The sequence below is a fragment of the Flavobacterium sufflavum genome (genome assembly GCF_004016525.1).
GTDB lineage: Bacteria > Bacteroidota > Bacteroidia > Flavobacteriales > Flavobacteriaceae > Flavobacterium > Flavobacterium sufflavum.
Genome location: NZ_SACJ01000002.1, coordinates 1 through 115,343, shown reverse-complemented (window position 1 = coordinate 115,343; position 115,343 = coordinate 1). Strand labels below are relative to the sequence as shown.

108 protein-coding genes and 1 pseudogene (1 of these 109 running past the window's edge) are annotated in these 115,343 nt (G+C 33.3%); 50 read left to right on the top strand and 59 right to left on the bottom strand.

Annotated elements, in window-relative coordinates; translation table 11 throughout:
• Window positions 1-206: the start of a succinate dehydrogenase cytochrome b subunit gene (locus EOD40_RS03440; protein WP_128193512.1), read on the bottom strand. 460 nt of this gene lie to the left of the window's left edge; the window shows 206 of its 666 coding nt (coding positions 1-206); its start codon is at window positions 204-206; its stop codon lies beyond the left edge, outside the window.
• 370 nt (window positions 207-576) lie between these two features.
• On the opposite strand from EOD40_RS03440, the gene EOD40_RS03435 reads away from it, so the two are divergent.
• Both EOD40_RS03435 and EOD40_RS03430 read left to right on the top strand, forming a co-directional pair.
• A complete protein-coding gene (locus EOD40_RS03435; RefSeq protein ID WP_128193511.1) occupies window positions 577-1,938 on the top strand; it encodes a hydroxymethylglutaryl-CoA synthase family protein in 1,362 nt (453 codons plus the stop codon).
• Between the two features lie 217 nt (window positions 1,939-2,155).
• The gene (locus EOD40_RS03430; protein ID WP_128193510.1) at window positions 2,156-3,448 is read left to right on the top strand and encodes an aminopeptidase P family protein; all 1,293 of its coding nucleotides are present in this window, start codon (window positions 2,156-2,158) and stop codon (window positions 3,446-3,448) included.
• Between the two features lie 63 nt (window positions 3,449-3,511).
• On the opposite strand, the gene EOD40_RS03425 is transcribed toward EOD40_RS03430, so the two are convergent.
• The 3 genes from EOD40_RS03425 to EOD40_RS18280 form a co-directional block, all read right to left on the bottom strand.
• Window positions 3,512-4,675 carry an AbiH family protein gene (locus EOD40_RS03425; RefSeq protein ID WP_128193509.1) on the bottom strand — a complete coding sequence of 388 codons (1,164 nt, stop codon included), beginning with the start codon at window positions 4,673-4,675 and terminating at the stop codon, window positions 3,512-3,514.
• Window positions 4,676-4,994: 319 nt separating this feature from the next.
• On the bottom strand, window positions 4,995-5,438 hold the full coding sequence (cynS, locus tag EOD40_RS03420) for a cyanase (RefSeq protein WP_128193508.1): 444 nt from the start codon (window positions 5,436-5,438) through the stop codon (window positions 4,995-4,997).
• 198 nt (window positions 5,439-5,636) lie between these two features.
• On the bottom strand, window positions 5,637-5,771 hold the full coding sequence (locus EOD40_RS18280; protein ID WP_262707523.1) for a ferritin family protein: 135 nt from the start codon (window positions 5,769-5,771) through the stop codon (window positions 5,637-5,639).
• Window positions 5,772-5,912: 141 nt separating this feature from the next.
• On the opposite strand from EOD40_RS18280, the gene EOD40_RS03410 reads away from it, so the two are divergent.
• Window positions 5,913-6,695 (top strand): alpha/beta fold hydrolase, encoded by a 783-nt coding sequence (locus tag EOD40_RS03410; protein WP_128193507.1) that lies wholly within the window; start codon window positions 5,913-5,915, stop codon window positions 6,693-6,695.
• On the opposite strand, the gene EOD40_RS03405 is transcribed toward EOD40_RS03410, so the two are convergent.
• From EOD40_RS03405 to EOD40_RS03390, 4 genes are all read right to left on the bottom strand, one after another.
• Window positions 6,692-7,363 carry an ATP-binding cassette domain-containing protein gene (locus tag EOD40_RS03405; RefSeq protein WP_128193506.1) on the bottom strand — a complete coding sequence of 224 codons (672 nt, stop codon included), beginning with the start codon at window positions 7,361-7,363 and terminating at the stop codon, window positions 6,692-6,694. The two genes, EOD40_RS03410 and EOD40_RS03405, sit on opposite strands and share 4 nt — an antisense overlap.
• A 300-nt stretch (window positions 7,364-7,663) precedes the next feature.
• Window positions 7,664-10,426 (bottom strand): PD-(D/E)XK nuclease family protein, encoded by a 2,763-nt coding sequence (locus tag EOD40_RS03400; protein WP_128193505.1) that lies wholly within the window; start codon window positions 10,424-10,426, stop codon window positions 7,664-7,666.
• Between the two features lie 63 nt (window positions 10,427-10,489).
• Window positions 10,490-11,911, bottom strand: a complete 1,422-nt coding sequence (locus tag EOD40_RS03395; RefSeq protein WP_128193504.1) for an OmpA family protein — start codon at window positions 11,909-11,911, stop codon at window positions 10,490-10,492.
• 302 nt (window positions 11,912-12,213) lie between these two features.
• The gene (locus EOD40_RS03390; protein ID WP_128193503.1) at window positions 12,214-15,372 is read right to left on the bottom strand and encodes a UvrD-helicase domain-containing protein; all 3,159 of its coding nucleotides are present in this window, start codon (window positions 15,370-15,372) and stop codon (window positions 12,214-12,216) included.
• A gap of 209 nt (window positions 15,373-15,581) precedes the next feature.
• Here EOD40_RS03390 and rbfA point away from each other — a divergent pair, with 209 nt between their 5' ends.
• Window positions 15,582-15,974: a 30S ribosome-binding factor RbfA gene (rbfA, locus tag EOD40_RS03385; protein ID WP_128193502.1), complete on the top strand. Its 393-nt coding sequence runs from the start codon at window positions 15,582-15,584 to the stop codon at window positions 15,972-15,974.
• Window positions 15,975-15,977: 3 nt separating this feature from the next.
• Window positions 15,978-17,177: an ABC transporter permease gene (locus EOD40_RS03380; RefSeq protein ID WP_164905445.1), complete on the top strand. Its 1,200-nt coding sequence runs from the start codon at window positions 15,978-15,980 to the stop codon at window positions 17,175-17,177.
• 41 nt (window positions 17,178-17,218) lie between these two features.
• Here the strand turns inward: EOD40_RS03380 and dusB are convergent, their stop codons facing one another.
• A complete protein-coding gene (gene dusB, locus EOD40_RS03375) occupies window positions 17,219-18,211 on the bottom strand; it encodes a tRNA dihydrouridine synthase DusB (RefSeq protein WP_128193501.1) in 993 nt (330 codons plus the stop codon).
• A 252-nt stretch (window positions 18,212-18,463) separates the two neighbouring features.
• Here dusB and lepA point away from each other — a divergent pair, with 252 nt between their 5' ends.
• Together lepA and EOD40_RS03365 are read left to right on the top strand one after the other, a co-directional pair.
• Window positions 18,464-20,260, top strand: coding sequence for a translation elongation factor 4 (gene lepA, locus EOD40_RS03370; protein ID WP_128193500.1), 1,797 nt, complete (start codon window positions 18,464-18,466; stop codon window positions 20,258-20,260).
• A gap of 132 nt (window positions 20,261-20,392) precedes the next feature.
• Window positions 20,393-21,352 (top strand): helix-turn-helix transcriptional regulator, encoded by a 960-nt coding sequence (locus EOD40_RS03365; RefSeq protein WP_128193499.1) that lies wholly within the window; start codon window positions 20,393-20,395, stop codon window positions 21,350-21,352.
• Between the two features lie 42 nt (window positions 21,353-21,394).
• Here the strand turns inward: EOD40_RS03365 and EOD40_RS03360 are convergent, their stop codons facing one another.
• A complete protein-coding gene (locus tag EOD40_RS03360) occupies window positions 21,395-21,874 on the bottom strand; it encodes a DinB family protein (RefSeq protein ID WP_128193498.1) in 480 nt (159 codons plus the stop codon).
• A 193-nt stretch (window positions 21,875-22,067) separates the two neighbouring features.
• Here EOD40_RS03360 and thiL point away from each other — a divergent pair, with 193 nt between their 5' ends.
• Window positions 22,068-23,114 carry a thiamine-phosphate kinase gene (thiL, locus tag EOD40_RS03355; RefSeq protein ID WP_128193497.1) on the top strand — a complete coding sequence of 349 codons (1,047 nt, stop codon included), beginning with the start codon at window positions 22,068-22,070 and terminating at the stop codon, window positions 23,112-23,114.
• 68 nt (window positions 23,115-23,182) lie between these two features.
• Here the strand turns inward: thiL and EOD40_RS03350 are convergent, their stop codons facing one another.
• The 5 genes from EOD40_RS03350 to EOD40_RS03330 form a co-directional block, all read right to left on the bottom strand.
• Window positions 23,183-23,869: a response regulator gene (locus EOD40_RS03350; RefSeq protein WP_128193496.1), complete on the bottom strand. Its 687-nt coding sequence runs from the start codon at window positions 23,867-23,869 to the stop codon at window positions 23,183-23,185.
• Window positions 23,870-23,890: 21 nt separating this feature from the next.
• The gene (locus EOD40_RS03345) at window positions 23,891-25,897 is read right to left on the bottom strand and encodes a tetratricopeptide repeat-containing sensor histidine kinase (RefSeq protein WP_128193495.1); all 2,007 of its coding nucleotides are present in this window, start codon (window positions 25,895-25,897) and stop codon (window positions 23,891-23,893) included.
• Window positions 25,898-26,023: 126 nt separating this feature from the next.
• A complete protein-coding gene (locus tag EOD40_RS03340; protein ID WP_128193494.1) occupies window positions 26,024-26,302 on the bottom strand; it encodes a hypothetical protein in 279 nt (92 codons plus the stop codon).
• Window positions 26,303-26,484: 182 nt separating this feature from the next.
• On the bottom strand, window positions 26,485-27,306 hold the full coding sequence (locus EOD40_RS03335; RefSeq protein ID WP_128193934.1) for a LytR/AlgR family response regulator transcription factor: 822 nt from the start codon (window positions 27,304-27,306) through the stop codon (window positions 26,485-26,487).
• Between the two features lie 367 nt (window positions 27,307-27,673).
• A complete protein-coding gene (locus EOD40_RS03330; RefSeq protein WP_128193493.1) occupies window positions 27,674-29,215 on the bottom strand; it encodes a glycine--tRNA ligase in 1,542 nt (513 codons plus the stop codon).
• Between the two features lie 98 nt (window positions 29,216-29,313).
• Here EOD40_RS03330 and EOD40_RS03325 point away from each other — a divergent pair, with 98 nt between their 5' ends.
• Together EOD40_RS03325 and EOD40_RS03320 are read left to right on the top strand one after the other, a co-directional pair.
• Window positions 29,314-29,997: a ComF family protein gene (locus EOD40_RS03325; protein ID WP_128193492.1), complete on the top strand. Its 684-nt coding sequence runs from the start codon at window positions 29,314-29,316 to the stop codon at window positions 29,995-29,997.
• 165 nt (window positions 29,998-30,162) lie between these two features.
• On the top strand, window positions 30,163-30,771 hold the full coding sequence (locus EOD40_RS03320; RefSeq protein WP_128193491.1) for a superoxide dismutase: 609 nt from the start codon (window positions 30,163-30,165) through the stop codon (window positions 30,769-30,771).
• A gap of 349 nt (window positions 30,772-31,120) precedes the next feature.
• Here the strand turns inward: EOD40_RS03320 and EOD40_RS03315 are convergent, their stop codons facing one another.
• From EOD40_RS03315 to purN, 4 genes are all read right to left on the bottom strand, one after another.
• Window positions 31,121-33,019, bottom strand: a complete 1,899-nt coding sequence (locus EOD40_RS03315) for an amidophosphoribosyltransferase (RefSeq protein ID WP_128193490.1) — start codon at window positions 33,017-33,019, stop codon at window positions 31,121-31,123.
• A gap of 182 nt (window positions 33,020-33,201) precedes the next feature.
• Window positions 33,202-34,125 (bottom strand): PfkB family carbohydrate kinase, encoded by a 924-nt coding sequence (locus EOD40_RS03310; RefSeq protein WP_128193489.1) that lies wholly within the window; start codon window positions 34,123-34,125, stop codon window positions 33,202-33,204.
• Between the two features lie 76 nt (window positions 34,126-34,201).
• A complete protein-coding gene (gene rnhA, locus EOD40_RS03305; protein ID WP_128193488.1) occupies window positions 34,202-34,681 on the bottom strand; it encodes a ribonuclease HI in 480 nt (159 codons plus the stop codon).
• Window positions 34,682-34,683: 2 nt separating this feature from the next.
• The gene (purN, locus tag EOD40_RS03300) at window positions 34,684-35,253 is read right to left on the bottom strand and encodes a phosphoribosylglycinamide formyltransferase (protein WP_128193487.1); all 570 of its coding nucleotides are present in this window, start codon (window positions 35,251-35,253) and stop codon (window positions 34,684-34,686) included.
• Window positions 35,254-35,428: 175 nt separating this feature from the next.
• Here purN and EOD40_RS03295 point away from each other — a divergent pair, with 175 nt between their 5' ends.
• The 7 genes from EOD40_RS03295 (at window position 35,429) to EOD40_RS03265 (ending at window position 41,534) form a co-directional block, all read left to right on the top strand.
• The gene (locus EOD40_RS03295) at window positions 35,429-35,665 is read left to right on the top strand and encodes an acyl carrier protein (RefSeq protein WP_007137004.1); all 237 of its coding nucleotides are present in this window, start codon (window positions 35,429-35,431) and stop codon (window positions 35,663-35,665) included.
• Window positions 35,666-35,839: 174 nt separating this feature from the next.
• Entirely contained in the window at window positions 35,840-37,093 is a 1,254-nt protein-coding gene (gene fabF, locus EOD40_RS03290; RefSeq protein ID WP_128193486.1) for a beta-ketoacyl-ACP synthase II, read from the top strand.
• 9 nt (window positions 37,094-37,102) lie between these two features.
• The gene (locus EOD40_RS03285) at window positions 37,103-37,843 is read left to right on the top strand and encodes a ribonuclease III family protein (RefSeq protein WP_128193485.1); all 741 of its coding nucleotides are present in this window, start codon (window positions 37,103-37,105) and stop codon (window positions 37,841-37,843) included.
• A gap of 114 nt (window positions 37,844-37,957) precedes the next feature.
• Window positions 37,958-38,446 (top strand): IPExxxVDY family protein, encoded by a 489-nt coding sequence (locus EOD40_RS03280; protein WP_128193484.1) that lies wholly within the window; start codon window positions 37,958-37,960, stop codon window positions 38,444-38,446.
• 8 nt (window positions 38,447-38,454) lie between these two features.
• Entirely contained in the window at window positions 38,455-39,888 is a 1,434-nt protein-coding gene (gene pyk, locus EOD40_RS03275; RefSeq protein WP_128193933.1) for a pyruvate kinase, read from the top strand.
• Between the two features lie 210 nt (window positions 39,889-40,098).
• On the top strand, window positions 40,099-40,608 hold the full coding sequence (locus tag EOD40_RS03270; RefSeq protein ID WP_128193483.1) for a DUF421 domain-containing protein: 510 nt from the start codon (window positions 40,099-40,101) through the stop codon (window positions 40,606-40,608).
• Window positions 40,609-40,766: 158 nt separating this feature from the next.
• Window positions 40,767-41,534: a Bax inhibitor-1/YccA family protein gene (locus tag EOD40_RS03265; protein ID WP_128193482.1), complete on the top strand. Its 768-nt coding sequence runs from the start codon at window positions 40,767-40,769 to the stop codon at window positions 41,532-41,534.
• Between the two features lie 71 nt (window positions 41,535-41,605).
• Here the strand turns inward: EOD40_RS03265 and dinB are convergent, their stop codons facing one another.
• Window positions 41,606-42,691 (bottom strand): DNA polymerase IV, encoded by a 1,086-nt coding sequence (gene dinB / locus EOD40_RS03260; RefSeq protein WP_128193481.1) that lies wholly within the window; start codon window positions 42,689-42,691, stop codon window positions 41,606-41,608.
• 100 nt (window positions 42,692-42,791) lie between these two features.
• On the opposite strand from dinB, the gene EOD40_RS03255 reads away from it, so the two are divergent.
• Together EOD40_RS03255 and EOD40_RS03250 are read left to right on the top strand one after the other, a co-directional pair.
• Complete coding sequence (locus EOD40_RS03255; protein WP_128193480.1) at window positions 42,792-44,195, top strand: T9SS type A sorting domain-containing protein; 1,404 nt, start codon at window positions 42,792-42,794, stop codon at window positions 44,193-44,195.
• A 32-nt stretch (window positions 44,196-44,227) separates the two neighbouring features.
• Window positions 44,228-44,695, top strand: a complete 468-nt coding sequence (locus tag EOD40_RS03250) for a CYTH domain-containing protein (protein WP_128193479.1) — start codon at window positions 44,228-44,230, stop codon at window positions 44,693-44,695.
• A 1-nt stretch (window position 44,696) separates the two neighbouring features.
• Here the strand turns inward: EOD40_RS03250 and EOD40_RS03245 are convergent, their stop codons facing one another.
• The 8 genes from EOD40_RS03245 to uvrC form a co-directional block, all read right to left on the bottom strand.
• Complete coding sequence (locus tag EOD40_RS03245) at window positions 44,697-45,227, bottom strand: septal ring lytic transglycosylase RlpA family protein (protein WP_128193478.1); 531 nt, start codon at window positions 45,225-45,227, stop codon at window positions 44,697-44,699.
• 73 nt (window positions 45,228-45,300) lie between these two features.
• A complete protein-coding gene (locus tag EOD40_RS03240; RefSeq protein WP_128193477.1) occupies window positions 45,301-45,726 on the bottom strand; it encodes a hypothetical protein in 426 nt (141 codons plus the stop codon).
• Window positions 45,727-45,876: 150 nt separating this feature from the next.
• Entirely contained in the window at window positions 45,877-47,520 is a 1,644-nt protein-coding gene (pgi, locus tag EOD40_RS03235; protein ID WP_128193476.1) for a glucose-6-phosphate isomerase, read from the bottom strand.
• Between the two features lie 183 nt (window positions 47,521-47,703).
• Entirely contained in the window at window positions 47,704-48,936 is a 1,233-nt protein-coding gene (locus tag EOD40_RS03230; protein ID WP_128193475.1) for a peptidoglycan DD-metalloendopeptidase family protein, read from the bottom strand.
• A 31-nt stretch (window positions 48,937-48,967) separates the two neighbouring features.
• Entirely contained in the window at window positions 48,968-49,900 is a 933-nt protein-coding gene (locus tag EOD40_RS03225; protein ID WP_128193474.1) for a tryptophan 2,3-dioxygenase family protein, read from the bottom strand.
• Complete coding sequence (locus tag EOD40_RS03220; protein WP_128193473.1) at window positions 49,900-50,670, bottom strand: DUF3108 domain-containing protein; 771 nt, start codon at window positions 50,668-50,670, stop codon at window positions 49,900-49,902. The genes EOD40_RS03225 and EOD40_RS03220 overlap by 1 nt, the downstream gene beginning before the upstream one ends.
• Before the next feature lie 446 nt (window positions 50,671-51,116).
• Window positions 51,117-53,315 carry a patatin-like phospholipase family protein gene (locus tag EOD40_RS03215; protein WP_128193472.1) on the bottom strand — a complete coding sequence of 733 codons (2,199 nt, stop codon included), beginning with the start codon at window positions 53,313-53,315 and terminating at the stop codon, window positions 51,117-51,119.
• A 41-nt stretch (window positions 53,316-53,356) separates the two neighbouring features.
• Window positions 53,357-55,156 carry an excinuclease ABC subunit UvrC gene (gene uvrC / locus EOD40_RS03210; RefSeq protein ID WP_128193471.1) on the bottom strand — a complete coding sequence of 600 codons (1,800 nt, stop codon included), beginning with the start codon at window positions 55,154-55,156 and terminating at the stop codon, window positions 53,357-53,359.
• 150 nt (window positions 55,157-55,306) lie between these two features.
• Here uvrC and EOD40_RS03205 point away from each other — a divergent pair, with 150 nt between their 5' ends.
• Complete coding sequence (locus EOD40_RS03205; RefSeq protein WP_128193470.1) at window positions 55,307-55,876, top strand: 5-formyltetrahydrofolate cyclo-ligase; 570 nt, start codon at window positions 55,307-55,309, stop codon at window positions 55,874-55,876.
• Between the two features lie 62 nt (window positions 55,877-55,938).
• Here EOD40_RS03205 and EOD40_RS03200 read toward each other — a convergent pair whose 3' ends face one another.
• From EOD40_RS03200 to EOD40_RS03180, 6 genes are all read right to left on the bottom strand, one after another.
• Complete coding sequence (locus EOD40_RS03200; protein WP_128193469.1) at window positions 55,939-56,541, bottom strand: lipoprotein signal peptidase; 603 nt, start codon at window positions 56,539-56,541, stop codon at window positions 55,939-55,941.
• A 113-nt stretch (window positions 56,542-56,654) separates the two neighbouring features.
• The gene (locus EOD40_RS03195; RefSeq protein WP_066325548.1) at window positions 56,655-57,035 is read right to left on the bottom strand and encodes a TraR/DksA family transcriptional regulator; all 381 of its coding nucleotides are present in this window, start codon (window positions 57,033-57,035) and stop codon (window positions 56,655-56,657) included.
• 8 nt (window positions 57,036-57,043) lie between these two features.
• Window positions 57,044-60,445, bottom strand: coding sequence for an isoleucine--tRNA ligase (ileS, locus tag EOD40_RS03190; RefSeq protein ID WP_128193468.1), 3,402 nt, complete (start codon window positions 60,443-60,445; stop codon window positions 57,044-57,046).
• A 238-nt stretch (window positions 60,446-60,683) separates the two neighbouring features.
• Window positions 60,684-61,451, bottom strand: coding sequence for a hypothetical protein (locus EOD40_RS18210; RefSeq protein ID WP_231129572.1), 768 nt, complete (start codon window positions 61,449-61,451; stop codon window positions 60,684-60,686).
• A 161-nt stretch (window positions 61,452-61,612) separates the two neighbouring features.
• Complete coding sequence (locus EOD40_RS18205; RefSeq protein WP_231129571.1) at window positions 61,613-62,644, bottom strand: hypothetical protein; 1,032 nt, start codon at window positions 62,642-62,644, stop codon at window positions 61,613-61,615.
• Between the two features lie 5 nt (window positions 62,645-62,649).
• Complete coding sequence (locus tag EOD40_RS03180; RefSeq protein ID WP_128193467.1) at window positions 62,650-64,542, bottom strand: outer membrane protein assembly factor BamB family protein; 1,893 nt, start codon at window positions 64,540-64,542, stop codon at window positions 62,650-62,652.
• A gap of 491 nt (window positions 64,543-65,033) precedes the next feature.
• On the opposite strand from EOD40_RS03180, the gene EOD40_RS03175 reads away from it, so the two are divergent.
• From EOD40_RS03175 to EOD40_RS03135, 9 genes are all read left to right on the top strand, one after another.
• A complete protein-coding gene (locus EOD40_RS03175) occupies window positions 65,034-65,861 on the top strand; it encodes a hypothetical protein (protein ID WP_128193466.1) in 828 nt (275 codons plus the stop codon).
• A 65-nt stretch (window positions 65,862-65,926) separates the two neighbouring features.
• Window positions 65,927-67,030: a helix-turn-helix domain-containing protein gene (locus tag EOD40_RS03170; protein ID WP_128193465.1), complete on the top strand. Its 1,104-nt coding sequence runs from the start codon at window positions 65,927-65,929 to the stop codon at window positions 67,028-67,030.
• Between the two features lie 114 nt (window positions 67,031-67,144).
• Window positions 67,145-67,495 carry a hypothetical protein gene (locus EOD40_RS03165; RefSeq protein WP_128193464.1) on the top strand — a complete coding sequence of 117 codons (351 nt, stop codon included), beginning with the start codon at window positions 67,145-67,147 and terminating at the stop codon, window positions 67,493-67,495.
• 201 nt (window positions 67,496-67,696) lie between these two features.
• A complete protein-coding gene (locus EOD40_RS03160) occupies window positions 67,697-68,203 on the top strand; it encodes a DUF6134 family protein (protein WP_128193463.1) in 507 nt (168 codons plus the stop codon).
• A 10-nt stretch (window positions 68,204-68,213) separates the two neighbouring features.
• On the top strand, window positions 68,214-68,903 hold the full coding sequence (locus tag EOD40_RS03155) for a CPBP family intramembrane glutamic endopeptidase (protein ID WP_128193462.1): 690 nt from the start codon (window positions 68,214-68,216) through the stop codon (window positions 68,901-68,903).
• Complete coding sequence (locus EOD40_RS03150) at window positions 68,900-69,895, top strand: NAD-dependent epimerase/dehydratase family protein (protein WP_128193461.1); 996 nt, start codon at window positions 68,900-68,902, stop codon at window positions 69,893-69,895. The genes EOD40_RS03155 and EOD40_RS03150 overlap by 4 nt, the downstream gene beginning before the upstream one ends.
• Window positions 69,885-70,724 (top strand): SDR family NAD(P)-dependent oxidoreductase, encoded by an 840-nt coding sequence (locus EOD40_RS03145; protein WP_128193460.1) that lies wholly within the window; start codon window positions 69,885-69,887, stop codon window positions 70,722-70,724. Before EOD40_RS03150 ends, EOD40_RS03145 begins: the two co-directional genes overlap by 11 nt.
• A gap of 137 nt (window positions 70,725-70,861) precedes the next feature.
• Complete coding sequence (locus EOD40_RS03140; RefSeq protein WP_128193459.1) at window positions 70,862-71,641, top strand: sterol desaturase family protein; 780 nt, start codon at window positions 70,862-70,864, stop codon at window positions 71,639-71,641.
• A gap of 58 nt (window positions 71,642-71,699) precedes the next feature.
• Window positions 71,700-72,428, top strand: coding sequence for a hypothetical protein (locus EOD40_RS03135; protein WP_128193458.1), 729 nt, complete (start codon window positions 71,700-71,702; stop codon window positions 72,426-72,428).
• A gap of 159 nt (window positions 72,429-72,587) precedes the next feature.
• Here the strand turns inward: EOD40_RS03135 and EOD40_RS03125 are convergent, their stop codons facing one another.
• The 4 genes from EOD40_RS03125 to gdhA all read right to left on the bottom strand — a co-directional run bounded on the left by EOD40_RS03125 (window position 72,588) and on the right by gdhA (window position 76,308).
• Window positions 72,588-73,172: a TetR/AcrR family transcriptional regulator gene (locus tag EOD40_RS03125; RefSeq protein ID WP_128193457.1), complete on the bottom strand. Its 585-nt coding sequence runs from the start codon at window positions 73,170-73,172 to the stop codon at window positions 72,588-72,590.
• A 76-nt stretch (window positions 73,173-73,248) separates the two neighbouring features.
• A complete protein-coding gene (locus EOD40_RS03120) occupies window positions 73,249-74,001 on the bottom strand; it encodes an SDR family oxidoreductase (protein ID WP_128193456.1) in 753 nt (250 codons plus the stop codon).
• A 112-nt stretch (window positions 74,002-74,113) separates the two neighbouring features.
• Entirely contained in the window at window positions 74,114-74,827 is a 714-nt protein-coding gene (recO, locus tag EOD40_RS03115; RefSeq protein WP_128193455.1) for a DNA repair protein RecO, read from the bottom strand.
• Window positions 74,828-74,964: 137 nt separating this feature from the next.
• Window positions 74,965-76,308: an NADP-specific glutamate dehydrogenase gene (gdhA, locus tag EOD40_RS03110; protein ID WP_128193454.1), complete on the bottom strand. Its 1,344-nt coding sequence runs from the start codon at window positions 76,306-76,308 to the stop codon at window positions 74,965-74,967.
• A 250-nt stretch (window positions 76,309-76,558) separates the two neighbouring features.
• On the opposite strand from gdhA, the gene EOD40_RS03105 reads away from it, so the two are divergent.
• The gene (locus EOD40_RS03105) at window positions 76,559-77,374 is read left to right on the top strand and encodes a THC0290_0291 family protein (protein ID WP_128193453.1); all 816 of its coding nucleotides are present in this window, start codon (window positions 76,559-76,561) and stop codon (window positions 77,372-77,374) included.
• Window positions 77,375-77,453: 79 nt separating this feature from the next.
• On the opposite strand, the gene EOD40_RS03100 is transcribed toward EOD40_RS03105, so the two are convergent.
• Both EOD40_RS03100 and EOD40_RS03095 read right to left on the bottom strand, forming a co-directional pair.
• Window positions 77,454-77,909 (bottom strand): DinB family protein, encoded by a 456-nt coding sequence (locus EOD40_RS03100; protein ID WP_128193452.1) that lies wholly within the window; start codon window positions 77,907-77,909, stop codon window positions 77,454-77,456.
• 44 nt (window positions 77,910-77,953) lie between these two features.
• The gene (locus tag EOD40_RS03095; protein WP_128193451.1) at window positions 77,954-78,448 is read right to left on the bottom strand and encodes a DinB family protein; all 495 of its coding nucleotides are present in this window, start codon (window positions 78,446-78,448) and stop codon (window positions 77,954-77,956) included.
• 44 nt (window positions 78,449-78,492) lie between these two features.
• Here EOD40_RS03095 and EOD40_RS03090 point away from each other — a divergent pair, with 44 nt between their 5' ends.
• From EOD40_RS03090 to nadD, 4 genes are all read left to right on the top strand, one after another.
• Window positions 78,493-78,852, top strand: a complete 360-nt coding sequence (locus EOD40_RS03090) for an arsenate reductase family protein (RefSeq protein WP_128193450.1) — start codon at window positions 78,493-78,495, stop codon at window positions 78,850-78,852.
• 163 nt (window positions 78,853-79,015) lie between these two features.
• Window positions 79,016-79,876 (top strand): YicC/YloC family endoribonuclease, encoded by an 861-nt coding sequence (locus EOD40_RS03085; RefSeq protein WP_128193449.1) that lies wholly within the window; start codon window positions 79,016-79,018, stop codon window positions 79,874-79,876.
• Window positions 79,877-79,953: 77 nt separating this feature from the next.
• Window positions 79,954-80,526, top strand: coding sequence for a guanylate kinase (gene gmk, locus EOD40_RS03080; RefSeq protein WP_128193448.1), 573 nt, complete (start codon window positions 79,954-79,956; stop codon window positions 80,524-80,526).
• Window positions 80,527-80,626: 100 nt separating this feature from the next.
• Complete coding sequence (gene nadD, locus EOD40_RS03075) at window positions 80,627-81,208, top strand: nicotinate (nicotinamide) nucleotide adenylyltransferase (RefSeq protein WP_128193447.1); 582 nt, start codon at window positions 80,627-80,629, stop codon at window positions 81,206-81,208.
• Between the two features lie 150 nt (window positions 81,209-81,358).
• Here nadD and EOD40_RS03070 read toward each other — a convergent pair whose 3' ends face one another.
• A complete protein-coding gene (locus EOD40_RS03070) occupies window positions 81,359-82,255 on the bottom strand; it encodes a LysR family transcriptional regulator (RefSeq protein ID WP_128193446.1) in 897 nt (298 codons plus the stop codon).
• Between the two features lie 93 nt (window positions 82,256-82,348).
• On the opposite strand from EOD40_RS03070, the gene EOD40_RS03065 reads away from it, so the two are divergent.
• The 3 genes from EOD40_RS03065 (at window position 82,349) to EOD40_RS03055 (ending at window position 85,546) form a co-directional block, all read left to right on the top strand.
• Complete coding sequence (locus tag EOD40_RS03065) at window positions 82,349-83,113, top strand: type 1 glutamine amidotransferase domain-containing protein (protein WP_164905444.1); 765 nt, start codon at window positions 82,349-82,351, stop codon at window positions 83,111-83,113.
• Between the two features lies 1 nt (window position 83,114).
• Window positions 83,115-84,272, top strand: a complete 1,158-nt coding sequence (locus tag EOD40_RS03060) for an iron-containing alcohol dehydrogenase (RefSeq protein ID WP_128193445.1) — start codon at window positions 83,115-83,117, stop codon at window positions 84,270-84,272.
• Window positions 84,273-84,550: 278 nt separating this feature from the next.
• Window positions 84,551-85,546: an NAD(P)H-dependent glycerol-3-phosphate dehydrogenase gene (locus EOD40_RS03055; RefSeq protein ID WP_128193444.1), complete on the top strand. Its 996-nt coding sequence runs from the start codon at window positions 84,551-84,553 to the stop codon at window positions 85,544-85,546.
• A 159-nt stretch (window positions 85,547-85,705) separates the two neighbouring features.
• On the opposite strand, the gene EOD40_RS03050 is transcribed toward EOD40_RS03055, so the two are convergent.
• The 5 genes from EOD40_RS03050 to EOD40_RS03030 form a co-directional block, all read right to left on the bottom strand.
• Complete coding sequence (locus tag EOD40_RS03050) at window positions 85,706-86,020, bottom strand: GIY-YIG nuclease family protein (protein WP_128193443.1); 315 nt, start codon at window positions 86,018-86,020, stop codon at window positions 85,706-85,708.
• 149 nt (window positions 86,021-86,169) lie between these two features.
• The gene (locus tag EOD40_RS03045) at window positions 86,170-87,009 is read right to left on the bottom strand and encodes a DUF2971 domain-containing protein (protein WP_128193442.1); all 840 of its coding nucleotides are present in this window, start codon (window positions 87,007-87,009) and stop codon (window positions 86,170-86,172) included.
• A gap of 224 nt (window positions 87,010-87,233) precedes the next feature.
• Window positions 87,234-87,641 (bottom strand): hypothetical protein, encoded by a 408-nt coding sequence (locus EOD40_RS03040; RefSeq protein WP_128193441.1) that lies wholly within the window; start codon window positions 87,639-87,641, stop codon window positions 87,234-87,236.
• Window positions 87,642-87,724: 83 nt separating this feature from the next.
• Window positions 87,725-88,744 (bottom strand): phenylalanine--tRNA ligase subunit alpha, encoded by a 1,020-nt coding sequence (pheS, locus tag EOD40_RS03035; RefSeq protein ID WP_128193440.1) that lies wholly within the window; start codon window positions 88,742-88,744, stop codon window positions 87,725-87,727.
• Between the two features lie 110 nt (window positions 88,745-88,854).
• Window positions 88,855-89,211 (bottom strand): hypothetical protein, encoded by a 357-nt coding sequence (locus EOD40_RS03030; RefSeq protein WP_128193439.1) that lies wholly within the window; start codon window positions 89,209-89,211, stop codon window positions 88,855-88,857.
• Window positions 89,212-89,330: 119 nt separating this feature from the next.
• Here EOD40_RS03030 and EOD40_RS03025 point away from each other — a divergent pair, with 119 nt between their 5' ends.
• On the top strand, window positions 89,331-89,834 hold the full coding sequence (locus EOD40_RS03025) for a CvpA family protein (RefSeq protein WP_128193438.1): 504 nt from the start codon (window positions 89,331-89,333) through the stop codon (window positions 89,832-89,834).
• A gap of 68 nt (window positions 89,835-89,902) precedes the next feature.
• Here the strand turns inward: EOD40_RS03025 and EOD40_RS03020 are convergent, their stop codons facing one another.
• From EOD40_RS03020 to EOD40_RS02985, 8 genes are all read right to left on the bottom strand, one after another.
• Window positions 89,903-90,646 carry a tetratricopeptide repeat protein gene (locus EOD40_RS03020; protein ID WP_128193437.1) on the bottom strand — a complete coding sequence of 248 codons (744 nt, stop codon included), beginning with the start codon at window positions 90,644-90,646 and terminating at the stop codon, window positions 89,903-89,905.
• Window positions 90,647-90,673: 27 nt separating this feature from the next.
• A complete protein-coding gene (locus tag EOD40_RS03015) occupies window positions 90,674-92,425 on the bottom strand; it encodes a BatD family protein (protein ID WP_128193436.1) in 1,752 nt (583 codons plus the stop codon).
• 50 nt (window positions 92,426-92,475) lie between these two features.
• On the bottom strand, window positions 92,476-93,255 hold the full coding sequence (locus tag EOD40_RS03010) for a tetratricopeptide repeat protein (RefSeq protein ID WP_128193435.1): 780 nt from the start codon (window positions 93,253-93,255) through the stop codon (window positions 92,476-92,478).
• A gap of 38 nt (window positions 93,256-93,293) precedes the next feature.
• Window positions 93,294-94,328 (bottom strand): VWA domain-containing protein, encoded by a 1,035-nt coding sequence (locus EOD40_RS03005; protein WP_128193434.1) that lies wholly within the window; start codon window positions 94,326-94,328, stop codon window positions 93,294-93,296.
• 167 nt (window positions 94,329-94,495) lie between these two features.
• Complete coding sequence (locus EOD40_RS03000; protein ID WP_128193433.1) at window positions 94,496-95,497, bottom strand: vWA domain-containing protein; 1,002 nt, start codon at window positions 95,495-95,497, stop codon at window positions 94,496-94,498.
• The gene (locus EOD40_RS02995; protein WP_128193432.1) at window positions 95,497-97,128 is read right to left on the bottom strand and encodes a phenylalanine--tRNA ligase subunit alpha; all 1,632 of its coding nucleotides are present in this window, start codon (window positions 97,126-97,128) and stop codon (window positions 95,497-95,499) included. Before EOD40_RS02995 ends, EOD40_RS03000 begins: the two co-directional genes overlap by 1 nt.
• 58 nt (window positions 97,129-97,186) lie before the next feature.
• Window positions 97,187-98,050, bottom strand: a complete 864-nt coding sequence (locus EOD40_RS02990) for a DUF58 domain-containing protein (RefSeq protein WP_128193431.1) — start codon at window positions 98,048-98,050, stop codon at window positions 97,187-97,189.
• Window positions 98,051-98,129: 79 nt separating this feature from the next.
• Window positions 98,130-99,134, bottom strand: a complete 1,005-nt coding sequence (locus EOD40_RS02985) for an AAA family ATPase (protein ID WP_128193430.1) — start codon at window positions 99,132-99,134, stop codon at window positions 98,130-98,132.
• 390 nt (window positions 99,135-99,524) lie between these two features.
• Here EOD40_RS02985 and EOD40_RS02980 point away from each other — a divergent pair, with 390 nt between their 5' ends.
• On the top strand, window positions 99,525-100,277 hold the full coding sequence (locus EOD40_RS02980; protein WP_128193429.1) for an SDR family NAD(P)-dependent oxidoreductase: 753 nt from the start codon (window positions 99,525-99,527) through the stop codon (window positions 100,275-100,277).
• Window positions 100,278-100,362: 85 nt separating this feature from the next.
• Here EOD40_RS02980 and EOD40_RS02975 read toward each other — a convergent pair whose 3' ends face one another.
• A complete protein-coding gene (locus tag EOD40_RS02975; RefSeq protein ID WP_128193428.1) occupies window positions 100,363-101,187 on the bottom strand; it encodes a DUF4382 domain-containing protein in 825 nt (274 codons plus the stop codon).
• Between the two features lie 103 nt (window positions 101,188-101,290).
• Between EOD40_RS02975 and EOD40_RS02970 the strand changes: the two genes are divergently transcribed.
• From EOD40_RS02970 to EOD40_RS02935, 8 genes are all read left to right on the top strand, one after another.
• Complete coding sequence (locus EOD40_RS02970) at window positions 101,291-102,430, top strand: ATP-binding protein (RefSeq protein WP_128193427.1); 1,140 nt, start codon at window positions 101,291-101,293, stop codon at window positions 102,428-102,430.
• Between the two features lie 111 nt (window positions 102,431-102,541).
• On the top strand, window positions 102,542-103,267 hold the full coding sequence (locus EOD40_RS02965; RefSeq protein ID WP_128193426.1) for a metallophosphoesterase: 726 nt from the start codon (window positions 102,542-102,544) through the stop codon (window positions 103,265-103,267).
• 24 nt (window positions 103,268-103,291) lie between these two features.
• Complete coding sequence (locus tag EOD40_RS02960) at window positions 103,292-103,789, top strand: DUF6646 family protein (RefSeq protein ID WP_128193425.1); 498 nt, start codon at window positions 103,292-103,294, stop codon at window positions 103,787-103,789.
• Between the two features lie 482 nt (window positions 103,790-104,271).
• Entirely contained in the window at window positions 104,272-106,023 is a 1,752-nt protein-coding gene (locus EOD40_RS02955; protein WP_128193424.1) for a sensor histidine kinase, read from the top strand.
• 29 nt (window positions 106,024-106,052) lie between these two features.
• Entirely contained in the window at window positions 106,053-106,703 is a 651-nt protein-coding gene (locus tag EOD40_RS02950) for a response regulator (protein ID WP_128193423.1), read from the top strand.
• A gap of 306 nt (window positions 106,704-107,009) precedes the next feature.
• Entirely contained in the window at window positions 107,010-107,513 is a 504-nt protein-coding gene (locus EOD40_RS02945; protein ID WP_128193422.1) for an outer membrane beta-barrel protein, read from the top strand.
• Between the two features lie 280 nt (window positions 107,514-107,793).
• Window positions 107,794-108,957, top strand: coding sequence for a sensor histidine kinase (locus EOD40_RS02940; protein ID WP_128193421.1), 1,164 nt, complete (start codon window positions 107,794-107,796; stop codon window positions 108,955-108,957).
• Between the two features lie 37 nt (window positions 108,958-108,994).
• Window positions 108,995-109,360, top strand: coding sequence for a YegP family protein (locus tag EOD40_RS02935; RefSeq protein WP_128193420.1), 366 nt, complete (start codon window positions 108,995-108,997; stop codon window positions 109,358-109,360).
• Window positions 109,361-109,362: 2 nt separating this feature from the next.
• Here EOD40_RS02935 and amaB read toward each other — a convergent pair whose 3' ends face one another.
• From amaB to EOD40_RS02920, 3 genes are all read right to left on the bottom strand, one after another.
• A complete protein-coding gene (amaB, locus tag EOD40_RS02930; protein WP_128193419.1) occupies window positions 109,363-110,916 on the bottom strand; it encodes an L-piperidine-6-carboxylate dehydrogenase in 1,554 nt (517 codons plus the stop codon).
• Between the two features lie 110 nt (window positions 110,917-111,026).
• On the bottom strand, window positions 111,027-111,566 hold the full coding sequence (locus tag EOD40_RS02925) for a 3-hydroxyanthranilate 3,4-dioxygenase (protein ID WP_128193418.1): 540 nt from the start codon (window positions 111,564-111,566) through the stop codon (window positions 111,027-111,029).
• 164 nt (window positions 111,567-111,730) lie between these two features.
• Window positions 111,731-112,831 carry an endonuclease/exonuclease/phosphatase family protein gene (locus EOD40_RS02920; RefSeq protein ID WP_128193417.1) on the bottom strand — a complete coding sequence of 367 codons (1,101 nt, stop codon included), beginning with the start codon at window positions 112,829-112,831 and terminating at the stop codon, window positions 111,731-111,733.
• Window positions 112,832-113,071: 240 nt separating this feature from the next.
• Between EOD40_RS02920 and EOD40_RS02915 the strand changes: the two genes are divergently transcribed.
• The 3 genes from EOD40_RS02915 to EOD40_RS02905 all read left to right on the top strand — a co-directional run bounded on the left by EOD40_RS02915 (window position 113,072) and on the right by EOD40_RS02905 (window position 115,206).
• Window positions 113,072-113,971 carry a S66 peptidase family protein gene (locus tag EOD40_RS02915; RefSeq protein WP_231129570.1) on the top strand — a complete coding sequence of 300 codons (900 nt, stop codon included), beginning with the start codon at window positions 113,072-113,074 and terminating at the stop codon, window positions 113,969-113,971.
• A gap of 99 nt (window positions 113,972-114,070) precedes the next feature.
• Window positions 114,071-114,430, top strand: coding sequence for a YraN family protein (locus EOD40_RS02910; protein WP_128193415.1), 360 nt, complete (start codon window positions 114,071-114,073; stop codon window positions 114,428-114,430).
• Window positions 114,431-114,549: 119 nt separating this feature from the next.
• Complete coding sequence (locus EOD40_RS02905; RefSeq protein ID WP_071184243.1) at window positions 114,550-115,206, top strand: aspartate kinase; 657 nt, start codon at window positions 114,550-114,552, stop codon at window positions 115,204-115,206.
• 35 nt (window positions 115,207-115,241) lie between these two features.
• Here EOD40_RS02905 and EOD40_RS18360 read toward each other — a convergent pair.
• Window positions 115,242-115,343: pseudogene (locus EOD40_RS18360) on the bottom strand (IS982 family transposase); the annotation flags it as partial.

Here is a 115,343-nt window from a genome sequence, read left to right as displayed (position 1 = left end):
CCTACAATAAGAATCGGTTGGATAACAAACTGAATCAAAGGATTAGTTCCCATGAAATGAGAAATCGAATTAAAAACATCAGCACTAATCACTGACATCATATTAATAAAAAAATGCTGCGCTAGAAACAACATCAAAAAAAGTCCTGAAAGTGCCATAGCTACTTTTTTTGCTATTGACGATTTCAATAATCCAGATTTTGCCATAATATTTTAGAATATAATTTAAAAAGTACACAAAAATAGAGTAATTAGTAACGAACTACAACCTTTTCGTTCTTATTTAGAAACGTTATAAAGTTTTTAACTAAAAATACGGTTTTTGAAGACAAACAAACAATTTAAACATTTGACTTACAGCATTATACATGTTTTTTACTCACCAAAAAAGACAAAATTAGCCTAAAAAACAGATTAATTATTCCTATTCAAAAGCATAAAAAATATACATTTAATAATTTTTACATTCAAATACTTTTAAATCAACAAAAAACACAAAATCAAGCTATTTTGTGTACTAAAAAAAACAGCATTTCCAAAGCGTCATTTTATCTTTGCAAATTCAAAAAATATGGAAATGAAAACAGGAATTGACGCACTATCATTTGACGTAGCCAAGCTACATTTACCCATAAAAACATTGGCAGCAGCCAGAAACATAGAACCTGAAAAACTGGAAAAAGGTTTAGGATTACTTAAAATGACTTTGCCTGATACGCATCAGGACAGCGTAGTTTTTGCCGCAAATGCCCTGACTAAATTAATCCAGGACAATCAAATCGACCTTAACGAAATTGCCCGTATTTATGTGGGTACCGAAAGCGCGATCGACAATGCAAAACCTATTGGCTCTTTCCTTGTTGATTTGATGGAACAAAAATTTGGAGAAAATACTTTGGCCGAATGCGATGTAGTCGATTTTACTTTTGCCTGCATTGGCGGTGTTGATGCGATGCAAAACTGCATTGACTTTATCAAATTAAATCCAACTAAAAAAGCAATTGTAGTTACTACCGATTTTGCCAAATACGATTTAAATTCTACCGGAGAATATACTCAAGGCGCCGGAGCAACAGCCATGTTAATTACTGTGAACCCTAGAATTATTGCTTTCGAAAATCATTGGGCAACCAATACCAAAGGTGTTTTTGACTTTTTCAAACCTCACAGAACAGTATCAAAAGAAGCAATAAGCGGAAATAATAATAACGAAGCCTGGTTTGATAATTTGGAAGCCGAAATTGAAATCCACAAAGACCAGCCTGTTTTTGACGGGCAATATTCGAATCAATGTTACATGGACAGAACCAGAAATGCGTATTTCTCGTTCAAAAAACTAAAACAAACTTCAAACACTTTGTACCAAAGCTGGAACAGTATCATTATGCACCTGCCTTATTCGTTTCAAGGTCGTCGTATGTTATCTGAAATCTATGCTTTGGATGCCGAAAATTCAATCATCTCAGGTGAAGAAACCCCGGCTGAATACCAAACCAAATTAAAGGAAACCAGCAAAACTCCGGAATACAAAAACTTTGTGGAAGAAAAATTAATGCCTGCCGAATTAGCTTCTTCACTAATCGGGAACTTATACACAGGTTCTATTTTCATGGGATTCCTTTCTACGTTGGCGCATTTTTATGATTCGAAAAAAGAAATTTCAGGCAACACTTTTGGATTTCTAGCTTACGGAAGCGGTTCGAAATCAAAAGTATTCGAAGGAATTATTCAGAACGAATGGAAATCGGCAATTTCAGATATAAAGCTTTTTGAAACTCTGGATAAAAGTTTCGAAATTGATTTTGACACCTACGAAAAACTTCATAAAAAAGAACAAAAACAAAGCATTCAATCACCAAAAAACGAATGGATTTTAGACAGAATTGAAAACCAAAATCCAAATCTTATTGGTGCCCGATATTACAAATGGATTGATTAAAAATATACACCGCAAATTCGCAAATTATTATTATTTTTTAAAAAAATGTCTTTCTGTTCTTTGCGAGAAATCTTTGCAGCCTTTGCGGTTAATATGTTTTAGCCGTATTAGTAGCTATTAAAATTTGCGAATTTGCGGTATTAGTTATTTTATAACAAACTACGTTATAGTCTTTTTAAACTGGATTGTTTAGATTTGTATTTCAAAACTTTTTCAAATGAAATACCATCAGATTGACCGCCATTTATTTATAAAAAACCGCAGCAAATTTACGGCTCAAATGAAGCCTAAAAGTATTGCGATTTTCAACTCAAACGACATTTATCCCGTTAGCGCCGACAGCACTTTGCCCTTTGCGCAACATCGCGATATTTTTTATTTAAGCGGAATCGATCAGGAAGAAAGTATTTTATTGCTGTGCCCGGATGCGCCTTACGAACACCAAAAAGAAATGTTGTTTTTAAAGGAAACCAGCGAATTGATTGCTATTTGGGAAGGCGCCAAGTTAACCAAAGAAGAAGCTTTTGCTGTTTCGGGGATCAAAACTGTACATTGGCTACAGGATTTTGAAAAAGTCTTGTTCGAAATGATGACATACACCGATACGATGTACATCAACACTAACGAACACTACCGTTCTCATGTAGAAACCGAAACCCGTGAAGCGCGTTTTGTAAAATGGTGGAAAGACAAATATCCTGCTCATGCTGTTGCCAAAAGTAATCCTATTTTGCAACGCCTCCGTTCCGTAAAAGAAAGCGAAGAATTGGATTTGATTCAACATGCCTGTAACATTACCGAAAAAGGCTTCAGACGCATTCTTTCGTTTGTAAAACCCAATGTAACGGAATACGAAATCGAAGCCGAATTCATCCACGAATTCATTCGCAATCGCTCCAAAGGTTTTGCTTACACTCCAATTATTGCTTCGGGAAACAATGCCAATGTGTTGCATTATATCGAAAACAACAAACCATGCAAAGCAGGCGATTTGATTTTGCTTGACGTTGCTGCCGAATATGCTAATTATTCCAGCGATTTAACCCGAACCATTCCCGTTTCAGGCCGTTATTCCGAAAGGCAAAAAGCAGTTTACAATGCCGTTTTAAGAGTAAAAAACGAAGCAACTCAGATGTTAACTCCGGGAACGCTTTGGAAACAATACCAGGCAGAAGTAGGCAAAATCATGTCTTCAGAATTACTAGGCTTGGGACTTTTAGACAAAGCCGATGTGCAAAATGAAAACCCGGAATGGCCGGCTTATAAAAAATATTTCATGCATGGCACTTCGCATCACATGGGACTCGACACCCACGATTACGGCATCCTGACTGAACCGATGCAAGCTAATATGGTTTTTACCGTAGAACCCGGAATTTACATTCCCGAAGAAGGTTTCGGAATTCGTCTGGAAGACAATGTAGTCATTCAGTCAACAGGTGAGCCTTTCAATTTAATGAAAAACATTCCAATTGAAGTTGACGAGATTGAAACGCTTATGAATTCTTGATTTAGAGAATAGAAAATAGACAATAGACGGTTTGCAGCAATGTGAGCCGTTTTTGTTTTACCGTCATATTTTCTCGAAATTATCATCCTTTAATTCAAACCTGATATGTTGCGGAATATCTCTGCTTTTTTTCTTATTAACAATTCTAGTCGTGGCCAATCTATCATTATCAAAATGTCTTGAAATATCTCTTGGTTTGTTTCTAAAATCATCTGTTCCATCCTCATAGTTCCTATATAATGTTACAATAGAATCACAATTATCATTTTCAAGAATTTGGTTTAACAAATATTTATCTGAGAGCCCACAAGAATGACCCACCAAATAAACTTTATATTTTGATTGACTTAAAAAATCTAATAAGTTTTCAAAATTATCATTGTTCTTATATTCAAAAGATTTAATATTTTCTAAAAATAGATTATCATTGAAATTTTTTATCATTTTATAATTTTCATCTTTATCATCTCCATAACCAAATATTATATCAGGATTATCACCATTCCCAATTTCACCATGAATGTAATTTACATTTGAAGAATACAATTTACTTTTTAAATAATCATTATAAACTCTTGCTGTTGGTGTATAATTAAAACTCAAAAACAAAGTAGAGTAAGATTGAAATGAAGAGTTATTTATATCGTCTATTTCATCTTTAAAATAATTAATTATTTCATTTGAATCATCAATTTTAAATTCATATTTATCACAGATTTCTTGTTTCAAATAATTATATAGAAGTTTTTTAATTAATTCAAATTCACTATTTAATTGTTCTACTAAATTTGATTTATCAACTCCTTTTACAGGAGTACTTTTAGCAATATTTATTAAGTTTCTATAATATTCCGTCTCGATATCAACCCAATTATTAATTGTTTCCTTATCACAAATCTGTCTAAAAAAATCACTTTTAAAATCAAAAATCGTATCCCTTTCAGTTGTTGAGCTTGTAAAAGCAATTAATTTATTTTCAGCATATTTGTATGAGTAATCCTTACAATATTCAATTAAATTTGATTTAAAATCACTAAAATTTTTTATCGGTTTATATCCATTGTAATATCCATCATACGAATCATTAGTATGAACTAATTCTTTATATTCATCACTTTTACATTTATCTTTGAAATTCTTCCAAAAATCATCAATAAAATGCCCGTAACTAGTCGGCAATCCATGTGCTAAATCAAATCCGTTTCCAATAATAACTAGTCTATTCATATTTTAAAAATCCTTTTCTCAAATATACTGACTTTTAGTACAAATAAATCCCCCCCATTTTTAAACCGAAATTTTTTTTATCAACATAATTTCTTGCAAAATAGCAATAGAGAACAAAACGAAATAAATAGCCCCGATTGCAGTGGAAATCCTATTGCTTTTTTTTGAAAAGCAATAGATTGTAACGGAAAGCGGGAGAATTCGTGAATAATATCGAAATCTTCTGCTCCAAAGAAAATAAGTATTCAGTTGACATAAATAAAACGAAACGGCTCACAATAAATGTAAGCCGTTTCGTTTTATTCTATTTTTAAAATTTTTACCATTTTTTGTATGCTAAAAATTTCCCATCAAGTATAATTTTGATACGATCTCCTTTTGGATTTTCTTCTTTTTCAATATCCATTGTAAAATCAATAGCACTCATAATACCATCGCCCGCTTTTTCGTGAATTACTTCTTTTATTGTTTCACCATAGACTAATACAATTTCATAAAGTCTGTAAATTAAAGGATCGGTTGGAGGCATAACAGCATTTACTCCCTTTTCAGGAAAAATTTGCAAAGCTTTTTCGACATCAGTATCTAAATTTAGTATTTCGCAAATTATCTTAGCTTCAGTTGCGTCAAAAGTATTTTGTCCCAAAATTGCTGAAGTAGTCCAAACTATATTTCTATTTATAGCTTGAGCAATATACTGATAGGTAATTTGTTTTTCTTGTTTGGCTTCAATTACCATTGCTGTGCAAACTTCTCTATTCATATTAATTAATTTTAAAATTAGACTTATTCATTAAAAATACAAATCGAAGAATAAATCCGCAACGATTAACCTCAATTTAAAACAATAAACACCTAAAAACATATTTTTTATTGCGAAAAATCAATTTTGAGCAGACAAAAAAAATCCCTTAATAACTATACGTCATTAAGGGATTTTAAATTTATTACTTGGTTTTTATTATCCAATTTTTGCAATTTGCACATCCAATGCAAATTTTCCAGTAGCTTCATTTTCATTGATTAATTCGAAAAGTTCTAAAGCTCTACGGGCATTTTTCTCTTCTTCTCTTTGCTCTGAAACATACCACATCATAAAGTCTTCTGTAGCAAAATCTCACTTCTTTTTTAATTCAAAAATTTCATCGTTATAAAACATTTAAAAAGAAAACCAAAAAAATAACTTTTTGCAATCCTTAGATAAAGCTTTATTTTTGCACAAATACAAAACTTCCACTTGAAACAAATTCAATTTAAAAACACAAGCATTTCTTATACTGATTCCGGCAAAGGAACAGCTATTGTTTTATTGCACGGATTTTTGGAAAACCAAACGATGTGGAATGCTTTTGTTCCTGAATTTTCTAAAAAACACCGTGTCATCGCCATCGATTTATTAGGTCATGGCAATACCGAATGTATGGGTTATGTGCATTCTATGGAAGACAATGCCGATGTGGTTCATGCCGTTTTAGCAGAACTGCGTATTCGAAAAGCAGTCTTTATTGGACATTCTATGGGCGGTTATGTAGCTTTGGCTTTCGCCGAAATGTATCCGGATTATATCAAAGGTTTGGTTTTATTAAATTCGACTTCCAGAGCCGACAGCGACGAAAGAAAAGCAAATCGCGACCGCGCCATTAAAGCAGTAAAACAATCTTTCACTAATTTTATCTCACTTTCAATTGCTAATTTATTCAGCGAAGAAAACCGCGAAAGACTTCAAGACAAAATAGAATTGGTAAAAAAAGAAGCTTTAAAAACACCATTACAAGGTATTGTTGCTTCACTAGAAGGCATGAAAATCAGAATGGACAGAGAAGTTTTATTGCACTTAACCCCCTATCCAAAAATGCTGATTCTGGGAAAAAAAGATCCTGTTTTAAATTACGAAGAAAATATAGAGCAAATTGAAGAAACGGCTGTTCAGCTCGTTACTTTTCCAGACGGACACATGTCCCACATTGAAAATGAAACTGAATTAACTAAAGTTTTATTGGACTTTTTTAAGAAGATTTAAATCATTTCTGATTTCAAATAACCTCTTGTTACTAACTCACTTTTGTCTTTTAAGTGATACATCTTGCCTTCTTTCATTAATGCCAATCTATTGGAAACCTTTATCACATTTTCATAATTATGATCGGTAATGATAATTCCTTTTGCATTTGAATTTTCAATTATTAGTGTATTAACCTTTTCAATCATAATTGGAGACAATCCATTGTATGGCTCATCAAGCAAAACAAATTTTGTTTCTTTATTGAGAATTAATTTAATCTCTAAATACCGTAATTGTCCACTCGATAAATGCTTAATTTTTTTGTTTCGGATCGTTTGAATCATTTCATCTTCATAGAAATGCTTTAATTTATCTTTTGCTATTGATAATCGTATTGCCTTTTCTACAGAAAACAAATTAGGAATAAAATTGTCCTGAGGCAAATAGCTAATTTCATTTAATAAATCTGCTGTTTTTGATTTGGACGAACCATCAATTCGAACAAATTTAAAATCAGCAGCTACACTACCAAAAAGTATTTTTAGAAAGGTAGATTTCCCAGAACCATTCCTTCCTAAAATTCCAATGATATCATTCGTCTCACATTTTAAATATAAATCTGAAATTATATTCTTTCCTTGAAATTGTTTTTGGATACTATCAACTTCTAATACATTTTTAACCATATAAATATTTTACTTGATTAAAAATCCAAATGAACAACACTGAAAAGATAACATTGATAAAAAAACTAATAATCAACAATTTGTATTTTGAAATCCCATTGTTATAGTAAAATAAATATTCTTTTTTAGAATTGACTTCTTTCATCAAAATACTTATCCAGAATCCAAAAACAACGAGTATGATTTTAAAAATTTCAAAACCTCCCAAAGCCAATCCCAAAAGACTTATAGATAACGTTATTATCAAAGTACTTTTGTAGAATTCAAAAATATTTGCTGATATTCTAAAAAATCCATCCATTATATTTTCTCTTCAAATGACTTATCTGAATCTAAAATCTCTTTCAACAACAACACAATTTGTTCGAGATAATTAGTCATTATTTCATCGTTAATAACTTGCTGAACATCTTTATCCTCTTTAAATTGAAACGGCAAAAAGCCTGATTTTAGATTTTTAAACGAAATAATTCCTGCTTCTATTGATTTTCCGTTGGCTTCGGGTTCATACATAAACGCATAAGCCAGAACCTGAATGATTTTGTCATTTTTAAGCTCCTGAGTCAATCCGTTCCATGTTTTCAGGCTAACACTTGTTTTTTCGACTTTACCGGTCTTATAATCTATAATGCGAATGATTCCGTTGCGCTCTTCAATTCGATCGACATTTCCTTTGATTAACACTGGAAAGGGTAAATCGGGATGATTTAAAGTTCTCCCAAAAGTCTGCTCCAAAGCGATAATTTTAATCGCATCTCCAGCCTTAATACATTCCAATTCTACTTTCAGAAAATTAAATACATTTCTTTTAGCCACTTCAAAAGCCAAAAGATTGCGTCCTTTTTTGATTTCACCTTCTTTATAAACGATTTTAAATTGTTTTAAAACCTCTTCATCGATGAGTTTAAAACAATTATCAATATCTGATTCAGAAATAAATTTCCCAATAAAGGGTTCGTATAAGGCTTTTAAAGTTTCGTGAATAATCGTTCCTAAAGTATTCAAAGCGATGTTTTCTTCAACTTCTTCCACTTCACGAATTCGCAATATTTTTTGAAAATAAAACTGAATTGGATTCCGAATATAACTCGTCAAAGCCGAAGGAGAAAATCCCTCTTCTGCAATTTTTTTCAAACGCTCCATTACCGCTGGCGATTTTTCTATTACCATTGGTGTGTATGCTGTTTCCGGTAAAACTGCATTATAAATTTCGTGAGACAAATTATGATTTGGTTGTTTTTCGACTTCTAATTGCGTTATAAAACGACTTTTTTCTCCAGCATCTAATCCTTCACTTTCGGTATTATACAACAAGTAAATATTCTTGGCACGTTGCAACAAATGATAAAAATGGTAAGTGTAAATAGCATCTTTTTCTTTGAATGTAGGCAAACCCAATTCTCGTTTTACATCATAAGGAATAAAGGAATTTTGTGATTTTCCGGCTGGAAATTTACCCTCATTCATTGAAGTAACAATTACTGTATCAAAATCCAAAACACGACTTTCCAATACTCCCATAATTTGCAAACCATTCAGTGGCTCACCTTCAAAAGAAACCTCGGCCAAATCAATCACTTGCTTGTAAATGGCATGTAAGGTTTCTATTTTATCAATATGCTGGTGTTTTGAATAATAATTGATTAGCTTATTTATTACTTTAAAAATGGCAAAAACAAAGGCTTTGGTGATTTTCTCTTCTTCATTATCATTGCTTAAATTTCCTTTTATTGTCAGTAATAATTTTGAAACCGTTTGCAAAACCGCTATCGAACCCTCTTCCCATTTTTGAAACAACAACAAAAATAAATCAGTCGGATTAGCATTCAGTTCCATCAATTTATGATGGCTGATAAAAGTATAATTGTTCTTATTGATAATATCAACCAGAACTGTAGTTTGAGCATACGGTTCCACCAAAGGATGGGTTAAAATATCCAAAACATCTTTATAATAAAACACATAACTTTTTGCATTTCTGGACAAGGCATTCGTATGCATTTTGAACAATTTGGCAATCAAAATTTGGGCAGGATTATTTTTACTGGAATACCCCATCGTAATATTTAAAGCTCCAACTGTCGATGGCAAAGAATATAAAAGCGGGACTAAAAGGTTTTCTTCACCAAGCACAATCGCCACTTTATCCAATGATGTTATTGGATTTTCTTCTATAATTTTCTCAATAATACTTCCTGAAATTTTGGCTTGTCCGATGCTTTTTGGTGTCCCAATGATCTGAATGTTTTTTGACTGCGAAAAATCATCCACAATCCATTCGAAAGGATTGGTTTTATAATGCTTCCAACTTTCTTTAAATCGACGTAAAAACAACCCTGCATCATGATAAGGATCATTTAGAAAAGTTTGGTCGGCATCCCAATAAATTTTGGCTTGGTCATTCGAAATCAAATGCTGAATAATTTTTTCTTCGGAAGCATTCAACGCATTAAATCCTGCAAAAACAAATTGTTTATCAGTAATTGAATTTGAAAAATGATTTAGATTCTCTACTGCTTCACGATAAATTAATCCTTGATACCCGATTCCTTTTTGAAGTAAATGTGCATATAAAGATTGGTAATATAGAGGAAGTAATTTCCAAAAATCGATATATTTTTCAAGCAATTGGGTTTTGTTCTCTACTTCAATCCCCCATTTTTTTATGTCTTCAATGTCTTTTAAGTAAGACAAAACATGTGTGGGATCTAGTAAATAACGGTCAATTTCATTGAAGTCTTGTAAAAGTGTTTTCGCCCAATTGGCAAACAATTCAAAAGACTGTTGGTTTGATTTATCAGTTATCGATAAATAAACTTCGTAGAATTCGAATAGCAATTCTATTGGATCAACGGTACGAACACCCGCAATATCCTGAATAAAATCTTCTATACTAATAATCTCCGGAGCAAGAATATTATTCGAAACTTGTTTTTTAAGTGCTTCAATCAAAAAAATCTTAGCTCTTTTATTAGGTAAAACTACTATTGTGTTAGCTAATTTAGCTGAATATTTTTCAATTAAAATCTGGGCAATCTTATCTAAAAAAGTACTGTTTATCATTTCATAAAAATAAAAAAACGCCCCGATAAATCGGGGCGTTCCTTATAATTATTTAGAAAGAAATTATTTGATTAATTTCACTTCAGTTCTTCTGTTTAATGCTTTACCAGCAGCAGTTTTATTATCAGCAACCGGCATAGTTTCACCATATCCTACTGATTTAATTTTGCTTGAAGAAATTCCTCTTTCAAGTAATGCATTTTTAACTGCATCAGCTCTGTTTTCAGAAAGTTTTTGGTTGAATGCATCAGAACCATCGCTATCTGTATGACCTTCGATCAAGAATTCAGAGTTAGCATAGTTTTTAAGAAGTGCAGCCATTGCATCTAATCTCTTAGGAACGTCAGCAGATTTGAATGTAGCTTTTCCAGAGTTAAAGTAGATAAATCTAGCTTGAGATTTCAATTCATCCATAGCTTCTTGAGTTACTTCAGGACAACCTTTGTTACTAGCTGGACCAGCAACTTCCGGACAAGCATCATCTTTATCAGCTACACCATCTTTATCTGTATCTGGCCAAGGACAACCAGCGTTTTCTTTTGGACCTGCAACATTAGGACATTTATCATCTTTATCAGCTACTCCGTCTTTATCAGCATCTGGACAACCTTTTAAAGAAGCTAAACCAGCAACATCTGGACAAGCATCATCTTTATCAGCTATTCCGTCTCCGTCAGTATCAGGACAACCATTGAATGCAGCTAAACCAGCAACTTCTGGACAAGCGTCATTTGAGTCAATAATTCCGTCTCCGTCAGTATCAGGACAACCATTGAATTGTTTTAAACCAGCAACTTCTGGACAAGCATCTTCTTTGTCATAGATTCCGTCACCATCAGTATCTTTTCCTCCAAATTTGAAAACAATACCTGCTGTGTGTTGAAAGTGAGAACGTACTAATGGATCATCATTTTTAAATGCTTTTTTATAAGCAGTTCCTAATTCTAAACCAACATTTTCTGTAAACCAGAAAGTTAATCCAGCACCAGCATTTACAGTACCAAAGCTGCTATCCCCTAAGAAAGTATAACCTCCACCTAAGTGTAACGAAGGATCAACTACTTTAGATTTAATTAAACTCATGAAACTGTATCTTACCTTTCCATCAATTCCATAATACATTAAATCTCCTGGATTTGTTACAATCATACCTCTACCATCATGACCTGGAGCAGTTGGATTAAAAGTAACCAATTTATCAATTTTATTAACCGAACCTTGAAGTCCAACCGTAAAATTGTTTCCAACATAACGAGACACACTCAAATAAGACACTGAAGGAAGGATATTCCAGTTATTTTTCACATCAAATGGTTGAGAAAAATGCTGTTGGAACCAACCAACATGCCCAGGACCTGCACTAGTTCTAGTGTCTACGGCATTAACTCCAAAAGCAATAGCCCATGGATTATTACTGTCTTGTGCGTGAGAACTTAAACCCATCACCATCGTTACAGCAATTAAAAGTTTGTTAAGATGTTTCATACTTAAATTTTTTAATTACAATTTAGTTAATTATACACAAAAGTAACGCGTAATTCTTTAACTACAAAATAGAATATTCAAAAAAAAGTTATACTAGACTCATTTTATTGCATATAAAGTAGTAAAATCTAATTATTAACACCAAAGAAACACTGTAAACTCAATATAATTGAAAGAATAGTAACTTTAAAAAAACTCTTGTTTAAAATTTCTAAAAAAATAATTTATCGGCATTTAATCATAAAAAATAATTAAAAAAACTGACAAATTTTCCTTTTTACTAAAATAAATTAGATAAAAAATTACAAATTAACAATCTCAATCTTCTCCCCAATATACACTAATGATTTTCTCTCCACAGTAAACCCCATTAATTCAATTGCAACTTGATAATTCTCTAATTGCTTCTGGTATTTCGCATTATGAGCCCCTGTTTTATAATCCAATAAAAACACCTTATTCCCTTTTGTAACTACCATTCTATCGGGTTTTATCAAGCTTCCTTCTTTCTGAATAATAGTTTGCTCATTTAATACTTCATTCCCTTCTGCAAAAAACAATGCTAATTCTTCATGATTCACTATTTCCTGAATCGTTTTGCAAACCAATTCCTTTTGAGTCAAATTAATCAAGCCGTTTTCAATTGCCTTATCTACTGCCAAATCCACATCATTTTTTGTTTTCACAAAAGATAAAATTTCATGTACTGCATTACCGTATTCTATAGATTCCTGCTGATGCGTTCCCCACATTAAAGCTTCTCTTTGAGCTATTTTGATATTTTTAGGATTTAATGTTTCAGCAACATTTTCAATTGGTTTCGAAGTATCAATGTGTTTTGTCTCTGAAGAATTTTTTATTTTATTCCCAAATTCATATTCCAATATATTTTCATCAAAAACTCCTTTATTCAGCAAATAATTAATAAAAAAAGCACACATATTATTTTTAGGAATCTCTCCATTTCTGGACAAATTCATATTAGAAATAACATATAATTGTTCTTCTGCACGTGTCAAAGCAACATAAAGCACATTTACATTATCCAACAATTCTTCTTGCTTTTTTTGATCATAAACCAATTTAGCTTCTTCTCCAAAACCTTCCACAGCACTACTATTATCAATCAAAGCCTTTGGTAGACCCAAATCCATTTCTTCGGCGTCAAGCCAAAGTTTATCTTTTGGTTTTCTATTATAGTCTTCTTCGGCAAAAGGCATAATTACAACAGGAAATTCCAAGCCTTTCGACTTATGAATCGTCATAATTCGAACTGCGTTATTCCCTTCTGGAGACGGAATACTGAATTTCTCCCCATTTTTGTCCCAGAAAATCAAAAAATCAGCTATACCAGCCTGATTGCGTACATCACGTTCGAGAACAATATCCAAGAAATATTGAACATAGGCATTCCCTGAACTTGAACTAACTGAAAGAAACTTCGAAACAATAATCTCAACAGCCTCATAAAGAGACTTTTTTCGGATATTTTGAAACGAAAGCGAAATATCAAAACTCATCAGCCATTTTTCAAAATCAGCCTCCTGCTTTTGCTCCATTCCTGCGGCAATAAAATCATGAACAGCCAATCGATCCTGAATGTTTTCAGCCACATAATGCAAGAAATAAGCTTTCGCTTCTAAATCGGCGTTATTTTTTAAATACTTCAAAAGATTAATTATGAGTCGAACTTCAGTTGCATTTTGAATCATCAGTGTTTCCGAAGATAAAAGTGGAATTCCCTGTTCCGTCAAATAATTAGCAATTGCAATTCCCTGATCACGTTTACGGGTCAAAATCACAATATCCTTATATTCAAAACCTTCTTTTAGCACTTTCTGAATCGTATTTAAAGTCGCCAAAACGAATAATTCAGTCTTATCTAATGCTTCCTCATCTTCATCTGTAGCTTCTATTTTTGGAATAAAAGAAATATTGACGTAACCTCCCGTTTTATCATTGCTTTTTTGGTGACTGTGATTTTCATATAAATCTTTATAATCAGGCTGTTCAAATTCGGACGACAGTAACTTAAAAAAATCATTATTAAACTCAATTATCTGAGAATAGGAACGGTAATTTTTATCTAAATGCTCTAATTTTTTATCCGGATTATTAAACGGATTATTGTCTTTGCTCAATTCAATAAATTGCTCTGCTTTTCCACCACGCCAACGATAAATAGACTGTTTTGGATCCCCCACAATCATCAAAGTTCCTTTTTCTCCATAATCGTCCTGACCCGAAAGCGCATTATCGATAAGCGGAATCAAATTTTGCCATTGCATCTCAGAAGTATCCTGAAATTCATCAATGAAAAAGTGATGGTATCGCTCGCCTAATCGCTCATATATAAAAGGAGCTGGCTGATTTTGAATTTCGCGATGAATGATAGCATTAAATTCGGATATAGAAAGCACATTTTGTTCTTCCTGAATTTTAGCCAATTCATTACTCACCGTATTCAGTAATGAAAGCGGCGTTATGTTTTTTAGGAATGCTTTGTAAAAATCACGCTTCTCGAAATTTTTATAAATCGCAACTAAAATTTGTAATAATTCAGGAATTAAATTCTCAATCAGCGCCCGATCAATCGCTGTTTTGTTTATAGCAATATCATCAAACTCATGAAACGTTTTATTCTTAGGATTGTATTTTCCGTCGCGAATGCTGACCAAGTGATTAGGAAAAGTGCCTCTCGAAAATGATTTCAAATCAATTCCGTTATTCTCAATTAAAAGCAAAGCAGCTTCGGCAAAGGCTACATTTTCTTTCTCTAAATCTTTACAAACGACAAGCAATTTCTTCTTAATTTCGACAAACTCGGTAATGGATTTATCATGAAACTGAGTAATTTCATTTCGGTTGTTTTCATTCAAAACCAACTTACCTGTTTCCATTATCTCTCTGGAAATATCCCAGGATTTATCGTCATCGGTTTTTTCCATCGTAAAATCGATGAGCAGTTTAGTTAAAGTTTCGTCTTCACCCGCTTGGGCAATGATGGCATCTATGGCTTCCGTCAACAGATTTTCGGTATCCAAAGTAACTTCAAAAGTCATCGGTAAATTCAAATCGTGGGCAAAAGCACGAATCACTTTATGCGTGAATTTATCGATGGTCGAAATATCAAAAGCTGCATAATTATGAATAATGTGCTTGATGATTTGCTGTGACTTAGTTTTAATCTGAATCAGCGAGAGTTGCGTATCAATAGCCAAATCCCGCATTAAATCCTGTGCTTTTTTTGAAGGTTCGTCTTTTGCAAATTCAGACAAACTACCTACGATACGGCTTTTCATTTCGTGTACCGCTTTATTAGTAAAAGTGATAGCCAAAATATTGCGATACGCATCATTTTTTGGAGCAACCAAAATAATTTTCAGGTATTCTTTGACCAATGCGTAGGTTTTTCCAGAACCTGCAGAAGCGTCGTATATAGAAAAGGAATGTCTTTGCATTTAGATTTTTGATTGCTGATTAACGATTTTTGATTTTAGAACTAAACAACTTACTTTGAATTTGCCCTAGCCCCGATAGGAGTGAAAATCCTTTTCTTGTCTCTTTTTTTGAGACAAGAAAAGATTGAAACGAATAGCGGGAAATAGCTCCTAAAAATCAGAAATTATAAAATTGCTTATTTAATCTTTAAAAGTAGTATTTTTGCAGTATGGAAACAAACAGACAGAAAAAAATAGGCGGAGTTATCCAAAAAGATTTGGTGGATATCCTACAAGGTGAAGTGAGAAAAAATGGAGTTAGCAATTTGGTTATTTCGGTATCCAAAGTATCGGTGACTTCTGATTTATCTGTGGCTACAGTATATTTAAGTATTTTTCCTCAGGAAAAAGCACAAGAAACTTTAAATGGAATTAAATCCAATACTCCATTGATTAAGCATGATTTGGCGCAAAGAGTTCGCAAGCAATTGCGCAGAGTTCCCAATTTAGTTTTCTTTATTGATGACTCTTTAGATTATATAGAGAAAATTGACAATGCTTTGAAAAACCAGGAAAACCCTATTGAAAACAGAGATTTATTAGAGAAACGCAAATTTCAATAAAGCTTGAATTTTCCGCTATACATAGCCAAACGTTACATTCGTAGCAATAGTAAAAACAATGCCATCAACATTATTAATCGCATTGCGAGTATGGGAATCATTGTTGGCGCGATGGCTTTGTTTGTTGTATTATCGGTTTTTAGCGGACTAAAGGTTTTTAGCCTTTCGTTTAGCAATGATATTGATCCTGATTTAAAAATAACCAGCACCTTAGGCAAATCCTTTTTTATTACTCCAGCTCAAGAAGCAGAAATCAGGAAAATTGATGGTGTTGCCTCTTTTTCAAAAATTATCGAGGAACGCGTTTTATTTACTTTTGACAACAAACAAGAGGTTACTTACCTCAAAGGAGTTGACACTAACTACAGCAAAGTCAACAATGTCAATAAAATTATTTACAATGGGCAATGGCTTGAAGACAATACCTATCAGGTAGTTGTTGGTTTTGGTTTTGTTCAAAAACTTTCTTTAGGATTACTTGATTTCAACAAACATCTAGAAGTTTTAGTTCCAAAAGCTGGGAAGGGAAACATAGAAAATGCCGAAGAAGCTTTCAATAAATCGGAGATTTTCCCAATTGGTATTTATGCCATCAACGAAGATCTAGACTCCAAATATGTTTTTGCTAATTTAAGCTTGGCTCAGGAATTACTGGAATACAAGAGCAATCAAATTTCCGGAATTGAGCTTAAAGAAAAGCCCAATGTTGATGAAAACATTATCATAGAAAAGTTAAACACCATTTTTAAAGGAAAAGTCAACATAAAAAACAGAGCGCAACTCAACGAATCGCTCTACAAAATGCTAAATACCGAAAATATTGCCGTGTATTTAATATTTACTCTCGTGATTGTGGTAGCTCTTTTTAACCTGATTGGCGCCTTGATTATGATGATTCTTGACAAAAAAGGAAACCTAAAAACACTTTACAATTTAGGAACTGAGATCAAAAATTTGCGTAAAATATTTCTATTGCAAGGTACTTTATTGAGCTTTTTTGGAGGACTTATTGGACTTGTACTAGGAATAGCAATTGTACTTTTACAACAACATTTTGAGTGGATTATGATTACTCCAACACTAGCTTATCCTGTTGTTTTCTCTATCGAAAATGTTTTAATAGTAATGGCTACAATTGTTTCTCTTGGATTTATTGCTTCACTTATTGCGAGTAGCCGTGTGAGTGAGAAATTATTGGAATAAAATTTTGATCTACAAAACCCAACAGGTTTAAATCTATAGTTTTACACTACTTCATAACCCGCATATGCTTCTTCAATCTCATTCAAGACAGCATATAATTCTTCTGGACGGTCTAAAGTCACTAGTTTTTGTTTGTAGGTTTTAAAAGAATGAATCCCTTTAAAGTAATTGGTATAATGCGGTCTGGTTTCAACAATACCAAGACGTTCACCTTTCCATTCCATTGCCCAAGTGAGGTGATTACGAACTGCTTCCACTCTATCAGCAACAGTAGGTTTTGCCAAATGCTCTCCTGTTTTAAAGAAATGTTTGATTTCGTCAAAAATCCAAGGATAACCAATGGCGGCACGACCTATCATGATACCGTCGATACCGTATTCATTTTTATAATGCAATGCTTTTTCCGGCGAATCGATATCTCCGTTCCCGAAAATAGGCATTGTAATTCTAGGGTTATTTTTTACTCTTGCAATGTGCGACCAATCGGAATGACCTTTGTACATCTGAGCACGGGTTCGAGCGTGAATAGATAAGGCTTGCACGCCAATATCCTGTAAACGTTCCGCCACTTCATCAATATTAATCGAATTGTCATCCCAACCCAAACGGGTCTTTACCGTTACAGGAAGATTTGTACTATCAATCACTGCTTTTGTCAAACGCACCATCAAATCAACATCTTTCAACACTCCGGCTCCAGCACCTTTGCAAACCACTTTTTTAACTGGACAACCAAAGTTGATATCAATTAAATCTGGATTTACCGTTGTTACAATTTTAGACGAAAGTGCCATTGCTTCTTCATCTCCTCCAAAAATCTGAATTCCCACAGGACGTTCATAATCAAAAATATCGAGCTTCATTCGGCTTTTGATAGCATCACGAATCAAACCTTCGGAAGAAATAAATTCAGAGTACATCATATCGGCTCCGTGCATTTTACACAAACGACGAAATGGCGGATCGCTCACGTCCTCCATAGGTGCTAGTAATAATGGGAAATCGGGTAATTCTATGTTGCCAATCTTGATCATCTTCTGAAATTTGCTGCAAAATTACACTTTTTAGATGAAAAGATAAAAGAAGAATTGGGAAAGACTTCGTTATAAAGCTTTTAGTTTATAAATTATAAGCTTTGAAGCTAGCGAATTTAGCGTATATTTGCAGATTAATCGACTGGTTTTTGGGTTGAGTTAGTAGTTGAAAAAGGAATCTTTTTTGCAGAACAAAACAACTAAACTCCTAAGTAAAATCAGTAGGATTTACAATATTGATATTTAGACAAAATGAAAAAGATAAGAAATTTTTGCATTATTGCACATATTGACCACGGAAAGAGTACACTTGCTGACAGACTTCTTGGTGCCACACAAACCGTTACGGCCCGTGAAGAAAAAGCGCAGTTACTCGACAACATGGATTTGGAGCGTGAGCGTGGAATTACCATTAAGAGTCATGCGATACAAATGGAATACAAATACAAAGGTGAGGACTATATCTTAAACTTGATTGACACTCCGGGTCACGTGGATTTTTCTTATGAAGTTTCCCGTTCGATTGCTGCTTGCGAAGGTGCTTTATTAATTGTGGATGCTGCTCAAAGCATCCAGGCACAAACCATTTCGAACTTGTATTTGGCTTTAGAAAACGATTTGGAAATTATTCCGGTTTTAAATAAAGTCGATTTACCATCTGCTAATCCGGAGGAAGTAAGTGACGATATTATTGATTTATTGGGATGCAAACTGGAAGATATTATTCATGCTTCGGGTAAAACCGGTTTTGGTGTCGAAAATATTTTGGCTGCCATTATCGAAAAAATTCCTGCTCCAAAAGGAAATGTTGATGAACCATTGCAAGCATTAATTTTTGATTCACACTACAATCCGTTTCGTGGAATTGAGGTTATTTTCCGTGTGAAAAATGGAGAAATAAAGAAAGGACAAAAGATTAAATTCATGGCTACCGGCAATGAATATTTTGCTGATGAAGTAGGAACGTTGAAATTAAACCAAGTTCCTAAAAATGTGATTTCGACAGGTGATGTTGGATACTTGATTTCGGGAATTAAAGAAGCGAAAGAAGTAAAAGTAGGTGACACCATCACCGATGCCAAAACGCCAACTACGAATATGATCACAGGGTTCGAGGACGTAAAACCAATGGTTTTTGCCGGAATCTATCCTGTTGACACCGAAGATTACGAAGATTTGCGTGCTTCGATGGAAAAACTGCAATTGAACGATGCTTCACTTGTATTTACACCTGAAAGTTCGGCAGCCTTAGGTTTTGGTTTCCGTTGCGGATTCTTAGGAATGTTGCACATGGAAATTATCCAGGAACGTCTGGAACGCGAGTTCGACATGACTGTAATTACTACGGTTCCTAACGTTTCTTATCATGCGTTTACCAAAAAAGAACCAGATACTATTTTAATTGTAAACAATCCTTCTGACTTACCGGAACCATCAAAACTGGACAGAGTAGAAGAACCTTATATCAAAGCGACTATCATTACCAAATCTGATTTTGTTGGAAATGTAATGAGTTTGTGTATCGAAAAACGTGGATTAATTACCAATCAAACCTATTTGACAACAGAAAGAGTTGAATTAAATTTTGATATGCCATTGGCCGAAATTGTATTTGATTTCTACGACCGTTTAAAAACCGTTTCTAAAGGATATGCTTCTTTTGATTATTCACCTATTGGAATGCGTACTTCTAAATTAGTAAAATTGGACGTTTTATTAAACGGACAAAATGTAGATGCGCTTTCTGCTTTGATTCACGAAGACAACGCGTACCATATTGGTAAAAAAATGACTGAAAAATTGCGTGAGTTGATTCCAAGACAGCAATTTGATATTCCTATTCAGGCTGCAATTGGAGCTAAAATTATTGCTCGTGAAACGATTAAAGCACTTCGTAAAGACGTTACTGCCAAATGTTATGGTGGAGATATTTCACGTAAACGTAAATTATTGGAAAAACAGAAAAAAGGTAAAAAACGTATGCGTCAAGTAGGAAACGTTGAGATTCCACAAGAGGCGTTTATGGCTGTATTGAAGCTGAATGACTAGTTTTTTTAGAAAAAAAGAACAAAGAGAATAGAATATAGAGAAAACCTGACGATGAAAATTGTCAGGTTTTTTTGTTTTAATTCAATTCCCAAAAATAGTAAAACTGTATCTTTGAAGTAAAAAATCATAATCATGCTCGACGAAACCCCAAAACGATTTGACCGCATTGTTGCTATTCTTATTCAATTACAATCCAAAAAAATTGTAAAAGCACAGGAATTGGCCAATCGTTTTGAGGTGAGTTTGCGCACTATTTATCGTGACATTCGTACGCTGGAAGCTTCTGGAGTCCCTATTTATAGTGAGGCTGGCGTTGGTTATGCTTTAATGGACGGCTATCGATTGCCACCAGTTATGTTTACGAGAGAAGAAGCCAGTAGTTTCATTGCTGCTGAAAAATTAATGCAGAAATTTACTGATGTCACTCTTGGCAATCATTATACTTCGGCGATGTACAAATTAAAAGCCGTACTTAGAAGTGATGATAAAGATTGGGTGTCCAGCATAGAATCAAATGTTTTGGTGCAATCTTCGGAGAAACTTTTTAACGACAAATCTCCCAATACTCTAGCCACGATTTTTGAAAGTATAGCCGAAAAAACACAAGTTATTCTTTCGTATGAAGCCATTCAATCGGAGGGAATTACCGTGCGACATATTGAGCCTGTTGGTGTTTTTCACGACAATAACAATTGGTACATGCTAGGTTATTGTCATTTGCGAAAGGATTATCGTCAATTTAGAACTGATCGAGTTCACGGAATCAAAAAAACGGAAATCCCATTCTCTATAGAACACGATGCATTAGAAACCTATTTGGATAAAAACAAGAATGTTTCTACTACCAAAGTTCGAATTCTTGTAGATAAAAAAATTACTAAATATTTAGCATTTGAACGAAAATACCACGGTTTTGTTTCAGAAAAAATAATCGATGACAAAATCGAAATGACTTTTATGTGCCGTGATATTGAAAATGGTTTTTCGCGTTGGTATTTGATGTTTGGAGATTATGCAACTATATTGGAGCCAGAAGGATTAAAAACAAGAATTCTGGAATTACTGGAAATAAACAAACAAAGACTTTCATAAAAAAACTCCTAAAACGAAATTCATTTTAGGAGTTTTAAAATTTTATCTTTCCCAGAAAAAAGGAGGCTCAATACCTAAAGCGCGCAAATAAACATAACCCTGACCACGATGATGCACTTCGTTATCAATAAAATATAGAATATTATGAATTATCGGAAATTCATATTGACCAAACAAATTGAAGGTTTCATTAAAATCTTCGATTGATAATTGCTCCCAATATTTATTAATTTCGGCAGTAGCTTCATCCCATTTTTCAAGATATTGGGTTTTTAAAGTTAGCTTTTCCGTTCCTTCTGTATAAGGTTGAATATCTCGATTTACAATTCCTTTTAAAGCAGGTGCGCCAATAGCCAGAAGTTCATCTGCCAATTTTGAAAAAGGTCGCATTCCGCCGATTGAAAATTCGAAGAAATCTTTTTCTGGAAATAATTCAATCACTCGACGTGTTAAGGCACGATGTCCTTGCCAGTGTTTTAATAAATCTTCAGGAGTAATAACTTGTGCCGCTAATGTTTTCATAATTTTAAAGTTTTAATTTTTACTTCTTCAAAATTAGATACGGTCAGTGACAACAGTTTGTCAGTAGTATTTTTAAATTGATCTTTTTTAAAAAGTATGATTTAGTCTAAAATAAACCCCAGAAATCAGCTTTCTTTTAATTAGACAAAACCTCTACAACTTTGTATCTTTGTGCTTTTGAAACTTACAAACTATGATTGAAGATAAAAACCCACAACGTACAAGCATAGCTCAATTGGGCGAATTTGGATTGATAGAGCATTTGACTAAAAATTTTGAAATCAATCAAGCTTCAACTTTAAAAGGAATTGGTGACGATGCTGCTGTTTTGGATTTCAAAGACAAAAAAGTAGTGGTTTCTACCGATATTATGGTCGAAGGCGTTCATTTTGACTTAGCCTATATGCCATTAAAACATTTGGGTTACAAAGCTGTTGTTACTAATGTTTCGGACATCTGTGCCATGAATGCCAAAGCTACCCAGATTACAGTTTCGATTGCGGTTTCTAACCGTTTTCCGCTTGAAGCGCTCGAAGAATTATACGCAGGAATTACACTTGCTGCCAATGAATACAAAGTGGATGTTATTGGTGGCGACACTACCTCTTCTCAAAAAGGACTAATCATCAGTATTACTGTTTTAGGAGAAGCCGATGAAGAAGAAATCATATACAGAAATGGTGCGAAAGCAACTAATTTATTAGTGGTTACCGGTGATATTGGTGCTGCTTATATGGGATTACAGGTTTTAGAAAGAGAAAAACAAGTTTTCCAGGTGAATCCAAATTCGCAGCCTGATTTAGATGCTTATACCTACCTTATCGAACGCCAATTAAAACCTGAAGCCCGTAAAGACGTTCGCACTTTATTGCACGCCTTAGAAATAAAACCTACATCGATGATTGATATTTCGGATGGATTATCGTCGGAGATTATACATTTATGCAAGCAATCTAACGTAGGTTGTAATTTATATGAAGACAAATTACCTCTAGATCCACAATTTATCAATGTGTGTGAAGAATTTAATATTGACAGTACCACAGTAGCAATCAACGGCGGTGAAGACTATGAATTACTTTTCACTATCCCAATTGAAGATTTCGACAAAATTAAAGGAAATCCTAATTTCTCTATCATTGGTCACATGACTGAAGAAAATGAGGGCATCCATCTAGTGACAAGAGCTAATACAAAAATTGCATTGAAAGCCAGAGGCTGGAATGCTTTAAGTGAATAATTTCAAATCAAAACACCGTTTCATTTTTTTAGAATGAGACGGTGTTTTTTTATGTTTTTTTCTAATATTTAAAAAATCAAGCCTTTGTTCTTGGCTGCTTTTACAAGCTCTAAATCCTCTTCCCCTACTACATTAAGCAACTCTTTAAGATTCGACTTTCTTGATTCTATCGCATTTAAAGATATTGGTATAAATTGTGGCATATCCTGAATTTCTGTTCCTTTGGATAAATGAAACAATATTTGCTTATCAAATAAATCAATTTCGATTGAATTATCATGCGACTCCAGCATTTCTAAAATGGATTTACTGTAATACACCTCATCTTTAATAACCTTATCAAAGGCATTTAACAACTCATCAAAAGTTAAATCATTTTTTATGACTAACCCTCTTGGATTAACTTTGTTAATCAATGTTTTTAATTTCAAAAACTCTGTAAACATAGTCAACATAATGATTTTGCAATCAGGCATGTACTCCAGAATCAATTTGGCCAAATCTTCTCCTGAATAAAGCTCTTTTTCTTCATAAGAAGGCATACTAATATCCAAAAAAGCTACATCAAAAGTAACAGTAGGATTTGTAATAACATGATAAGCCGACTCACAATCTTTTGCTTCCAGAATAGAAAACTCGTATTGATTAGGCTCATATCGAGTTATAGCATTTTTATACCCTTGAATAATAAAAGGATGATCATCAACAATTAAGATGTTTTTTTTAAGCCTTGCTTCAGCTGTTTCAATTGTCATTTACTATAAGGTATTTGTTTCTTATTCTAACGGAATAGTAACCATAATTGTTGTTCCTTCACCTTTTTTTGATTTCACATTAAAATCTCCATTACACTCCTTAGCACGTGAAATCATATTTTGCAAACCTATTCCTTTCTTTTTCAAATTAACATTAAAGCCCACTCCATCATCAGTAATTGTCAATATAATATTGTTCTCTTGTTTCTTCAACTCGACTTTAATTGTCGTTGCATTTGCATATTTGTTAATATTCTGCAATGATTCTTGAATGATTCGATACAAGTTTATCTTCACCGAATTGACAGCCAAATCCCATTTTATATTTGAATCGATACTAGAAAACAACTTACACGAAAAAGTTTTTCTTTGCTCCTCAAAAAGATTATCGACAATTGCAACGAAGTTATTAATTAATTCTGATTTTTCTCTATTCAAATCATGAGAAATTTCACGAATATCCTGTTCAATATTTTTCAATTCCGCCAAATAATCATGTCGCTGGGTAACGGCTAAATCGTCATTAAATTGATTCAAACCTTCTAAATTCATACGCACGCCAAACATCCTACCCAAAACTCCGTCATGCAACTCCTGAGCCACACGTTTTTTCTCTTGAACCCTGTTAGCCTCAATTGTATTTTGTTGTGATATCATTAAGTTATAAATATCCTCATTCGCTTTTTGTTGTTGTTGTTTGTACAACAACTCTCTGTTTTTAGCTTTTTGTGATTTTATGATGTAGAAGAAAAGTCCTAAAATTGTAAAACCACTAAAAAAGTAAACCAGATTTCGATTCTTAGTTTCTAAACTACTATTTTCACCTTTTATCTGATCTGTTTCATATTCTATACGAGAGAATTTTTCTCCCATTTTACGCTCTTCTTTTTGCAACTCTTCATTAATACGGATGTATTCTTTAGTATAACTCGAGGCATTTTTAGTATCAATAACTGTAATTTGTTTCAAAGCGAGTAACTTCTCCCGAGACCTATTTATCTTTCTTGCTAAAATAAGTGCTTCGTTTGCGAACTGTAATGATTTAGTCTCATCGTTTTTAGAGCTATAATATTCCGAAAGATGAATTTTATTTGAAATAATCTCTGAATTGAGATTTAAGCTATCTCTTATCTTCAATGATTTGTAAAACAATTGAGGCAATCCATCATTATCCTGTAATTTAAATTTTGAATATCCCAAATTATCTAACAATAAAGCATAAATACTAGGATCTTGATTGTCTATATTTTGTTGTTCAATCCCTTTCAAAAAATAATCATTGGCTACTTTATAATTTTTCAAATTAACATATACTAATCCTAAATTCAAATAAGAAATAGCCATTGTTTGATTTTTTCCAATTATCTGCATTTTATCAAGAGTCTTCAAAGCCTTTTGATGATATGAAATAGCATTTCCATACTCATTCATACTATTATAAACCATGCCTAAAATATTATTGGCATCATAATTTATTTCATTAGCAATATCATTATTATCATCTTTAATTATTCGCAATACTCTAAAAATCTCTTTTTCACTTCCTATCAAATCTCCAACTCGAAATAACAAATCGGCTTTATTAACAAGTGTTTTGGCTAATTGATATTTATCATTAAGCTTATCATACATTTTCTCTGCCTTATAATAAAATAAGAATGAAGAATCAGAAATAGATTTCACTCTATAATAATCCCCCAAATAGCCATAACCTTTAGCCATACTCACAGTATCGCTTACTTTTTCAGAATTTTCTAAGACTAAATTAACCGATTCTTTATATCCTTTCCAATTGTTTATATTAAAATATCTATTGGCTATTTTAAAAAGATTAACCCTATTTAATGAATCATTTTCCTGATTAATTACAATCTCATTAGCTTTCATGATGTAGCTTAATCGTTTCTGCCTTGAAAGATTAAAATCATTAGCTAAAGTAAAATAAGATGAAAGACTATCATTTGATGTTGTAATAGGCTTTTTATCTGTCTTTTTTTGGGTACACCCAAATAAAACAAATATCAACATCCAAGAAATTAATTTAGTAATTGTTTTCAATAGTAATTCCGAATTTCACCAAAAATACTAATTTTAAATTAGTAGCATAAAAAAAGGCTACCAAAATGGTAGCCTTTTTTTATAATTTTCAAAATATTAATCAGTTTTGATATTTCTACTTCCTCCGTCATTTGAAGTATAATCAGTTTTTATATTTCTGCTTCCTCCGTCATTTGAAGTATAGTCAGTTTTGATATTTCTGCTTCCTCCATCATTTGAAGTATAGTCAGTTTTAATATTTCTGCTTCCTCCATCATTTGAAGTATAATCAGTTTTGATATTTCTGCTTCCTCCATCATTAGTAGTTGATGTTGTGAAAGATGTTAATACTAACATTAAAGAAAATAGTCCGATTGTTACGATAGATTTTTTCATAATCTTTGGGGTTTTTTATGTTTTTATACTTTTTTACTTGTTTATTGAAATCGCTTTGTTGCTTTTTCTTGTAGTAAAATTATACAGCTTACCCCTATTTCTATCGTATTTTCAGGCGTTTATGGTAGAATGATGTTGTTTGATAGTGAATGAACGGCAAATCATGGTAGATGACTATTTTTTTAAATTTCTAAATAATTCCCGTTTGAGATTTCGGAAATAATAAGGTCTATATTAGCCTTATAAGATTTAGAGAATGGAATTTTTGCAGCAGAATTCTTGATATAGCAAACAGCATTCCCGGTATGAATTCTGGAAATAGACTGACTATTTACAATATAACTATTATGAATACGGACAAAAGGAAAAGATAAAACACTCTCAAAGTGTTTTAAAGTTTTAAATGCAGTTACTGTTTCCCCTGTATTTAAGTGTATATCGGTCGAATTATTATCGGCTTGTAAATAACAAATATCTCTTGCATCTATATATCTGTAATCACCATAAGATTTAATACACAATATAAGTGGCTGACTTACCGCAGCAGCTTCATGTTGTACAATATAAGCTGGCTTTTCATCAACTTCAGCTTTTACTGATTCTAAAGCTGGTGTTTCTTGTACAACAACAGCCGTTTTATTCAATTTCAAAATCAGCTTAACAAAATCTATTCGAGCCAAAGGTTTCAATAGGTAATCGGTAACCTGATATTGAATAGCTTCAAATGCCAAATCCTTCTTAGAAGTAGTAATTACAATTTTAGGAATAACATTTAAGTAACGGTGCAGCTCATTAATAAGTGCTAATGATAAATTACTCTTCTTGTTTGCAGGGTCAATTTCAAGAAAAACCAGTTGTGGATTGTGCTCCAAAATTAGATTTAAACCTTCTTCATAATTATTAGCTGAAGCCAGAAAATCCAGTTCTGAAAAACTATCCGCCATGGCTTTAGTTTTCAGAACACTTTCTTGATCATCGTCAATAACAATATACGAATAGCTCATTACAGCACTTTCTAATTTGATTAGACAGCACAACATTAGCATTAGTTGAAAAATACTTCAACCGCAGTTTAAGAAAAAAGGCAATGGTAGTTTGGGGAAACTATATAAAAAAGCAGCTTTTTTAACTTTAAAAAGACGCTTTTCAACATTCTAAAAATAAACATTTAACTTATCTGTTTATTGTGTTAACAATAGAAATCGATGAAGTGTCAATAGTAATTGATAAAGGGTAAATAAATCCGACCAAGAACATAAACCCCTCTTTTCCAACCCTTAAATTTTAAAGTCATTACTTACATAAGTTAATGGAAAAACAAAAAAGGCTCCCCGTTTTGGAGAGCCTTTGAGATTTATTTTAGAAAAATAATTACATTTTCATTAACCAATTTTTCATCGAAACTTCATTTTCAATAATTGATTTTAGGTCTGTAATTTTCACACGATCCTGTTTCATGGTATCTCTATGACGGATAGTCACAGTTTGATCCTCGACAGTTTGATGATCTACTGTAATACAAAATGGAGTACCTAACGCATCTTGTCTTCTGTAACGACGACCCACAGCATCTTTCTCATCATAAGCCACATTAAAATCCCATTTTAAATCGGCAATAATTTGATGTGCGATTTCCGGCAATCCGTCTTTTTTAACCAACGGTAAAACAGCTGCTTTTGTTGGCGCTAAAACTGCAGGCAATTTCAACACTGTTCTTGTAGAACCATCTTCTAAAGTTTCTTCTTTTAAAGAAGTAGCAAAAACTGCCAGGAACATCCTATCTAATCCCACTGAAGTTTCCACCACATAAGGAACATAGTTTTCATTTAATTCAGGATCAAAATATTGTAATTTTCTGCCTGAGTATTGTTCATGCGCTTTTAAATCGAAATCAGTACGGGAGTGAATTCCTTCTAATTCTTTAAACCCAAAAGGGAAATTAAACTCAATATCAGCAGCAGCATTAGCATAATGCGCTAATTTTTCATGGTCATGGAAACGATAATTTTCTCTTCCTAAACCTAAAGACAAATGCCATTTTAAACGGGCTTCTTTCCAGAATTCATAGTGCTTCATTTCTTCTCCTGGACGTACAAAAAATTGCATTTCCATTTGTTCGAATTCACGCATACGGAAAATAAATTGTCTTGCAACAATTTCATTTCTGAAGGCTTTTCCAGTTTGCGCAATTCCAAAAGGAACTTTCATTCTTCCTGATTTTTGAACATTTAAAAAGTTTACAAAAATACCCTGGGCCGTCTCCGGACGCAAATACAAATCCATAGCCGAATCGGCAGAAGCACCTAATTTAGTACCGAACATTAAATTGAACTGCTTTACCTCAGTCCAGTTTCTTGAACCAGAATCAGGGCAAGCAATTTCCAACTCCTCGATTAAAGCTTTTACATCAGCCAAATCTTCATTTCCAAGAGAACGAGCCATTCTTTCCAGAATTTCTCTTTCTTTGGCTTTGTACTCCATCACGCGGGCATTTGTTGTAACAAATTCCTGTTCGTTGAAAGCATCACCAAAACGAGCTCTTGCTTTTTCGATTTCTTTGATTGCTTTTTGATTCAGCTTTTCAGCATAATCTTCAATCAAAACATCGGCTCTATATCTTTTTTTCGAATCTTTATTATCAATTAACGGATCGTTAAAAGCATCTACGTGTCCCGAAGCTTTCCAGGTAGTTGGATGCATCAATATTGCAGCGTCAAGTCCTACAATATTATCGTTCATCTGAACCATTGCTTTCCACCAATATTCGCGGATGTTCTTTTTTAACTCAACTCCGTTTTGTGCATAATCATAAACTGCACTTAAACCATCGTATACTTCGCTTGACGGAAAAATAAATCCGTACTCCTTTGCGTGCGAAACTACATTCTTAAAAATATCTTCTTGTTTTGCCATAGTGGTGCAAAAATATAAAAAGTGAATTTAAAAAAAAGAAAATATTTAAAGTTTGAAGCATTGATTTTTATATTTTTAGGAATAAAAAACAACTTCGTATGTTCAAAAGCATCCTAAATCTATTTTTTCCAAAAAGCTGTTCTGGTTGCGATGCGATTTTATTAGCCAACGAAAAAGTAATTTGCACCATTTGCCGACATAACATTCCACTTACGAATCATCATTTATTAAAAGAAAATGAAGCTTTCAATAAATTTTATGGCCGAATTCCTGTCGAATACGCCTCAGCATTCCTCTATTTCCATAAAAAGGGAATTGTTCAAAAAATAATTCACAATTTAAAATATAAAGGACACGAAGAAATTGGAACAGTTTTAGCCGAATGGTATGCCGATGATTTAAAAGAAATCATACTTTCACTAAAAGCCGATGAAATAATTCCAGTTCCTTTACATCCCAAAAAATTCAGAGAAAGAGGCTATAATCAAGTGACTACTTTTGGACAAACCATCTCTAAAAACTTGAATCTGAATTATAACGAAACAATCTTATTTCGAAAAGTATATTCGAAAACGCAATCTAAAAAGAATCTTTTAGGCCGAACCGAAGGCATCGAAACTATTTTTGACGTTCATTTTTCTGAAAAAGACCACAACAAACACTTTGTCATCATTGATGATGTAATCACAACAGGTGCCACTCTTGAAGCCTGCGGACGTGCCTTATTAAAAATTCCCGGAGCCAAAATCAGCATTATTTGCATGGCAATGGCACAATCCTAAAGTAAACAGCTACATAATTGTTATTCGAAAAACAATTATGTTTTTAACATTAAAAATAACAAAAAACCATATTATTTAATTTATTTAACGAACAAGTGTTTCCAATTCCAAACTTAAATGTTTAATTTTGGATAAATTTTTTTATAAATCCTTAAATAAAATATCATGGCTTTTGAATTACCTCAATTACCTTATGCGTATGACGCACTAGAACCACATATTGATGCTCGTACAATGGAAATCCACCACACAAAACATCACAATGCTTACACTACTAACCTGAATGCTGCTATTGCTGGTACTGACATGGAAGGTAAAACAATTGAAAACATCTTGATTAATCTTGATTTATCAAATGCTGCAGTTCGTAACAATGGTGGAGGTTTCTACAACCACAATTTATTCTGGACAGTTATGTCTCCTAACGGTGGCGGATTACCAACAGGTGATTTATTAGCTGCTATCGAAGCTGCTTTTGGATCATTTGAAGAATTCAAAGCTAAATTTGCTAAAGCTGGAGCAACACAATTTGGTTCAGGATGGGCTTGGTTATGTGTTCAAAAAGGAGGAAAATTAGATGTTTGTGGAACTCCAAATCAAGACAACACTTTAATGCCAGGTGTTGGATGCGGTGGAACTCCAATCTTAGGAATGGACGTTTGGGAACACGCTTACTACTTAAACTACCAAAACAGAAGACCTGACTATATTGAAGCTTTTTTCAATGTAATTAACTGGACTGAAGTATCTAGAAGATATGCTTTAGAAAAATAGTTAGAAGAAAACAGAGTAAAGATTATAGAGAATAGACGAATGAACTTTGAGTTTGTTCGTCTATTTTTTTTGTTCTTATCCTAAGTTAATTTTATCTTTTTAAAACTTTATTCTAATAAAAAAGACGAACAAATTATATCATTTGTTCGTCTTTCCTCTTTATTCTATTTTCTTTTTCTGACTTTATTCCAATAAAAAAGGTGGAATTGCTTCCACCTTTTTTGCCCCAAATCTACCATAAACTTAACCTACTAATATTATGGTACCTCAAAGTTATGTTAGTTATAAGTTATGTACAAATATTCAAGACAAACAACCTAAAAAACCGATAAATAACTCAAATTATCAATTAGTAGGCTCTTGCGTCTTTACCTTCATAAAAATTCATGAAAGCACGGTTCACAACCCTGTTTCCTCCTGCTGTAGGATAATCTCCTGTAAAATACCAATCACCTAAATTCTTAGGACAGGCAATATGCAAATCTTCTACAGTTTGAAAGATAATCTTAACTTCAGCTTTTATTTCAGATGAACTTAACATTTCAGCTATTTTATCTGAAATCTCCTGATCTTTGAAAGGCTCATAAATTGCGGTAACATAATTCACCACATCAGCATCCTTATAATTTTCCTGAGCCTTACATTTAGCATACACTTCATCAACAATGTGATACAAGTTTCTTTCTTTCAAAAGTTCAAGAGCTGCTCTAAAAGCAACTAGACCTTCTAATTTTGCCATATCGATTCCGTAACAATCAGGATAACGAATTTGTGGTGCCGAAGAAACAATTACAATTCGTTTTGGATTCAAACGATCCATCATCTTAATGATACTCTTTTTAAGAGTTGTACCTCTAACAATACTGTCATCAATAATAACCAAATTATCAGTAGGCTTAATTACTCCATAAGTCACATCGTAAACGTGAGCGACCAAATCATCACGACTATCATCAGCAGTAATAAAGGTTCTTAACTTAGCATCTTTAATAGCTACTTTTTCAGTTCTGATTTTTACCGCTAACAACTCCTGTAAAGTTTCGGCAGTTAAAATATTTCTATTAGCTAAAATATAATTATTCTTTCTTTGATTTAAGAAATCCTGAGCTGCTTCAACTAATCCGTAAAAAGAAGTTTCAGCAGTATTAGGAATATATGAAAACACAGTATTATCGGTATCCTGATCAATAGAATCAAGAACTGCAGGCAAAATTAATTTTCCTAAATTCTTTCTTTCCTGATAAATTTCGGCATCACTTCCTCTTGAGAAATAAATTCGCTCGAAAGAACAAGCCTTTTTAACTGTTGGAGTTAAAATTTCTTTCATAGAAACCAATCCACTTTTCTTGATAATCAAGGCACTTCCCGGATCAATTTCTTTCACCTGATCAAATGGAACATTGAAAACCGTTTGAATAACCGGTCTTTCAGAAGCTACAACTACAACTTCATCATCCTGATAATAATAAGCCGGACGAATTCCTGCCGGATCTCTAAAAACAAAAGCATCTCCATGACCTAAAAGACCTGCCATTGCATAACCTCCATCTAAATTCTTAGATGCTCTGGTTAAAATTCTGGCAATATCTAATCTTTCAGCAATTACTGGCGAAGCTTCTCGCTTATTATATCCTTCATTCTTACATTCCTGATACAAATCAGTTACAGCATTATCCAGAAAATGTCCAATTTTCTCCATCACAGTAACGGTATCCGCCATTTCTTTTGGATGCTGACCTAAATCGATAAGATTTTGAAAAAGTTCTTTAACATTAGTCATATTAAAATTCCCTGCCAAAATCAAATTTCGATGCATCCAGTTATTTTGACGCAAGAAAGGATGTACACTCTCGATACTGTTTTTACCAAAAGTACCATATCTAACGTGGCCTAAAAACAACTCACCTATATAAGGAATATTTGCTTTTTGTGCCGCAACATCATCTGCATACTCAGGATGATTCTCCATTTCCTCATTAATTCGCTCATTAATTTGAGCAAAAACATCTTGAATAGGTTGCGCTTGATTAGAACGCACACGGCTAATATATCGTTCACCTGGTTCAACATCCAGCTTTATACTTGCAAAACCAGCACCATCCTGTCCACGATTGTGCTGTTTCTCCATCATTAGATACATTTTTTGTATCCCATAAAAAGCAGAACCGTACTTCTCTTTGTAAAATTCAAGCGGTTTAAGTAGTCTAACTAAAGCTATTCCACATTCATGTTTTAAAGCGTCGCTCATTGTAGTTATATTTGTGTTGTTGTGTTATTCTATTTTATCAAGCTTCATTTACAAAGCTTACTATTGTTTTGGAATTACAAAATTCTATATTTTTTGCCTTTATATCCATTAATCTAGATTAAGAAATCCAGTTAGATTTAGACATTGAACGAAAAAAGCCTCGTTTCCGAGGCTTCAAAGCATTATAATTCTATATCAAATTGTGTCAATGACTTAAATTGCTTTAATCGAGACACAACCTCCTGTTTATCCAAACTAAGCATTCGTTCAGTTCCAAACTTCTCCACACAGAAGGAAGCTAAATTAGAACCGTAAATAATTGCATTTTTCATGTTTTCAAAAGAAACATTCTCACTTTGGGCAATAAATCCTGCAAAACCTCCTGCAAAAGTATCTCCAGCTCCTGTAGGATCAAAAACTTCTTCTAATGGCAAAGCCGGCGCAAAGAAAACCTGATTGTCATGAAACAATAACGCTCCATGCTCTCCTTTTTTAATCACTACAAATTCAGGTCCCATAGCATGAATTTTGGCTGCAGCCTTCACTAAAGAATATTCTCCCGAAAGTTGTCTCGCTTCTTCATCATTAATTGTAATTACATCAACACGTTTGATTACATCTAACAATTCAGGTAAGGCACAATCCATCCAAAAATTCATAGTATCTAAAACTACTAATTTTGGCTTGCTTTCCAATTGGTCCAAGACACTGCTTTGTACTAGCGGATGCAAGTTTCCCAACATCACCACATCGGCATTTTTATAATTTTCAGGAACTTTTGGCTGAAAATCCGCCAAAACATTTAATTGAGTATCTAATGTATCTCTTGAATTCAAATCGTTATGGTAGCGACCACTCCAGAAGAAAGTTTTACCTCCGTTCACCACTTCAAGACCAGAAATATCAATATCTCTATCAGTTAATAAATCTAAATATTCTTGAGGAAAATCATCACCTACTACAGATACAATAGCTGATTGTAAATTAAAAAAAGCCGCTGAAAGCCCTATATAAGTACCCGCTCCACCTAAAATCTTATCGGTTTTACCGAAAGGAGTTTCAATTGCGTCGAAAGCGACTGTTCCAACAATCAATAATTTATTCATTTTATGAATTTCGAATTAAAGATGCAAAGATAGTTCATAAGTTCCATAGTTGCAAAAGTTAAAAGCGGCAAAATTATCATAAAATTTTACCCTCTTCCCGCTCATAAAAAGCATCTACAGACAAGGATTTTTGATTCGATGCAAACACTGCCAATTCATCGCAACGCTCATTTTGAGGATGACTATTATGCCCTTTTATCCATTTAAAATCAACCTGATGCTTCCTGTAAACTACCAAAAAACGCTTCCACAAATCAGCATTTTTTCTTGCAGCAAAAGCTTTCTTTTCCCAACCTAAAACCCATTTCTTAACTACTGAATCCACTACATATTTAGAATCTGAAACTACCAGAACTCTCATATTTGGATTTTTCAGCTTCTCCAGTCCTACAATTACCGCCAATAACTCCATTCTATTATTAGTAGTATAACGAAAACCCTCGTAAAATTCTTTTTTATGCGCGGTTCCCACTAACTCCATAACAACACCATAACCTCCGGGACCGGGATTTCCCTTTGCCGCTCCATCAGTATATATATGTACTTGATAATCCAAATTTACGATTTAGCTTTTAACAAATCTTCAACAACTCCCGGGAAATATCTTTGTTCCAATTCATGAATCTTTTCAGCAACCACCTCCGGCGTATCCGTTCCTAAAACCGTTACCTGCTTTTGAAAAATAATAGCTCCCTCATCATAATTCTCATTCACATAATGAATTGTTATCCCTGATTCTTTTTCTTTATTTTCAACAACAGCTCTATGCACATGCATACCATACATTCCTTTTCCACCATATTTTGGCAACAACGCAGGATGAATATTTATTATTTTATCCGGATAAGCAGCAATAAGAGCATCAGGAAATTTCAATAAAAATCCTGCCAAAACTATCAAATCAGGCTGGATCGTATTTATTTTTTGTACTAAATCACTTTCATATAATTCTGACTTCGTAAAAATCTCTACAGGAACAGCATGATTTTTAGCTCTGTCAATCACCTTTGCTTTTGCATTATTTGTAAAAACCCCAACTACAGTACCAACAGATCCTCCTTTAAAATGCTGGATGATATTCTCAGCATTTGTACCAGATCCAGAAGCAAAAACAACAATTTTTTTCATAATTCATCTCATTTTAGTCACACAAAAAAAAGAATAAAAAACGAAATTAAATAGCATTAGGAAGTCTTTGTTTAAAATTATTTTCTATTTTAGACGTTACATTTATCAACTTAATGGTTGTTTTAAAATAAAGTTTTTTATTTTTGCCACAAATTAAATTCTAAAATTAAAGATTATGTCAGACATTGCATCAAGAGTAAAAGCGATTATCGTAGACAAATTAGGCGTTGACGAAAACGAAGTTGTAACAGAAGCAAGCTTCACTAATGATTTAGGAGCTGACTCATTAGACACTGTTGAGCTTATTATGGAATTCGAAAAAGAATTTGACATTCAAATTCCAGACGATCAAGCTGAAAACATTGCTACTGTTGGTCAAGCTATTTCTTACATCGAAGAAGCTAAAAAATAATACACTCGCACCCGGTTATAATTTCAATAATCGGGTGTTATTATTTTTTTAAAATTAAAAGTCCGATTGAATTTCAATCAATTACACATAATGTAACACCCATGGCTCTTAGGTGCTAAAACACAAAAGAAAGCGTGGGTTTTGCTTGTTTAAAGATAACAAAATACAGAATATATGGTATTAAGACGAGTTGTTGTAACAGGTTTAGGTGCCCTTACTCCTATTGGAAACAATATAGAAGAGTATTGGAATGGTCTAATTAACGGAGTTAGTGGGGCTGCACCAATAACTTATTTTGATGCTTCAAAATTTAGAACTCAATTTGCTTGCGAACTTAAAAACTTCAATGTTGAAGAATTTATAGATCGAAAAGAAGCCAGAAAAATGGATCGTTATGCTCAATATGCCATGGTCTCTTCTGAAGAAGCAATGAAAGATGCTAATTTTGATTTAGAAAAAGTAGACAAAGATCGCGCGGGAGTAATCTGGGGTTCAGGAATTGGAGGTTTAGAAACTTTCCAAATAGAAGTTCTTAATTATGCTGCCGGTGACGGAACACCTCGATTCAATCCATTTTTTATCCCAAAAATGATTGGCGATATTGCTTGTGGTCATATTTCAATAAAATACGGCTTTAGAGGACCTAACTTCGGAACTGTTTCTGCTTGTGCTTCTTCTACAAATGCTATTATTGATGCATTCAACTACATTAGATTAGGTCATGCCGATGTTATGGTAACTGGAGGTTCAGAAGCCGCAGTGACTATTGCAGGTATGGGAGGATTTAATGCTATGCACGCTTTATCTACCAGAAATGATGATCCAAAAACAGCTTCAAGACCAATGGACAAAGACAGAGACGGATTTGTACTTGGAGAAGGAGCAGGAGCTATCATCCTTGAAGAATACGAACATGCAGTAGCACGTGGCGCTAAAATCTATTGCGAAATAGGTGGTGGTGGTATGTCGGCAGATGCGCATCATATTACAGCTCCACATCCTGAAGGATTAGGTGCAAGAAATGTAATGCTAAACTGCTTAAGAGACGCAGGTTTAAAACCAACTGACGTTGACGGAGTTAACATGCACGGAACTTCAACTCCTCTTGGAGACATGGCCGAAAGTAAAGCAATCGAACAAGTCTTTGGAGAACATGCTTATACCATGAACTTGAATTCAACAAAATCCATGACAGGTCACTTATTAGGAGCTGCAGGAGCAATTGAAACAATTTCTGCTATTCTTTCTATAAAACACGGAATAGTTCCTCCAACAATCAATCATTTCACAGATGATGAAAAAATTGACTCTAAGTTAAACTTCACTTTCAACACTGCTCAAAAAAGAGACATGAATGTTGTAATGAGTAATACTTTTGGTTTTGGAGGTCACAATGCTTGTGTATTAGTAAAAAAATTAGGATTCTAATTTTATACTATGAGTATATTCAAAAAAATATTTACAAAATCCCGTTCTCAAGAAGACGGGATTTTTTTTGATGCTATCCAAAAAATCCTTGGCTTCCCTCCGGGCAAACTAATTCATTATCAAAAAGCCTTTACCCACCGCTCTTCCGGGAAAATGGATTCTACAGGAAACCCTATTAGTTATGAGCGTCTGGAATTTTTAGGAGACGCCATGTTAAGTTCGGTTATAGCTGCACACTTATTTAACGAAGCACCATCAGGAGACGAAGGCTATCTTACCAAAATGCGTTCTAAAATTGTAAGCAGAGAACATTTGAACGAATTAGGAAAAGACCTGGACTTAATTCGCTTTGTAGAAAGCAAAGTTCCCGTACAGCATTTTGGAGAAAACATACATGGAAATATTTTCGAATCTCTTATTGGAGCAATCTATCTTGACAAAGGCTATGCTTTTTGCGAAAAGTTCATTCAACAAAAAGTAATCATTCCTTATGTTGACATTTCCAGACTCGAAGGAAAAGTAATAAGCTACAAGAGTTTAATTATTGAATGGTGTCAAAAAGAGAAAAAACAATTTCATTATGACATTTTTGAGGACAATGCCATAGATGGACAACGCCTATTTGGTGTTAAATTGAGCATTGACGAAAAAGTAATTGCAAAAGCAAGAGCAACTTCTAAAAAGAAAGCCGAAGAAAAAGCTTCGCAACGTGCCTATTTTGTGTTTCAAGAGAAAATGAGCAAAAAATAATACTAAATTCCTCAAAGCTACAACGTTTTCGTTTTAAATTTAACGAAATCATTATATTTTCAACACTTAAACTTCGATAGAAATAGTATATTTACATCTTTATTTTTAATGAAGATGGCTGTTCATAAATTAAGTCTTGACGAATTTGATGAAATTGATTACAATCTTATCGCGATTCATACTTCTTTAGAAGATTACCGATTGGCATATTTTATCAATCAAAAACTTCCTATAAATCTAGCAAAAAGCATAGATGAAGTTCATATCAATATCAAAGAAGGAGAAACAAAATTCTCAAGATTTTACTATTATGACGAAGAAAATACAGTAGCCTGGAACTTAGTTCAAAACATCAACGAGGTGGTTTCAGAAAAAAACGAAGGAGTTCACAACTTATTTTCGGATACAAGCGAAGACATTTCGACAAAAGTGTACTTATTGCCTGAATTTAAAAAAGCTGATTATTTTTTAAAAATAGACAATACTGATGACAACATAGATGTCAATGAAATAAAAACAATATTAAATACCATAGACAACATAACAACAGTATATACTGTTGAAACAAAACAAATAAAATCTAAAAACAATCTAATTTTTTAATGCAAATGATTACTACAAACAAGAAAACTAAAATTGTGGCTACCCTTGGGCCTGCTTGCAGCACAAGAGAAATCATAAAGGACATGGTTGAAGCAGGTGTAAATGTATTCAGAATTAACTTCTCTCACGCTGATTATGCTGATGTAGAAAACAGAATAAAAATCATCAGAGATCTTAATGAAGAATTCGGTTATACTACAGCCATACTTGCAGACTTACAAGGACCAAAACTTCGTGTTGGAGTAATGAACGACGGTGTTGTTGTAAACGATGGTGACTTAATCACATTTACTACAGCCGAAGACATTGTAGGAACTGCCGAAAGAGTTTTCATGAAATACCAAAACTTTCCTAACGATGTAAATCCAGGTGAAAGAATCTTATTAGATGACGGAAAATTAATTTTCGAAATCGTTTCAACTGACAAAAATACAGAAGTTGTTGCTAAAGTAATTCAAGGTGGTGAATTAAAATCTAAAAAAGGAGTTAACCTTCCTAATACTAAAATATCTCTTCCGGCTTTGACTGAAAAAGATATTGCCGATGCTATTTTTGCTATTGGACAAAAAGTAGACTGGATCGCTCTTTCATTCGTAAAAACTCCACGTGATTTACAGGACTTACAAGAATTAATTGCTGAACACGCTGAAAACAAAATTCCAATTGTTGCTAAAATCGAAATGCCTGAAGCATTAGAAAACATGGATAAAATTGTAGCTTATTGTGATGCTTTGATGGTTGCCCGTGGAGATCTAGGAGTTGAACTTCCTGCTCACGAAGTACCATTAGTACAAAAAGACTTAATTCGAAGAGCAAAAACGGCTAGAATTCCTGTTATCGTTGCTACGCAAATGATGGAAACCATGATTACCAGCTTGACTCCTACAAGAGCCGAAGTAAATGACGTTGCTAACTCAGTAATGGATGGTGCTGACGCTGTAATGCTTTCAGGAGAAACTGCTGCCGGAAATTACCCAGTACAAGTAATTCAAAAAATGACCCAAATTTGTGAGGCTGTGGAAAATTCACCTCTTATTCACGTACCACAAAACACCCCACAAATCAAAACAAACCGTTTTATCACTAAAACAATCTGTCGTCATGCAGCAACTATGGCTAACGCTATTGAAGCAAAAGCTATTTCTACAATGACTAACAGTGGTTATACTGCTTTCCAATTATCAGCCTGGAGACCTAACACTGCTGAGATTTTGGTTTTCACTTCAAACAGAAGAATCCTTACTCAATTGAGTTTGTTATGGGGAGTTAGAACTTATTTCTATGATAAAGAAGAAAGTACTGACACTACAGTTACTGACATCAACAAAATAGCTAAAGAAAAAGGACATGTTGAAACAGGTGATTATATCATCAACTTAGCTTCTATGCCTATTACCGAAAAAGGAATGGTAAACACCATGAGAGTTTCTGAAATTATCTAATAGCAATTTTAGCAAAATATAAAAATCCGTCCCGATAGCTATCAGGACGGATTTTTGCTTTTAAAAAATAATCCAAACTATAGTTCTACAATAATTTTTCTTACTTCATCTTTAGATTTTCCTGTTTTCCAATCAACTAAACGTAGATTTGTTGTTAATTTGAATTACGACTTAAACTTATTATTTCTCAACTCATAATAAATTACAAAAATGAATCCGTATTTTGATATTATCATTCGAAGTGCTTCTGTATATCTATTTATGTTAATCGCTCTCCGAATGTTTGGCAAGAAAGAATTATCTCAACTAAATACTGCCGATGTTATTTTGATTCTACTAATTAGCAACTCAGTTCAAAATGCAATGGTAGGAAACAACGTGAGCCTTTTTGGTGGTTTAGCTGCAGCCGCAGTACTATTTATTATCAATTTCACTTTAAAAAAATTAACATTTATGTTTCCGAAATTCAGTGCTTTTATACAAGAAAAACCAGAAATATTAATCCACAACGGTCAAATGTATTTCAAAACATTGAGTAAATTAAACATTACTTCTAATGAATTAAAAGAAGCCATTAGGGAACATGGAATCGAACATTTCTCAGATGTAAAGTTGGCAATGCTGGAAATTGATGGAAATATCAGCATAATTTCTGGAGATAAAAATCTTCGTCAAACACATTACAAAAGAATAAAAAGAAACAAAAAAGTAATAAACTAAAGCCCAGCAACACTTTTAAAATAAATAATACAATATTTCTTTTTAGCTATTTGTATAATCTTAATTTATAAAAAATTGCTTTCAAAAAAATTAAGAAGAATTAAACAGCTATCTTAAAAAATATCATTTATATTTGACTAACATAAAATGCATTTAGTATGGAATTTAAATCTAAAAACCCTTTTTTAAACAATAAAAACTTCTCGCCTACATCTAGAGCAGAGCAAGTTCACGAAGCAACCGTTATTGGTTACGACCAAGACATGACACTTTCAGGAACTATTAACAAAACCATTTTACTATTCTTATTACTTACGGCATCAGCAATGGTTATCTGGTGGATGACGTTTAATGGCATGAATCCTATTATACCTGCTATTGGTGGTGCTATCGTAGGCTTCGTTTTGGTAGTAATTTCTGCTTTCAAACCACAATATTCGGGCTATTTAGCTCCAGGCTATGCCTTGTTTGAAGGATTATTTATCGGAGGAGTTTCTGCTATTTTTGAAGTACAATATCCTGGAATTGTTATCCAAGCAGTTGGAGCTACATTTGTAACTTTTGCTGTTTGTTTAGGACTTTATAAGTTCCAAATTGTGAAAGTAACTGAGCAATTCAAATCGGTTGTGGTGGCAGCAACATTAGCCATTGCTACTTATTATCTAATCTCCTGGTTAGTTTCAATGTTTACAAGTTACCAGCCTGTGCATTACGGCAACTCAATGATGAGCATTGGAATCAGTGTTTTTGTAATTGTAATTGCAGCTTTAAACTTATTCTTAGACTTTGACCGAATCGAACAAGGAGTCCAACAAAGAATGCCTAAATACATGGAATGGTTTGGCGCTATGGGATTGATGATTACCCTGGTTTGGTTGTACATTGAATTCCTAAGATTGTTATCTAAACTTTCAAGTAAAAAATAATTTCACCGAAAAAATTATTAAACCGCAAATTCGCAAATTAGTTTCTAGTTTATGAATTTGCGGTTTCTTTTTTAAAAATCAAATTTTAGCTGTACTGCAACAACCGCTTTCTTCACTTCGGTATTTAAATTACTCATCGAAATTCCGAGTAAACGAACCGAATCTTTCATTCTTTCCTGATACAACAATTCTTTTACCGTTTCCAGAATCAATCCTTTGTCGGCAATGAAATAAGGTAAAGTTTTACTACGTGTCTGCTGTGTAAAATCACTGTATTTTATTTTTAAGGTTACCGTTTTCCCCGAAACATTGTGCTTTTTAAGTCTTCGTTCCAAGCTATTGGCTACGAGTTCCAATTGTTCCAACATAAAAATTTCGGAAGAAAGATTAACATCAAAAGTATGTTCGGCAGCGACTGATTTTGCAATGCGACTTGATTTTACTTCGCTATTATGAATTCCACGCACCACATAGTAATAATAACTTCCCGATTTCCCAAAATGCTTCTCCAGAAATTCCAAGGATTTACTTTTTAATTCCAATCCCGTAAAAATACCCAATTGGTACATTTTCTCGGTCGTAACTTTGCCCACACCATAGAACTTTCGAATAGGCAAAACTTCCAGAAAAGGAATCACCTCCTCAGGAGTCACCGTTTTTTGTCCATTAGGCTTATTGTAATCACTGGCAATTTTAGCAACAAATTTATTAATCGAAATTCCCGCCGAAGCCGTTAATCCAACCTCATTAAAAATACGGCTGCGAATTTCCTGCGCCAACAAACTGGCACTAGGATTTCCTTTTTTATTTTGGGTTACATCCAGATATGCTTCATCCAATGAAAGCGGTTCAATCAAATCAGTATAATCTCGGAAAATCTTATGAATTTGATTCGAAATTTCCTTGTAACGCTCAAATCGTGGTCGTACAAAAATAAGTTCGGGACAATATTTCTTTGCCAAGACACCACTAATAGCCGAACGAACACCAAATTTCCGGGCTTCATAACTAGCCGCAGCAACAACACCACGATTTTCTGAACCTCCCACAGCAATGGGTTTTCCACGAAGCTCAGGATTGTCCATTTGCTCCACAGAAGCAAAAAAAGCATCCATATCGATGTGTATGATTTTTCTATGAGGATTCATTTCAGACATAAAACAAAATTATAATATTTTTTTACGCTTAAATACATATAAATATCTTACATTTAACATGCTTAAAATCAAAAATCAATTCATTTATAAAACAATACCTATGAATATAAAAATACTTTCCTTATTCCTTTTTCCAGTTTTATCATGGAGTCAGATTGATATCAATACTAAAGATTACAAACGTTACTATAAAGACAAAGTAATATCCATGGAAGTATGGAAAGGATCTGATAAAATAATGGATAGCATGAAAACCTATCACAGCAATGGAAAAATAAATGAAGTTTTTTATTTTGATGATAAAGGACGTAGAGATTCCTATTCATTTCAATACAACGATCAGGGTGAAAAACTGGTTACCTGGAATTTCTCGCATGGGAAATTGTTAAGCCGAACCGATCACAAATTACCTTTCAACAACAAGGAAACAGAAGAAAACGCAAAAAAGTACCTTCAGTTACTTACAGAATTAAATACCCGAACAAATTATAATCCAACCAATTTATGGGACTTATTTAACAGAGGTGATTTAAGAGCCCGTCTGGGCAATAGATTCTTAGCACTTGATGATTTAAGAAAGGTAGAATGGATCGTAAATAAAAACAATAAAGACACTACCAGAGTAATCTCAGAAGCTGCAAAAAGAAGCCGAAAAAATTTTGAAAGCACTCTTTATGACATATTTGCTAACTTATATGGAGAACTTGAAATGGAAAATGCTGCCAATCAATATTATGTTAAAGCGATGGCTGCAGCTCCAGAAGACTATCGAATCCTATATAATTTTGGTAATTATTTGCTAGAAAAAAAATCCACTGATTTAGCCCGCTATTATTTAGAAAAAATTGTTGCCGTACATTCAGAACACGGTCATGCAAGATGGGGATTAGCACGATTATATAGTGATATTGGCGAATATAAAAAAGCCATGGAAAGTATCACCATTGCTTTCAAAAAAGAAAAAGCAATCATAGCACACTCATCTAATTATGGAGGCAGGGATTTAAGAACTACCAGAGGTTTATTATACCATAAACTGGGCGAATCCGAAAAAGGAATTCAGGATTTAAAAGAAGCCTTAAAGATGGACAAAAACAATTCGTATGCTATGAAAAATTTAGGCATTATTTACCTGGATCAAAAGAAATATAGTCGAGCCTGTGAATTATTCGAAAAAGCCAAAGCACTTGGTTACACCTTAGTTTATGATGAAAATGATTTAGCTACTTTGATAGAAAGCGCCTGTAACAATGTCCCTCAAGTTGAAACTGTAAGCATCCCTAAACCTTTTGTATTTCCTAATCCTGCCACAACTGTGATTACAATTAAGAATTACGATTACAAAAATTTTGATTATGATTTTTTTGATTTCGAATCCAATGCTATTTTACACGGAAAAAGCACCGATGGTACTATTGATGTTTCCAAATTAAATACTGGTTTTTATATTCTTAAAATTTCTAATACCGATTCGCCACAAACATTTAAAATTATAAAAGAATAATATATCTTTAGTCTCTATAATTTACAAGATAGATGTTAGAAATAGAACGAAAATTTTTAGTCACTTCAGATTCTTATAAAAAGGAAGCTTTTTCGAAAAAACGCATTATTCAAGGCTATTTAAGCTCAAATCCTGAACGCACTGTTAGAGTTCGAATAAAAGAAAACAAGGCTTATTTGACTATAAAAGGAAGCTCAAATGCTTCAGGCATGTCTCGTTTTGAATGGGAAAAAGAAATTGCTGTTGATGAAGCTAAAAATCTATTGTTGCTTTGCGAAAAAGGAGTAATCGACAAAACGCGCTTTGAAGTAAAAGTAGGCAATCACACCTATGAAGTGGATGAGTTTTACGGCGAAAATGAAGGCTTAGAAATGGCCGAAATCGAATTGCAATCGGAAACAGAAATGTTTGAAAAACCGAGTTGGTTAGGAGAAGAAGTCACGAATGACAACCGTTATTACAACTCTTATTTAAGCAAGAACCCTTATAAAAACTGGTAATTTATTTTACTATTTCCTCAATAGTAACAATCATAGAACCTGACCCTCTGTTTTTGGCAATTTCCATAAAAGCTCTTTTAGTCAAATCAATTTCTCTTGATCTCACAAATGGACCTCTGTCAATAACCTCAACAATAACTGATTTTCCGTTGGCCTCATTGGTAATTTTCAGTTTGGTTCCGAAAGGGAATTTTTTATGTGCTGCAGTATAATCATTATTACTGAATCTTACTCCGCTTGTAGTACGCTGTCCGTTAAATTTATCGGCATAATAAGAAGCATGAACACTTCTTTTATACACTTTTAGCTTACCTACTACTTCATCCTGAATCGTATCTTTTACTATTTCATTTTTAGTTACAAAAGCAAAAGCTTTATTATCTTTATTCAAGCTATCCTTAGATGAATTTCCTTTTGAAACAGATGATTTTGACAAAACAGTTTTTGCTGATGTAGTTTTTTGTCTAACCCTACTTTGAGCATTTACAAAAACTACACTAAGAAGTAATAATAATGTTATTGATTTTTTCATATTAACTTTTTAGTTCAAATCTATTAAAACAAAAACCAGATAAAAAAAGTCCTAAAAAGGACTTTTTAAGTTTTTATTGAAGCCATAACGACCAGGGAATTCTACTTAGTATCAGCAATAATCCTAATCCATAGAAAATAGAAAAAGTCTTGAATTTTGATTCGCTTGTAGTTAGCTTTTTATGTTTAGACCAACCAATTGTAATTAAAACAATAGCAATAATATTAATTAATGGATGCTCTAATGAAGTTAATCGCAACATTTTGTCTGACATTTGGCCTAAAGATGTAAATCCAAGTGGCGAAACAAAATATAAAATCAAACCAATTAATAATTGAGTGTGAGTTCCTATCAATCCAAAAATTGCAATCTTTCTATCTTTAGCAGTAAACTCTTGTTTGGAAGCTAAACCTATAAAAGCATTAACTACCGCAACCACTAATAATAAAAGTGCTAAATAAGCCCAACCTGAATGAAATTTTTGAATGAATTCGTACATGTTTTTGATATTTTTTTTAACAAATATAAACAAAAAAGGTATAAAAAAAACCTCATTCCGCTAAAAGAGAATGAGGTTTATATTCATTTAAATCAAGTATTTTTTAAACAATGACTGAAAATCAGCAATTTAAACAAAACAAGCTAAATGTTATTTATTTCTTAAAAAATGACTCAACAAAGAAGCCGTAGAACTATCATGATTTTTAACTTCATTTGAGTTAATTTCGTCCAGGATAGAATTAGCCAATTGTTTTCCTAATTCCACTCCCCATTGGTCATAACTAAAAATATTCCAGATAAATCCTTGTACAAAAATCTTGTGTTCATATAAAGAAATCAAAGAACCCAATGACTTAGGTGTCAATTTCTGAATCAAGAACGTATTTGTAGGTTTATTTCCTGCAAAAACTTTAAATGGTAAAAGGAATTGAGCTGCTTCAGCCGAAAGTCCCTGTTTGTCAAATTCTGCCTGAACTTTTGCTTCTTCCTTTCCATTTAACAACGCTTCCGTTTGTGCAAAAAAGTTAGACATCAATTTATCGTGATGATTGTTATCCCCATACAAAGGCTGAACGTAACCAATAAAGTCAGTTGGAATCAATTTAGTTCCTTGGTGAATTAATTGAAAAAAGGCATGTTGGGCATTCGTTCCTGGTTCTCCCCAAATAATAGTTCCTGTTTGATAACCGACAGCTTTACCATCACGACCAACACTTTTACCATTACTTTCCATAGTTCCTTGTTGTAAGTAAGGCGCCAGTTTTTGTAAATATTGGGTATATGGAATCAAAGCTTCGCTCTCTGCTCCAAAGAAATTGTTGTACCAAACACTTAACAAAGCCAAAACAACTGGTATATTTTTATCAAAATCGGCTGTTTTAAAATGCTCATCCATCTCGTTTGCTCCGTTTAACAATTCTTCGAAATTATCAAAACCTACCGCTAAACTGATAGACAATCCTACCGCACTCCAAAGTGAAAAACGTCCTCCAACCCAGTCCCACATTGGGAATACATTGTCAGGATTGATTCCGAATTCAGTTACTTTTTGCAAATTAGTAGAAACTGCCACAAAATGTTTGGCTACATCTTCCTGTGATGCCCATTGTAAAAACCATTTTCTGATAGTTTCAGAATTAGTTAAAGTCTCCTGAGTAGTGAACGTTTTAGAAACAATAACAAAAAGAGTCGTTTCCGGATTTAACTTTTTAATGATTTCATTCACATGATCCCCATCAACATTGGAAACAAAATGAACATTCAAATTATTTTTATAATATTGTAAAGCTTCAACCACCATGGCTGGTCCTAAATCAGAACCACCAATACCAATGTTTACTACATCAGTAAAAACTTTTCCGGTATAACCCGTTTTTTTACCCGAAGTAATCTCATTAGTAAAAGCTTTGATTTTATTTTTTACTTCATAAACCTCCGGAATTACATTTACTCCGTTTACATTAATTACAGCCGATTTTTTAGCTCTTAATGCAGTATGAAGTACGGCTCTATTCTCAGTTTGATTAATTATTCCTCCTCCAAAATAATCCTCAATCCCATTTTTAAGTCCCATTTCATTAGCCAACTCAAGCAATAAAGCCATTGTTTCCTGATTGACAATATTTTTAGAATAATCAATTAAAAAATCATTCCAAAGAATGCTGAATTTTTCCGCTCTTGAAGCATCTTGTTTAAACATTTCCTGCATAGAAACGTTTTGCAATTGATCAAAATGTTTTTCGAGCTTCTTCCATGAAGCTGTTTTAGTTGGGTTTAGAGTACTTAACGCCATTTATTTTTTTGTTTTTAGTGTTTTAGATTTGGTCGTAAAAATACTGAAATTAGTTGTAATTGCAGAAAAGATTCCAACTATATAATTATAAAAACCAACCAGTTTATGCATAAAAAAAGAGAAACAATTCACTATAAACTGTTTCTCCCTTATAATTTCAGATTAAAAAATCAATGCTTTAAACTATAAATTCCCTATGCTGTCCAATTCCCGCTTTAAAGGTTCGATTGTATTCATAAATCTCGCTTTGTTTCCGCTCTCCATCGGCGTTCCTGTAGGTAGTTTCAATTTTAATGCATCAACCTGTACTCCATTTTTCCAAAAACGATAACATACATGAGGGCCCGATGCTAAACCCGTACTCCCCACACGACCGATAACGTCTCCCTGATTCACATGCTGACCACGTCTCACCAAGATTTTTGACATGTGCAAATATTGGGTAGAATAAGTACCATTGTGTTTTACTTTTACAAAGTTTCCATTACCTGCTGTATAACCCGTTGTTTCCACCACCCCAGCTGCCGTAGTCATAATAGGAGTTCCCGTAGGAGCTGCATAATCAGTTCCTTTATGCGCCTTCCATTGGTGTTGCACGGGATGAAATCTATTCATTGTAAATCGGGAAGTAATTCGGCTAAACTTAATAGGCGATTTCAGGAAAAGATTTTTCATCGTCTTACCATCTTCGTCATAATAATCGACTTTGCCTGAAGCCTGATTTTGAACAAATGGAAAAGCATACATGATTTTGCCCTTGTATTCAAAAAAAGCTCCTTCGATATTACTTACGCCATTATAAATCGAATCATTTATATAACGTTCATTGAATGCAATTCCAAAACGATCTCCTTTTTTTAATTTGAAAAAGTCAATTGACCAGGAATAAATTTTTGTAATCTGACTTGCCAAAGCCGCTTCTACTCCCGAATTAGTTAAAGTTTCAGACAGAGAACCTTTTAAAACTCCTGTAATCACTCTGCGTTTATAAGTTACAGGGCGTACTTTTTTATGCGCAACTATCACCGAATCACGCAAATCAAAAACATAATACGTTAAGTCGTTTGGTTCGTAAATAAAAACCTGTAGTTTATTGGTTTTATTCTTAGATCGCAACATGGTGTATGCCTTATCAGGTCTAATGGTACGCACATCAAAAGTATCTTTAATACTATTTACAATATCATAGATTTTTAGGTCGCCAATATTTTGCTCATTTATAATCGTTCCAAAAGTATCTCCTTTTTTTACGGTGTCCTGAACAACATTAAAGTCGGCAAAATTAAATCCAAAATCAGAATTATCTTTTTTGGAATTTAGTTTTTTAACTAGCTGTTTCTTCTGTGTTTCATCATCCGATTTTTTACAGGATATTACTAAAGTTAGTGCAATTATAATTATTAAAAAGTATTTCAAACTGTTTCTATTTATTGTATTCTACATCTTATTATTCTTGACCCCAATTTGCTAATTCAGCCCCACTCCATAATTCAGGAAAAAATATTCTTTTTTGATGCTTTGGATGCATATATTTTCGCCAGTCACTTCCCCCTGTTGCTTCTCCATCTCCCATACCACTCTGATCAATGTATTTAATAGCTACATTTAAATGTTGCAATACCCAGCTAATATTTACTGTATAATCTAAATGACGCATTGCATCTTTCAAAGTTTGTAACTCCTGATCCTGAACGGAAAGCTGTTTATATTTTTGCCAAATATTTATGGATTTATACTCTTCCATATAATTTAAAAAAGTGGCTTTATATTTTTTCTCGAATTCTTCTAAAGTATAGGTTTTACCTCCTGTTTCCGGTTCTGTTCCAGCTGCCTGCCAATACAAAATTTCAAACGCATTTTCATTTGAAATAGTATTATCAAATGTTGCTCTAAAACGGCTATCAATCAGATTAACCAAATCAGTTGTACAAAACTCAATTAAACGGTATTGTGCACTTTGAAAACCACTAGCCGGAGTGAGTGTATTTCTGAATTTCATATACTGTTCTACATCCATGCCCTTTTCCATGATAGCAAAAGAGGTGGTTAGCATATCAAAATAACGACTAATACGCATTAATCTGTCGGTGAAAAAATCGGCTTGAATATTTTGAGTATGAGAAATCTGATTCATTTCCCAAAGAATCATCTTGAAAATTAATTCGTTGATTTGATGATAGAGAATAAAAACCATTTCATCAGGTAGAACTGTTCTTTGAATTTGCAAATTCAACAATACGTCCGTGTGAATATAATCCCAGTAAGTAACAGGTTTTGACCAAAGCAAACCTTCTAACTGCGTATCCGTTTTTTGATGAATGGATGCGTATTTTTGTTCTATTTCTTTTAAAATACTGGCTGTATTCTCATTAACACTCATTATTTCTTTATTTTAAAAGAGCCTTTCAATCCTTTGAAAGCATCTAAATCGGCTTTGAGTGATCCTACTGCTAATTCTGCCTTTATACGCACTGGCAGTCTATTTTCGTCGTCTGAAACCCAAACCGTTAAACTCTCCTGTTCTTTAAAAACACGTCCTGACTGTACTAAAGGTCTAAAAACCATTGAAGACACCACTCCAAATTTAGTGGTAATATCTTGACGCCCGATAAATTTTAACTTAAATTTTGTGGTTTCTTCATCAAAAAACATATCTATTACAACAAACTCTCCGGGCTTGATTTTATCAATATTAGGATAATTACGTAAGTAATAAAAGGACGATAATATATCTTGAGTGTTTTTTGGAACAACAAAGGTTTTTTCGGTTTTCCTTTTATAATCTTTAACCGTTATTTTATTGGCTGATTGATTAAAAAAACCTTCCTGATCTTTGGTATAACCTCCTTCATCAATCTTTCTTACAAATTGATACGGATTCCCTGTTTGCTTATCAATATAGCTTTCATAAGTATCGTTAACTTTAAAAAAAAAGCGTGACAAACCGGTAGTATAACCTTTACCTATAACGTGAAAAACTTTTGTATTATCTACAGTAGCGTCTTTTACCTCAAGTGTGGCATATCCAGCATTGACAAATCCGTAATGAATACGAAATTTAAACCATTCACCCACACCGTATGAGTCATCGGCATGAGAATCAAAACTGGTAGTTAAAATCAATAATGAGAGTAGCATTATCTTTTTCATAATTTACTTTATTTTTATTGATTCAATTTTGCAAATTCTGTTCCAAATATATTAAAACAAAAAAACTCAGTCAAATAATGACTGAGTTTTTATGCTATTAACCAACCAAAAAATTATAAATTATTAAATTTATATAAACCAAAAGGAAACCACGCCTTTTGTTTTGATATGACAAAGATACGGCAAGAAAATGCGATTTCTATAGTAAAAATACAGTTTAACATAATTTTAAAAGAAGATTCGGAAGCCCAGCTGTTTTTTTTTACATATCATAAAAAAAACAGTGATAAAAAATTAAAGTGTTAATTTTACTTTTAAACCGAAAATCAAAAAGCTAATTATTCCTGACTTAAAAAGCTTTTGTTAACAAAAAAAAGTCGCAGTTTTTGACAAAAACCGCGACTTTCAGTCTACTATTCGTTTCTTTAATTTTTTGTTTTTAGGTATTAAAAAGGAAATCCAACGCTAAACCAGGTATAACTACCATTAGTTTCCGGCGACCAACTCCTTTTTATTTCAATTGGTCCTATAGCAGTTTCTAAACCATATCCTATTGCATAACCTGAATTTTGAGGTATAGAAACCCAATCGACTGTTGAAAAAATATCATCCCCTATATTAGCATAATTAGCCGTAAAATTAATGTGGTTATTTTTAAAGATTTCCCAATCTAAGGTCAAAGTGGATTTAATGTAGCTATTACCTCCTAAACTCAAAAAGTCATAACCATAAAAATGACTGAAATTATTTGTCACATTATAACCAAATCCTCCCAAAATAAAATTAAAAAAAGAAACACTTTTATTACCTATAGAAAATCCTGCTTCTGTTTGAATTTTAGCAGCAACAGTTCTAAACAAAGGAAAAGCAAATCCGAAATTAGCTTTTGCTATTGAAAACGGCATAAACTCTTTTGTATAATTTGAAGAAAAAAGATAGGAATGCATGTCTCCCGAAAAACTCCAGCCTTTTCTTGGAAAAAACCTATCATCCATAGAATCAAAATTGAATCTCCCGAAAACACTCACATAATCACTTTTATCTATTACAGGCTCTGCATTTAAGGTTTTCGAATTTATATTCAAATATTTATATTCCACACCACCGCCAATCAAAAACCGTTGCGCAAACAAGGTCTGAAAATACAATTGATTCGTCAAATCAAACAAATCTATATTTAAGCTTTTCACCCCTAAATCATCAAAATTTAGATTACTTATCTGCCCCTCAATATTTCTATTAAACTGATTCAAATAAGATTTGAATCCAAGACTAATATTGTATCCATTCTCGATATAATAATCAAAATTATAGCGAAAATTATCTCCTAAAATAACATCAAAAGAAGCAACATCATTTTTAAAGAATGTCTTCTTATGCGTTAAATTCACCAGCACCGCACTCTTATAAAGACCATCATAATGCAATCCAAATTTCAAGTAAGTATCGATTGGATTCTCTTTTAAATCCAAATTCAAATTATCTTTCCCATTAATATCTTCAAATGAATAATCGATAGCACTAAAATTCTGTGTCGCATTCAGGTTATTGATTCCTGTTTGCAGTTGACCATAACTAATTTTAGAACCTGGCCTAAATCTTAATTTACCATAAACATATTCCTTAGTGTAATTCTTTAACTCATTGCAATTGATGTTCTCAATTTGCAAACTATCACCCTGAATTTTTAATTTTGGTTTTTTATAATTTTCAGACTTTACTCCTAATTGTTTTAAGCGTTCAAAAACAGAAAAAGCAGCTTCTTCTCCTTTACCCAGAATCTCCTGACCACTATCAAAAGACATCACTCCATAATCTTTAATATCAGGACGAATGTAAATATCTGTCTTTAAAATATTTTCCTTCATCTTGTCGATAGAATGAAGATTGGTAATTTGAACTAAGATTTTTGTAGCATCATTAAGTGATTTTCTGTCCAATAAATCGTTTTGTACATCGACTCCGATGATAATATCAGCACCTAGTTTTCTAACTTCGTCTATGGGATAATTATTAACAACACCTCCGTCTACCAAAAAATGATCCTGATATTCCACTGGAGAAAACAAAGACGGAAATGCAGAACTGGCAATCATGGCTCTTGCTAAATTACCTTTATTCAAAACCACCTGCTCTCCCGTTTCAATATCCGAACCTATACATAAAAAGGGAATTCGCAACTTATTAAAATCCCTTACATGCCTAACATTTCTGGTGATCCGGCTTAATAAATTAAAATTATACAAGCCTTTAGAAAGGGCATCAGGAATCCCTATTTTATACTTATTAAATGGTAAAACCACTGAGTAAACCTCATCATTTCTTTTCTCATAAAAATTTTTGGTTTCTCTGGGAATATAATCGCTTAATAATTCGTCAAAATTAGTTGCTTTAAAAATCGAATCGAGCTGGGCAGCATTATAACCAGCAGCATACAAACCACCAACAACCGCTCCCATACTGGTACCGCCAATATAATCAATCTTAATTCCGGCATCTTCTATGACTTTAAGAACTCCAATATGAGCAAATCCTTTAGCTCCTCCACCGCTTAAAACCAATCCTATTTTCGGTCTGTCTTTTTTTTGTGAAAACACAGTCAGGCCACTAAAAAAAACAAGCAATAAAAGAATATATTTTTTCATAAAACAATCTTCATTTTTGACATTAAACGGCTGTACTTAAATCAATGTGCTGTGGTTTTGTAAAAATCGGTAATTTTTTTGGCTTTTGATACTCCTACAACGTCAGAAATTTCTTTTTCTGTCGCCAATTTCAATCTTTTAACACTTTTAAAGTGCTGAATTAATGCTAACATGGTTTTTTCGCCAATTCCCGGAATCGATTCTATCGAAGAATTCAATGCCGATTTACTTCTTTTATCCCGATGATGTGTGATTCCAAAACGATGGGCTTCATTTCTCAATTGCTGAATTACTTTCAAGGTTTCAGATTTTTTATCCAAATACAACGGAACAGAATCACCCGGATAAAACAACTCCTCTAACCTTTTAGCAATGCCAATTATGCTGATTTTTCCCCGCAAACCTAAATCGTCAATACTTTTCAATGCCGATGACAGCTGCCCTTTGCCTCCATCAATAATAATTAATTGTGGTAACGACTGCTCTTCGTCTAACAATCGTTTATAACGACGATAAACCACCTCTTCCATCGAAGCAAAATCGTTAGGTCCTTCTACGGTTTTTATATTAAAATGGCGATAGTCTTTTTTGCTTGGTTTCCCATCTTTAAAAACCACGCATGCCGAAACAGGATTAGTTCCCTGAATATTCGAATTATCAAAACATTCAATATGCCTTGGTTCCACTGGCAAATGCAAATCTTTTTTCATTTGCGCCATAATTCTGTTGGTATGTCTGTCAGGATCTACAATTTGCAATTGCTTTAATTGTTCAATTCGGTAAAATTTAGCATTTCGAATAGACAAATCTAAAATCTGCTTTTTATCACCTAATTGCGGCACGGTGACTTTTAGGTTTTCGCCTAAATCAACTGCAAAAGGCACAATTACTTCTTTCGACAACAATTGGAATCGCTCTCTAAGCTCTACAATAGCTAATTCCAATAATTCTTCATCGGTTTCGGCTAATTTCTTCTTGATTTCCAAAGTATGGGAACGAATAATCGAGCCGTGCGAAATTTGTAAAAAATTGACATAAGCGGCACTTTCATCAGAAACAATAGAAAACACATCAATATTGGTAATCTTAGGATTCACAATCGTAGATCGCGACTGATAATTCTCTAAAACTTCTATCTTTTCTTTTATTTTTTGCGCCTCTTCAAAATGCATGTCTTGCGCCAATTGCATCATCAATTTCTTGAAATCTTTCAAACTTTCTTTGAAATTCCCTTTCAGAATTTCCCTGATAGCGTTAACCTGTTTTTGATATTCTTCTAATGATTCGTAACCTTCACACGGGCCTTTACAATTGCCAATATGATATTCAAGACAAACCTTAAACTTGCCACTTTCAATATTAGAATCACTCAAATCAAAATTACAAGTGCGTAACGGATACAATTCTTTGATTAATTCTAAAATGGTATTCACCGTTTTAAAACTGGTATAAGGACCAAAGTATTCCGAACCATCTTTGACCATTCTTCTTGTAGAAAATATTCTCGAAAAAGGTTCTTTCTTAATACAAATCCAAGGATAACTTTTATCGTCTTTTAAATTGATATTGTATCGGGGCTGAAGCGTTTTTATCAGATTATTTTCCAGCAAAAGCGCATCAGTTTCGGTAGGAACCACAATGTGTTTTATAGTTACAATTTTCTTAACCAAGACATTGGTTTTAGCCGTATCGTGAATTTTATTGAAATAAGAAGAAACTCGTTTTTTTAAATTCTTTGCCTTACCCACATATAAAATCTTGCCTTCCTTATCATAATACTGATAAACACCTGGACTGTCCGGTAAAGTTTGAATTTGTAATTCGAGAGCTGTTTTTTGCATTAGAATTTTGTTTCAAAAAAAAGATTGAGAACATCAAAAAAACCCAAAATCATGCTGATTTAAAGCTATTGTTTGATTTCTAATCAAATTTACGAATTACAAATAATTATTTCTACTTTTAGTTTTTAATTCCACAGCATAAAATCAAAAATGGAAAACAATAAAAAAGAATTGCGTTTAAAATACAAAACACTGCGAAAACAACTTTCTGAAAACGACATCGAAGAAATGAGTTTAGCCATTGCCAATCAATTGCTGAAACTTCCTGTTTGGGAAAAAAACTACTTTCATGTTTTTTTACCCATTAAAGAACAACAGGAAATCGACACAGAATTGATTTTACATTTGCTTTCAGGCAAAGACAAAGAGATTCTGGTTTCGAAATCTAATTTCCAAACCCGGGAAATGACACATTATCTTTTAACCGATAATACCAAGATCAAAAAAAACGAATATAATATTCCTGAACCCGTTGACGGCATAGAAGTACCGTCAAAAAAAATTGAAGTTGTTTTCATACCACTTTTAGCCTTTGACAAAAAAGGACATCGGGTGGGTTATGGCAAAGGTTTTTACGATAAATTCTTAGGCGAATGCCAAGCCGAAACCATTAAAATAGGACTATCATTCTTTGAAGCCGAAGAATCAATAGACGATGTTCACGATGGAGACATCCAATTGAATTACTGTGTAACTCCAAAAACCATTTATAGTTTTTAAATTCCATAAAAAAACCGTCCCGATAGCTATCGGGACGGTTCTGTATTTTTTACAAGAATTTACTATTCGTGTTTGTGAAAAGCTTTTTTATTAAAAACAATCAAAATCCCTACTCCTGTTGATATTGCCATATCGGCAACATTAAAAATAGCATTAAAAAAAGTAAAATTTCTTCCGCCCCAAACCGGCAACCATTCCGGAAGATTTCCACTCCAGAAAGGAAAGTAAAACATATCGACTACTTTTCCATGAAAATATTCTCCATAAGGTTTATTTGAAAACAATGTTGCCAATTGCGAACTGCTATCGTCAAAGATTACTCCATAAAAAACCGAGTCAATAATATTTCCAAAAGCACCGGCCAGAATTAAAGCAATTGCCACAATTAAATAATTACTACTGTGCTTTCTTTCTACTGAATCCCACAACCAGTATCCAATACCTCCAACAGCTACTAATCGAAATAAGGTAAGAACCAATTTTCCATAGGTACCGGGAATTTGAGTTCCCCAAGCCATTCCTTCATTTTCTATGAAATGAATTTTAAACCAATTGAAAACTTCAACTTCATCTCCTAATATAAAATTAGTTTTTACATATATTTTAGAAATCTGATCAACTATTAATACAATGAAGATAAGTAGATACGCTTTTCGTAGTGACATTTTAAAAATTTTAAGTGCGCAAAAATAGGTAATTTATAAAAATTAAATTCCAAATTCCAATAATTTTACAATTAGGTTTGGAATTTGGAATTCTAATATTGAAATCTCAATTATTATTTTTGAAGGTTTTTAGCCTCAATACTCATTGTAGCATGAGGAACAATTTTCAATCTTTCTTTGCTAATTAATTTACCCGTTACTTTACAAATTCCGTAAGTTTTGTTCTCTACACGGAATAAAGCATTCTTTAAATCGCGTATGAATTTTTCCTGACGGATAGCTAATTGAGAGTTCGCTTCCTTAGACATAGTTTCGCTACCTTCCTCGAAAGCTTTGAATGTTGGAGACGTATCATCTGTCCCGTTATTCAAGTCATTCATATAGGCGCTTTTTATCAAATCTAAATCGGCTTGTGCTTTCTCAATCTTCTTTTGGATTATCTCTTTGAACTCTGCCAAGTCGGCGTCTGAGTATCGTGTTGCTTCATCTACCATGATCAATATTATTTTGTAATTGTTATTTTAGTTTTAATGTCATCAAATTCAATTTCTGTGCCATTCTCAATATGCCCTTCAAAAACCAACTCTTCGGTTAATGTTTCTGATTTGATGTATCCATCGTTTTCGTTTACTGCTGCTTCCAGAGTAACATTGTTTTGCAAGTAGACCTTAATCTTATCAGTCACTTCAAATCCTGAATCTTTTCTGATGTTCTGGATTCTGTTGACTAACTCCCTTGCAATTCCTTCTTTCTTCAATTCTTCAGAAATCGTGATGTCAAGTGCTACGGTAATTCCGTTTGAATTGGCAACCAGCCAACCCTCAATATCCTGAGATGTTATCTCGACATCCTCTAATGATAAAGTTACGTCTTTTCCTGCAATAACAATACTTAAGCTTCCTTCCTTATCCAATTGGTTAATCTGTTCCGGAGAAAAACTTTGTATCTCTTTGGAAATCAATCCCATATCTTTTCCAAAACGTGGTCCAAGTGCCTTAAAATTAGGCTTAATCTGCTTTACCAAAACCCCTGAAGCATCGTCTAAAAGTTCGATTTCTTTCACGTTTACCTCTGCTTTTATCAGGTCAGAAACGGCCTCAATTTCAGCTCTCTGTTTCTCGTCAAGTACTGGAATCATTACCTTTTGCAGCGGTTGACGCACCTTAATCATCTCCTTCTTACGCAGTGATAAAACCAATGAAGAAATGGTCTGAGCTTTCTGCATTTTGCTCTCTAACGATTTATCAACAAAGTTTTCAACGTATTTTGGAAATTCCGCCAAATGTACACTGTCGAATTTCTCTGAAGATGTTGCCAAAGTTAAATCTCTGTAAAGCTTGTCCATAAAGAACGGAGCTATAGGCGCACTCAGTTTACTTACCGTTAACAAACAGCTATACAACGTTTGGTAAGCAGCTATTTTATCCTGAGCATATTCCCCTTTCCAGAAACGACGACGACACAAACGAACATACCAGTTACTTAAATTTTCCTGTACGAAATCAGAAATAGCACGAGCAGCTCTCGTTGGTTCATAATCGGCATAAGCTTCATCAACTAATTTGATTAAAGTATGTAATTCTGATAAAATCCAACGGTCAATTTCCGGTCTTTCGTTCAATGGAACCTCAGCCTCATCAAATTTGAAACCATCAATATTAGCATACAAACTAAAGAATGAATAGGTATTATAAAGTGTTCCAAAGAATTTACGTCGCACCTCAGCCACACCTTCAATATCAAATTTCAGGTTATCCCAAGGATTCGCATTGGCAATCATATACCAACGGGTAGCATCAGGACCATATTCTTTTAAAGTTTCAAATGGATCGACGGCATTCCCCAGACGCTTAGACATTTTTTGTCCGTTTTTGTCTAAAACCAATCCGTTAGAAACTACGTTTTTATAAGCAATAGTATCAAAAACCAATGTCCCAATAGCATGCAAAGTATAAAACCATCCACGTGTTTGATCCACACCTTCAGCGATAAAATCAGCCGGGAATGACTTATTGTTGTCAATTAGCTCTTTGTTTTCAAATGGATAATGCCATTGCGCATAAGGCATCGCTCCTGAATCAAACCAAACATCAATCAAATCACTTTCGCGCTTCATTGGTTTTCCGGAAGCAGAAACCAACGTAATTCCATCCACTACATTCTTATGCAAGTCGATTAAATCATAATTGCTTTCGCTCATGTTTCCAATTTCGAAACCTTTGAACGGGTTTTCTTTTTGGAATCCGGCAGCAATAGATTTCTCGATTTCGTTGTACAGTTCTTCAACCGAACCAATCAGAATTTCTTCTTGTTTGTCATCGGTTCTCCAAATTGGCAATGGAATTCCCCAATATCTTGAACGCGATAAATTCCAGTCGTTGGCATTTTTCAACCAGTTCCCAAAACGTCCTTCTCCGGTTGCTTTAGGTTTCCAGTTAATGGTTTCATTCAAATCAAACATTCTATCTCTCACTTCAGTGATTTTGATAAACCATGAATCAAGAGGATAATATAAAATAGGCTTATCAGTTCTCCAGCAATGTGGGTAACTGTGTACATATTTCTCAACCTTAAAGGCCTTATTTTCTTCTTTTAATCGAATAGCAATCTCTACGTCAACCGAACGTTCCGGTGCCTGATCGGCATCATAATATTCGTTTTTAACATATTTCCCTGCAAATTCGCCTAAACCTTCAACAAATCTACCTTGCAAATCTACCAATGGAACTGCTGTTCCGTTTTCGTCTAAAACTAACATTGGCGGAACTTCAGGAGTAGCTTCTTTAGCCACCTTGGCATCATCAGCACCAAAAGTTGGAGCCGTATGTACAATTCCCGTTCCGTCCTCAGTAGTAACGAAATCTCCCGAAATTACTCTAAACGCATTTTCAGGATTTTGATATGGCAATGCCCAAGGCAATAATTGTTCGTAACGAATACCAACTAAATCAGCTCCTTTAGCTTCAGTTAAAATCTGGTATGGAATCTTTTTGTCTCCTGCTTTGTAATTTTCAAAATCAGCAGCTTCTTCAGTTGCGAAATATGTTTTTCCGAACTGTTTCCCCACTAAGTTTTTAGCCAAAATCACATTGATTGGCTCAAAAGTATATTGATTAAAAGTCTTTACTAAAACATAATCGATTTTTGGACCTACTGTCAAAGCGGTATTCGATGGCAAAGTCCAGGGAGTTGTCGTCCAGGCCAAGATATGAATCGTTCCAAAACCTTCTAAAAAGCCCGGTAAACTTTCAGTTTTAGCTTTGAACTGAGCCACAATCGTAGTATCTGTAACATCGCGGTAAGAACCTGGTTGGTTCACCTCATGCGAAGACAATCCAGTTCCTGCTTTTGGAGAATACGGCTGAATAGTGTAACCTTTGTACATCAAATCTTTATTATAGATTTGCTTCAAAAGCCACCAAACACTCTCCATATATTTGGACTTATAGGTCACATACGGATCTTCCATATCTACCCAATAACCCATTTTTTCGGTCAAATCATTCCACACATCCGTATAACGCATCACCGTTTTTTTACAGGCTTCGTTATAATCTTCTACCGAAATAGTTTTCCCGATATCTTCTTTGGTAATTCCTAATTCTTTCTCAGTACCTAATTCTACTGGCAAACCATGAGTATCCCAACCCGCTTTACGCTTTACCTGAAATCCTTTTTGGGTTTTATATCTGCAAAAAATATCTTTAATCGCACGTGCCATTACGTGGTGAATTCCCGGTAATCCGTTTGCCGAAGGCGGACCTTCAAAAAACACGTAAGGCTCAGCTCCTTCGCGAGTAGTTACACTCTTTTCAAATATATTTTCTTTCTTCCAAAAATCAAGAACTTCCGACGCTACTGTTGGCAAGTCAAGTCCTTTGTATTCAGTAAATTTTGTACTCATTTTATCCTTTTCTTAAACGAGGTGCGAAAGTAAGGAATTTTGAGGAAATTAGAGAAAAGATGACCGGAAAAAGAACAAAAGACTACATTTTGTAATAGACAAGGAATACTTTTCAAATTTGAACCTGAAAAACAAGTTTAATTTCAAATAAAAAACTGATGATTTTTAGAACTAGCCTTCAAAAATAAAGGTGTCAACTAAAAACAATCAGTTTTTTATTTATTTTAATAAATCCGAATTATCTGAATCCTCCGAAATAAACCTCTTTCATAAAAATTCTATTCCCGAAAACAGGATTTATTTCGACTTTCTCCCTTTGTTCCTCGTAGATAGTTTCTCCATTAAAATCTTCAATTTCGTAATTAATTTTATGAGGAATCTTTCCTGAATTTAATGCTGCAACAGGACGATAATCACTAAAGAGTTTTCTTTCGAAGAAACTCTTATTTCCATTATAAAATTCTGTTTTTTCAGTTGAAACTATAGTAAAATTTTCCTTATCAATAAAAACATGATAATCAGTTTTAGGAATCGTTCTATTAGCTGAACTTAGTGTTTTTTCAAAATAATTCAAATGGTAACATAGTCTACCTTCGTACATCTCGTCTTCTAAAACTTCCAAATTATTCCATAAATCAAGTCTAAAATCAGTTAGAAAATTTACTAAATCAGCATTCTTAGACAAATTACTATAATCATATGCAGTTAATTTTGTCCATTTTGCATTTTCACCACTTTCACGATCATCATGACTCCATGCTTCAGCTCCATTCATTATTTCATAATAGCTTTCAGGCATTCTTTTTCTAAGAAGATAATGAAAGGTTGTCGCCCACTTTTCTTCTGTTTGTGATATATTATTACCTTCTATCCTAATTTTAGAAAACAAATGAGCCTTCTCCAATTTCTTTAACGCCAGACTTCCTCCTAAATTATCAACTACTTTAGCCAGCAGATTAGCATTTGACTGATACGGAACAGAATCAAGTAAATTAAATCTTTGCATTTTAGCTTTTTCTAAATTTGCTTCACGATTCGATTTCTCAATTTCCCAATCTGCATCCTCCTGCTCTATTTTTTCAAAAAAAGCTAATCTTTTTTCTTCTTTTTCTTCAGCAATTTTAAGACCTAACTTTTTAAGTTCTACAAAACGGTTTGTATGACTCCTTATTTTTTTATCGGCAAAAATGACATTATTAAGTCTTTTAATAATAGCCGATCTCTTGAATCCTGCTTATCGTTCTCAATAAGCAAATTAGCGTATTGCAAGGTTTTTTCCCTGTTTTCAAGTAGAAAATAAGTTTCGGCTAAATTGTTTGTTATAATAAACCGAATATTTTCATTCGCAGGGGAGAGAGGATATTTAACCAATAAACTTTCTAAATACTGCAAATGTGGTGCTAACAATTTTTCATCTAAACCTTTTTCAATTGTTATTTTCTCCAATTGAGTTGTAATTTCTGTCTCAAAATCCAGCATTTGCTTATATTCTGGATGGGCTTTGGAAGTTACAAATTCAAACTTTACTTTAGCCTCATCTATTGTATAAGACAATTTGTAATTAAGGTAATTCTGAATTCTTTGTACAGAATTATAAATCACTATATCTATTCCTAATTCTTCAGCAGTATAATCATCATCCCTTTCTGCTTGTGCAATCCTTTTATTATTCAAATCTACAGCAACTTTCACATTTCCTTTTTGATACCCACCACCAACTATAAACGATTCTATAGTATTAAAATCCTGAGACAATAAGACTTTATCAAAACATTTTGCTTCCAGTTTTATTCTTACATCAAAATTAGAATAGGCTTGAAATTTCCAGGCACTCTTCTTTTTATCAAATGTACTATCAATTTTTGTTGCATTATATTTAGGCAGCGCAATGGTTAAATATAATTTTAGTTTTCCATTTACAGGGTCTTTTATAAATCCGTCTATATCAAAGTAATTTTTCTTTAAGATTGCTTCTTCTTGTATTAACTGCTTATCCATTTGATAAAAAGTTGTTTGCGTTAAAACATTATCAAGAATAGGAAAAGAGGAGTATCGGATTGTTGGTATATAAAATTTCTTTTTTTTAAAACTTATTTTTTCTTGCGCCTGAATGGAAGTTATCACAAGAAAAACTACAAATAGCAGCGTTTTTTTCATAGCAAAAAAAAAGCCATCAAAATCAAATTCTGATGGCTTCATTGTATTTATTTTTTATTAAAAATTTGAATTGAATTATCAGAAGCATAAAAAATATTCTGAGTTGCTGGATCAATCTCATAAAGCGGCTTATTGTTATTGAAAATAATTTTATCAACCTCAACTCCATCAGCTTTACTAACTTTAACTAAAAGTTTTTCTCCAGTATCTGCTTTTGCAAAAATATAAGAAAAATCTCTATTTTGCTTCATCGCATTAAAACGAGAGTTAAATTTTTCAGCAACTAATCCTAATGCTGCCGATCCTGCTGCATAATTTTTTGCTTGGTTCAAATTAGTTTTATCTTCTTTTCTCAAAACTGCCTCCCTCATATTTCCATTAGAATCGCGGTAAGTCATTGTAATCTCAGCGCCTTTTATATCACTAACAGCTGAAGCTACACCAAGACCAATACTTCCAACTATGGCTGCACTTTTTATAAGACGTCTTGTGCCCTCTCCAGGCTGGGTATATGTATGATGGTATTTTACTGTTCCATCCATATTAACTCCCATCACTTCAACCGGACCAGAAAGTACAACTCCCCAATTAAAAAATTCAATACTGTTTAAATCTTTTTCATTTTTAACATTTACTTTAGCGAATGGATCTGGCTTATCACTTATACTTGGATTAAATTTATATAACTTTTCATCATTATACACCACGTAAGAATTTGTAGCTTCATCATAAGCAGGCAATACCGGACGATTTTTATCAAATTGAATATTACGTTTCCAAAGTTTAATCCCACTTTTATAATCAACCATATTTCCATAAGTAGATGTAAGATACATTACCTTTTGCCCTACTTTACCTAAATAATAAATTGGATCTTCTTTGTCATCAGATATTTCAATGAATTTTTTCCAAAGTTTTTCTCCATCTTTATTAATTAACATCATTTCGTTTTCAGCTACGTATAAGAAATCCTGATCAATAGGAATAACTCTTTTTAAACCGTCACCACGAGCATCTTTTTTCCAGATTTTCTCTCCTGATTTTAAATCATAAAAATTAAAACCACTAAAATGAGCAATTAATAATTTAGTCCCCCAATCTTCAAGATAAATAACTCTTTTTGTTTTGATAGATTCTTTCCAGATACTTTTTCCTGTTTCAGTATTTAATACATTTAAATATTGTTTGGTTGAAAAAACTCCAGCATTATTAACTACAACAATATTTTTATCATTTTGAGTTAAGAAGAATTTTGAATAATCTTCTTCTCCTTTCCAATTTAATTTTCCTGAATTCCTGTCAAAAGAATATAATTTTCCGTACAATAAGTAATAAATCACTGATCCGTGTACAGTAGCAGTATTTGTATTTACAGATTCTCTTAAAGAAAAACTAAATAATGATTTCGCCTTATCTACAGTTGTATTCCATTTCAATTGGCCAGTCTTCATATCCAACAAAGCAATTGCCATATCTCCATCTTTTTTCAAAGTAAGCAAATACTCATCTGTTTCAGGAATAAAATCTGATTGTGTCACCCAAAAAGATTCCTTCGATGAATTGTAAACTACTTTACCTGTATCTGTATTAATAATTATATATTTATTGTTGATATAAGCTTCAACATAAGGACTTCCCGGAACACTTGTTAAAGCACTTTTATCCTTAAAAATTTTCCCAAAGTCAGGATCTTTTAAAATATCTCCTGCTGATGTAGTACCAAAATCATTTTTAGTTAAAGTCCAAACAATTTTTTTTGTTTCGGGATCCAAACCTTTTACAGTTCCGCCTTCTTTAAAAACAACGATTCCAGTAATTTCGTTTTGTACTAAATCCTGAACAGCATTGTCGGTCTTAACTATTTCGTCGTATTTTCTTTGAGAAAGAGCTGAAATTGTCACCGACAGAAGTAAAATAATAGAAAAAGTAATTTTCCGCATAGTAGTAAAATAATTAGTTATATGTTAATTCTGATTAAAATAATTATGTGCGAATATACAACAAATATTACCAAATTAAGAAAAAAATTCTTTCAAAAATCTGGTGATTTTAGTTTTTTTAAACCATCCAAATAATAAGAATAATAATCGATGAGGATTTTTAAAACCAATTGCCTTTCATAACTTGAAACACTTTTTGATTGCTAACCAATTTTAAATCAATAACTTTTTTGAACAAATTACCTTCATGTTCGGCTAAAGACCCCAATAGCATGAAACAGAGTAAAACACCTTTGTTCATTTCGAATTCAGTTTTGTACATAAAATATTAAATTTCAATTTATTATGACTAAATTTGATAAACACCTCATATAAATAAAAAAATTAAGAAACTAAGACATTATATAGCTATAATTTTAACATTTAACCCATAAAAACAATAGGTTAGAAATATTGAAAAGGAGAATTCTATCACTAATAAAACTCAAATCATGTTACGAAGTTTATTAATCATATTGTTCACAACATCTCTTTTTTCACAATCCTACTTTGAACCTCTTCAAGTTAGGCATACAAATGCATTTAAAAACAACCAATACGGAACTTCTCTTTTTCAAATCTCAGAAATAAGTAGCGAACTCCCTATCAAGATAAAGAACAACAATTATCTTTTTGTAAGTCCATTTTACAGCAACAATCAAATCACTCTGGAAGACACCGACTTTCAATCCTCGACAATACAATCATTGCGATTGCCGATGGGTCTGATTACTTCGATAGGAGAATCGAAATGGTCTCTTACTTTATTAACTATATTGAGTTGGAATGGCGAAAAATTATTTACAGATGATAATTTCCAATTTGGTACCATCGTCTTTACTACTTTTTCAAAAAAGACAAATAAAAAAATCCGTTTTGGCATCTATGCAAATAAAGAATTCTTTGGTTGGTTTGTAATCCCGTTAGCAGGTTTGAATTGGCAAATAAATGACTCCAATTATATTTTTGGATTACTACCAGGCCGACTTTCATTTGAACATAAATGGAACACAAAATTTTACGGTGGATTGACTTTCCGTGCCCCGATGAACAGCTATCGAATAAACAACCAACAATACATCACCTTATACGACAATCAACTCTCTTTATTTTTAGATTATTATCTGACCAAACCTATTTGCATTACCATAGAACCGGGCTGGAGTCTTTTTAGAAAAATCAGGACCAGCACAATAGAAAACAATATTAAAATCAATGAAACCAGCAGAGTTGATGGTTCATTTATCAAATTGAGTGCCGCATACCGTTTTAAGTTATAACCATGAGCTTTTTACAACTTACTCTTAGCATAAGAATGTAATAGATAAATTAATTCTAACAAAAAATGAAACAAGTATTTGACTTTGTAATGATATCTGGAGTACTACTTGGGATTATTTTTATAATCACAACACTATTCTTCAAAAAGAAAACGGATAAAGCCATACTTTATCTCAATCTTGTTATTGCCTTTTTGATACTTAATAATCTTCAGGCTTTTTCTTTGGAAACCTTTTTAATGGATGCCCCATTTTTTATAAAAAGATTGCAAATTCCGTGGTATGTTTTAATAGTACCCTCCTTTTATGTTTTTTTAACCCATTATCTAAAAATTGAAAAGAAAATTTCCTCCTTTGTGTACATCTCTTTTTCGATATTTATTATAGAAATATTGATTCGAATTGCATTGTACCCACATTATTATCATTTGGGGAAAAATATGCTTATTGCAAAATATGTGCAAATAGAAGAAATTATCAATGCTTCCTACTCTATTTTTCTTTTTATTAAAACACTATTAGTACTATTTAAATATACCGACTTATACCAACAGATATTAGTTTTTGACAATTTAAAATGGCTGCGAAATTTAATGTTTTTGGGAGCCATGATCATTCTCATGTGGGTTTGTGCCATCTTATTAAACTTAGACAAAACATTAAATCCACAAGTATTAATATACTATCCTTTACGACTCAGCACTACCACATTGTTATATTGGATTAGCTATCAGGGATTTTATAATTATTCTCTAATGACAGAGCGAATTGAATTAAGAAAAGCCATCCAATTGGAAGAAAAAAACAAAGAAAACAATCATGTAACCGTCCAATCAAGCGATAGCAAATTCAAACCCATCAAGAGTTATATTGAAAAAAACAAAAGATACATTGATCCCACTTTTAGTTTAGAGAAATTGGCTTCTGAAATGAATATCAGCACCAGTAAACTATCCCACTTAATCAATCAGGAAAGCGGTTATAATTTTTCGGATTATATCAATTATTTAAGGGTCGAAAAAGCCAAAAAATATTTAACAAACCCAAATTATTCAGCCTATACTAACGTAGCTATTGGATTAGAATGTGGTTTTAACTCAAAATCAACTTTCTACACTGCTTTTAAAAAATTCACTTCCCAAACTCCTTCAGAATATAAAGAAATGTAAGACTTAGTAGTCCTATATTATTCAATGCATCCTGATTTCTGCAAAATAGACAATCTGGGATAAGGCTTTTTTGAAGCCAAACTAATTTTGATATGTAATTTAAATATCAAAGTTATGGAAACTCCTATTTCTCCTTTAATCGCAATTTCTTTCTTCATCCAAAGTTGTCATACCTATGCAGCTATAGATTCGAAAGAAAATCTCTTATTTACTGATAAGAATTATATAATAAAACAAATTCCTCTGTTTGAAAAAACAACACTATTATCTGTAAATGACAGCTCCCTAATTGTATCAAAATACAATATTCAAAAAACCACTCTAATTTCAGAAATCAAAACAGAAAACAAAACTTTTCTAAAAGAAGTAGAATTTATAATTTCTTTTGAACTCCCTATTACAATCCCAATAGAAACTTTAAACAGCGATTTTGTTTTTGACGATTTTACATTCTCCAAAAATTAAATCCTGGAAATCATGTTACTAATCATTTGTTACACCTTATTAAAAAAATATCTCACCCAAAATATTTTATCGAACTCTTTAAAAATAGTTTCTTACCTGAAAACTATTATCACTAAACTTCTAATTTGTTTTTGCATAACACTAATAGCCTTTTTACCCCTTATATCCTTTTCTCAGAACTCACGCCTTAATTACAAAATAATGTTTAGTGGCAACGACATTGGCTGGCTTCGACTTGAAAAAAATGACAACGGAAACAAATCTGATTTACTATTGATCTCTGAAATCAAAACCAGACTTTTATTTCCAATTAGGGTGTTTTCCAAAGAAACATCAACTTATGAAAACGGCAAACTTATTTATTCTTCACAATTCAGAGAAACCAATGGTAAAACCAATCTTAACAAAGAAATCCGATTCGTCGAAAATGAATATGAGATTCTCGAAAATGACAAAAAAACCAAACTTTCGTGCCCTAAGATTGACACCAATTTACTGAGTCTCTTCTTTCAGGAACCTAAAAACGCCGAAGAAGTATATTGTGAGAATCAACAACGTTTTATCAAATTGTCAAAAGCAGATGACGGAGGATACCGAATGAAATTTCCAAATGGAAACTACAACTGCTACTACTACAAAGAAGGCATTTGTGTTAAAGTTAAGATGCAACATAAATTCTATATCGCAGAAATAATTATTAAATATTAAAAAGAAAATCATGCAACCTACAACTACTTTTTTACTATACCTGATTAGTTATACTCTCTTTTTTGTATTTAATCAAAAAAGCATCAAAGATGGTAGTCAAAGACTGATTGATGACAACGGAGATTTCACCTCAAAACCCAAACAGTTGTTATATACACATCTTATTGGTGCCATTTGGCTCGGATTAGTTCCTATGATGATCCTAAAAGATTTCTTCTTAGATATATTGATTGACCTTCAAACAATAGAAATAAAAAACGTACTGCTTTATGCTCTAACTTTTATTGTAATCCTTTTTATTGCTTTTAAAGAAAGTAAATCTGCTCACGAAAAAAAAGACAACTCAGAAAGTGTTTTTCAACTATCGGCTCTCTTTTTTACAACTTATTTTATAACAAGAGCCTTATTCCTGTTTTCCTATGAATTATGGTTTAGAGGAGGTTTACTTTTTGAAACCGCCTCAATTATAGGAAGACCTCTAGCCATTATGCTCAACATCTTTCTCTATGTTCTCTTACACATGTTCAACAGCCGAAAAGAAATCTTAGCCTGTATCCCTTTCGGAATTACAGCCTGTTTATTTAGTTTCTTATTTAATGCTGTTTGGCCTGCCATAATGCTGCATATAGCATTTTCATTGGCCTACGAAATCAATTTTTATCGATTAGATTCAACACGATTAAAAACATTAAAGTCATGAAAATTTTAATCACAGGAGCTACAGGACAAATTGGCCACAAGCTGGCACTTACCTTAGCCGAACGAAATAATGAAATACATATATTGGTTAGGAACCCCAATTCTTTCAATATTCCAAAACATAAAAATATCAAGGTATTTCAAGGTGACATAACCGATGTTCCATCCATATCTGCAGCAATCAAAGGATGTAAACAAGTATATCATGCTGCTGCTATGGTAAAAATATTTAATAGCGATGCTACACAATTTTACAAAGTTAATGTTGAAGGAACCCAAAACTTACTTCAAAAATCGCTGGAAACAGGAGTAGAAAAATTTCTGTTTACCAGCAGTTGCAGCGTTATTGGACCATCTGATGGAAAAACATTAACAGAAAACGATTCGCGAACAACACCTTTTTCCTGTGATTATGACACCACAAAATCTCAAGCAGAGAAACTTGTCAAAGAATACGCTTCAAAAGGACTATATACCATAATAGCATCTCCCTCCAAAATTTACGGACATAGTTGCAGGGAAACAAAAGATATATCTATCAATAAAGTGATTGAAAACTTCATAAACGGCAAACTCACTTTCATCCCAAAACCCAGCCATCTGATTTCAAATTACTGCTTTATCGACGATGTGGTAGAAGGTCACATTCTGGCATTAAACAAAGGAAAACCTGGGGAGAATTATATTTTGGGAGGCGAAAATATTTCTTATAAAGACTTTTTCAATACAGTAAAAAATATTGCTGATACAAAAGTAAAACTTATTGAAATCCCTGAAATCTTTGCTAAAATTTTATCGGTATTCCAATGGATTCAATTTTATACAATAGGCAAGGAACCATTTATCACCAACAAAAGCATCAAACAAATTTTTTGCAATAAAATCTTCAGCAGTGATAAGGCCATCACGCATTTAGGATACAAAATTACTCCTATCACCGAAGGTCTGCAATACACGATTCATTCACTAAAAAATCAAAATCATGAAAACTAAACTTTACACCTTAATAACCGGTTCCAGCGAAGGATTCGGAAAAGCACTGGCAATAGAATGTGCCAAAAGAAAAATGAATTTAATCCTAGTTTCATTACCGGATTCCGGACTCAACCAACTGGCCGAATTTATAATTCAAAATTACAACGTTGATGTGGTTCCTATAGAAAAAGACCTTTCTGTTGAAGAGAACTGCATGATGCTTTTCAAAGAAGTAGAGCAAATGAATCTTTCTGTTAATATGCTCATCAACAATGTGGGCTTAGGAAGCACCATGTTCTTTAAAGAAGGAAATATCGATTTTTATCAAAAACAAGTGAAATTAAACGTAATGGTAACCACATTACTAACCAGCCTGTTTCTTGATATGTTGAAAGCGAATACACCTTCCCATATTTTAAATGTAAGCAGTCTGAGCTGTTTCTTCTATTTGGCAAAAAAACAAGTGTATGGCGCCACTAAATCCTATGTTTATTCTTTTTCAAAAAGCCTGCGTGCTGAGTTAAGTTCCGACGGCATCAATGTGAGTGTCATTTGTCCTGGAGGCATGAACACGAATCCAACAACAATAATGACGAATAAGTCGAATCATTGGTTGGCGCGTCAATCCATCATGAATCCGGATGAAGTTGCATCAATAGCTATTAAAGGACTATTAAATCGGGATGAAATTATTATTCCTGGTTTCATGAACAAACTGTTTTTGTTAATTGATAAGTTGCTGCCTTCCTTCTTTATTAAAATGATTGCTAACAGTCATGTCAATAAATTTAAATCATACAACATCGGAAATCGAAATCACGAACTACTCCCAGACAGAATTAGATAATGTAACGGTAAGCGTAAAAACATAGCTGCAAAAATTATAGATGACTTAGTTTTAAAACAGTTGATTTTAAAAACAGTACATCTAAAACCAATAATTTCTCAATTAAATTCAATCATCATAAATATTAAAATAAAGTCATGAATAATAGTGTCAATTTTTCGTTTTATATTTTTCTTGCAATATATATATCATCTGTTGCAATTGAAATCTTTTATAATCTTCGAAACAAGCTCAATTTATACAATCTTAAAGATTGCCTTATTAATATCTTTTTTGGTTTAGTAGCTGTAATTAGCCGAGTACTTACAAAAGGGATATGGATTGCAATATGGACCTACTTATATCAATTTTCAACCATAAAATTACCTGAAACGTTAACAACCTATTTAATTCTATTTTTTTTAAATGAGTTTGTTTATTACTGGTTTCATAGACTTAGTCATGAAAAAAGATTTTTATGGGCCATACATGTAAACCATCACTCCTCTGAATTTTTCAATTTCACAACTGCTGTAAGAACACCTTTTTTTAGTTTATTCTTACACAACATCTTCTGGATTCCTCTTTTATTTCTCGGATTTAGTCCAACTATGATCTTTTCAGTTGAAACAATAGGATTCCTTTTCTCATTTATACAACATACTCAAATCATTAAAAATTTCTGGATTTTTGATGCAATCCTAAATTCACCCTCCCACCATCGTGTACATCATTCATCGAATCCAGAATATATTGATAAAAATTACGGCAATGTGTTAATAATATTCGATCGCTTGTTTGGTACTTTTCAAGAGGAGCTAAAAGAAGTTCAGATTAAATATGGATTGCCAAAAAACATAAAATCATATAATCCATTAATAATAATATTTCACGAATGGGTTGAAATATTTAAAGAAAAAAATAAAAACATCCAATGAGATTTTGACTATTCCTATTCAAAATCAACAACATAGTTTATAATTTAAAACTAACATCATGAAAACAATTTTATTCATCATTACAATCCTTACCTTAGTAGGATGTGGCCCCGAATACTATGTGCCCAATTCTCAAAATATACCTATTATGAAATCTAAAGGTCAAACAAATTTAGGAATTGGATTAAACGAAAGCGACTACACTCACGGCTTTGAAATCCAGGCTGCTCATGCCATAACTAATCACATCGCCTTACAATTAAATGGAGATTGGGTTAAAGGAGACAGCTCTAATGACTACAAAGCAACAGGAAGAATACTAGAAATAGGTGCTGGTTATTTTAAAAACTTACCTTCAAATTTTGTATTTGAAACTTATGGATTGCTTGGCTTTGGAAAAATTGAACTTGAAAAAAACACATCTGGAACCAATAATTTCTCAGCAAAATTCAACCGTGTTGGAATTCAACCAAGCTTAAGCTACAGTCGGAAACATTTCTCAACTTCTCTTTCTTCAAGAATTGTCCATCTAAATTACAAAGACATCAATGGAAGTTCAAATTCAACCGATTTTGACCCAAATTATTTAAAAACAAATAATGCCTATTGGCTACTGGAACCCGCCCTTACTATTCAAGCAGGATTAGAAAATTTAAAATTCCAACTCCAATACGTTCATAGTTATAATTTAACGAATCCCTCATTCGAACAAGAACCGTATATCATTTCATTAGGAATTAAATTAAAAATTGACCCAAAAAAACAAATCAAATCTTTAAAAAAATAATTTAAGCAAAGACCTCTTTTTTAAAAATTCCAAAGATTTTGGTTTTTTAAAACCAATTGCTTTCATGTTCGATCAAAGAACCGATAGCATGAAACGGAATAAAAACGCCTTCGCTCATTTCGAAAAAAGGCATGTCTATAGCGCTGTTTATTTATTATTTTAATCTAAAACCGAGAGTGTCACTTTTACAATATCATCCAAGGTGGCTTTATCCATTCCTGAAGATCTTGCAGATACCCGAATACCTGAATAACTATTAAAAATAAATCGCGACAAAGCTAAGGCGTCTTTATCTTTCGATATCGTACCGATTTCCTGACCTCTTTGGATAGCTTCAAAGAAAAAGTGCTGTATCTCATTACGATTATCGTTTACAATTTTTGCAATTTCGTTATCGTGAATTGCCAATTCGGTCGTTGTATTTACCATAAAACAACCTTTGTTTTCTGAAGCTTGTAAGGTTTCTAAAACAGCTTGTTGAAAAATTGCACGAATTGATTCTTTTACATCTTTTGAATTAGCGAATACTTCTTTCAGTCCATCGCCTGCTTTCTTACGATATTGCTGCAATGCTTTTATAAAAAGTGTACGCTTATCGCTAAATGTATCATAAATGCTTGAACGGCTAATACCTAAATGATCGACTAAATCTTGTGCCGAAGCTCCATTAAATCCTTTATCCCAAAAAAGCGAAATTGCTTTATCAAGAATCTCTTCTTCTTTAAATCGTTTTGCACGTGACATAAAAAAAGCTTTGTATATAATTATATACAAAGCTAACCATTTGGAACAATCATTCCAAATTTAATCAAAAAAATAATTAAACCACTGAATTAACAGTCAAACCACCATCAACTATCAACTCTGTTCCGGTGATAAATGAAGCATCAGAAGAAGCTAAAAAAGTAACCGATTTTGCAATTTCTTCAGCCTGACCAAAACGTTTCAAAAGAATTTTTTCGCCTAAAATTTTTCCAAAACCGTCAACTTCTTCTTGATTCAAACCTAATTTCCCATAAAGTGGTGTTTCTACCGGACCAGGAGAAATAGCATTAATTCTAATTTTTCTTGGAGCTAATTCAGTAGCAAAAACGCGATTTAAAGACAACAAAGCCGCTTTACTTGCTGCATACACACTAGAATTTGGCATTCCTACAGACGCATTAATTGATGTATTTAGCACAACAGAAGCTCCATCATTTAAAATTGGAAGTAATTTTTGCAATGTAAAATAAACTCCTTTCACATTTACATTCATAATAGCATCATAATGTTCTTCTGAAGCTTGATCCAAAGGAGCAAAAGCCGCCAATCCAGCATTTAAAAAAACGATATCAATTTTTCCAAATTTTGATTTTACCTCATCAACCAAACTATCAATTGATTTCAAATCAGATTGATCAGAAACTATTCCGGTTACTCCTAATTCTTGAGCGGCTTTAAATGTAGCTTGCTCATTTCTTCCTGTAATTATAACTTTTGCACCATTTTCTTTAAAATCTTTGGCAGCTGCATAACCAATTCCACTATTTCCTCCGGTAACAATGGCAATCTTGTTTGATAATTTGTTCATTTTATTATTTTTTAATGATTATTACAATTTGATAATACAAATGTATAATAACGGAACGAACGTTCCGTTATTGGTTGTGTTAATGTTTTGTTAATATTAACTATTTGAAAAATCAAGAAAAAACTTCCTTTAAAACCTCTAGGGATTTTGGCTTTTTAAAACCGTCTAAATGATACGAATAATAATCGATGAGAATTTTTAAAACCAATTGTCTTTCGATAACATGAAACACTTTTTGATTGCTATCGAATTTTAAATCAATGAGTTTTTTGAACAAATTGCTTTCATGCTCACTTAAAGAACCGATAGCATGAAACGGAGTAAAAATACCTTCGTTCATTTCAAAAAAAGGCATATCTATATCGGAAACATCAGGATAAAAGCCAAAGTACTTGGTCATTTCCAGCATCAGAATCATATGAAAATTAGCCATATCATCGTGTTCGTCTAACCAATGCAATGCAGCTTCTAAAAAAACAAAAAGCGATTCATTTTTTTCTTCTTCATGAATAGAATGATGCAAAATTTCAGAAATAAACATTACAATAGTACTCTTGTAAATATCCGAATGTATCGACTGGAATGGAGCTGCAATTTTAATTTCCTTAAAATGTTCTAAGGTTCCTTTGTTTTTATGATTGGCCTCAATTTCAAGAATAGTCATCGGTTGAAAATATGCCATTTTTTGACTTGTTTTCCGACTCGAAAAAGCATCACGAACAAAATAGGATTTCAATCCATGCGACAACGTAAAGCATTTTACTATCAGGCTTTTTTCCTGGTATTTTAAAGCCGAAATAACAATTGCCTTGGTTTTAATTTGCATGAATCCAATTTATAAAAATGAGTCGCAAAGATAGCCAAAAGAGTCCTTAGTCCTTAGTTAGTGAGTCCTTAGCTTTATAAAAAAAGTCCCTAACGTTTATACTAAACACTAGGGACTATGTACTAAGGACTAAAAAACTAAACCACCCCTTGAGCCAGCATGGCATCGGCAACTTTTACAAAACCGGCAATATTTGCCCCTTTTACATAATCTACGTAACCATCACCATCAGCACCATATTTCACACAAGCAGCATGAATATTGAGCATAATGGCTTTTAATTTTTCATCTACTTCTTCGGCAGTCCAACTCATTCGCAAAGAATTTTGCGACATTTCTAATCCCGAAGTGGCTACCCCACCCGCGTTAGATGCTTTTCCAGGAGAAAACAATATTTTGGCCTTTTGGAAAACAACAACTGCCTCATAAGTCGAAGGCATATTAGCTCCTTCGGCAACACACATGCATCCATTAGCAACTAATGCTTTGGCACTTTCTTCATCCAATTCGTTTTGGGTAGCACAAGGCAAAGCCACATCACATTTTTGCTCCCAGGGTTTTGCTCCGGCAATATATTTTGCCTTTGGATATTTTGTCACATAATCATTAATTCGGCTTCTTAGTTCATTTTTTAAATGCATTATATGAGCTAATTTTTCGGCATCAATTCCATCGGAATCATAAATATAACCGTCAGAATCCGACATTGTAATTACTTTCGCTCCCAGTTGAGTAGCTTTCTCAACAGTATATTGCGCCACATTTCCTGAACCCGAAACAGCAACAATTTTGCCTTTTAAATCATTCCCTTTAGTAGCCAACATGTTTTGCGCAAAATAAACCACGCCATACCCCGTAGCTTCGGGTCTGATTAAAGAACCTCCAAAAGAGATTCCTTTCCCCGTTAGAACTCCGGTAAATTCATTTCTGATTTTTTTATATTGGCCAAATAAATAGCCCACTTCTCTGGCTCCAACACCAAGATCTCCAGCCGGAACATCAGTATCAGCACCAATATGTTTACATAATTCGGTCATAAAGGCCTGGCAAAAACGCATTACCTCAATATCTGATTTTCCTTTGGGATCAAAATCAGAACCTCCTTTTCCTCCACCCATTGGCAGAGTTGTCAAACTGTTTTTAAAAGTTTGCTCAAAAGCCAGAAATTTCAAAACACTTAAATTTACCGTAGGATGAAACCGAAGTCCGCCTTTGTATGGGCCAATAGCCGAATTCATCTGAACGCGAAACCCTCTATTGATTTGAATTTGTCCTTTGTCATCAAGCCAGGCCACTCTGAAAATAATAGTTCGTTCAGCTTCGACCATCCGTTCCAGGAGCATTTTATTTTTGTATTTTGGATTTGCTTCGATAAAAGGAATTACCGTTTCAGCAACTTCTAAAACTGCCTGTAAAAATTCAGGCTCATTGGGATTTTTAAGAGTAACTTCTTGTACAAAATTCTGGATAGCTTGAGACATGACACTTTGGGTTTTTAGCGTTAAAAAAACATTTTACTCCTCTTACAAATATACATTTTTATACAAAGACTCTATTCAAAATCTACACACAAAACAAAGAATAGTCTTGTTATTTTTAAAAAATAATAGTGAAAACTTTTCTCAATAAAGCAATTCATCTTAAAAAAATCAATTTCATCTAGTTTCCCAATTATTTCAGTAGTTAAATAAGCTTTTTCATATCTTTGTTCATACTCGAATTGTTATCAACATGCTCAAAAATAATTGGCTAACATTATTATTTTCCCTATTTCTATTGCTTGGAATATCCAATAGAATAAATGCGCAATATGGTTTCTCGCATGAAATAGGAGCTATTGCCGGACCCGTTGCTTTTCAATCGGATTATGGTGAGCGTCATGATTTCAGTACCAATTTAGGAAATACAGGCGTTGGCGTAGGTCTTATCCATTATATAAATTTTTCTTATACTGCAGAATGTGATTGTTACAGTCCTGAAACTTATTTTAACGATCACTTTAAATTAAGAAGTGAATTATCATACAACAAAACCGAATTAGAACACTTTGGCGAATGGGTTAGCCCTGCAAGAACTTCTCTTCAGGCTAATCAGCTTCGCGCTATGAAAGGGAGCACCTCTGTGACCAACTTAGGAATGCAATTAGAATATTTCCCTTTAAGCATCCGCGACTTTTCAGCAACAATAGGTAGTTTAGGCCCTTTTGTCAGCCTTGGAGCGCAATTTAGCTACTACAATGCCGAAGCCCATTCCTCTCTAGGCCCTTTAGGAACGCCTTTAACTACATATCCAAAATACCTGACTCCAACAGACGATCGTAAATATGGTTTTTCCACCGAAGGTGGCAGCGTTTGGTCGATTGTTTCAAGTGTAGGAACACGTTACAAACTGGCTCCATTAAGCGATTTAATGATTGATTTAAGATTCCAATATTACTTCTCGGACTGGGTTGATGGCTTAAAACCAAATCCAGATCTATATAAAGAAAACAAAGCTAATGATTGGTTGGTTTGGTTAAATGTAGGCTACATTTACTACTTGCAATAAGTATTAAACTATCTCATTAAAAATAAAAAGAGCTTCCGGTGGAAGCTCTTTTACTATAAAATATTTTCAATCGAATGGATTAGACCAATTTTCGAATAGCCATAATCACACCAATATGAAGTCCTTCGTGAAAATTATTAAACTCCATCGAATCGCGATTGGTTTTTAAAACAAATCCTGTAGATGTTGGATATTCGTTAAAATTTTGGAACAAATTATTGTCAATATCTGTCTCAGTTTGAGCTACTGTTTTGTGTAGTAAAGACAAAATTTCATCTACTTCTTCCTGAGTAGCTACATGCTCGGTTTTAGTTCCTTTTTTGTATTTCTCTATCAATTCTTCAGAAACCATCACAGGCAAACCTGCTAATTTATAAACTAACAATTGCTGTGTAACAACCATATGCCCCACATTCCAAATCAAATTGTTATTAAAACCTGCCGGAACTTTGTTCAATTGCTCTAAAGTAAAACCTTGAATCAACTTAGAAACCATGTTTCTGCTGGTTTTTGTAATCTCTAAAATATCTTTCATTGTATTGAGTTTGTAAATTTTAGCGCAAAAATACTGTTTTTGTACTAAATAAACTTTCTAAGAGTCATCATAATCCCAATATGAAGTCCTTCATGAAAATTATTGTAAGCAATGGCTTCTTCAACGTTTTTCAAATTAAAACCTATTGAAGTTGTATATTCATTATAAGTCTTGAAAATTCCATTATTATAATCGGCAGTTGTTTTATTAATAGTACTTAAAAGTAATTTTTTAATTTCTTCCAACTCTGTTTCGGTTACATCCCGCTTTGGCCTGGAACCATTTTTGTATTTCTCGACCATTTCATCAGCAATCATCATGGGCAAAGCCGATAATTTGTAAACTAAAACCTGCTGGGCGACTATAATATGCCCAATATTCCAAATCAAATTATTATTAAAACCAGGCGGAATTTTATTTAATTGTTCCAAAGTATAATTTTGAAGCATTTCCAAAATCATATTTCTTGACTTGATTGTAGTTTCAAATACTTGTTGCACCTTAATTCGAATTAATAAATTTTCGATAAAATTAAGCATTTAACGTCGTAAATGATTTTTCTTTGCATAAAGAAATAAAAACTATGGCTAACAAAATATACTATCTCGCTTCTTGTGATACTTGTCGAAAAATAATCAAATCATTACCAAAAGATCACAATTTAGTTTTTCACGACATCAAACAAGACCCAATTACTACTGAAGAACTGGAAGAAATGTACGCCCTTTCCGGAAGTTACGAAGCACTTTTTAGCAAAAAAGCACAATTGTACAAATCGATGGGATTAAAAGACAAAGACCTGACCGAGGATGATTTTAAAAAATACATTCTGGAACATTACACTTTCCTGAGTCGCCCGGTTTTTATTATTGATGGCAAAGTTTTCATTGGCAACAGCCAACAAAATATCCTTCAGGTAATGAAAGCATTGGAAAACAAATAATTTCCAATTCCATACAAACCATTAAGAAATTAAGGAATTTTAAGTCTAAACTCTCTTAATTACTTAATGGTTAAACTAATATTTAGACCTTTTCTACTCTGCAAACTGCAAACTGACAACTGAATACTTTTTTAGTATCTTTGAGCACTTTTTAAGAAACAATATGATACAATCTATGACGGGTTTTGGTAAAGCCACTTTGCAATTACCAACCAAAAAAATAACAGTCGAAGTCAAATCTTTAAACAGTAAAGGCTTAGACTTAAATGTACGAATGCCTTCGCTTTACCGCGAAATGGAATTGGGATTGCGTACACAAATTGCCTCAACACTAGAAAGAGGAAAAGTAGATTTTTCTATTTATATCGAAAGTACCGCTGAGCAAACTTCGACTAAAGTCAATGTACCTATTGTAAAAGCCTACATCAACCAGTTAAGAGAAGTGTATGCTGATGCTGATGAAACCGAATTGATGAAAATGGCCGTGCGTATGCCCGACACCATGAAAGTGGAAAGAGAGGAAATTGACGAAAACGAATGGGCTCAGATAAAAAACGTTATCAACGAAAGCTTAAACAACATTCTTTCTTTTAGAAAAGATGAAGGTCTTTCGCTGGAAAAAGAATTCCAATTGCGTATTGGAAACATTCGTCAATACATGAACGATGCGCTGGCTCTTGATCCGGAACGCGTTCAGGCCATCAAAGACCGTTTGCAAACTGCCATTGATGAGTTAAAAGTAAACGTTGACGAAAATCGTTTTGAACAGGAATTAATCTATTACTTAGAAAAATTAGACATCACTGAGGAAAAAGTGCGTTTGACTAATCATTTGGATTATTTCCTGGAAACCATCAACGGAACAGAAGCCAACGGAAGAAAATTAGGTTTCATCACCCAGGAAATGGGACGTGAAATTAACACCATGGGTTCTAAATCCAATCACGCACAAATGCAAAAATTAGTCGTGATGATGAAAGACGAATTAGAAAAAATCAAAGAACAGGTTTTGAATGTTCTATAGACTAATTTAGTCCTTAGTACATAGTCCCTAGAAAAAAACTAAGGACTGAACGCTAAGGACTAAGGACTAATCACTAAATTATGAAAGGAAAATTAATCGTATTCTCGGCACCATCAGGTTCTGGAAAAACAACTATAGTTAGGCATTTATTAAAACAAGAAGACTTGAATTTAGAGTTTTCTATTTCGGCTGCAACCCGTGAAGCCAGAGGCGAAGAAGTAAACGGAAAGGATTACTATTTTATCTCTTTGGACGAATTTAAAAAACATATCAAAAACGAGGATTTCGTAGAATGGGAAGAAGTTTACAGAGATAACTTTTACGGAACTTTAAAAAGTGAAGTAGAACGCATTTGGGCTTTGGGCAAAAATGTGATTTTTGATATTGATGTGGCAGGCGGATTACGCATCAAACATAAATTTCCCGAAGAAACTTTGGCTGTTTTTGTAAAACCACCTAGTGTGGACGAACTAAAAAGACGCTTGAAAGAACGCTCTACCGAAAGCGAAGAAAAAATCAATATGCGTATCGCCAAGGCTCACGTAGAACTGGCAACTGCTCCGCAATTTGATGTGGTTATAAAAAATTATGATTTAGAAGTGGCATTAGAAGAAGCGACTCAATTAGTAAAAGAGTTTGTGAATAAATAGAATTATTACACAAAGATTCGCTAAGAGAAAGCACAGAGATACACAAAAACTTTGTGAATCTTCCTGAAAATCTTTGCGAATCTTTGCGAAACAAAATAATATGAAAATAGGATTGTATTTCGGCACTTTCAACCCCATTCATGTTGGACATCTCATTATAGCCAATCACATGGCTGAGCATTCCGACTTAGATCAGGTGTGGTTAGTGGTTACACCTCACAATCCTTTGAAGAAAAAAAGCACGCTGCTGGACGATTACCATCGCTTGCAAATGGTTTATCTCGCCACCGAAGATTATCCAAAACTAAAACCATCGGATATTGAGTTCAAACTTCCTCAACCTAATTATACGGTAACGACTTTAGTGCATCTGGAAGAGAAATATCCGCATCATCAATTTTCTTTGATTATGGGTGAAGACAATCTAAAGTCTTTCCACAAATGGAAGAATTACGAAGCCATTTTGGCGCATCATGAGATTTATGTGTATCCACGTATTTCTTCGGAAGTTGAAAATTTGGAATTTAAAAACCATCCTAAAATCCGCTTAATTGACGCTCCTGTTGTTGAAATTTCTTCAACTTTTATTCGGGAAAACATCAAATTAGGTAAAAATGTCCGTCCTCTAATTCCCACTAAAGTTTGGGAATATATCGACCATAATTTATTTTATAAAAAGTAAATCATAACTTCAATTTTTAAAACCATATAAGTCATATAAGTTTTTGGCTTTATCTTATCTCTTGCTTATAATTTATATTGTTTTAAAAATAAGATCATATAAGTATTTAGGAATTAAACGATGATGGTTTATGTGAAATAAATTGTCTAACTAACTCAAAACTTTTTTCAACTCTTCTTCGATTTCCTGAGTGGCCAAATTAAAACCCGTATTTTTAGCTGACAAAAGATACACTGAAGTTTCAGGCATTTGATTTGTTTCCCATAGCAATTGCAATTTTTCATTTCGAATAAAAGATTTGGCATTTACATTCCAAGTCACCGCTACACCTGAATTCTTAGAAAGTACATCCAGCATTTCGGACTCTGATGGAATGATGTAATTAGAAACCATTGAAGGTCTTTTTTTATTGAAAACATGCAACCAAAACAATTTTATATGAGGAATTCCGGAATCATGACTGTACCATTTTTGGTCATTTAGCCAATTTTCAATGGCGTTATAATCGCTATTCTTGATGTCCGATTGCAGCTTTGTAGCATCAATGTTTTTTGAACTTACGATGATTTGCCTAATGTCACCCAACTTTTTTTGCAAGGTATCAAAGGTGTCATACTTTTTGGTTACAATAGCAAAATCAATCTTTTTAGCATTTACCAATTCGAAAAGCGCATCATTTTCCTGAAAACTAAAATCAATATAATCGAATTTTGAAATCAAAAGACTGGCCATACTGCTAAACAAATGTTTCGAGATTCCTACCGTAATTAAACGATTGGCATCAAAAGCTTTAGAACGGAAACCATTTTCTACATTTTCTAAACGATCTAAAGCTTCTATAATCAAGTTATTGAGTAACTTAGCGTATTCTGTTGGTTCAACTCCTTTCGATTTTCTATTGAATAATTTATAACCCACATGGGCTTCCAACATAGAAATTTGCTGACTCACCGCTGGCTGACTGATAAATAGTTCTTTGGCTGCCAATGAAAAATTTCCGTTTTTATATACCGATTTAAACGTTCGATACCATTCTAAATTCACCATGATATAAATATATTTATCACAAACATAATTTAAATTATTTTTACTAATAACATATCTGTCCTAAATTTGTAACAACAAAAAAAAAAATCAACTATGAAAAAATTTAAATTATTCAGCATTATAATCTCAGCTGTAGCTTCTTTTACTGCAACAGCACAAAATAAAACACCTATGAAAAAAGTATTATTTGTAGTTACCAGTCACGATAAACTGGGAAATACAGGAGAAAAAACAGGATTTTGGACAGAAGAATTGGCTGCACCTTATTATGAATTAGCCGACAAGGGAATCCAAATTGACATTGCCACTCCTCTGGGCGGACAACCTCCAATTGACCCAAAAAGTGCTGATCCTGCATCAGCCACCGAAGACACCAAAAGATTTGATGCCGACACTGAATTATTGGCTAAACTAAAACACACGTTAAAATTAGCTCATGTTAAAGAAGCCGATTATGATGCCGTTTTTTATCCTGGCGGACACGGCCCATTATGGGACTTAACCAAAGACAGAAATTCGATTACATTGATTGAATCTTTCTACAACAACAATAAACCTATTGCCTTTGTTTGTCACGCACCAGCAGTATTAAAAGACGTAAAAATAAAAGACGAATATTTAGTAAAAGGGAAAAAAGTAACCGGATTTTCAAACACTGAAGAAGCTGCGGTAGGACTGACTAATGTAGTTCCGTTTTTATTAGAAGAGGTACTTCAAGCCAATGGTGGTATTTATTCTAAAACCGAAAACTGGCAACCTTATGCCGTTGAAGATGGCATATTAATTACAGGACAAAATCCAGCCTCATCTAAACTAGTAGCACAAAAATTATTAGAACAATTAAACACTAAAAAATAAGATGTTAAACTTCGAATTATACAATCCTACGAAACTGGTTTTCGGGAAAGGACAAATAAATAAACTATCAGAATTAGTTCCGAAAGCTGCCAAAATTTTATTGGCTTATGGAGGCGGAAGCATTTTTAAAAATGGAATTCACCAACAAGTAATTGAGAATCTTAAAGGATTTGAAATAGTAGAATTTGGCGGAATTGAACCGAATCCGCATTTTGAAACTTTGATGAAAGCGGTTGAAATTATAAAAGCAGAAAAAATAGATTTCATCCTTGCTGTAGGCGGCGGTTCGGTAATTGACGGCGTTAAATTCATTTCGGCTGCCGTACATTATGAAGGTAATCCAATTGATATTCTTCAAAAACATATTTTAATAAAAGAAAATGCGATGCCATTTGGAACAATTCTAACACTTCCGGCAACGGGAAGCGAAATGAATTCGGGATATGTGGTAACGATTAAAGCGACTCAGGAGAAATTAGCCTCTGGCGGAAGCGCTTTATTTCCGCAATTCTCCATTTGTGATCCAACGGTAATTGAATCTTTACCAAAAAGACAATTGCAAAACGGAGTTGTTGATGCTTTTACTCACGTAATGGAACAATATTTAACCTATCCACATGAAGGTTATTTACAAGACCGAATTGCCGAAGGAATTTTGCAAACCTTAATCGAAGTGGGACCAAAAGTAGTAGAGAATCCTGCCGATTATGCGTTGGCTTCTAATTTTATGTGGAGTTGTACGATGGCTTTAAACGGATTAATCGCAAAAGGAGTTCCAACTGACTGGGCAACGCATATGATTGGTCACGAATTAACAGCTTTATACGGAATTGACCATGCGAGAACATTGGCTATTATTGGACCTAATTTATACCGCGTTATATTTGAAACCAAAAAAGAAAAATTAGCCCAATACGGAAAACGTATCTTTAATTTATCGGGAACTGATGACGAAATTGCTAATGAAGCCATCAACAAAACAGTCGCATTTTTCCACACGATGGGAATAGACACTAAATTGTCCCAATACACGGATAACTACAACAAGACTGCTGATTTTATCGTGAACCGTTTTGATGAAAGAGGCTGGAAAGCTATGGGAGAAAAACAAAATATTACTTTGGAAAAACTAAAAGCAATTGTAGAATTAAGTTACTAATTCTTACTTATTTCTAAATCAACAAAAAAGGCGTCTTCGAAATTTCTTAGACGCCTTTTAAATAACACCAAAACTAAATTAACTAATACTAACATTACACTAAACACAAATTATTTATATACAGAAACTTACAACGAAAACAAACTTCTTTTTATTGTATGCTGATAGAAAAAAAAATAAAAACATATTATTCTTCCAATAAACTAAAACCCAATTCCAAACGATAAGTCTTGCTTCATTACTACATTTTTAAGTACTTTTGATTAAACTATAAAAAGATGAGTCAAAATATAAAGTTCGCAGTAATTGGTGGTGGAAGCTGGGCAACAGCCATTACAAAAATGCTCTGCGTCAATCTTTCTGAAGTTTCATGGTATATGCGTAATGAATCGGCAATTGAGCATATAAAAGCGCATAAACACAACCCAAACTACATTAGCTCTGTTGAGTTTGACACCAAAAAGCTAAAACTTACTAATGACATCAACGAAGCTGTTGCTTATGCTGACTATGTTATTTTTGCCATTCCTTCGGCTTTTTTAGATGCCGAATTACAAAAATTAACCGTTTCCCTTAAAGATAAAATCATCTTCTCAGCCATAAAAGGTATTGTTCCCGAAACGAGTTTGATTGTGGGGGAGCATTTTCATTTTCAATACGACATTCCTTATTACAATATTGGCGTAATTACCGGACCTTGCCACGCCGAAGAAGTTGCTTTAGAGCGTTTGTCTTATCTGACTATTGCTTGTGGCGATGCTGAAAAAGCCAAGAATGTAGCTAAAAATCTGGCTGGAAATTACATCAAAACTAAAATTACCGATGATATTATTGGCACCGAATATGCTGCCATGCTTAAAAACATCTATGCTATTGCAGCAGGAATTGCTCATGGTTTAGGCTATGGCGATAACTTCCAATCGGTTTTGATGAGTAATGCCATTCGCGAAATGAAGAAATTCATTCGAAAAGTACACAAGATGAAACGAAACATCAATGATTCGGCTTATTTGGGCGATTTGTTGGTTACAGGATATTCGGTTTTTTCAAGAAATAGAATGTTCGGAAACATGATTGGGAAAGGCTACACCGTAAAAAGTGCCAAGATGGAAATGAGCATGGTTGCCGAAGGTTACTATGCCGCTAAAAGCGCTTACAAACTCAACCAAGGCTATGGTGCCAAAACGCCAATTATAGACGCCGTTCATGAAATTTTATACGAAGGTAAAAATGCCAAAACCGTATTTAAAAAACTGACTGAAAAACTGGATTAGTTTAATCCTGTTTAGATAAAAAAGACCGCAGATTCACAGATTATAAATCTGAATTTGCGGTTTTATTTTATGTATTTGCAGACGAACTTTATTACTACTCATAACAGCTAATCTACAAACTTGTCATTCCGACGAAGGAGGAATCTCTTCAATCTAGGTTTATTCGAACAAATAATTAAGAAATTCTAAATCAGGATTGATAGTTTTAATTAAATCCATCTTTTTCTCCCTGCGCCAACCCTTAATCTCTTTTTCTCTGGCTATTGCTTCCTGAATCCAAGTAAACTTTTCAAAATACAATAAATAACACACCTGATATTTTGAAGCAAAAGTTTTATTCCTTTGTTCTATATTGTCTTTATGCTGTTGCAATCTAATTTTTAGATGATTAGTCACACCTGTGTATAAAACCGTTTTCGCTTTATTGGTAATGATGTAAATGTAATATGTATGATAACCTTCTTGAAATTGCATAGCTCAACTTTGGGTTAATTACTTTGCGGAGATTCCTCCTTCGTCGGAATGACAAGTTTGTGTATTCACTAGCTTCTTTTGACAATCTTTACAGATACAGAATACATCCCAAATCCTCAGGACTATACTAACTATAATTTAGTAGTCTATTATTTAAGTGGATTAAATTTTAATTCAACAACTAATGCGTGTGGTAAAACTTCAAAAATCTTTGTATGTTCATAATGGTTTTTTAAAATATCCATTAGTAAACTATAATAATTCGGACAATCAGTTTTCATTTTATACCCGATATAAACTTCTTCTAAATGCTTTTTATCGAATTCAGATTTCCTATTAAACGAATTAGCAGAAAGTGTTATAGCTCTATATTCTTGTTCATATTTCCAGTCATAATATTTCCAAGAATACTCAAACTGCATTATTAAAAGTTTATGTAGCCCATTTTCATATTGTTTATCTAATTTTTTTGCTTTTAGCCTTTTAATACATTCTTGTAAATTTGAATTATGAGGTTCATAATTTTTTAAATATGATACATGTGTCATTAATTCTGAATCTTTTTTTACTAGAGATTCAGAATTAAACTTCACACAAAAACCTTTATATCTATTTGTGTAATGCCCCCACATTAATGGATTATTGTTTATTAAACTAAAACAACATACTCCAAGATTATCTCTTTCAATTTTAGCTTTCTCCATATCAATTGAACTAGATACAATCTGCTTTTCACGATTCACAAGACAATCGAATGGATCATTAAAATAATTTGGGTTAGAGAAATACAAATAATTATTCAATAAAGAGTTTAGACTATTATCAGAATTGTCAAAAAATTTATATAAATATTTTGGATGTGAAAATTGAATATTATTCTTTGCTATCGAGGTATAATGCTGTACTCCGGTATCAAAAACTCGAAATTGATGCAAATATTCATAATTTTCGATTGCCCATTCTAATTGAAGTTCGTCTTTAAATTTCATGAGTTTCGGATGTAGTATAAGGCATTTAACTTGTTTATAACTTGTCAAAACAAAGTCTTCTATTTTGTTTTGATGACAATGGTATAATTATTTCAACCCAAATATAGAAAATATACTTACAAAACATGAAATAAAAAAACCGCAGATTCACATTTATAATCTGCGGCTCGAGCGATAGCGAATTGGCGAAGCAATTTGCGGTCAATATTTTTTTAGCTAATAGCTTATCGAACAATCACACCATCTACAAACAGAATCGGCACTTCTTCAGTATTGTTTTCGTTAATTGAATTGGCTTTAAATATAAATTTCTTGTCGTACAAAGTGTTTCCAATGAAGAAAGTCAGCATGAATTCGTTATTCAAGGCTAAAACACTTTTCTCTACCATTTCTATTTTCACTACTGAAACAGCAGGAACTTCCACAAAAGCGTGACGCAAAATAGAGGTTTTCTTCATTTCGCCATCGATAGTTCCAAAAGCTTTAGAAACCACCATGGCACTTTCAATGTTAAAATCGCTGTCGTTTACTAAATAAGCGTACCAAACTTTCTCCATAAAATCATCGCTCCATTCCTGAACGGCAGCAATAAATACGTTTTCTACTTCGGGGATTGTAATATCAGCTTTCATATATTAAGTGAAGAGTCCCTACTCCCTAGTCCTTAGCAAAAAATATTTCACTAAGGACTAGGGACTAAGGACCTTTTTTAAAATTATATTATCGATTTGAATTGCTCTAAGAAACGTACATCGTTTTCATAAAACATACGGATGTCTCCAATTTGGTACAACAACATCGCAATACGCTCTACTCCCATTCCAAAAGCAAATCCGTTGTATTCGTCAGGATTGATGCCACAGTTTTTCAAAACATTAGGATCTACCATTCCGCAACCACCAATTTCTAACCAACCTGTTCCTTTAGTAATTCTGTAATCGGTTTCAGTTTTTAATCCCCAATAAATATCAATTTCGGCACTTGGTTCCGTAAACGGGAAATAAGAAGGACGCAAACGGATTTTTGACTTTCCAAACATCTCTTTTGTGAAATACAAAAGCGTTTGTTTCAAATCGGCAAAAGAAACGTCTTTGTCAATATACAATCCTTCCACCTGATGGAAAATACAGTGTGAACGTGATGAAACGGCTTCATTACGAAAAACACGTCCCGGAGAAATGGTTCTGATAGGCGGTTTATTATTCTCCATATAACGCACCTGAACTGATGAAGTATGGGTACGCAATAAAATATCAGGATTGGTCTGGATGAAAAAAGTATCCTGCATATCACGTGCCGGATGGTATTCTGGCAGGTTCAAGGCAGTAAAATTATGCCAATCATCCTCGATTTCCGGACCTTCGGAAACATTAAATCCAATGGTTGAGAAGATATCTATAATTTGGTTTTTCACGATAGAAATAGGATGACGGGAACCTATAGTTATCGGTTCGGCAGCACGGGTCAAATCGCCATAAATCCCTTTAGATTCTTCCTTGCTTTCTAAAGTTTCCTGGATTGATTTTACTTTTTCTTCTGCAGAAGTCTTAAGCAGGTTAATTACCTGACCAAATTCCTTCTTTTGTTCGTTAGGTACATTTTTAAATTCGGCAAAAAATTCTTTTAGAATTCCTTTACTTCCTAAAAACTTAATTCTAAATGATTCTAATTCGGCAGTGTCTTGTGTTGAAAAAGCCTGAGCTTCACCAATATATTCTTTTATCTTATCTATCATTTTCATCCAATAATTGAGAGGGCAAATTTAGGAAAAAGTTGTGAGTTATGAGTTATGAGTTATGAGTTTTTGAAGCAAATCTAAAATCCGTAATCATTACCCTAAAATCACTAATCAATCAGTTGTTTTTCTATGAAATAATTCACGATTGCCTCTTTCATTAAAACGGTTTGCTCTCCGGCCTTCAAAGGCGGCAATTCTTCTTTTACTTTGTAATGTGGCCAGCCATCTTCATCAAAAAATTCGAATTCGTAAAAACCATAAGGCTCTAACAATCGACAAATAGCAATGTGCATCAGGTTTAGCTTCTCATCTTTTTTATATTCACGGTGAAATTTACCTAATTCCTGAACTCCAATTAAAAAAATAATGGCGTCTAAATCTAAATCTTCACCTTGCGAAAATTGATTAGAAAGTATATCGACGAGCTTTTCCCAGCGCTCTTTAAGTTGTGTGTCTCTTGACATTTTTATCAGTTATGAGTTATGAGTTATGAGTTATACCTTCACAAAACATAAAATTATTTTAGGCAAAGATACCAACATAATTCTTTTATCTTTGCTCTTTATTATTTTCTATTTTTACTATGAGTTTTTTAGACATTATTTTAGGCGCTTTACTGGCATTTGCATTGTACAAAGGAATTGCAAACGGACTTTTTCTCGAATTGGCATCCTTTCTTTCCTTAATGATTGGAGTTTATTTTGCCGTGAAATTCTCGGTTATTACCAAGGATATTCTTTCCGGTTTTGTACATTGGAATCCTAACACCATTCAGGTAATTGCTTTCATCCTTACATTTATCCTCGTTGCGATTGGGATTCACTTTTTGGCCAAAATACTTACTGGAATAGCTGATTTTGCGTTTTTAGGTTGGATTAACAAAGCTGGAGGAGGATTATTTCGTATTTTAAAAACGGTATTAATCGTTGGACTTGTCTTTTCTGTTTTCGAAAAAATAAATTACAATCACTTTTTTGCTAAAAAAGAAACGCTTGATAAATCCATTTTTTACAATCCGATTCAAAAAACAGCGGGTTTTATGTATCCTTCTATCACAAAATGGTATGGAGGTTTAAAAAAACAGTAAGCAGCCTTTAGTGTTCAGTTTCCGGCAGCAAAAAAACTGTAAACTAATAACTGAACACTGATTACTATTTACTTCACTTCCTGAATAGCTTCGCTATCAATCCAGCCTTCGGTTCCATCAGTTAATTGGATTTTTTTCCAATTGTCTACTGTTTCCTTTACAAAAACTTTGGTTCCTTCGTGCAAAATTACAACGCTGGCACCTTTGCTTTGAGGTTCGTTTTTTACATCGGTCATTTCAGCAAAAACAATCGCTGGTCTTTCGTTTTTGAAATGACTTTTTTCGAAAATAGCTGAGGAAACACTAATAAGCAACATCAGGAGCATGACAAACATTCCAAAAAAGAATAATCTTTTATTAAGTGTCAATGCTGAAAAATAATAACCTAAAAACGACAGCAAAAAAAAGGCTGAAAAAGCTACCGAAATCCAGGCCCAGGTATTGTAATGATAAATTGCTGTGAAATCACGCAGCAGTTTTGCAAAACCTACTTTAGGCACCACTTTTATCTCATCTACGGTACGCTTTTGGGCAAATCTCAAATTATTGGCAATATCGTTATCCTTAGGATTCAACACCAAAGCTTTTTCGTAATTGTAAATTGCCGGTGCCACTTTGTTTAACTTATAATAGCAATTTCCCAAATTAAAATACAACTCCGCCGATTGTTTCTTATCGCTCAAAACCGAGTTGTAAGCATCAATTGCCTGCTCGTATTTGCCGTTTTTATACAAATCATTCCCTTTTTCAAAGCCATTTTGGGCAAAGAAAACCTGGCTTACCAACAATAATATATAAAGTATGTTTTTCATTTTTTAATGCTCTTTGTGTTTAAGAGTTTAAGAAAGCTGTTTTTCTAAATCAGAAATGATGCTTACTGCTTTTTCATAATCTTTCTGAATAGTTGCACTTGATGAAGGTGCGTATCTTGCAATCTCACAATTTTCGGTAAGTGCAATAAACTCATTTACAGCCTCCGGATTAGCATTTTTAGACAATAAAATCTCTTTGATGTTGTCCTTACTCATTTCTGAGGTTTCAATATGCAATTTAGCCTTCAGGAAATTGTGCATGGCTTTTTCAAGCGCCACATAAAATGGCTCTTTGTTATTGATTTGCTTTTTCGCTTCCGATAAATATTTCTTAGCCAAACGGTTGTTTCTCTTGATTCGGTTTCCAACAACATCGCCGTCAATAGCTTCTTTTTTCTTCTTAGCCAATACAATTATTGGTAATAATCCAAAAGGAATCAACAATAAACTATAGAATAATTTAGACCCAAAGAAATCATTCTGTACAATAGGCTCAAGCGCTGTTTCCAACTTGACATATTTGAATTGCTCATTAGCAACCACCTGATTTTTTTGAACTCCCGAATTAGATGCTATAGCATTAGTAGGCATTGGTCCGTCAAGTACTTTTACAATTATTTCCTTAGAACTAATTGTTTTGTAGCTACCCGAATTCAAATCAAAATAAGAGAACTGCAATGGTTTTATAGGATATTCTCCTTTGTATTGTGGAATAATGGTATAACTATCGGATATTTTTCCGGCCATTCCCGAAAGCGGCGTATTTACTTGTTCGTTATGAACCGCATCATACATTTCTAAAGCATTTGGCACTACCGGTTTTGGCAAAGTAAATAATTTCAAATTCCCTTTCCCGGCTACACTTACCACTAAATCCAGACTTTCTCCGTTTTTAAGTTCGGTTTTGCTTGGAGTTACCCTAAAATCAAAATGTCCTACAGCTCCCGAAAAATCAGCAGGCTTTCCGGCTTCTGGCAATGCTTTTACAGCTATGGTTTTGGCACCGGCAGAAACTCTCTTGCTGTCTTCTTTTATCAGCATTTGTCCAAACATATTTCTACGATTGGTAGGCAACTGTACATCAATATCTAACGAAAGTGGTTCAATTGTCAGCTTTCCTGATTTTTGAGGATATAAAACCGTTTTTTTCAACACAACATAACGGAATTTCTCCCCCTTAAACATGCCTTCTTCGGGAACTAATTGTTTTACATCAATGTTTTGACTCCAAAAATCATTGTACTTAGGTTTACCCAATTCTCTAAAATTGGTAATTCCGATATTATAACTGAAATACAACTTATAAACTACCGTAATAGGCTCGTTCACGTAAGGATTCGTTTTCGAAATATCAGCAACTAAATACAAATTGTTATCTACCGAAACACTGATATCATTAGGATCTTTAGGCTGCTCAATAGCATTGGTAACATTCACCCTCACAGGAGCAGTTTTATAAACCTGGCCGTTGTATTCTATTGTAGCCTGCTTGATAACTAAACTTCCCTTATGATTAGGTATCAAATAGTACGAATATATTTTCTCAAATGAACTCCTTCCGTTAATCCACGACTGACTTACCTGCTGGCTTGGTCCGGCTATAACCCTAAAACCTTCAAAAGAGGGTTCACTAAAATTATCTCCATCAATATTCATTACAAAATCAACACGAAGTCTTTCGTTGAGACCAAGTGTGTTCTTGCTTACTTTGGTTTCAAATTGTACCTGAGCCCAAAGTCCTTGAAAACTTAACAGTATGAATACTAAATATCTTTTCATTTTTTATGCAATCCTTATTCTTTTATTTTGAATACAATTTGTAACCGGTACTACCAGTCTTTTTCTGTTTGAACAGGTCTTCCTTTTACTTTTTTAGCGTTTACCTTATCTTGAATTTTCTTCTCTTCATTATTAACAGCATCCAAAAGATTTTCTAAACGGTCTTTAGAGATTCCTCCAGGCTGTGGTTTAGGCTGCTGATTTGGATCTTGCTTATCTTTTCCGTCTTTCTTATTTTGATCGCCATCTTTTTTATTGTCCTTTTTATCCTTGTCTTTGTCGCCGTCTTTCTTGTCCTGATCCTTCTTATCCTTGTTCTTGTCTTTGTCTTTGTCTTTATTTTTATCTTTATTTTTATCTTTCTTATCCTTATTATCTTTTGGTGGATTTTCTTTTAGCATCTTTTTTGCTAATGCAAAATTGTATCGGGTTTCCTCATCGGTAGGGTTGTTCCTCAAAGCATTTTTATAAGCTTCTACCGCCTGAGTGTAATCTTTCTCTTTCATAAACACATTTCCTAAATTATGAAAGGCTTTGTGTTTTTGAATTCTGGATTTAGCATTTTTCAAGGCTTTTGCATAAGCATATTTCGCCTCAGATGCCTGATTTTGCTTATAGATAGCATTCCCTAGATTGTATGGGGAAACGGAACGATTTGGGAATTTTGAATTCGATATTCTATAATCGGCTTCTGCATCTGAATATTTGCTTTGGCTATACTCCTCATTTGCTTTAGGTAAAGTTTTATCTTTTTCCTGTGCAAAAACCCATCCCAATCCTAGGAACAGGAGTGCAAAAAAAGTAAATCCGTATTTTATAAAATTCTTCATTTTCATTTCTTTATGTTCTTCCCCAAAGGAACTGACATTTATTTTTCTTCATTAAATAAGTTTAACTTCTTCACCCAATTAGTCTTTTTTTCTAAAAGGAATAAATCCAGGAATAAAAGCACAAAGGCAAATCCTAAAAACCATTGAAATTGCGATTGGAAGTCGGCCATTTGAGTCGATTCGAATTCTGTTTTCTGAATATTATCTAATGTTTTTTTAATGTATTCTAATACTTCTTTTGTATTATTTCCACTTACATAACCTCCTTTTGTAGCTTTTGCAATTGCCTCTAAACTAGCTTGATTTAGCTTTGTAATAACCACTTCGTCATTGCGGTCTCTTTTATAACCTTGTACTACACCATTTACTTTAAGCGGAATAGTCCCTCCTTTTTCGGTTCCAATTCCCACAGTAATAATACGCATTCCCAGTTTATTGGCTTCTTCAGCCGCTTCCTGTGCTCCTTCTGAATGGTCTTCTCCATCAGAAATCAGAATCAACAACTTAGAGGTTTTGCTTTTATCATCAAAATAAGTTCCCGATAATTTTATGGCTTCATCCAATGATGTTCCTTGTGAAGAAACGATATCGGTATTCATACTTTGCAGGAACATCTTGGCTACACTATAATCAGTAGTAATAGGCAAAACCGGAAAAGCACTGCCCGCATAAGCAACAATCCCTATTCGGTCACTTCCTAATTGATTGATAATTTGCGAAACAAGCTGTTTACTTTTTTCTAATCTGTTTGGCGCTACATCTTCGGCAAGCATACTTTTAGAAACGTCCATTGCAAAAACAATATCGATTCCTTCTCTTTTAACCGTTTCTAATTTTGTTCCAATTTTAGGATTTACTAATCCAATAATCAGCCCTAGCAATGCCAATAAAAGAACAACCAATTTGAAAACCGGTTTAAAAACAGAACGCTCCGGACTTAACCTTTTTATTATTTCTAAATCACCAAATTCCTGTTGTTTTTTCCTTTTCCAATACATGGTTAACAGGAAAAGCAACACTACAATGGGTAGTATAAAAAGTAAGTATAAATATTTTTTTTCGTCTAATTCCATATTTCTTTAACCACAAAAGGCACTAAGTTTTATTGCAAAGTACACTATAATTAATCTCTCTTTATAAAGTTCCATTTATCACTAACTAACAATTCTATTTTCAAAAAACTTATAGTTTTTAAAACTTTGTGTCCTTTGTGAATTCTTTGTGAACTTCGTATTTGAACCTAAATAAAACTTCTATAAACCGTATTTCTCAATCCTACTTCGACTAAAACTAAAAATCCGGCTAACCATACAAAAGCCCTGTATTTTTCGTCATAATCATAAAATTTCAACTCTTCTATTTCAGTAGTTTCCAGTTTATTGATTTCGGCATAAATCTCAGCCAATTTATCATTGCTGGTGGCTCTAAAATATTTCCCGTCTGTTTTCTGGGCAATACTTTTCATCAATCGCTCATCGATTTCTACTTTCATCATTTGGAACAAAAACTCTCCATTTGGACCAATTGCATAAGGAAACTCAGCCATTCCATTAGTTCCAATTCCGATGGTATATACTTTTATCCCATACTGTTTTGCGATATCAGCAGCGGTTTCAGGTTCGATAAAACCTGCGTTATTCACCCCGTCAGTCAATAAAATAATTACTTTACTCTTAGCCTTACTGTCTTTTAAACGGTTTACGGCTGTTGCCAATCCCATTCCAATTCCAGTTCCATCCTGCAAAACATTATCGTATTTTATGCTTTGGATGGCTTGCTCTACTACCGCTTTATCGCTGGTTACCGGTGTTTTAGTATAAGCTTCTGAAGCATAAACCACCAGTCCAATTCTGTCATTAGGTCTTTGCTCAACAAAATCAGTCGCTACTCTTTTCAGAGCTTCCATACGGTTTGGCTTCAAATCTTTGGCAAGCATACTTCCCGAAACGTCCACCGCCATGACTATATCAATTCCTTTGGTTGTTTTTGTTTTATTGCTAATATCAACCGTTCTAGGTCTTGCCATAGCTACAATTAAAGAACTTAAAGCCAGTAATCGAAGGACATTCAAATAGGGTTTTAACCTTGCCAATAAAGAATTGGACGACTTAAAACCTTTAATAGAACTTACTTTTAAAGTCGCCGATTGCTGGTTTCTCTTTAAAACCAACCAAATGATGGCTAGCGGAATCAAAAGAAACAACCAAAAAAACTCTGGATTTAAAAAAGTTATTTTTGCCATTATCTACCTTCTTGTTTTAATTCAACTGAGCTTAAAACTCGTTCTGAAATTTCATTTGCATACTTATCTCCTTCCTGATGTAGAATTAAAATTTGTTGTAATCCTCCTTCTTGGCTAAACAACAATACTTCATAATACATTCTTTCTTTATCATTAGTTGTTGGATTTATTCTTGAAAAAGTCCCGTATGATTTTAATCCTGTAATCCCTTCTTTGGTTTCATAATCCTCCTGTTTCACAATCATATTTTGTGCTCCTTGAGATTCCATGGTTTGCAATGAAACTTCCATCGATTTCTTCAAATCAATTTGAGTTTCCTGCTTGTATTTAAAAGTTGAAACCATCAGATAAAAATTATCAATCAGACTACCATAAGCAAAAGACTGCATTTCTTTAATCAATGCCAAACCTTCTTTTGGCAACGATTTTGTCAAATCAATTCTCTTAAGCACTTTAGGAGTTTCAATTTTTACGGCTGGATTTCCGTATTCACTTTTTACCCATTCGCCTTCCAATAATTCCTTTGATGGATGCCCGATGATATTGTCTTTTACATAATCAAATCCTTTGGTAACCATTAGGAAAATGGTTGTTGCCATTACTAAGAAGATAACAGTTGCAACCGCAGTAATGATACGTTGCTTTTTTTTCTTCTTTAATTGAATTGCAATTTGTTTTTGTCTTTGCGCTTCATTCAACAAAATATCCTCTTCAACCGGAACTTCTACAGGAATCGAACTATCTAAGGTTAAAATCGCTTTCTGGATTTTATTTCTATCATCAGTTATTTCATATTCCAGCGGTTTTGATTTGGCAAATTTTACCAAATCGGCTTGTTTTAAAACTCTTTCCAGATTTCCAATAATTTCCTGAGAAACTGTCATTTTCTTCTTAACCGAAGCCTCTCTTAATCCGGCAATCAATTCTGAAGTAGTGCTTTCCATAGCCGGGATTTCTATTGCTTCTTCGATATAGTTTCGAGCAATATCAGTCAATTCACTATAATATTCTTTTATTTCTCCTTTTTGCCAAAGTTCTTTCTTTTCTAAGTTATTCAATAAACTTGTGGCTTTTTCTATAGGTGTTTTATAAACTTCTTCCTCTATTTTTTTCTTTTGTCTGTTTTTAAGAAACCAATACACTCCTGCACCAATTCCAAGAATTACAAGTAATCCTAAAAGGTATTTCCACCAGTTGCCAATAGAATCATTAGCGGCTTGGATATCCTTAATATCATACATTTTTTGTTGCAAAGTATCCACCTTAACATTAGCGACCTCAACAGCAATAGCATCCGTTTGATAAGCTTTGTTATTGATAAGTACCTTGATACTCGGAATCACATAGCGTCCCGAATCAAATTGTGTTAATCCGTATTTTTTAATTAACTCATAACGGTCATTATTTTTGACGGTATCAATAGGATACGATTGAATAACTTCGAGTTCACCGATATTTTTTAAATTTGGAAAAACAACCTTAGACAAATTATCTACCGATGTTTTTAAGGTTAATTTAAACTCGGCACCAATTTTATTTTTTGTAGTATCGATACTTGTTTCTACTCTTTTTTGTTGCGCAAAAATGGTGGTAGAAATCAGTAGTAATAAGAAGAATATTAATTTTTTCATGTTTATTGAAACATTTGTTTTTCAACTCCTTCCCTTTGGGGAGGCTGGGTATGGATTCTTATCTCGATTTAAAATAACCTAATAACTTAGTTACATAACTCTCGTCAACTCTGGTATTTACTATACCAGAACCTGATTTACTGAAAGTTTCTTTGAAATAATTTAATTGCTCATGATAGTATTTTTCATAATTCATTCGCACTGCTTTTGAACCTGTATCAATCAATTGTATCTCCCCTGTTTCGGCGTCGAGCATGGGAACCATTCCGAGATTTGGCATTTTCTCTTCACGAATATCATACACCCTAATTCCAGTTACATCGTGTTTTTTAGCCGCAATTTTCAAAGTTTGCTCGTAATCATCCGACATAAAATCAGAAATCATAAAAACAATGGCTTTCTTTTTCTGAGTACTCGATAAGAATTTCAATGCCTGAGCAATATCGGTTTTATGGCTTTTTGGTTCAAATTCTATCAATTCCCGAATGATACGCAAAACGTGAGACCTTCCTTTCTTTGGTGGAATATACAATTCGATTTGGTCCGAAAACAAAATCAAGCCAATCTTATCATTGTTTTGTGTAGCCGAAAAAGCCATCGTTGCAGCAATTTCTGTGACGATGTCTTTTTTAAATTGGTTTTTAGAACCAAAACTTTCCGATCCCGAAATATCAACCATTAACATCATGGTTAACTCTCGTTCTTCTTCAAAAACTTTTACGTGGGCTTCATTGTAACGAGCAGTAACGTTCCAATCAATATTTCGAATATCGTCTCCATATTGGTATTGGCGTACTTCACTAAAAGTCATTCCACGCCCTTTGAAAGAAGTATGATATTCCCCTGAGAAGATGTGATCACTCAATCTTCGGGTTTTGATTTCTATTTTTCGTACTTTTTTTAAAAGCTCTTTTGTATCCATTCGCTTGTTGATTGTTGATTAACGATTGCTGATTTCAGATCTAAAATCTAAAATCAGTAATCTAAAATCTAAAATCTTTTTAAGGTACCTCTACTTCGTTTATAATTTTATTGATGATATCAACAGAAGTAATATTCTCAGCTTCTGCTTCATAAGTAACACCAATTCTATGACGCAATACATCATGAACCACAGCACGAACATCCTCAGGAATTACATATCCACGGCGTTTGATAAAAGCATAACATTTAGCCGCATTAGCTAAATTGATACTTCCACGTGGCGAAGAGCCAAAACTGATTAATGGTTTCAAATCAGCCAATTTGTATTTCTCAGGGTAACGGGTAGCAAAAATAATATCAAGGATGTATTTCTCGATTTTTTCGTCCATATACACTTCACGCACTGCTTCCTGCGCACGTAAAATTTGCTCAATAGAAACTACCTGATTTACTTTCTCGTAGCTTCCATTTAAGTTTTGACGAATTACCAATCGCTCCTCATCCATTTTAGGATAATCAATTACTGTTTTCAACATGAAACGGTCAACCTGAGCTTCCGGAAGCTGATACGTTCCTTCTTGTTCGATTGGATTTTGCGTAGCTAAAACCAGGAAAGGTTTTTCTAATTTAAAAGTAGTATCGCCAATAGTAACCTGTTTTTCCTGCATAGCCTCTAACAATGCCGATTGTACCTTAGCTGGCGCACGGTTAATCTCATCGGCCAGGACGAAATTAGCAAAAATAGGTCCTTTTTTTATTGAGAATTCATTTTGCTTAATGTTGTAAATCATTGTTCCTACAACATCGGCAGGTAATAAATCCGGTGTAAACTGGATACGGCTAAAAGAACCATGAACCGCTTTAGAAAGCGTATTAATCGCTAAAGTTTTAGCTAATCCCGGAACACCTTCCAGCAAAATATGTCCTTGTCCTAATAATCCAATCAATAATCGTTCAACCATGTGCTTTTGACCCACAATCACCTTGTTCATTTCCATAGTCAGAAGGTCTATAAAAGCACTCTCTCTTTCTATCTTTTCGTTGATTGCTCTAATGTCTAAAGTCGCTGTATTCTCTTCCATAAAATTATTTTTAATACCTTGAATTTAATGCCTTAGTTTTGAGAGTGCAAATTGAATTTTTTTTTAAAGGTAAGATGTTAAAAAATGGTTAAAACTTCTACCAATACTACAATTTTAAGGACGAATTATGATACAATTTCCATAATTTTAAGAACTTTAAGAATTATACTTTCAAAAGCATGACAGATCGTTTTTGTTCTAAAAAAAGAAGCCTAAAAGAAGCGTCTAATTAACAGCTAATAAACGTATTATAAATCACATCATTTTAGAAGCAAAAGTCTATTTTGAATTAACCTAAAAAAAGAAACAACTCTGTTCCATTTGCTTTTACTTCGATTCACAAAAAATTTCAGCTCATTTTAAGATTAGATATTTCAACAGATAAAAAACATGAATAAAACAGCATTAATAACAGGTGCCACCAGCGGAATTGGAAAGGCAACTGCCCAACTTTTAGCTCAAAATAATTACAACCTTATTCTTTGCGGAAGACGTCAGGATCGATTGGACGAACTCGAAAAAGAACTGAGTCAATTTACCAATATTCACATTCTTCAATTTGATGTTAGAGATAAGAAAACCGTTTTAGAAAAAATTAATTCTTTGCCCGAGTCTTTTTCTAAAATTGATATTCTTATTAATAATGCCGGAAACGCACATGGATTTGAACCCATCCAAGACGGAAATATGGACGATTGGGATGCCATGATTGACATTAATCTAAAAGGACTTTTATATGTTTCTAAAGTAATAATTCCAAAAATGATTGCTCAAAAATCAGGACACATTATCAATATTGGTTCGACTGCAGCCAAGGAAGTTTATGCCAATGGAAACGTCTATTGCGCCACAAAACACGCTGTGGATGCCATCAATCAAAGTATGCGTATTGACTTAAACCCACACGGGATTAAAGTGGGAGCTATTCATCCCGGTATGGTTGAAACCGAGTTTAGTCAGGTGCGTTTTAAAGGCGATACCGAAAGAGCAACTAATGTTTATAAAGGATTCACTCCCTTAAAAGCCGAAGATATTGCCGATATTATTCATTTTGTAGTTTCAAGACCTTATCATGTAAACATTGCCGATCTTGTAGTCATGTGTACGGCTCAAGCTTCATTTTCAATAGTAAAAAAGGACTGATTTGGGTTTGAAACCAATTTTCACAAACAAAAAAACAGCTTAATTCAGCTGTTTTTTTTGTTGTTTTTTAATTTTTCTATCTAAACTATGGTATTGGTATAGCATCTAAAGTGACACTACCTATATCCTTTATTTCTCCATTAACCACTACTACTCCCGTAATAGTCTTTTCGGCTTTTCCCGAACCTACTTGTGGAGTTAATTTAACATCATAAGTTCCGGCAGGAATTCCGTTAAGTTGAAAAACACCAAATTCATCTGCATAAGCAGAAACAGTAGTAGTTCCTACCTGAACTGATGCTAATACTTGGAAACCTTCCAAAACAGGGCTTATTCTTCCTTTAATCACTCCTGAAGTAGCCATCGTTGAAACTCTGATTACCGGGTGCAAATTATAATTTCCTGAACTACCCGCCTGAACTACAATTGAATGTTCTACATCAAAATCCAATAAAAATTCATAGGCCACTCCTCCAACTAAGGTTTGGTTAATATTTAATTTCAACCCTGATTGTTGAGCACTTGGCGTTTTTAAGGGATAAGTTACACCATCTTTAACAACAGCATTATCATCTCCCAAAACCAATCGAACTTGACCTAAAAAACCTGAAGGAACTATTTCGTCAGCTAACAAGACGTTTACCCCACCCGTCAAATCCAATAAATTATAAACTTTAGGGGCTACATTTCCTATACTAACCCAGCCTTCATCATTTTCATCTGTACCAGACTTTATTAAAACATCCTGTACATCAATATAAACAGCATCATAATCTCCCGGAGCATCAGTCATACGAAACGAAAGTCTCGATGTTTGTTCCGAATCATCATTTGAATTACACCCAACTAACGATAAACATATAAATGCTATTAAACTAAAACTTAACACATAAAATTTAATCTTTTTCATATCTTTCCGTTATTTAAATTAATTACATTTAATTACATCTAGTATTAACGTTTAAAGTTACGGATTAGTATTTTTTTATAAAAAATCTATGCCAATTTAACACATGATTAACAAGCGTCTACTAATAAAGAATTTATTGGCTCACAACGACGAGAATAGTTTTTACGACAAAAAGCGTCAACTGAATTTGCATACTAAAGAGGGTAAAGCAAAGTTCTTAAAACACATTTGCGCTTTGTCTAATTCTAATCCGGCCAATAATTCCTATATTGTTGTTGGGGTCGAAGATCAGGACAATGAAATTATAGGTGTCGATTTCTTTGACGACAGTCATATTCAAAATTTAATCAACGCTTACCTAGAAAACCCGCCTAAAATCCAATACGAGAATGTTCCTTTTCCAAACCTTCCTAAAGACAAGGTTATTGGTCTGGTAACCATTAAACCAAAGAATAAAATTTCGGCTTTCAAAAAAGGGATTTATACCATTCCTGCCCAGAGTGTTTTTATACGACGCGGAAGCAATACAACGCCTACCGAAGACAAAATAGAAAAAAACTACCTGAATACAGAGACCGTAATTGATCTGGAAAACAATTCACGCAACAATATCAAATACACCTTAGACGGCGTTTTTGATTTCATGAATTTCAGGCACAAAGACATGGCGCCAAAATACAAGGTTTTCAAAGAATTGTTTATCATTTGCTGGGCTGGAATTCCTAAAACGGTACGGGACAAAACTTTTCTATCCCGTGTAGATATTGAACTAATTAATGAACATATTAAACTATTTTATTCTGATCAGGACGTTGTTACTATTTCATTTAACGAAGACACTTTTACCATTATCGAATATGTTCCGCTGGGTTTGAATGACAAAACCAGTTATTATCCCCTTGAACAACAAACCATTTATTTTTTCGAAAATGGGTATTACAAAATCGAAAGTAAGATGTTATTTGAACCTCCTGCTTTCAACAAAAAAATGCTTTTCCATATTTATAATAATAATGAAGCATTGGTAAGCAAATTAAAAAAAGGAATTCAGCTGACTCCCAGAGAACAAAAAGACCTCGAAAATCTGCCTTCTACCTTTATGATTTGCTATCTCAACGGCTTTGAAGATGCCAAAAGAAAATTGATTGACGCCAAAACCTACCTAAAGCCCTTTCCTCCCGTTTATTTATCTTTTAAAGAAGCCATGAGGGTATTGAGAAAAATGAAATACGATGTGCAATAATTACATCCTATTTACACATTGTAAAAAACAAAAAAAAGAGAAAGCTGTTTCTTTTTCTGTCTCTTTTAGCTATTTTTATTATATTACCCTATAAAAAGTAGCTTTTAAGAAATGAGAACATTAGTAATAGGAGATATTCATGGTGGTTTACGCGCCTTGCACCAAATCATGGAAAGAGCCCAGGTTAGCAAACAAGACAAGCTAATCTTTCTAGGCGATTATGTTGATGGTTGGAGCCAATCGCCACAAGTACTCGATTATTTAATAAAACTAAATACTAAGAACGATTGTGTTTTCATTAGAGGAAATCATGACGAATTATTACTTCATTGGTTAAAAGACAGCACCGACAATCTTTTATGGTACAATCACGGTGGCGAAGCAACAGTTATAGCTTATGAAAAAGTGAGCAACCAAACCAAACAAATTCACATTGAGTTTTTACAATCCTTACAAGATTACTATCTCGACGACCAACAGCGCTTATTTATTCACGCAGGTTTTACCAATATGAACGGAGTTAATTTTGAATATTTTCCAAGATTATTCTATTGGGACAGAACCTTATGGGAAACAGCTTTAGCTCTGGATAAAAACATGGATTCTACCGATTTATTATACCCAAAAAGATTTACCTTATATAATGAAATTTACATAGGCCACACTCCAGTTTCTAGAATTGGGGAAACCGTTCCAGTAAACAAAGCCTGTATTTGGAATATTGATACGGGGGCTGCTTTCAAAGGACCACTAACCATAATGGATATTGACACAAAAGAATTCTGGCAAAGCGAACCATTGAACAACTTATATTTCGAGGAAAAAGGAAGAAATTAATTACATTTGTATAAAAAAATTATCATGAAAAAAACATTTAGCCTACTATTATTAAGTTTTGCAAGCCTAATTAACGCACAAGCCTTTAAAGGAAAAGGAGATATCAAATTTGACATTGCCGCTAACATTCAAAACGGAGGTTCTGGAATTCGTTTTTCTAACGATTATGGATTAGGAGAAAATATTTCTATCGGAATTGTTGGTTCCTACTTATTATCTGTAAGCCGAGACGAAATGGACAACAAACCCGATTTTGGAGACAGAGTAGACGTTAAAGCCCGTTTTAACGCTAATCTGGGAAACGTTTTTAAGATAGACGAGAAGGTAGATATTTACCCTGGACTGGATTTAGGCTTGAGAAATTTTGGAGCGCATTTAGGTCTTCGTTATTTCTTTACCGAAGGTTTTGGAGTGGTTAGCGAAATAGGCTTTCCTATTGCCAAATACAAACCAGAAGCAACTGGTTTTGAAAGACTAAACAATCAGTTTGTGTTTAATATTGGTGCTTCATTTAATTTATAAAATCATCAATAATTACAATACAATGTTTTTTTACAAATTAAATTTTCTTAATTAAACTTAAACTAGTAAACTTCTTAAAAAACTCGTGTAGAATTAATTCTACACGAGTTTAAAAAATACTTTACATGGCTTGTAATGAACATCACTAATTTTGCACTAAACAAAAGGATGTTTATTAGAAGTTAGTCATTCAAAAGATTTCCCCAAATCTATTTTAACACTTTCTTATTTGTTATTTAATATGGCTATTTTGTTTTAATATATGATTTCAAATCATGTACTAAACAATATTATTGACAATAATTCGCTACTGAATAAAACAATTAAATAAATTATTCATTTTCTAAAACATCAATTCATTTTTGATGGATAACTGTGCCTATTTGATTTTTAAAAAATAAAATATATGCTATATATTTTATAATTAACGTTAAAAAAGTTGCCGCTATTTCCTTAATTAATTTTTTAATATTCAATAAGTTTTGATTAAAATATCTTCCCTATCCCGTGCTTTCTTTTTAAAAAAATTAAAATTTGAGCATAGAAAAATAATTCATTATACCTTGCTAACTAGTGTGATTTTATTACAAATTACAGCTATTGTCATTTGGTATAATGAAACCAAAAACGAAACTAAATTATCAAATGCTCTTGAAGAAATTTCATCTTCAAAGAAGATAATCAACTATGCTGATCTTGCAAAAACTTCTTTAATTCAATCACAAGAGCATTTCAACAATTATCTCAATAATAGAAATGAAATTTCATTCAAAAAATATTCTTCCTCATTAAACGACATTAGTCATTTATTAGACAGTTTGCATTTTCTTACCAATGGAAAGCTAGCTTACAAAAAAATAATTTTAAAAAAAGACCAAACCCAAGCTGAAATTTCAATTTTAAAATCCACCATTGATTCCATTATCAATAGCCAAATAAACAAAAGTCATGATGAAACTTCTAAGCTTTTTAAATTCACAAAATTTGAATCTAAAAAAATACTAGACAGCGTCAAAACAGATTCTTACATTAAAGTTGACAGTGTTTCCCGAAAAGGATTACTAGCCAGACTTGGAGATGCCTTTGCCGGAAGACTTAATGTTCAAAAAGAACAACTAAACACAGTTGTGACCATGAAATATAAAGACAGGGTAATTTCGGGAAGTATTGAAGACCAATTAAAAACTGTTTTTCATAAAACTAACAACTATTACCAAAATGAATTTCTCAATTTAAAGAAATCATTTTTAGACTTAAGAGATAAAGATTCTCAATTGATTGCACTCAACAATGAATTATTGAAAATAAGTCAAAACGTCATTTCTGACTATAAAAGTTCTGCTGATTTACTTCAAACAGACAATGAAAACAATATAGTTAATCAATACAAATCAAATAAAATAGTTAGAAGTTATTCTATAATATTCTTGATTACAATCATGTTCATTGTATCCATTATTCTACTCAGCTTTACGCACTTAACCTTTGAATACGAGAAAAGATTAATAGCTGCTCAAAATCAAATTCGTCAGAGTTTAATTTTTAAAAATCGAATAATGGGAATGATTAGTCACGAGATACGATCACCCCTAAATATCATATCAATGTACAGTAGAAAAGTGCGTTCTTTAATTAAAGAAAAAGAACTAAAAGACACTTTTAAATCTATAGAATTTACAACAAATTCATTACTTCTTTTATCAAATCAAATTTTAGAATATTCTAAAGATGAAAATAAAAAGTTAAACCTAAAAAATAGAAATCTTTATCTAAAAACCGAAATATACCAAATCATTTCGTCCATGTCCTCTCTAGCCGAAGTTAAAGGGAACAAAATAAAGATCCTTTCTAATCTCGATTCTGATTGTGAAGTATACACTGATGTAACCAAAATCCACCAATTATTCTATAATATAATTGGAAATGCAAACAAGTTTACCGAAAATGGCAATATAATTGTAACCATTAATATCCAGGACATTTCACATTATGAAATGGATCTCCAGATTGAAGTAAACGATGATGGAATAGGAATTAACCCTAATGATTTGGAAAACATTTTCGAATCATACTACCAAGGAATTGTTTCCAGGAAAGTCAATGATTTAGGTGTTGGTCTGGGATTAAACCTATGTAAAGAAATAGTTCAATTGTTTGATGGAAAAATCAATATTCAAAGTGAAGAAGGTAAAGGAACAACCGTAAAATTCAATTTAATATTGAGTAAAGTTTAAAATACAAATATTTCTAATTTATTATAAGGATGAAATTATTAAACAACTATACCTTTTTAATTTCAGATGACCATAGTATTGTGAGACAAGGAATTTCTATGATTATCAATGAATTGTTTTTAAATCCTAAAATCTACAAATCTGGAAATTTTAAAGATACTTTTAAATTTTTAAACGAGACTAAGATTGATTTATTGATTTTAGACATTAATTTCCCTGAAGGAAATAGCATCAATATTATTAAAGATATTAAAAATATCCAGCCTGAAATTAAAATTCTAATTTTTACCGCATATAATGAAGACATTTATGCTTTACGCTATTTAAACTCTGGTGCTTCTGGTTATTTAAGCAAAGGCAGTTCAGAAGAAGAAATGAAACAAGCATTAACAAACATGATTTTATCCGGCAAACACATAACCCAAAATGTTAAAGATAGAATCCTGGATTCTTATATCTCTAAATCGCCTATTAATCCTATTGAACAATTGTCCAATAGAGAATTAGAAGTAGCCAGAATGTTAATTAAAGGTCATGGTAACTTAGAAATATCTGACCTTTTAAATATCAAAAAAACAACGGTTAGCACTTTTAAAAACAGAATTTTTGAAAAATTAGAAATCGACAATTTAGCAGCTCTCATCGAACTTTTTCGACTGTACAATGACGATGAAAAATAACATATAATTTCGTTTTTCTATCCTATTAAAATCTCAATGTCCATTTAAAAAAATCCAAAATAGTTATCAATATTTGATAACTATTTTTTTTTGACTCCTTGTAGAAATAATTCTACTTATCATTACTAAATCCGCTACAAAGCATTGATTTTACTGCAATTATATTTGCAATATCAAAGTAAACCAGTTCAAATAACTGATTAATTGTGACCTCAAAAATGTATTAACCTAATGTGATTATATTAATTCATTCTATGAAAACAGTTGAAGTTTGAACTATAAAGTAAAATCAAAAAGTATAAAATCATGAAAAAAAACATTCTATTATTAACATTTAGTTTCATTACTCTTAGCTCCTTAGCGCAAGGAAGATTAACAAAAGGACACATCCAATTAAATGCAGGTTTAGGAACCTCAGGATGGGGAACACCTGTTTATGTAGGTCTCGATTATGGCATCCATGAAGATATTACTTTAGGAGGAGAATTATCCTATCGCTCAAAAAGCGAAAATTTTGGAAATTCTAAGTATAAATCTTCAGTAACTGGAATTGGCATCAATGGTAATTATCATTTTAACCGTGTATTAGAAATTCCAAATAAATGGGATTTTTATGCTGGACTTGGTCTCAATTATTACATCTGGAATTATGAAAATGACGCTTACAAAACTAATGATGCTTCAGACATTGGTCTTGGTGCTCAAATTGGAGGACGATATTTTTTCAATGATAAATTAGGTATCAATTTAGAATTAGGTGGCGGAAATGCAACCAGTGGTGGAAAAATTGGAATTACCTATAAAATCTAATTTTCAAAAACAAACATCCAATTCTTTTAACTAAAATACACCATCCTAGTTTACACTCAAAACATTATAAACTTATAAAACTCAGAAACAATCTATCAAAAAATGCAGACTAAAAAAGCCAATTATATTCTAAAAGTTCGTTGGTTACTATCTTTTCTTTTAGACAATCGTCATTAAAATATTTAAAAAAATAAATTACGAAAAACGCTAATCTATCGATGACTGAAATATCTCATTTTAAAAACGGATTGTTTCTTGATTTTCTAAAACTAATAATATTATGAGATCACATTTTCACAATAGCTATGATTCTAAAAATTCAAATGATTTTCAGGAAAAATTGTTTAAAGATTTATCAGAAGAAATGTTCATATTTAAAATATCCTCTGACAATCATTTTCGTAAATTATCAATATACAAAGCATTTGAATTACCAGATAATCTTATCTCAAATACTATTCTACCTTTATTTTACAGTAGGATTTATAAAGAGGATAGAATTAAAGTACTTCGACTATTTATACAGCTCAAAAAAACTGAAGAAAAAGCCGAAATTGAATTTAGATGTCTACTCCCTAAAAAAGGATTATATGAATTTAAAGCTTATATAAAGACAAAATTAGATGCTAAAGGCTGCACCGCTTTTTATGTAACTTTCTTTAAAACAACCCCTATTGTAAACAAAGAATTATTCCCCAATAATTTAGAACCAAAAATAATAACGACTAATAAAAAAGAATTAAAATTAATCCAAACCATAAAATTATATAGCGAGCACAATAACCGTTTGTTAAATTTTACTCATATCACTTCTCATAATTTAAATACGCATTCAGGAAACATCAAACAGCTTCTGGACTTGATTGAAACTGAGAAAAATGTTCAACTGAGAAAAGAATATCTAAATCATTTACGAACCGTTTCGAATGATTTGAATGAGACAATTGCTCATTTATCACAAATAATTAATATCCAAAACAACTTGAATGTTATTAAAGAACCTTTGGATTTGAATAGTTACTTAGAAAAAACCCGCAAGTTAATCAACAACTACGGTTTAGAAAACAAAGTCACTATCATTAACAAGGTTCCAAAAGGTTCTATTATTAATTTTAACTCGGCTTATCTGGAAAGCGTTTTGTTAAATTTTAGCACAAATGCTGTAAAATATGCTCATCCCAATCGGTTTCCAGTCATAACATTTGATTTTTTCATAGAAAACCAAAAAAAGGTCTTAACTATTAATGATAATGGCTTAGGAATCGATTTAGAAAAACATGGTAATTTATTATTTGGTATGTATAAAACATTTCATAAACATGAAAACGCAAATGGGATTGGTTTATATATCACAAAAAATCAAATTGAATCCATGAAAGGACAAATTAATGTAGAAAGCAAAGTGAATGAAGGAACTACTTTCAAAATTATTTTTAATGATTAACTAAAATTAATAACCAAAACAAAATAATTAACTCAAAATGGAAAAATTTGTAATTAGCAAAAACACAAATAGCGAATTCAAATATGACTTTATAGATAAATCAGGACAAATAATCTTTAGTAAATCAGGCTATAAAAACAAAGCCATGTGCATTACTGTAATAGAATCTATAAGACGAAATGCTCAAGATGATTCCAAATTTTTTCGAAAAAGAACTCCAAAGAACGAATGCTATTTTAACCTAAAATCCTCTAACGGACAAATTTTAGGTATCAGTAAAATATATGAAGATAAAGCTGCACGTGAAGATGCGATTCAATTTGTTAAAACCACATCAACCGATGCTCCTATCGAAGATCATTCAAAAAAATCAATAAAAACAGCTCTAAAAACTGTGATTTAATTTTATAAATCAAATTTTATTCCTTGTGCCAAAGGCAAAGTACTACCGTAGTTAATGGTATTGGTTTGTCTTCGCATATAGACTTTCCATGCATCTGAACCCGATTCCCGACCGCCGCCGGTTTCTTTTTCACCACCAAAAGCACCGCCAATTTCGGCTCCGGAAGTTCCAATATTAACATTCGCAATTCCGCAATCAGAACCTGAAACTGATAAGAACAATTCTGCTTCACGCAAATTGGTGGTCATAATCGCCGATGACAATCCCTGTGTCACGCTGTTTTGAATAGCGATAGCATTTTCAACTGTTCCTGAGTATTTTAACAAATACAAAATAGGAGCAAAAGTTTCGCATTGGACAATTTCAAATGAATTTTCGGCTTCAACAATAGCAGGCTGGACATAACAGCCACTTTCGTATCCATCACCCGAAAGCACAGCTCCATTTACCAGAATTTTAGCTCCTTCGGAAACTGCTTTTTCTAAGGCTTTATTGTATTTTTCGACAGCATCGGTATCGATTAACGGACCAACATGGTTTTTTTCGTCCAATGGATTTCCAATACGCAATTGTTGGTAAGCAGCAACCAAAGCACTTTTTACTTTGTCATACGCACTTTCGTGAATAATTAAACGACGGGTCGAAGTACAACGTTGTCCGGCTGTTCCTACTGCGCCAAAAACAGCTCCAATAATCGTCATTTTAATATCGGCATCAAGAGTGACAATAATGGCATTGTTTCCACCTAATTCCAATAAAGATTTCCCTAAACGGGCAGCAACGGTTTGCGCCACAATTTTTCCCATCCGAGTAGAACCTGTAGCAGAAATTAACGGAACTCGGGAATCTTTAGTCAATAATTCTCCTAATTTATAATCGCCGTTTATTAAACACGAAATTCCTTCCGGTAATTTATTTTCTTGTAAAACCTGCGCCAAAATATTTTGACAGGCAATTCCGCAAAGTGGCGTTTTCTCCGATGGTTTCCAAACACAAACATCACCACAAACTAAAGCCAGCGCAGCATTCCAGGACCAAACGGCAACCGGGAAATTAAATGCTGAAATAATTCCGACCACACCTAAAGAATGGTATTGTTCATACATTCGGTGATTGGGTCTTTCAGAGTGCATAGTCAAGCCGTGTAATTGTCGGGAAAGTCCAACGGCAAAATCGCAAATATCAATCATTTCCTGAACCTCGCCATAGCCTTCCTGCAATGATTTGCCCATTTCGTAAGAAACCAATTTGCCTAAGGCTTCTTTATTCTGACGTAATTTTTCTCCAAACTGACGAACGATTTCTCCACGCTGAGGCGCTGGAATTAATCTAAAAGACTGGAAAGCTTCGGTGGCGGCTTGCATTACTTTTTCGTAATCGGCTGCTGAAGTGGTTTTTACTTTTGCAATCAATTGACCATCCACAGGCGAATAACTTTCCAGGATTGCTCCTGTAGAAAAAGAGTTCATTCCTGTTGATGTTCCTTCGTTTACATCATGGATTCCTAATTGGATTAAAGCGGCTTTTATTCCAAATTGTGTTGCTATTGTTGTCATGGTAATTAGTGCGTTTGTGTTTTAGCCCCGGTAGTAGCGGCATCCTTTTATCTTGTTCTTAAAACGAGATAAAAGATATAGCGGATAACGGGAATGGCTCCTGAAAAAAATTATTTTTTGGCTGTAAATCTAGGATCTGCTTCCATAACAGTTCCACATTTTTCACAGCTTCGTAGTTTTTCTGAATTGTAAAAATTCTCAAAATGGGGCAAGAAATCTTTTTCAATATCGTTAAGTTCAAAATAAACTTCGTGCAACTTGTGATTGCAGTTGTCGCAATACCACAACAAACCGTCTACAAAACCTTGTTTGGCTCTTTTTCTCTCGATAACCAAACCGATGGAACCTTCGGAACGAACAGGAGAATGTGGAATCGTAGCCGGATGCAGGTACATATCGCCGGCATTGAGTTCCAACACATGACGCTCGCCATCTTCCTGAGTGATAATCTGGATTGAACCTTCCAGTTGATAGAATAACTCTTCGGTTTCGTTGTAATGAAAATCTTTTCGGGCATTTGGACCCGCTACAATCATTACAATATAATCACCTGAATCCACATATAAATTCTTGTTGCCAACAGGTGGTTTTAGCAATTGACGATTTTCATCAATCCATTTGGTAAGGTTAAAAGGTCTTGAAATTGCCATTTTGAGTTGTTTTTAAGAAAAGCTAAGGTACGAAAAAAAAGAATTTTAGTTTCGCGAAGATTCACTAAGAAAACCGCAGAGACACACAAAGAAACAGATTGAAAAAAATCTTAGCGGAACTTAGCGTTTTCTTTGCGAATCTTTGTGTAACAAGCTAAAAAACCTCATTTAGTCTCTTTAATCAAATAAATATAAACGGGAAAATGATCGCTAAAACCCACTTCGGTAGCCGAATGTCGTTTAGGGTAGCCTTTATACTGCCCCGAACTCTGAATCAAATAACTCTTATTGAAAATCCCGGCTTTCCAATATTGATAAGTCGAAAAATCATTTTTAATCAGGGATTTAGTGACCATAATTTGGTCGAAAATATCCCAGGAATCCCGAAACGCAATAGTTCCCAAACCCTTCTTAGCCATTTCTTCAAAAGGATTGTAGATTCCAAATTCAGGAACTTCCTGTTTTTGAGACTTGGCATCAAGGGCTTTTTTGATGCTGTTATTAAAAGGACTATCGTTTAAATCACCCAGTGTAATTACCTTCGCATCGGGATTTATTTTTTGCAAAGAATCGATTATTTTCCGATTCAAAATTCCCGCCGCTTCCCGAAACTGACTTGATTTTTTCTCCCCTCCAGCACGCGATGGCCAGTGATTAACAATAATATTTATTTCTTCGCCATCTAAAAAACCGGTAACCAAAAGTTGATCACGCGTAAAAACCCTATTTTCAAAAGTATTTACGACCTCATCATCCTGTTCTTCTGAAGTTGAGGCCGTCTCTTGATTTTGAGTTTTATTTTGATAGATATAAAGCGGAATATTAGCGTAAGAAGTCGGTTTGAAATATTTCTTTTGAAACAACAAGGCCACGTCTATTCCTCTTTTATCGGGTGAATCAAAATGGATAATTCCATAATCCTGCATTGCCATTTTAGGTTGTTGTACTAAATCTTCCAGTACGCCCCGATTTTCTATTTCGGAACAAGCTATAAAAGTGGGCGAATTGGCATTTTCAGCCGTACCTATTTCGAGTACAACCCGGGCGAGATTTTCTAATTTTTGATGGTATTTTTTGGAAGTCCAACGTTGTGTTCCTTTCGGTGTCCACTCATCATCATTGGTATCAGGATTATTGATGGTGTCAAAAAGATTTTCGAAATTATAAAATGCCAATGTATGAATCCGATAGCTTTTTTGCTGCGAAAATCCAATTCGAAACAAAAACAAAAAAGCAAGCACTACAATCAATCTTAGCATTCTCATAACTCACCAGATTTAAAGGACTTTAGTAAATTTAGTTCATTTTAGAGAACAATCTGTAGTTTTTTTTTGAATTTGGTTATCTTTGTTTTGATGTCTCACAAAGGCATTTTCAAATTTTATTTACCCAGGAAAAACACTAACATGCCTACTTCTCGATTTTTATTTATAAACCGAACGTTTAGCATATTCCTATTCCTGATTTCTATTTTTCAAACTTTCAATAGTCAAGCCCAACAACACATGATTACACCAGCCGCTTTACAAAAAGGAGACACCATTGCCATTGTAGCCACCGCCAGAAAATATACCGATAACCACCTGCAACCCGCTATTGATTTAATGCATAGCTGGGGACTTGAAGTGGTTCTTGGCAAAAGTATTGGGCTAGACAACAATCAACTGGCAGGAACTGACGAAGAAAGAACTGCCGATTTTCAAGCGCAACTGGACAACCCAAACATAAAAGCCATTTGGTGTGTAAAAGGCGGTTATGGAACGGTACGTATCATTGACACATTGGATTTTACCAAATTCAAACAAAACCCAAAATGGATTGTAGGCTTTAGCGACATTACCGTTTTGCACAATCATCTTAATACCTTAGGCTATAAAACCATTCATGGCATCATGCCAGTTACGGCTCCAAGAGCAACTCCGGAAGCCATCGAAACTTTAAGACAAGCTTTATTTGAAGAACCTTTAAATTACGAAATTCCTTCTGACCCAATGAACCGCATGGGTAGTGCAACTGGCGAACTCGTAGGCGGAAATTTATCTATTCTATATAGTTTGTTTGGCTCCCCATCAGCGATTGACTGTCATGACAAAATCTTGTTTATAGAAGATTTAGACGAATATTTGTATCATATCGACCGTATGATGATGAACTTAAAACGCAACGGCTGTCTGGAAAGCATTAAAGGAATTATTGTAGGTTCGATGACCAAGATGAAAGACAACGAAATTCCCTGGGGGAAAAATGCGGTTGAAATCATTGAAGATGTGACTAAAAAATACCATGTTCCTGTTATTTATAATTTCCCGGCAGGACACATTCAGGACAATAGAGCTTTAATTTTAGGAAGCACAGTATCTATGGAAGTTACTCCGGAAAAAAGCACATTGAAATTTGAAGATTAATCGATTTCAATGGCAATGGTAATAGCAATGGCAAAAATCAATTTCAATAACAACCTAGCCGCTGAATACTAGACTACTGAACACTGAACACTATTTCTAATGGCCGAACACAACGAATTAGGAAAACTGGGAGAAGAATTGGCTGTTGATTTTTTACAAAAGAACGGCTACACTATTTTAGAAACCAATTGGACTTTTCAAAAAGCCGAAGTGGACATCATTGCCCAAAAAGAAGATACACTTGCTATTATCGAAGTAAAAACCCGTTCTTCGATTGAATTTGGTCTGCCTCAGGACTTTGTAAAAACGAAAAAAATAAAACTACTTACGAAAGCCGTAGATAACTACGTAGTCGAAAAAGACCTTGATATCAATGTCCGTTTTGACATCATTGCCATACAAAAAAAGGAGAAATCTTTTGTAATTGAACACCTTACAGATGCTTTTTATCACTTTTAACGATAATTTTTTATGTTATTTTTGTAACAAATTGTTTTTTTAATTATATTTGCCCATATTTTTAACGATTTAACTAAGTAAATCGACGCAAAAAACTAAGTAAAAACACCTATTTGATTATGAAAACTGTTTCTTCAATTGTCGAAAATTACATCAAAACAAAACCATTTTTATTAAATGCTTTGTCACTTGGGATCATCAATTTAACCTCTTTATCCAGAAACATCATGTCGGAATTAGAGAGTGAATTTGGAAAAGAAGTAAAACAGGGAGCTGTTGTAATGTCTTTAAAGCGATTAACAGAAGAACTGGATTTTAGATTGAATCACAAAATCAACAAAGTCATCAAAAACATAGGTGAAATTACCGTTCGTTCGGCTTTGACTGATTATACTTTTGCAGTTTCTGAAACTGTTTTAAACAAACAAGCTGAGTTAATTTCAGACATCAATGGTTTTCCGGATGTTTTTTATACTTCATCAAGAGGAGTAAACGAAATTAACATCGTAGTAAGCAATACCGTTAACAAACTGGTAGACAAACATTTTTCTAACGAAAAATTGATTCAGAAATTAGATAATCTGGCTTCTATAACGGTTAAATTACCAAAAGAAAACATTGTAATTCCTGGAATTTATTATTTCATTTTCCAACGTTTGGCCTGGGAAGGAATCATCATCAACGAGGTAATTTCTACTTCAAATGAATTCACGATTCTGGTTAGCGAAGAGCAGGTAGATGTTGCTTTCAAAGTAATCAAAGATTTGAAAAATTAATTGAATTTTATAAATAACGTGAGTTCGATATAAACTTATTGAAAAAGTACTAATTGTTTTGTGTCTAGGAAATTATTTTTCAAAGACGGTTTTTTGTCTGCAAAGTTGTAAGCAATCAGAGCGGAAAAAATATTATT

Excerpts from the sequence above, each read along its gene's own strand:
- EOD40_RS03120 (WP_128193456.1), bottom strand. The coding sequence starts at position 74,001 with ATGAACAAATTATCAAACAAGATTGCCATTGTTACCGGAGGAAATAGT.
- EOD40_RS03200 (WP_128193469.1), bottom strand. The coding sequence starts at position 56,541 with ATGTCACTACGAAAAGCGTATCTACTTATCTTCATTGTATTAATAGTT.
- EOD40_RS03140 (WP_128193459.1), top strand. The coding sequence starts at position 70,862 with ATGAATAATAGTGTCAATTTTTCGTTTTATATTTTTCTTGCAATATAT.
- EOD40_RS03435 (WP_128193511.1), top strand. The coding sequence starts at position 577 with ATGAAAACAGGAATTGACGCACTATCATTTGACGTAGCCAAGCTACAT.
- EOD40_RS03150 (WP_128193461.1), top strand. The coding sequence starts at position 68,900 with ATGAAAATTTTAATCACAGGAGCTACAGGACAAATTGGCCACAAGCTG.
- EOD40_RS03030 (WP_128193439.1), bottom strand. The coding sequence starts at position 89,211 with ATGTCAAGAGACACACAACTTAAAGAGCGCTGGGAAAAGCTCGTCGAT.
- EOD40_RS02970 (WP_128193427.1), top strand. The coding sequence starts at position 101,291 with ATGATTAACAAGCGTCTACTAATAAAGAATTTATTGGCTCACAACGAC.
- EOD40_RS03325 (WP_128193492.1), top strand. The coding sequence starts at position 29,314 with ATGTTCAAAAGCATCCTAAATCTATTTTTTCCAAAAAGCTGTTCTGGT.
- fabF (WP_128193486.1), top strand. The coding sequence starts at position 35,840 with ATGGTATTAAGACGAGTTGTTGTAACAGGTTTAGGTGCCCTTACTCCT.
- EOD40_RS03050 (WP_128193443.1), bottom strand. The coding sequence starts at position 86,020 with ATGCAATTTCAAGAAGGTTATCATACATATTACATTTACATCATTACC.
- EOD40_RS03160 (WP_128193463.1), top strand. The coding sequence starts at position 67,697 with ATGTTTAGTGGCAACGACATTGGCTGGCTTCGACTTGAAAAAAATGAC.
- ileS (WP_128193468.1), bottom strand. The coding sequence starts at position 60,445 with ATGAGTACAAAATTTACTGAATACAAAGGACTTGACTTGCCAACAGTA.
- EOD40_RS03405 (WP_128193506.1), bottom strand. The coding sequence starts at position 7,363 with ATGGTTAAAAATGTATTAGAAGTTGATAGTATCCAAAAACAATTTCAA.
- EOD40_RS03070 (WP_128193446.1), bottom strand. The coding sequence starts at position 82,255 with ATGGTGAATTTAGAATGGTATCGAACGTTTAAATCGGTATATAAAAAC.
- EOD40_RS03425 (WP_128193509.1), bottom strand. The coding sequence starts at position 4,675 with ATGAATAGACTAGTTATTATTGGAAACGGATTTGATTTAGCACATGGA.
- EOD40_RS03335 (WP_128193934.1), bottom strand. The coding sequence starts at position 27,306 with ATGAGCTATTCGTATATTGTTATTGACGATGATCAAGAAAGTGTTCTG.
- EOD40_RS03220 (WP_128193473.1), bottom strand. The coding sequence starts at position 50,670 with ATGAAAAAGATAATGCTACTCTCATTATTGATTTTAACTACCAGTTTT.
- EOD40_RS03390 (WP_128193503.1), bottom strand. The coding sequence starts at position 15,372 with ATGCAAAGACATTCCTTTTCTATATACGACGCTTCTGCAGGTTCTGGA.
- EOD40_RS03040 (WP_128193441.1), bottom strand. The coding sequence starts at position 87,641 with ATGAAAGCTGATATTACAATCCCCGAAGTAGAAAACGTATTTATTGCT.
- EOD40_RS18205 (WP_231129571.1), bottom strand. The coding sequence starts at position 62,644 with ATGAAGCCATCAGAATTTGATTTTGATGGCTTTTTTTTTGCTATGAAA.
- EOD40_RS03340 (WP_128193494.1), bottom strand. The coding sequence starts at position 26,302 with ATGAAAAAATCTATCGTAACAATCGGACTATTTTCTTTAATGTTAGTA.
- EOD40_RS02925 (WP_128193418.1), bottom strand. The coding sequence starts at position 111,566 with ATGGCAATTTCAAGACCTTTTAACCTTACCAAATGGATTGATGAAAAT.
- pgi (WP_128193476.1), bottom strand. The coding sequence starts at position 47,520 with ATGGCGTTAAGTACTCTAAACCCAACTAAAACAGCTTCATGGAAGAAG.
- EOD40_RS03000 (WP_128193433.1), bottom strand. The coding sequence starts at position 95,497 with ATGGCAAAAATAACTTTTTTAAATCCAGAGTTTTTTTGGTTGTTTCTT.
- EOD40_RS02920 (WP_128193417.1), bottom strand. The coding sequence starts at position 112,831 with ATGAGAATGCTAAGATTGATTGTAGTGCTTGCTTTTTTGTTTTTGTTT.
- EOD40_RS03090 (WP_128193450.1), top strand. The coding sequence starts at position 78,493 with ATGGCTAACAAAATATACTATCTCGCTTCTTGTGATACTTGTCGAAAA.
- EOD40_RS03350 (WP_128193496.1), bottom strand. The coding sequence starts at position 23,869 with ATGACAATTGAAACAGCTGAAGCAAGGCTTAAAAAAAACATCTTAATT.
- EOD40_RS03020 (WP_128193437.1), bottom strand. The coding sequence starts at position 90,646 with ATGAAAAACATACTTTATATATTATTGTTGGTAAGCCAGGTTTTCTTT.
- EOD40_RS03345 (WP_128193495.1), bottom strand. The coding sequence starts at position 25,897 with ATGTTGATATTTGTTTTATTTGGGTGTACCCAAAAAAAGACAGATAAA.
- purN (WP_128193487.1), bottom strand. The coding sequence starts at position 35,253 with ATGAAAAAAATTGTTGTTTTTGCTTCTGGATCTGGTACAAATGCTGAG.
- EOD40_RS02910 (WP_128193415.1), top strand. The coding sequence starts at position 114,071 with ATGGCCGAACACAACGAATTAGGAAAACTGGGAGAAGAATTGGCTGTT.
- EOD40_RS03395 (WP_128193504.1), bottom strand. The coding sequence starts at position 11,911 with ATGAAACATCTTAACAAACTTTTAATTGCTGTAACGATGGTGATGGGT.
- EOD40_RS03105 (WP_128193453.1), top strand. The coding sequence starts at position 76,559 with ATGCTCAAAAATAATTGGCTAACATTATTATTTTCCCTATTTCTATTG.
- gdhA (WP_128193454.1), bottom strand. The coding sequence starts at position 76,308 with ATGTCTCAAGCTATCCAGAATTTTGTACAAGAAGTTACTCTTAAAAAT.
- EOD40_RS02940 (WP_128193421.1), top strand. The coding sequence starts at position 107,794 with ATGAGATCACATTTTCACAATAGCTATGATTCTAAAAATTCAAATGAT.
- EOD40_RS03125 (WP_128193457.1), bottom strand. The coding sequence starts at position 73,172 with ATGTCACGTGCAAAACGATTTAAAGAAGAAGAGATTCTTGATAAAGCA.
- cynS (WP_128193508.1), bottom strand. The coding sequence starts at position 5,438 with ATGAATAGAGAAGTTTGCACAGCAATGGTAATTGAAGCCAAACAAGAA.
- EOD40_RS03005 (WP_128193434.1), bottom strand. The coding sequence starts at position 94,328 with ATGGAATTAGACGAAAAAAAATATTTATACTTACTTTTTATACTACCC.
- EOD40_RS02960 (WP_128193425.1), top strand. The coding sequence starts at position 103,292 with ATGAAAAAAACATTTAGCCTACTATTATTAAGTTTTGCAAGCCTAATT.
- EOD40_RS03245 (WP_128193478.1), bottom strand. The coding sequence starts at position 45,227 with ATGAAAAAATCAATAACATTATTATTACTTCTTAGTGTAGTTTTTGTA.
- EOD40_RS03250 (WP_128193479.1), top strand. The coding sequence starts at position 44,228 with ATGTTAGAAATAGAACGAAAATTTTTAGTCACTTCAGATTCTTATAAA.
- EOD40_RS03100 (WP_128193452.1), bottom strand. The coding sequence starts at position 77,909 with ATGAAAGATATTTTAGAGATTACAAAAACCAGCAGAAACATGGTTTCT.
- EOD40_RS02980 (WP_128193429.1), top strand. The coding sequence starts at position 99,525 with ATGAATAAAACAGCATTAATAACAGGTGCCACCAGCGGAATTGGAAAG.
- EOD40_RS02915 (WP_231129570.1), top strand. The coding sequence starts at position 113,072 with ATGATTACACCAGCCGCTTTACAAAAAGGAGACACCATTGCCATTGTA.
- EOD40_RS03215 (WP_128193472.1), bottom strand. The coding sequence starts at position 53,315 with ATGAAAAAATATATTCTTTTATTGCTTGTTTTTTTTAGTGGCCTGACT.
- EOD40_RS03170 (WP_128193465.1), top strand. The coding sequence starts at position 65,927 with ATGAAACAAGTATTTGACTTTGTAATGATATCTGGAGTACTACTTGGG.
- EOD40_RS03165 (WP_128193464.1), top strand. The coding sequence starts at position 67,145 with ATGGAAACTCCTATTTCTCCTTTAATCGCAATTTCTTTCTTCATCCAA.
- EOD40_RS02945 (WP_128193422.1), top strand. The coding sequence starts at position 107,010 with ATGAAAAAAAACATTCTATTATTAACATTTAGTTTCATTACTCTTAGC.
- uvrC (WP_128193471.1), bottom strand. The coding sequence starts at position 55,156 with ATGCAAAAAACAGCTCTCGAATTACAAATTCAAACTTTACCGGACAGT.
- EOD40_RS03360 (WP_128193498.1), bottom strand. The coding sequence starts at position 21,874 with ATGAAAACATTAGCGGCACAAGTTATTACTCCTGAAGATTTATTAAAA.
- EOD40_RS03015 (WP_128193436.1), bottom strand. The coding sequence starts at position 92,425 with ATGAAAAGATATTTAGTATTCATACTGTTAAGTTTTCAAGGACTTTGG.
- EOD40_RS03025 (WP_128193438.1), top strand. The coding sequence starts at position 89,331 with ATGAGTTTTTTAGACATTATTTTAGGCGCTTTACTGGCATTTGCATTG.
- EOD40_RS03085 (WP_128193449.1), top strand. The coding sequence starts at position 79,016 with ATGATACAATCTATGACGGGTTTTGGTAAAGCCACTTTGCAATTACCA.
- EOD40_RS03055 (WP_128193444.1), top strand. The coding sequence starts at position 84,551 with ATGAGTCAAAATATAAAGTTCGCAGTAATTGGTGGTGGAAGCTGGGCA.
- rbfA (WP_128193502.1), top strand. The coding sequence starts at position 15,582 with ATGGAAACAAACAGACAGAAAAAAATAGGCGGAGTTATCCAAAAAGAT.
- EOD40_RS02950 (WP_128193423.1), top strand. The coding sequence starts at position 106,053 with ATGAAATTATTAAACAACTATACCTTTTTAATTTCAGATGACCATAGT.
- EOD40_RS03295 (WP_007137004.1), top strand. The coding sequence starts at position 35,429 with ATGTCAGACATTGCATCAAGAGTAAAAGCGATTATCGTAGACAAATTA.
- EOD40_RS03180 (WP_128193467.1), bottom strand. The coding sequence starts at position 64,542 with ATGCGGAAAATTACTTTTTCTATTATTTTACTTCTGTCGGTGACAATT.
- EOD40_RS03320 (WP_128193491.1), top strand. The coding sequence starts at position 30,163 with ATGGCTTTTGAATTACCTCAATTACCTTATGCGTATGACGCACTAGAA.
- EOD40_RS03060 (WP_128193445.1), top strand. The coding sequence starts at position 83,115 with ATGTTAAACTTCGAATTATACAATCCTACGAAACTGGTTTTCGGGAAA.
- EOD40_RS03400 (WP_128193505.1), bottom strand. The coding sequence starts at position 10,426 with ATGATAAACAGTACTTTTTTAGATAAGATTGCCCAGATTTTAATTGAA.
- EOD40_RS03430 (WP_128193510.1), top strand. The coding sequence starts at position 2,156 with ATGAAATACCATCAGATTGACCGCCATTTATTTATAAAAAACCGCAGC.
- EOD40_RS02965 (WP_128193426.1), top strand. The coding sequence starts at position 102,542 with ATGAGAACATTAGTAATAGGAGATATTCATGGTGGTTTACGCGCCTTG.
- lepA (WP_128193500.1), top strand. The coding sequence starts at position 18,464 with ATGAAAAAGATAAGAAATTTTTGCATTATTGCACATATTGACCACGGA.
- pheS (WP_128193440.1), bottom strand. The coding sequence starts at position 88,744 with ATGATAGATAAGATAAAAGAATATATTGGTGAAGCTCAGGCTTTTTCA.
- EOD40_RS03265 (WP_128193482.1), top strand. The coding sequence starts at position 40,767 with ATGGAATTTAAATCTAAAAACCCTTTTTTAAACAATAAAAACTTCTCG.
- EOD40_RS03315 (WP_128193490.1), bottom strand. The coding sequence starts at position 33,019 with ATGAGCGACGCTTTAAAACATGAATGTGGAATAGCTTTAGTTAGACTA.
- EOD40_RS02995 (WP_128193432.1), bottom strand. The coding sequence starts at position 97,128 with ATGAAAAAATTAATATTCTTCTTATTACTACTGATTTCTACCACCATT.
- EOD40_RS03255 (WP_128193480.1), top strand. The coding sequence starts at position 42,792 with ATGAATATAAAAATACTTTCCTTATTCCTTTTTCCAGTTTTATCATGG.
- EOD40_RS03225 (WP_128193474.1), bottom strand. The coding sequence starts at position 49,900 with ATGAGTGTTAATGAGAATACAGCCAGTATTTTAAAAGAAATAGAACAA.
- EOD40_RS03155 (WP_128193462.1), top strand. The coding sequence starts at position 68,214 with ATGCAACCTACAACTACTTTTTTACTATACCTGATTAGTTATACTCTC.
- EOD40_RS02905 (WP_071184243.1), top strand. The coding sequence starts at position 114,550 with ATGAAAACTGTTTCTTCAATTGTCGAAAATTACATCAAAACAAAACCA.
- EOD40_RS03045 (WP_128193442.1), bottom strand. The coding sequence starts at position 87,009 with ATGAAATTTAAAGACGAACTTCAATTAGAATGGGCAATCGAAAATTAT.
- EOD40_RS03205 (WP_128193470.1), top strand. The coding sequence starts at position 55,307 with ATGGAAAACAATAAAAAAGAATTGCGTTTAAAATACAAAACACTGCGA.
- EOD40_RS03330 (WP_128193493.1), bottom strand. The coding sequence starts at position 29,215 with ATGGCAAAACAAGAAGATATTTTTAAGAATGTAGTTTCGCACGCAAAG.
- EOD40_RS02990 (WP_128193431.1), bottom strand. The coding sequence starts at position 98,050 with ATGGATACAAAAGAGCTTTTAAAAAAAGTACGAAAAATAGAAATCAAA.
- EOD40_RS03270 (WP_128193483.1), top strand. The coding sequence starts at position 40,099 with ATGAATCCGTATTTTGATATTATCATTCGAAGTGCTTCTGTATATCTA.
- EOD40_RS02975 (WP_128193428.1), bottom strand. The coding sequence starts at position 101,187 with ATGAAAAAGATTAAATTTTATGTGTTAAGTTTTAGTTTAATAGCATTT.
- EOD40_RS03065 (WP_164905444.1), top strand. The coding sequence starts at position 82,349 with ATGAAAAAATTTAAATTATTCAGCATTATAATCTCAGCTGTAGCTTCT.
- EOD40_RS03010 (WP_128193435.1), bottom strand. The coding sequence starts at position 93,255 with ATGAAGAATTTTATAAAATACGGATTTACTTTTTTTGCACTCCTGTTC.
- EOD40_RS03280 (WP_128193484.1), top strand. The coding sequence starts at position 37,958 with ATGGCTGTTCATAAATTAAGTCTTGACGAATTTGATGAAATTGATTAC.
- thiL (WP_128193497.1), top strand. The coding sequence starts at position 22,068 with ATGATTGAAGATAAAAACCCACAACGTACAAGCATAGCTCAATTGGGC.
- amaB (WP_128193419.1), bottom strand. The coding sequence starts at position 110,916 with ATGACAACAATAGCAACACAATTTGGAATAAAAGCCGCTTTAATCCAA.
- dinB (WP_128193481.1), bottom strand. The coding sequence starts at position 42,691 with ATGTCTGAAATGAATCCTCATAGAAAAATCATACACATCGATATGGAT.
- EOD40_RS18210 (WP_231129572.1), bottom strand. The coding sequence starts at position 61,451 with ATGCAAAGATTTAATTTACTTGATTCTGTTCCGTATCAGTCAAATGCT.
- nadD (WP_128193447.1), top strand. The coding sequence starts at position 80,627 with ATGAAAATAGGATTGTATTTCGGCACTTTCAACCCCATTCATGTTGGA.
- recO (WP_128193455.1), bottom strand. The coding sequence starts at position 74,827 with ATGCAAATTAAAACCAAGGCAATTGTTATTTCGGCTTTAAAATACCAG.
- EOD40_RS03135 (WP_128193458.1), top strand. The coding sequence starts at position 71,700 with ATGAAAACAATTTTATTCATCATTACAATCCTTACCTTAGTAGGATGT.
- EOD40_RS03240 (WP_128193477.1), bottom strand. The coding sequence starts at position 45,726 with ATGTACGAATTCATTCAAAAATTTCATTCAGGTTGGGCTTATTTAGCA.
- EOD40_RS03310 (WP_128193489.1), bottom strand. The coding sequence starts at position 34,125 with ATGAATAAATTATTGATTGTTGGAACAGTCGCTTTCGACGCAATTGAA.
- EOD40_RS03175 (WP_128193466.1), top strand. The coding sequence starts at position 65,034 with ATGTTACGAAGTTTATTAATCATATTGTTCACAACATCTCTTTTTTCA.
- EOD40_RS03145 (WP_128193460.1), top strand. The coding sequence starts at position 69,885 with ATGAAAACTAAACTTTACACCTTAATAACCGGTTCCAGCGAAGGATTC.
- EOD40_RS03195 (WP_066325548.1), bottom strand. The coding sequence starts at position 57,035 with ATGGTAGATGAAGCAACACGATACTCAGACGCCGACTTGGCAGAGTTC.
- EOD40_RS03365 (WP_128193499.1), top strand. The coding sequence starts at position 20,393 with ATGCTCGACGAAACCCCAAAACGATTTGACCGCATTGTTGCTATTCTT.
- EOD40_RS03095 (WP_128193451.1), bottom strand. The coding sequence starts at position 78,448 with ATGCTTAATTTTATCGAAAATTTATTAATTCGAATTAAGGTGCAACAA.
- EOD40_RS02935 (WP_128193420.1), top strand. The coding sequence starts at position 108,995 with ATGGAAAAATTTGTAATTAGCAAAAACACAAATAGCGAATTCAAATAT.
- EOD40_RS02985 (WP_128193430.1), bottom strand. The coding sequence starts at position 99,134 with ATGGAAGAGAATACAGCGACTTTAGACATTAGAGCAATCAACGAAAAG.
- EOD40_RS18280 (WP_262707523.1), bottom strand. The coding sequence starts at position 5,771 with ATGATGTGGTATGTTTCAGAGCAAAGAGAAGAAGAGAAAAATGCCCGT.
- EOD40_RS03285 (WP_128193485.1), top strand. The coding sequence starts at position 37,103 with ATGAGTATATTCAAAAAAATATTTACAAAATCCCGTTCTCAAGAAGAC.
- dusB (WP_128193501.1), bottom strand. The coding sequence starts at position 18,211 with ATGATCAAGATTGGCAACATAGAATTACCCGATTTCCCATTATTACTA.